This window comes from Nonomuraea sp. AD125B (assembly GCF_041402765.1).
GTDB classification, from domain to species: Bacteria; Actinomycetota; Actinomycetes; order Streptosporangiales; family Streptosporangiaceae; genus Nonomuraea; species Nonomuraea bangladeshensis.
The window spans coordinates 93,678-206,536 of record NZ_JBGLOU010000002.1 but is presented as its reverse complement, the minus strand read 5'-3'; the positions used below and the strand labels follow the sequence as shown (position 1 = coordinate 206,536).

The window sequence follows — 112,859 nt, the reverse complement described above, 5'->3', positions numbered from 1 at the left end:
AGCTGCGACAGGCGTTCCCCCGGCACATCGGCATGAGCCCCCAGCGCGTCCAGTTGCTCATCCGGCTGTGGCGCGACGGCGAGACCAGCCACAACGACCTCCGCCACACGCTGGGCATCGACGGGGCGAGCGTCACGCGCCTGGTCAAGGAGTTCGAGGCCGACGGGCTGATCAGCCGCCGTCTCGACCCGGCCGACAACCGCTACACGCTGGCCGCGCTGACCCCGGCCGGCGAGCGGGCGGCGGCGGAGCTGGAGCGGGCGCACCAGTCCTACCAGGAGCGGCTCCTCGCCGGCATCACCGCACAACAGCAGGAGATCGTGCTGGACGTGCTGCGCCGCGTCCGCGCGAACATGACCGAGCAGGAGAGCCCATGACCGACGACGACGTACGGGCCGCCGCCGAGCGCATGTACGCGGCGTTCAACGCCCAGGACTACGCCGCCACGACGGAGGTCTTCACCGCCGACTTCTACAGCCATCCCCTGGACGCGACGGGCCCCGACAGCGTCGCGCAAGCCTGGCGACGGCTCCACGAGTCCTTCCCCGACGTCCACGTCATGGTCGAGGACATGGTCGTGGAAGGGGACACGGCCGCGGTCCGTACGAGCATGCGCGGCATCCCAGGCCAGGGGTCGCCGACGATGCTGGAGATGTTCCGCGTGCGCGACGGACGCATCGCCGAGTTGTGGGGCCTGTCCTCACTGCCGCGCACAACTCCCTCGTTCAGCCGGTAGGTTCTGACGGGGCCGGCGCCGACCTGCGGGCCGCCGAGCCGCGCCTGGTGCTCACCACGGTGCTGGGCGAGCTCATCCCCTACGACGCAACTTTTTCCGTGCCGGCGGCATCCGACAGACCATGGGATTTCATACGTCACTGGTGGCACTCACCCTCGCCGGCTTAACAGCGGCCACCCAGCCTGCGGCCGCTGAGGCGCCCGCCACGATCGCCTACGCGCAGCGGACGCAGACGTGGGAAGTGGTGCTGACCAGCGGGAAGGTGGTGGAGGTCCCGGAGGCGCTGACCGTGGCGCCCAAGGACGCGGTCAACGAGGGGACGACCGCGCCGTTCCTGATCAGCGGGGACGGGCGGCACCTCTTCTACTACCGGAAGAAGGACGGCCTGTTCGTGGAGCGGACCGTGCACGGCAAGGAGCGCGTGGTCGCCAAGCGCATCACGGCGTACGCCATCGGCGAGGAGTGGCCGTTCGTGTCCTATGACGGCAGCTACGTGATCACGGGGACCTCGGGACCGGGCTTGGACGTGTTCGCGGACCTGCGAAAGCGCAAGGCTATGGGGCCGCCGGAGAAGACAGACGCGTGGAGCCTGTCCGGGTTCAGCCCCGACAGCAAGCGAGTGCTGCTGGGCGGGGAGCAGATGGTCGTGTTCGACCGGGCGCTGCGGCCCCGGCTGCGGCTGAAGACGCGACTGGACCCGAGCGCGCTCGCGGGGGACTACACCACCTCGGCCGTGCTGGTCGGCAAGGGGGGCAAGTACCGCAAGGTGCGCATGCTGAACCTGCGTACCGGTCGTGCGGGCGCCGTGGTGGAGGTGCGGCTTCCGCGCGGGCAGTACATCGACGACATCGACTTCGACCGGTCCGACCGGCTGATCGTGCGATCGAAGAGCGCGAAGGGAGTGGCGGTCTACCAGGTCTCGCGGAAGACGGGCGCGGTGAAGCTGCTGAAGGAGATCGAGCGGCCCGACGTGGCGGGATGGGTGCTTCCGGGCGACGACTGCTACGAGCCCTGGGCCGACAGGAAGTGAGCGGCCGGGTCCCTTGAGGGGGCGGCTGCACCCGGCCGAGGACCGCCGAATCTACAATGTAAAGGCGGGGGAACAGTGCTGAATTGTCCCGTCGGCCGGCTCGCGTGGGAGACTGGAGGCGGCGGACAGGCGGCGAGACAGGAGGTCCGGTGGGTTCCCGAGCGTCGGGCAGCGCCCTGCGGCGCACGCCGATCCAGGCCCGCAGCCGGGACAAGGTCGAGCGCGTGCTCGCCGCCGCCGAGTCCCTGGTCAAGGAGCTCGGCTACGACGGCTGCGTGGCCTCGCCGGTGACGCTCATCGAGCGGTCGGGGGTCAACTCCGGCTCGTTGTACACCTACTTCCCCAGCGTGCAGGCCGTGCTGGAGGAGCTGACGTTCCGGTACATGGACCGGGCGTACGAGCTGATCGAGGAGGTCGCGGCCGGCACGTACGGGTCATGGCAGGAGGCCAACGACGCGGTCGTGGACGCCTTCGAGGAGTTCCACCGCGATCCCGTGGTGCGCGAGCTGTGGAACCGCACGCACATGAGCGAGCAGGTTCTCAAGGCGCAGGCCCAGTTGCAGGACCACCTCACGGCCTGCGTCCAGCGGCTGTTGTCCGACAGCTCCGGCGGGCGGCTCGACGCCCCCGACATCGCCTACACGGTGACGACCATGGTCGGCAACCATCTCGTGCAGGCGGCGCTGGGGCCGGGCCCCGACCGGCCTGACCTCCTCGCCCAGGCCAAGGTCGTCATGCGGGCCTACTTGGCGACGTTCGTGCGGGACGAGGAGGACAGAGACGGCGAGGACGCGGCCGGAGGGGCCGGGCGGAGCGGCTGACGGGTCAGGCGAGGCGGGCCAGCACCGTCGGCAGCCCGTGCCGCGCGGTGGAGGCGAAGTCGCCGACCGTGTGGACCGCGCCCAGCACGCCGGCGACCGTCAGGTGCTCGCCGGCGTGCACCAGGCCCTCGCCGAGGCGTAGCCGGGCGCGCCCGCGCCGCTCCTCGTGCAGGACGAAGTCCGGCGAGGTGTCCCGGGACAGCACGTCGAACCGGGCGAAGCCGGGCCCGTCCACCTGGGGCACGGCCCGCACCAGCAGGTGCGGGTAGAGCCGCAGCCCGGGCGGCTCGGGCGCCGTGTCCTCGGCCTCCCATTCCAGGTCGACCAGGGTGCGGCCCTCGGCGGCGACGGTGCAGGCGATCCGGTCGCCGTCGCGCTTGACGCGCATGGCGGCCATGCGTTTGGGATAGCCCCACAGCTCGCGGCCGGCGGCCACGCTCCAGGAGTGGTTCTCGTACTCGGCCAGGTAGAAGCCGCCGACGAGGTCGCCGTAGCGGACCGGGACGATGACGCCGCAGTCCATGAAGCCGCCGTTGGTGGCGGTGGAGAAGTCGGCGAAGCTGACCGCGAACCGGTCGTCGGCGGGCAGGAACGGGGTGGGCCGCAGCAGCCGTTCCAGCTCCTCCGCGTCGCCGCGGCAGTAGACGGTGACGGTGCTCAGGCCGGGCGCGGAGTACGGCTGCGCGGCCGGCGGATAGTCGAGCCGCCGCCAGAAGTCGAGGGGGTCGTAGCCGGTGCGCATCACAGTCCTCGGGGTCGCGGGGCGAGGGGGGCGGGGGCCGGTTCGTCCAGGGCCGCGCCGTTGGTCTCGGGCGCCCAGGCGGCGGTGACCGCGATGCCGAGCAGCAGCACCACGGCGGTGGCCACCATGACGCCGGCCACGCCGAGGCTTTCCAGCCCGATCGGCAGCAGGAACGTTCCAGCGGCGGCGCCGATGCGGCTGATGGCCGAGGCCAGGCCGAGGCCGGAGGCCCGCAGCTCGGTGGGGAACAGCTCGCTGGGGTAGATGAACTCCAGGTTGGCGACCAGCGCCAGCAGCAGCCCGAACAGCACGAACAGCGTCACAGTGAGCCAGGGCGGGTTCGGTGCCAGGCCGATCCACAGGCAGATGGCCGTGAGCGCCGCCATGAAGCCGATCAGCGCGGTCCGGCGTCCCATGCGGGGCAGCAGGAAGATGCCGATGACCGCGCCGAGCAGGGCGAACGCGCACGGCAGCACGGTGCCGAGGAATTCGTCGTCCACCTTCAGCGCGGCGAGCACGTCCGGCAGGAAGACGAACAGGGAGAAGTTGGGGATGGCCAGCGCCATCCAGAACAGGCCGGAGACGGCTGTCCTGCGCCACATGTCGGGCGCGAACAGCCGCCGCCAGGAGCCGGCGCCGGCGGCACGCGCGGCGTCCGCGGGCGGCAGCGCGATGTCGGGGCCGAGCCACCTGTCCACGATGCGGCGGGCCTCCTCGAAGCGGCCCTGGCTGATGAGCCAGCGCGGCGATTCGGGCGCGCCGGTCCGCATGATCAGCACGATCAGGGACGGGATGGCGCTGGTGGCGAGGGCCCATTTCCAGGCGTCGGGGCCGCCCAGCCCGGCGACGTAGTGGCCGGCGACGGTGGCGACGAGGTAGCCCAGCGCCCACAGCACGCCGAGCGCGCTCATCACCGCGGTGCGCAGCTTGCGCGGGGTGAACTCGGCCAGCAGTCCGGGGCCGATGGCGTAGTCGCCGCCGATGGCCAGGCCCAGCACCAGCCGCAGCGCGACGAGCTGCCACGGTGCGGCGGTGAACACCTGCAGCACCGAGATCACCACCATGGCGAGCAGGTGCAGGCGGAACAGGTCCTTGCGGCCGAACCGGTCGGTCAGCCGGCCGAACACCAGGCCGCCGACGAACAGGCCGACCAGGGGGGCGGCCGAGACCAGGCCGCTCCAGACCGGCGTCATGCCGAAGGCGGCCGGGATGGCGGGGAAGGCGAAGATGACGATGCCGAGGATGTAGCCGTCGATGAACATGCCGCCGCCGACGACCGCCGCGATGCGCAGGTGGAACGGGCGCAGGGGCAGGTCGTCCAGGGTCATGGGCTCTTTCACGCGCGGTCCTGTTCCGAAGGGTTCGCGAGGGGGATGGACACGGCGGAGCCTCAGGCGGCGAGCTCGGAGCGGCCGACGACGTCGCCGGGCCCGAAGTCGAAGTCGGTGAAGTCGACGCGGGCCGCGACGACCTCCAGCGGGCCGAGGAACTCCAGCGGGTCGCCGGGGCCGTCGTGCAGCTCCAGGGTGGCCTGGCCGTGGACCGGCTCGCGCAGGGCGGCGGCGGGGAACTCGAAGCGGATGGTCTCGGCGGTGACGGGGACGTCCTGGCGCGGCGTGGTCAGGTGGCGCACCTGGAAGGTGGGGCCGGCGGCGGGCCAGGAGACAGGGGCGGGCGGGCCGGGGGTGAAGTCGGTGGTGATCAGGGTGCGTCCGTTCCTGCGGCATTCCAGGTGGATGCGGCCCTCGTCGTCCTGCTCCCAGGTGAGCTCGCCGCCTTTCTTGGGCCAGGCGAACACCTCGCGGCCGACGCACAGGCCCATGTCGCTCTCAATGTATTCGAGCGGGACGTGCGAGCCGGCCTCGCCCTCGAAGGCGCACGGCAGGATGAACTCCATGTTGAGCATGCCGGTGAGGTCGACGACCCTGCCGACGCGCGACCACTTGACGCGCAGGTAGTCGCCCGTGGGGGTCAGCGGGTACGGCAGCAGCTCGCCGACCAGCCCCGGGCGGGTGCGGCAGAGCAGGGTGAGGTTCTCGGTGTCGCGGAACTCGTGGACGCCCAGGGGATACAGGGGCGACCAGCTCGGGATGGTGGCGATGGTCTGGCGCACGGCGCTCTCCGAAACTTAACTTGAGTCGAGTTGAGTTTTGTTCCGAGAGTATGGCGATCCCGGCGCCGCCACGTCAAGAGCAGAACGCCCAGGTCAGCCCGGCCGCCCAGCCGCGGCTGTCCCTCGTGCGCGTGGAGGAGCTCCTTGCGCCCGATCACCGTGCCGGTCCCGCCGGCGGCGGCGGTGCGGATCACGGCCCCGAGGCGACCCAGCCACAAGCTCTCCCGTGGCAGGGGGCCTGTCAATACCGGGGACACCCCCGTGGGCCGAACCTCACAGGGCGGGTTAACCAGAGGTTCACCGGTCACCCGTACCTTGACGGGCCATGAGCTGGAAGTACAGGGCCAACGCGACACTCGAGGGATTGACCGGTTACACACTCACCCGCGCGGGGAGGCAGCGGGCGGCCGGGCCGCCGAAACCGCCGCCGCCGCCCAGGCCCGCCCCCGAGACGCAGCGGCTGCCCGGCGACGCGGTGCGCGGGCCGGTGGACCCGGCGCACGACCGGCTGCTGCGTGAGCCCGTCTTCCTGCTGTCGTCGGTGCGGTCCGGCTCGACCCTGCTGCGGGTGATCCTGAACTCGCACAGCCGAATCCACTCGCCCATCGAGACCCATTTCCGCCGCATGACGGTGGGGTTCACCACCGAGCCCGTACGGCAGGCGATGCAGCTCCTCGGCCACACCCACAGCGACGTCGAGCACCTCGTCTGGGACCGGCTGCTGCACCGGGAGCTCCGGCGCAGCGGCAAGCCGATCCTGGTCGAGAAGACGCCGAGCAACGTGTTCGTGTGGCAGCGGCTCAGGACGTGCTGGCCGGACGCCAGGTTCGTCTTCCTGCTGCGGCACCCGATGTCGATCGTGCAGTCGTGGCACGAGGCCGACCCCGCCAAGCGGCCCATGACCGAGGCGGTGCCGCGGACGCTGGCGTACATGACCTATCTGCAGGAGGCCCGTACGCACCTGGAGGGTCACACGCTGCGTTACGAGGAGCTGGTCGCGGACCCGGAGGGGACGCTGAGGCCGCTCTGCGCGTTCCTGGGCGTGGAGTGGGAGCCGGGGATGCTCCAGTACGGCGACAAGGACCACGGAGTTTTCGAGAAAGGGGTGGGCGACTGGCGGGACAAGATCAAGAGCGGCACGGTCGTCGCCGGCCGCCCGCTGCCCCCGGCCGACGAGCTGCCTGCCGAGCTCAGGGAGATCGCCGGGCTCTGGGGCTACTGCTGACGGACGCGGGCTTCCGTTCCGGCAGAGTCCGCCTGCCGTTCGTCCGCGCTTCGCATGTCGATCACGCACGGCGTCGAAGGTGGCAGGAATGATCACCGCTCCCTCGCGCCGGACCCTCCTGGCCGGCGCGCTCGCCGGCCTGTCCGTCCGCGCCGCCGCGTCACCGGCGCGGGCGGCGGTCGCGCCCCGGCCCAACTTCCTCATCATCCTCGCCGATGACCTGGGCTGGGGCGAGATCGGCGTCCAGGGGCAGAAGAAGATCGCCACGCCGGCCATCGACCAGCTGGCCGCCGAAGGGGTGCGGTTCGAGACCGCCTACTCGGGGGCGCCGCTGTGCGCGCCGTCGCGCTGCTCCCTGCTCACCGGCCTGCACGCCGGGCACTCCACCGTGCGCGAGAACCCGGAGGGCGGCCCGCAGCGCGCGCTGGTGGAGGACGACCTGACCTTCGCCGAGCTGCTCCAGCTGTCCGGTTACCGCACCGCGTGCATCGGCAAGTGGGGCTTCGGGCCCGAACGGCCCGGTCAGCCGTCCCACCCGAACGAGCGCGGCTTCGGCGAGTTCTTCGGCTACATCACCCACCGCCACGCCCATCAGTACTACCCGCGCTACCTGTGGCACAACGCCGGCAAGGTGGCGCTGGGCGGCAGGGCGTACGCGCCCGGCCTGTTCCTGCGGCGGGCCGTCGACTTCATCAGGGAGCCGTCCGAGCGGCCGTTCCTGCTCTACTTCCCGACCATCCTGCCGCACTCGCCGAGCGTGGTGCCGGGCGACGCCGGCCCGTACGAGAACCAGCCGTGGACCCGGCCCAACCGGCGTCACGCCGCCCAGGTCACCCTGCTGGACTCGCACGTGGAGCGGCTCGTGGCCACGCTGCGCGAGACCGGCAAGGCCGCGAACACGATCGTGCTGTTCATGAGCGACAACGGCCCGCACCGCGAGAAGGGCGTGACCCCCGGCCTGTTCGACTCCAACGGCCCGCTCCGCGCCGACAAGCGCGACCTGTACGAGGGCGGCATCCGGGTGCCGCTGATCGCCTGGTCGCCGAGGCTGCGCCCCCGGGTCGAGACGCGGCCGGTGGCCTACTGGGACGTGCTGCCGACGCTGGCCGACCTGGCCGGGGTGCCGGCGCCGGACGGGATCGACGGCCGCTCGTTCCGCGGCATGTTCGACGGCGGTGACGGGCCCGGCCACCACCATCTGGTGTGGAACCGGCCGCGCAAGGCGCAGGCGATCCGCCGCGGCCGCTGGAAGGCGATCAGGTTCGCGCCCGGCATCGCGGGCGCCGGCCCCGGAGGCCGGATCGAGCTGTACGACCTCGACACCGACCTCGGCGAGCGCGAGGACCTGGCCTCCGAACGGCCGGAGCTGGTCGGCGAGCTGATGGAGCTGCTCGACCGGTCGATCGGCCCCGATCCCCGCCGCCCGTACGGGTTGAGGATGACCGCCTCGGGCGACCGGGTCACCGTGACGCTCGTGAACGGCTCGGCCGTCACGTGGCGGAGGGTGCGGCTCGCGCTGGACCTGCCGGGCGGGCGCAAGGTGACCGCCCGCCGGGAGGCGACCGAGCTGGCGCCGGGCGAGAAGATCAGCGCGACCTTCCGCGTCCCCGGGCACGGGGTGGTCACCGGGTCGGCGTCCTTCCGCACGGACGGCAGGCGGCACACGTTCCGCCGTGCCTACGACCACCAGCGCGTTTGAGCGGGCGAGCGCTGCCGAGGCCGGGACCGGCGCGTCAGATGTCGAACTCGACCCCCTGCGCGAGCGGCAGCTCGCCCGAGTAGTTGATCGTGTTCGTGGCCCGCCGCATGTAGCCGCGCCAGGCGTCGGACCGCGCCGCCGGTGAGCTCGACGCCGCAGCGCTTGGCGGTCTCCAGGGCGGGCGCGGACAACTCGGCCGGCGAGGGGAGCGTCGTGTGCATGGACAGGGCTCCTTGGGAGAACGGGTTCAGACGATGTTGAGCTCGGGACGGGACCCGGCGTGCGCGAAGCGGCCGGCGTCGAAGCCGCTGACGTCGGTGAACGGCGTCCGGTCCAGGTAAAGGTCGCGGACGACCTCGCCGACGGCCGGGCTCATCAGGAAGCCGTGCCCGGAGAAGCCGGTGGCGTAGAGGAAACGGTCGACGTTCCTGGCGACGCCGATGAGGGCGTTGTGGTCGGGGGTCACCTCGTACAGACCGGCCCAGCCGGTGGCGATGCCGGTCTCCATCAGGGCGGGCGCGCGGCGCGCCATCGCCTCGCCCAGCCTGGGCAGCCAGGCGTCGGAGCGGTCGAGCTTGAAGCCGGGCGTCTCCTCCGGATCGGACATGCCGAGCAGCAGTCCCTGGCCCTCCCGGTGGAAGTAGAACGTGGTGCCGAAGTCGATCGTGAACGTGGTCGGCGGCAGCCCGGGGATGGGCTCGGTGAGCAGCACCTGGCGGCGCAGCGGCTCGACCGGCAGGTCCACGCCGGCCCACGCGCCGACCGTGCGGGACCAGGCGCCCGCGGCGCAGACGACGGTGCCGGTCTCGATGCGCCCGCCCTCGGTGTGCACCGCGACGATGCGGTCGCCGTCCAGCTCGATGCCGGTCGCGGCGCAGTTGGGCAGCAGCCGGGCGCCGTGCCGGCGGGCGGCGCCCGCGTATCCGAGGACGACGGACTCGGGCGTGCAGTGACCGTCGGCGGGGGAGTAGGCGCCGGCGAGCAGGCCGTCGGTGTCGATCAGCGGCGACAGCCGGGCCGCCTCGCGCACGGAGACCATTCGGCTGGGCACGCCAAGGTCGTTCTGCACGGCGACGTTCTTCTCGAACTCGGCGACGGCCTCCGGCGAGTCGAGCAGGAACAGGTATCCGGCCTTGTGCAGGTCGATCTCCTGCCCGAAGCGCCTGGTGAACGTCTCGAACGTCTCCAGGCTGCGCGCGCCCAGCTCGATGTTGACCCGGTCGGAGAACTGCGCGCGCACCCCGCCGGCGGCCTTCGACGTCGAGCCCGACCCGAGCGGGCCCTTGTCGACGAGCACCACGTCCTGGGTTCCGGCCGCGGCGAGGGCGTAGGCGATGGAGACGCCCATGCAGCCGCCGCCGATGATCACCACTGACGCGTGGCGGGGCAGTTCGCGCCCGGTTTCGTTCATGGACCCGTTCCTTTGTCGATTGCAGAACCGCCCACGCTGTCGCGATCGAGGAACCGCGTGGGGACGACCGTGCGCCGGCCGCGTCCGCCGCCGGCCGGCGCGGGGTGGGCGATCTTGGTGAAGAGCTGCTCGGCCGCGGTGCGTCCCATGTCGTAGGTGGGCTGCACGACGACGGAGATGCGCGGTCGGACCAGCGTGGTCCACTCCAGGTCGTCGAACCCGAGCAGTGACATCTCCTCCGGGACCCGCACCCCCAGCTCCGACAGCAGCGAGAACGCGCTCTTGGTCATGTAGCTGTCGGCGGTGAACAGGGCGGTCGGCGGATCGTCGAGCGCGAGCACGGCCGCCACCGCCTCCAGCCGGCGTTCCGGCGCGCTGCCCTGCGGCACGAGGGCGATGAGGTCACGGTCGGCGGGCAGCCCGGCCCCGGCCAGCGTCCGCAGGTAGCCGCGGATGCGGTCGAGCGACGGACGCGACGGCCCGGCGACGCTGGCGCGGATCTTGCCGATGCGCAGTGAAGGCGGCTCCTCCGGCTGTACGGACCCCAGGAAGGCGATGCGGCGGTGCCCGCGAGCGATGAGATGGCCGATGGCATGGGCGGTGCCGTCCTCGTTGTCGGCGACGACGCTGTCGATGCCGGCGTCGCTGAGCTGGCGGTCGAGCGAGACGACCGGGACCCCGGCATCGGTGACGGCGTCGATGTGGGCGTGCTCGCGCACGGAGACGGGGGTGATGACGATGCCGTCCACCTCGTGCGAGAGCAGCACGCGGGTGGCCTCCTGCTCCTGGGCGAGCTGGTCGTCGGTGTTCATGACGATGACCTTGGAGCCCTGTCTCCGCGCCACGTCACAGATGCCGCGCATGGCGCTGGAGAAGAAGGCGTCGGAGATGTCCGCGCAGACGAAGCCGATGATGTCGGACTTGCCGCTGCGCATGGTGCGGGCGATGCGATTGACCTCGTAGCCGAGCTCCCTGGCCGCCTCGCTCACCCGTTCCATGACCTCTCGGCTGCTGTAGCCGTATCCGCCGAGGGCGCGGGCGGCGGTGGCTCTGGAGACGCCCGCGCGGGCCGCGACGTCCTTGAGGTTGGGCCGCGCGCCCTTGGCCGGTCTCGGCGGTCCGGGTTCAGTCGCCACGTTCACTTCCTTGTCGAGGGGATGCCGTGTGATCGACGGCCGGGGCGGTGGCAGCGTAACTCACGGGCGGGACGTCCGCGGGGCGGCAGTTCACAGCGCGACTTCGACGCCCGTGCCCGACCGGCGAGCCCGTTCATAGGCGCGCCAGGCGAGCACCGCGTCCTGGACGCCGAGGCCGTTGCCGTGGAAGAGGACGACCTGGTCGCCGCGGGTGCGTCCGGGATCGGCCCCGCTCAGGACGTCCGCGAGAGGACGGACGGCCTCCGGCGCGAGCACGCCGGACGCGACGGCCGCCATGATCGGGCCGTTGCCGCGCAGCGCCTGCTCGGGCAGGTCGGCGTAGGTCAGGTCGGCGCGCTCGGCGCAGGCGAGGTCCAGCTCGCGGCGGTCGGGCGCGTACGAACCCATGGTGAGCACGGTCGTGCCGGGGCGCAGCCAGGCGCCCTCGACGACGGGGACGCGGCTGAGCGTGCAGGTGGCGATCACGGTGCTGCGCTCGCACAGTTCGCGAGGCGAGGCGGCCACCTCGGCGCCGCCGGACGGCCGGCGGGCGCCGGCGGCGAGCCGCGGGCTCCACATCAGCACCCGTCCGACCGGCAGGAGCGCGCGCATCAGGCGGACGACCTCCGCGGCCTGCACTCCCGCGCCGAGCACGCCCAGCGTGTGCGGTCCGGCGGCGGGCGCGAGGGCGCGGGCGGCCGAGACGAGGCCACCGGCCGTGCGCAACGCGGTGATGGTGGCGCCGTTGAGCAACGCGACCGGCTCTCCGGTGCCGGGGTCGTGCAGGGTGACCGTGGCGTGGACCGCGGGCAGGCCGAGCTCGGCGTTGCCGGGCTGCTGCGTGCCGGACTTGACCGCCACGCCCGTCTCGCCGCCGACGACGGCGCTGTGCACGAACGCCATCCCGTCCGGCGCGTACGTCGCGTGGTGGGTGTGCGCCGACCGCACCCTGTCCTGGCCGGCGGCCAGCAGGAAGGCGTGGTCCTGGGCGGCCACGACGTCGGCGGCGGTGAGCACCGCCCTGATCTGGGCGTCCGACAGCACCAGGACGCTCATCACAGCACCCTGGCCAGGAACGAGCGGGTGCGTTCGTGCTCGGGGGCGCCGAAGATCTGCTCGGGCGGGCCCGACTCGACGACGATCCCGCCGTCCATGAACACCACGTGGTCTGCGACGTCGCGGGCGAAGCCCATCTCATGGGTGACCACGACCATGGTCATACCCTCGCCGGCGAGGTCGCGCATCACGTCGAGCACGTCGCCCACCAGTTCGGGGTCGAGCGCGGAGGTCGGCTCGTCGAACAGCATGAGCTTGGGCCGCATGGCCAGCGAGCGCGCGATGGCCACCCGCTGCTGCTGGCCGCCCGACAACGACTCCGGGTACGCCTCGGCCTTCTCGGCCAGCCCCACCTTGGACAGCAGCTCCATGGCCTGCCGGCGGGCGGTGGCGCGGTCGACTCTGTTGACCACCATGGGGCCCTCGGTGACGTTCTCGATCACGCGGCGGTGCGGGAAGAGGTGGAAGCCCTGGAAGACCATGCCCATCTGACGGCGCTGCACCGCGAGCCGGCCGGCGGACATCTGGTGCAGCACGCCGTTCTTCCAGCGGTGCCCCATGGGCTCGCCGTCGAGGTAGACGTGGCCGCTGTCGGGCGTCTCCAGCAGGTTGACGCAACGCAGCAGCGTGCTCTTGCCCGAGCCGGAGGGGCCGATGACGCACTGCACCTGGCCGGCGTGCACGTCCAGGGACACGTCGCACAGCACGCGGTGACCGCCGAAGCTCTTGCTGACCTGCTCGATGCGCAGGAGGGGAACGTCCATTACGCCTTTCCGATCGACGGGAGGAAGCGCAGCTGCCTGGTGGTCCGTACAGGGGTGGCGCGCGTCAGCTTGAGCCGCTTCTCGATCTGCTGCTGAGCCACGGTGAGCAGTGTCGTCAGCACCAGGTACCAGATGGTCGCCACGAGCAGCAGCGGGATCGTCTTGTAGTTGCGCGAGTAGATCATCTGCGCGCTGTAGAGCAGGTCGGGCGTGGCCAGCACGCTCACCAGAGAGGTGAACTTCAGCATCGAGATGAGGTCGTTGCCGATCGGCGGGATGACGATGCGCAGCGCCTGCGGCAGCACGATCCGCCGCATCACCTGGTAGCGGGACATCCCGATGGCCAGCGCCGCCTCGGTCTGGCCCTTGGAGACCGCCTGGATGCCGGCCCGGATCATCTCCGCCGCGTATGCGCTCTCGGTCAGGGCCAGCCCCAGGATCGCCGCCGAGAAGGACGAGATCAGCGTGTTGGTGTCCCATTCTCCCACCGTCGGCCCGAACGGGATCCCGAGCGAGATCGTCGGGACGAGCGTGGCCAGGTTGAACCAGAACACCATCTGCACCAGCGGCGGCACGCCCCGGAAGAACCACAGCCAGAGCCAGCTCACCGACCGGAACAGCGGGTTGGCCGACAGCCGCATGATCGCCAGCAGGATGCCGATGGCCAGCCCGATCACCATGGCCAGCACGGTCAGCTCCAGCGTCGTCAGCAGGCCGCGCATGATCTCGGCGTCGAAGAGGTACTGCAGGACGACCGACCAGCGCAGGTTCTCGTTCGTCACCAGCAGGTGCACGAACGCCACGATCAGCAGGACGAGCACCGCACCGCCGACCCACCACCAGGGATGCCGCAGCGGCACCCGCCGGACGCCTTCGGCGCTGCGGAACTCCCTCGTCTGCTCTGCCATCGTCATCGTCGGGCTCCTTGGTCAGTGGGGTCGGGGGGCGTGCGGGGCGGGCTTCTCGTGCGTACGGGGTCAGCCTTCGGGGTTGGCCTGGGTGATGAGGACGGCCTGCTTGAGGTCGCCCTGACTGGTCACGCCCCACTGCGAGCGGATCTTCGTGTAGGTGCCGTCGTCGATGACGGCCTGCAGCGCCGCCTTGAGCGCCGGCCCGAGCGGGCTGTCCTTCTTCACGCCCAGCCCGTTGTAGACGGCGTTCACCAGCAGGTCGGAGACGTCCATGGCGCCGCTCTGCTTGGCGCTGTACTTGAGCTTGCCGGAGCCGGCGGCGACGAGCTGCACCCGGCCGGAGGTGACGGCCAGCTCGGCGGACGGCTGGTCCTTGAACTGCTCGATCTTCATCGGGGTCGAGCCGCAGAGCTTGGCGTTGTTGTCGGTGAGGTACTTGTACTCCCACGCGCCGGTGAGCACCGCGACGGTCTTGCCGCAGGTGTCCTCGACCTTCTGGATGTTCAGCCCGGCGCCCTTCTTCCAGCCGAAGGCCGTGCCCTCCTTCTGCAGGGGCACGAAGTCGAGGCTCTCCAGCCGGTCCGGCGTGACGCCGAGCGAGGCGACGGCGAGATCGTAGCGGCCGTTGTCCAGGCCGGGGATGATCATGTCGAAGCCGGTGGCGGTGTAGGCGAAGTTCACGCCCATCCTGGCCGCCATGGCCTTGGCGACGTCCACGCTCCAGCCCTTGATCTCACCGTTCTCGGCGTACTCCTCGGGCGCCCAGTCACTGAAGACGGCGACCTTGATGTCCTTCACGCCCTGCGGGACGAGCTTGGCGACGGCGGGGTCGGCGGCCTGGGCCGCTGCCGTGGCGGCCGCAGGCGAGGCCGAGGTCCCGCTCTGCGAGCCGCCGCCGCAGGCGGTCAGGGCGAGGACCGCGCACGCCGACAGCGCGGCGAGCGTGGCGCCGTTGCGGCGGCCGCTGGTTCGGATCATGTGGTTTCCTCCGCTGATAGGGGGGTTACGGGGGCCAGATCGGGAGTGAGAGGTGAGGGGTGCCCGAACGCGCCGAGCGAGGTGCACACCTCGGCGGCGCGGGTGACGGCGCGGCGCAGGATCTCCCGCCCGCCGAGCCCGGCCGACAGCCCGGCCAGGGCGTGCGCGATGAAGGTGTCCCCGGCGCCCAGCGTGTCCACGACGTCCACCGGCACGGCCGGCTCGACGAGCAGCTCATGCCCGTCGAACAGCCGCGCGCCGCCCGCTCCGCGCGTGGCCAGCGCCGCCCGGGCGCCCTTCGCGCAGGCCCAGCGCAACAGGTCTGCCGTCTGCGCCTCGCTCAGGTGGGAGGCGGAGAAGAAGGCGTAGGTGACGTACGGGATCAGCGCGGCGGCGTAGTCGTCGCCGGTGTGGGCGTCGAAGTCGAACGACAGCGGCACCCGCTCCGCGACGGCCGGCAACTGCTCTTCCAGGGCGGCCGAGTAGCTGGAGTGCGCCAGCTCGTGCCCGGCGATGAACTCGAGGTCCCGCTCGTCGAGCCGGAAGGGGGCCACGCCGCGGTCGAAGGGGCCGAAGGTGCGCTCCCCGGCGACGTTGACGACGGTGGCGTAACCCGTCGGCCCGGCCAGCCTGCGCAGCCGGGAGATGTCCACGCCTTCGGCCAGCAGCGCCGCCGCCAGCCGCTCGCCGCGCTCGTCGCGCCCGGCCGCGCCCACGTAGGAGGAGCGGGCGCCGGCGCGGGCCGCGTGGACGGCCACGTTGACGCAGTTCCCGCCCGGGAACATGCGATCGGCCTCCACGTAGCAGTCCATGATGTTGTCGCCGACGGCGGCCAGTCGCATCAGTACTCGACCCGCCACATGTAGCGGCGTTCGGTCAGCGGCCGGCCGGAGTAGGACTCGAAGTGCTGGGCCAGCCGGGCGGTGACGGCGCTGGCCATGACGAACGCGCCGACCGTGGCCCGCAGCTCCTTCGGCACGCCCGGCAGCGACAGGGTGGCGCCGTCGATGATGTGGTTGCGTTCGTTGTAACGCTCCAGGAAGCGGATGGCGCGCTCGCCCATGGGCCGGGTGGCGTCCTCGCCCAGCAGCACGATCACCGGCACGCCGCCGTCGATCACCTCGAACGCGCCGTGCAGGAACTCGCCCGAGCCGGTGGCCACGGCGTGCTTGAGCTGCATCTCCTGCAGGTAGCACGCGGCGAAGGTCTGGGCGGCGCCCTCCAGCGGCCCGGAGCCGAGGACGTACACGCACGGCTCGTCCACGCACGCCTCCGCGATGGCGCGCAGCCGGCCGTCCAGTTCGTGCACCGCGCTCTCGAACGCGGCTCCGCAGTCGCGGAACACGGCGACCGCGGCGTCAAAGTCGCTGTCCACGCCCTGGGCCTTGAGCAGGGCGTAGGCGATGTAGCCCTGCAACACCTGCTTGGCCTCCACGCTGCGGTGGAGCACGATGTCCGCCGCCTCCTTCGCCACCAGGCTCTCGGGGTCCTTGGTGACCAGCAGCACGGGGGCGCCCGCCGCACGGGCGAAACGCACGGCCCGCGCCGTCTCGGGCGTGCCGCCGTTGGTGCTGGCGGCGATCACGACCGAGTCGGGGCCGAGAGCGGCGGGGCCGCGCAGCATGAACTCGTCGGCGTTCATCGCGACCACCGGGATGGGGGAACGTTCCAGCACGAATCGCATGGCGCCGAACATGAACAACGATCCGCCGCAGCCGACCAGGTAGATGGCCCTGGTGGTCGGCTTGAGCGCCTTGTTCACGAAAGCGGTCACCTGGGCTTCGATCTCCGGGGTCACCGCCTGGTCCAGGTCGGCGCGGAAAGTCTCGGGAATGTCGCCGAGGGGACGGAGAAGCTGGCGTACCTGCGACATCAGGATGCTCCAATGTGAGATCGATCTCAGATGCGGTAGATGATGCCCCTCCCGGTGGTCCACCGTCAAGAGGTCACCGGACGGCGGCGAGAGCTCTGGCACCGCTCGCGAACCGCAGGGGGACCGGGCCGGAGGCGGGCGGTTGCGCCGGCGTCCCAGGGGCGTTGACAGAGTAACCAACCAAGCGCATGCTCGCTTTCGGCGGGTGGGCCGGCCGGCTCGCCCCTGTCCGAAGGGATCACCGATGCGACCTGCCTCACCGGCCTCGGACGACCTCACCCCCCGTGGGCGCAGCCGCCGTTCCCTGCTCATCGCGGGCGGGATCATGGTCACCGGCGCGGCCCTCGGCCAGGACCCGGCCTACGCCGACGCCGACTACGACGTGGTGGTGGTCGGCTCGGGAGCCGCCGGCATGACCGCGGCCCTGACCGCCGCCAAGCGCGGGCTGAGCACCGTCGTGCTGGAGAAGGCGCCGACGTTCGGCGGGTCGGCGGCCCGGTCGGGGGCGGGCATCTGGATCCCGTGCAACGAGGTGATCCTCGCCGCCGGCGTGCCGGACACCCCGGCCAAGGCCGCCGCCTACCTCGCCCGCGTGGTGGGCGACACCGTCCCGGCCGCGCGGCAGCAGGCGTTCCTCGCCGCGGGACCGGAGATGATCTCGTTCGTGATGCGGAGCAGCCCGCTGCGCTTCCGGTTCATGGACGGCTACTCCGACTACTATCCGGAGTGCCCCGGCGGCATGCCGGGCGGGCGTTCCATCGAGCCCGACCAGTTCGACGGCAACCTTCTCGGGCCGGAGCTGGCCCGGCTCAACCCGCCGTACATCCCGACCCCGGCGGGCATGGTCGTCTTCAGCGCCGACTACAAGTGGCTGAACCTCGCCCTGGTCAACCCGCAAGGGGCGGCGGTGTCGGCGGCGTGCCTGCTGCGCGGCACGCAGGCCGCGCTGCGCGGCGAGAAGCCGCTCACCATGGGCCAGGCGCTGGCCGGGGGACTGCGGGCCGGGCTGCTGGCGGCCGGGGTGCCCGTGTGGCTGAACACCCCGCTGCTCGACCTGCACGTCGAGAACGGCCGCGTCGCGGGCGTGGTCACCTCGGCCGGGCTGGTCAGGGCCAGGCGCGGGGTGATCGTCGGGTCGGGCGGGTTCGAGCACAGCGCCGCCATGCGCGCGGAGTTCCAGCGCCAGCCCATCGGGACGAGCTGGACCGTCGGCGCCAAGGAGAACACCGGCGACGGCATCGAGGCCGGGGAGCGGGCCGGGGCGGCCCTGGACCTGATGGACGACGCCTGGTGGGGGCCGGTGATCCCGCTGCCCGACGAGCCGTACTTCTGCCTGGCCGAACGTACGCTGCCGGGCTGCGTCATCGTCAACGGCAGCGGCCGCCGCTTCGTCAACGAGGCCGCCCCCTACAGCGACGTCGTGCACGTCATGTACGACCGCAACAGCCCGTCCGACCCGCACATCCCCGCCTGGCTGATCGTCGACCAGCAGTACCGAAACAAGTACCTGTTCAAGGACCTCGCCCCGCTGCTGCCCTTCCCCGACTCCTGGTACGACAGCGGCGCCCTGTTCAGGGCCCCGACCATCGAGCAGCTCGCCCGGAAGATCGGCGTGCCCGAGGCGGCCCTGCGCGCCACGGTCACCCGCTTCAACGGGTTCGCCCTTGCCGGGCGGGACCCCGACTTCCACCGCGGCGACAGCGCCTACGACCACTACTACGCCGACCCGTACGTGCGGCCCAACCCGTGCCTGGCGCCGCTCTGGCTGCCGCCCTTCTACGCCTTCAAGATCGTCCCCGGTGACCTGGGCACGAAGGGCGGCCTGCGCACCGACGCCCGCGCCCGCGTCCTGCGGGCGGACGGCTCGGTGATCCCCGGCCTGTACGCGGCCGGCAACGCCAGCGGCGCGGTCATGGGCCACAGCTACGCCGGATCCGGCTCGACGATCGGCCCGGCCATGACGTTCGGCTACATCGCCGCCAACGACCTCGCCGGGACGCGGCCCTGAGCTTCCCGCTGTGACGGCTCGTCGCCTGCCCGAGGCCGCGCCTTGCGGAGTCCACCACGCGTGTCAGGCAGGCGCCGGGCTGGTCGTCGTCGCCGAGTGCATGGGATCGTCGCGGTGGAAGATCGCCAGGAGGGCGAACCAGACCAGGATCATGATCCCGGCCGGGCGGAGGAACTCCTCGGCGAGAACGGCGCCGACGAAGGAGTAGCCGGCGAGCCAGACGCCGGTGACGACGCCGACCACGCGGACCGGCCAGGAACGGCTGACCAGGGAACTCGCCACGATCCAGACGCCGGCGAGGACATGGCCGCCGAGCCGGACCGCCCAGGCCGTGTCGTACTCGACCCCGTTGATCATCAGGATGCCGGCGAGCACGTCGAGCGTCACCCAGCCGTAGCCTGCGGCCTTGGCCCAGGACGCCGCGTCCAGCCGCGATACCAGGAAGAGGATCGAGAGGTGGAAGAAGACGCCCAGGTATTCTCCCCATGCCACGTCCGGGTCCACGAAGAAGGCGATCACGGCAGGAAGGAACAGGAGCAGGGGCAGGAGCGCCACCAGGCGCAGGCCGGCGTAGTGCCGTCCGGGATCGAGCATGGGAGTGGTCCTCTGTACGTCGAGTTGTCCGGTCGGGTCGAACACTAGAAAGAGAAGTGTTGATATGTCAACAGTCGGGTCGGGCGAAGCGACTGAGCTGTGGCTGCGCTGGAAACGCGCCCACGAGACGATCCGTGCCGCCGTCGTCGCCGAGACCACCACGGCCTCGGGCGTCTCGGAGCCGGAACTGAGCGTCCTCGTCTGCCTGCACGAGTCCGGCGGAAGCCTCCGCCAGAACGCCCTCGCCGCCGCCCTCGGCTGGGACCGGACCCGGCTGTCGCACCTGCTCACCCGGATGACCGACCGCGGCTACGTGGCCCGCGACAAGGTTCCGAACGGGATGGAGGTCGCGCTGTGCCCGCAGGGCAGGCAGGTGCTTGACGCGACGTTGCCGACACTGGAGACAGCCACCCGCCGTCACCTGCTGGACCGGCTCGGCCCGGACGACGCCAAGACCCTCAAGGCCCTCGTCGATCGCCTCCTGTCCGGCACCGGCTCCAACTGACGGCCCGGGCCTGCCGCCGGGCGTCCGGGCCCGGCTGCGACCAGCGGGTGATCTGAGCCGCAGCGCGTCGATCGCGGCCTGCAGGGCGTAGGTGGTGAACGCCATCTCCGGCACGCATTGCGTGAGTACATGGAATTTTCGGCAGGCACAAGGTCACCCCAGGAAGCGGCGTGGTCGAGTCCGGGGAGCGCGGGGTCAGCCGCGCCCGAACCGCGCCTCAGCTGCGGGAGCGTCCGGCCTGGAGCAGCTCCAATGCCTCGTTCAAGGCAGGGGCCGGCGCGAGATCGCAGGCAGCTCGGATCGCGCCCGACAGAAAGGTGATCCACATGTCGACCAGCGCTGCGATCTCGTGTGGGCGGCCGCTTCTGAGCCAGTGGCGGGCGGTTTCGTCGCAGGCGGCGGAGTAGCCGCGCATGGGCAACTCGAGCGCCGGGTCGTCCGCGTCGAGGCCGAGTAGCCGGCAGATCGAGTGGATCCCCTCCCGGCGGGTCGCCTCGAAGGCCTCCCCTGCCGCGTCGGTGCCCTCCGCGCGGCGCAGGATCAGGTTGAGGGCGGCGTCCTCGTGCTCTGCCAGGAATTCCAGGTGGGCGGTGAGATGGCGGCGGAGACGTTCGAGGACGGGCCCATCGGTGGTGAGCTTCGCGGCGGCGCGGAGCTGCCGGTCGATCTCGCGTACGGCCTCCGCGTAGAGGCTCTCCTTGCCGTTGAAGTGGTGGGACAGGAGTCCGTGGGCGACTCCGGCCGAGCGGGCGATGTCCCCGACGGTGACATCCGCGTAGGGGCGCTGCGAGAAGCACTCCAGCGCGGCGTGCAGCAGCTTCTGGCGCGTCTCCTGGGCGGCCAGCTGCCGCCGCGTCGGCGGCTTGCCCGTGACGGACTGGGTCACGCCTGATCCTCCCCGACGATGTCTGCTTGCCCTGTCATCAGCGTATCGGGCCATGTCGCGCGCGGTCTCCGTGCTCCAATTTGATTGACTGTCATTCAATGACTTATATTCAACAATAGGCGCACCGCGAGGAAGGATCGCAGCATGTCTCTCAACCTGCCGCTCCCGGACAAGGACGACCCTGTGTGGACGGCCGCCAACGGCTTCGTCGTCCGTAAGGACGGAGGTGTCATCCGGCTCACCGGGCATGAGACGTTCGCGGTGAAGGTCACAGGAGAACAGACCGACGGGGCATTCGCTTTCATGGACGGTCTCATCGAGCCGGACCATGGCAACCAGCCGCATATCCACACCAAGGAGGACGAAGCGTTCTACGTCGTCTCCGGGGCATTCGAGTTCATCAACGGGAACGAGAAGATCACGGCCGGTGCCGGCGATTTCGTGTACATCCCCAAGGGCACGCGGCACGGCTTCAAGAACATCGGCACGGAGCCGGCCAGGCTCCTCGTCTTCTACACGCCCGCCGGACCGGAGTCCTTCTTCCTGGCGTACGGCGAGACGGACCGAGCCCCGGAGCCCTGGCCGGACGAGAAGTTCAACGAGATGGTGGACATCCTGGGCGCCCACAACATGGTGCTACTTCCGGGAGATCACGACTGGGACTGAGCCGTGCTCGCAATGTACAACAGCATCCATCACTACCGGTTCCGGCCTCGACCGGGAGATCTCCTGAGCGGCACTCGCCGCAGAGGACACAGTCGTGCTGACCGGTCGCCGTACAGCGGCAGTGAGATCAACGCCGCCGGCAGCCGGACGCAGGACGAGCGGGCCGCCTGTGAGCACGTCATCCGGGCACCGAACTCGACGAATGACAGCCTTCGCACCGGGTCGGTGCAAGGCGGGAAAGGAGCTCGCCATGGGGCGAGTAATGGGAAAGACAGCGCTGGTCACCGGCGGCGCCATGGGGATGGGCGGCGCCACCGTCCGGCGGCTCGTCGCCGAGGGCGCGAACGTGGTCATCGCTGACGTGAACGTCACCGCGGCGCAGGCCCTCGCCGACGAGCTCGGACCCAATGCCGTCATGGAGAAGCTCGACGTCCGGTCTCCGGAGGAGTGGGTCCGGGTCGTCGACCGGACCGAGAAGCGGTTCGGCTCCGTCGACATCCTGGTCAACAACGCGGGCATCGCAGACCCGGCTCCCCTGGAGCAGTGGGACATCGCGCGGCTGCAGCGCACGTTGGACGTGAACCTGATCGGTGTCTTCAACGGTATCCAGGCCGTGGTCCCGGCGATGAAACGGGCCGGGGGTGGATCGATCGTCAACATCGGTTCCGTCGGAGCGTTGCAGGGGGTGCCGAGGATGTCCGGCTACGTCGTCTCCAAGTGGGCGGTCCGTGGCCTGACCAAGACCGCCGCTCTGGAGTTGGGCGCGTACGGGATCCGAGTGAACGCCGTCCACCCCGGGCAGATCATGACCCCGATGACCGCCGGCGTCACTTTCGACACCAGCAACGTCGCGCTGGGCCGGGTCGGCGAGCCGGATGACATCGCCGGGATCGTGCTCTTCTTCGCCGGCGACGACTCCCGGTTCGTCACCGGCAGCGAGGTGGCCGGCGACGGCGGACAGATCGCCGGACAGGCCGACTACCAGGGCCTGCCCCAGTAACAGCATGGTGGTGCGGGACCTCGGACGGGCACCGCACGATCGTCGGTATGTCGCCCATGTCAACTGAGGATCGTGTGGTGACGACGCCACCGCCGCCCGCCCGCAGTCGGGCGCAGCCCGTGGCGGTGCGGTCAGAGGTTGTCGAGGAACTCCAGGAGGAGGCGGTTGACGTCGTCGGGGCGTTCCTGCTGAATCCAATGGCCGCAGTCCAGGAGATGGCTGCCGGTCAGCTGCGGAAGGGTATGGGGATAGGCGTCGATGGCGTCGGACAGCCACATCGTGGAGGCGTCCCGCTTGCCGCCGACGAACAGGGACGGCTGCTCGATCGGGGCCCCGGCGTAGGGAGCCAGGTCCTCCCAGTCACGGTCCATGTTGCGGTAGCGGTTGAGCGCTCCGGTGAGACCGGTCCGCTCGAACTCCGCGGCGTAGAAATCGAGATCCTCCTCCGTCAACCAGGACGGCATGGCCCCGGTGGGGAACCGCTCGCGCAGGGTGCCGCCCTCGCGGGTGACGAAATGCGGGTCGGGAGCGCCGGGTCCGGCCATGGTGTCACCGGACAGGGCGCGGTAGAACCCGGCGAGCCAGCCCCTCACGTCGGGCTCGATCTCGGACTCGGCCCGGCCGGGCTCCTGGAAGTACGAGACGTAGAACTCCTCGTCCCCGCCCGTCTGAGCGAACGCCTCGCTCGGCCGGGGACCGCCCGGCGGCGCGTAGGGCACGCTCAGGATGCCGACCGCGCGGAACACCTCCGGTGCGAGCAGCGCGGAGTGCGCGGCGATCGTCGCCCCCCAGTCGTGACCGATGATCACCGCCGAGGACTCGCCGAGCGCCCGCACGACCGCGACGTTGTCGGCGACCAGGTCGAGCATCCGGTACGCGGCGGGGTCCCGCGGCTTGGACGAGCGCCCGTATCCCCGTACGTCGAGAGCGACAGCCCGGTAGCCCGCCCGCGCCAGCGCGGGCAGCTGCCGTCGCCAGGAGTACCACGACTCGGGAAACCCGTGCACCAGCAGCACCAGCGGCCCGCTGCCCTGCTCCACCAGGTGGATGCGCCCCGCGCCCGCTTCCAAGATCCGATGCTCGACCCTCATCGTGCCCCCTCCTCGACCTGCGCTTCCTTGATCACGCCGACCCTAGGCGCGCGGCTTCCCAGGAGCCAAAATCCGTTGCCATCTCGGCAAACGCGCGTTGTGCCTGACCTCCTGGAACGACCTTCCGCCCCTACGTCGTCAGCCAGAGGCGCGGCGTGAACGGCGGTACGCAGGCGCCGCGCAGCGCCGAACGCAGGTAGTCCGGCCCGTAGGCGATGGACACTCCGCCACCGGGGCGTGGCGTGCACAGCGGCTTGGCGTAGAAGCTGTCGGGGCGTCCGCCGGATCTGGCCGGGCGCACGCACAGCAGGGCGACTGCGTCGCTAGGGTCGCTGTGGTAGCCGAGCCGTCCGCTGTGCTGGTAGCTGCGGGTGGCGGCGCGGGCAGCGCGGCGGCCTCGCACTGCCGCTCGCTCATCTCATCCAAAGGTCAGACTGGCCAAAGGAGCAGGTGCCGATCACGTTGATGAACATGCTGTGCGTCGGCGGCGACCATCAACCGATCCGATAGGCGGCAGCGCCGTTGTGCAGGAAACGGGCGCGGCCGTGGCCGTCGGAACCGACCAGGGACAGGACCTGGTGGCCGGAGGACTTCGGCTCGGTGGTGATGACCGCGCTGTCGTTGAGTCGGACGACCTCGACGCGGTCCTCGGACCTCCCGAGGAAGGACTCGGCGAGTTCATTGCGCGGGCGGTAGATGAGGAACGCGCGGTCGTGCTCACTGGTGAGGGTGATGTCGTACAGGGTGGAGCGGTAGGTGCCGCACATGCGGTCCGCGTCGATCCCGGCCGGGTTCAGGGGAGGCACGGGTCGCGGCGCCGTCTCGACGCCGGCAAGGTCCCTGAGCGCCGCATCGAAGATCTCGTAGGCCAGGGGCTCGCCGCCCGTGCTGTTGGTGAGGACGGCCACCGCCACCCCCGCCGATGGTACGACGCGAAGCCAGGCCTTCTGCCCCTTGGCGACGCCGGTGTGGCCGACGACGCCGTCCTGGTAGAGCATCCAGCCAAGTCCCCAGCCGATGACGCCGCCGCCGAAGTCCGGGACGGTTTCCAGCTGAGGTTCGCGCAGTGCCGCCAGCGCGGGGTCGGCCAGATGCAGGCGTACGAACTCCAGCAGCTCGCGCGCGCTGATCGCGAAGTGCGAGCCGCTGGGCGCGGAGTAGTAGGAAACCGCCCATTCCTTGGTCGGAACGACCTTTCCGCCGGTCTGGACGTGGCCGACCGCGGCGCGGTGCAGGATCGCCTCGTAGGGGTCGGTGGCGGCGGTACGCAGGCCCAACGGTGTCACCAGGCGTTCGCGGAGCACGTCGTGGAAGGGCTTGCCGCGCAACACCTCCACCAGCCGGCCGAGCACCACGTACCCGCTGTTGGAGTAGGAGAAGACGGTGCCGGGCGGGAGGAGGTGGTCCGCCTCGGCGAGGGTGGCGACGAACTTCTCGATCGCGTCGTCGTTGCGACCGGTGTCGGTGAAGTGGTTGCCGTCGATGCCGCCGGTGTGGGTGAGCAGGTGGCGGGCGGTCAGGGACGCGGTGGCGGCCGGGTCGCTCAGCCGGAAGCCGGGCAGGTGGTCGCGCACGGGACGGTCGAGATCCAGCACACCGTCGTCGACCAGTTGCTGGATGAGCGTGGCTGTCCAGATCTTGGTGATCGAGCCGATCTTGAACACCGAGTCGGTCGTGGCCTCGACCTGGGTGCGCAGACTCAGTACGCCCGCGGCCTCGTCCTGGATCTCCCCGTCGGCCAGCACGGCGACCTGCGCGCCCGGTACGTCGTATTTCGCGACAAGCTCGCCCAGATCCCATTCCATCCCGTCAGGCTAGCTCCATGATCGAAAGCTACGGGCGCAGCCTGTGCGGCTGTTCGGGCTGAGAGGGCATGGCCAGGCGATGAAGCACGACCGAACGAGCGACTCGCCGCCCGTCAGCACCTCTCCGGTATCGCGGCCGAAGGGGCTTAACCTGCAGAAACAGGATCAGGCGTAGATCAATGCGCGGCCGCTGTCTGGTGAGCGAGCAAGGAAAGGGCCCGACATGTCCAACCACTTCACCGGCCTCAGCCTCGGGCCGCCACTCGGGGACCAGCGCCTCGATCTCTGCGACCTGTACGCCTTCACCGCACCCGGGGATTCGAGCAGGACCGTCCTCATCCTCAACGCCAATCCCAACGCCGATGCGCTGCACCCCGACGCCATCTACCGGCTGAACATCGACAGCGACGGCGACTACCTGACCGACGTCGCCTTCAGCTGGGTCTTCAGCCCTCCGGCGGCCGACGGCTCCCAGACCTACAGCGTGTTCATGGCGACCGGCGCGGAGGCCCGCCAACCGGAGGCGGCCGGCGACGAAATCGTGTCGGACGCCGCCGTCTCCTTCGGCCCTCAGGCCAACGTGGTCACCAGCGGCGACTACAAGGTGGCCGCCGGCAGCCGCAGTGACGCCTTCTTCTTCGACTTCGACGGCATCAAGAGCTTGTTCGACACCAGCGGCAAGCGGAACTTCACCGCACCGCACCTGGGCGGGGAGTCCCCCTGGACCGGCGTCGACTCCAACCTCACGGCCAACGTCTTCTCCATGGCCATCGAACTGCCGACCGCAGACCTGGCACCCAAGCCCGCGCTGCACATCTGGGGCCGGTGCAGCGTCCGGCGCGACGGCGAGCTCGTCCACGCCGACCGGGCCGGGCACCCGTCCATGAGCAGCTTCTTCAACACCGACGACACCAAGGAGGACTACAACGCCGGCGAGCCGGTCGACGACCGCGACAAGTGGACGGATCAGTTCGTTCACCTGCTGGGCCACACCGGTGGCTACTCGCGTGAGGAGGCCATCGCCGCGATCGACGAGCACGGCCTCCTGCCGGACGTGCTGCGCTTCGACCCGTCCGAACCGGCCGCCTACCCCAATGGCCGGACCTTCACCGAAGACGTCATCGACATCCGCGTCGCGTTCCTCACCAAGAACGAGGCCCCGCCCACCGGCCTGCAGCCGCACACCGACACGCTGGACCGATTCCCGTACCTGGGCGACCCCCACCCGGCAGCCGCCTCCTGACGGATCCCAGAGGAAGACCGCCGCAGGCTCCGACGGCCGAGCCGACTCAGCCGTCAGAAGAGCCTCGGACCTCGGCTTCGGCTCAGAATCGTGTGATCTTCGGCACGGACTGAGCGATGAGGTTGACGTGGTCGAAGAAGACGGCCGGCCCTTGAACCAGGTTTTGGTAGCATCGGAGATTGACCGGGCCGGGCACGGTGGTCGTCACAGCCGTCTGGAACGACAGGCTGCCCGTCTGCTCCGGGCCCACGATCGCCGTCTGCATGCCGAACCAGACGCGGGGCTCATTCGGCAGCTGGAAGTCACAGCGGACGCCGTACTTCTGTGGGGCGCCGTCTTGCTGGGCGAAGTCGAGGCTGGCGTTCAGGAGGTAGTTTCCCGCCCCGGGCAGTTGGACGGTGGCCACAATGATGGGAGCTGTGTTGGCCCGGTGGAGGCCGTAGCTGTCCTCGTCGATGAACACCTCGCCCGGAACGGGAGCCGCGGCGGCGGTGGCTTCCTCTGCCGAAGCGGCGCTGCCAGTGGTGATAACGGTCAGGGCGGCACACGCAATGACGATGATCTTGTTCATGTGAACGGACGTTATAGATCGCGACTGAAAGGCGAGTTGGAGATGACTGGGATCGGGGCGTGAGGGGCCGGCCTGAGCGCCCAGCGCGGGTGCGCGCGTGCCGGTCACGATCGACAGGATGCGCGGCCGCACCGGATCGTCCAGCGCCGGGTGCCACCCGGCCGCCCGCTCGACGTCGAGCAGCTCGGGTGGAGGGTGGCCCTTCCTGTCCCTGGTCGTACGTGACTCCTCCGGCATGGCCACGCCATCCAGGGACAGGAAGGTGGATCGCTCTCCTTATGCGCCGTCGTCGCTCAGCGGTCCGTCGTCAGAAGCGCTGCCAGGTGTTCTTCGTGCGCTGCTGGGACACTCCGGGCTTGGAGTAGTCGCACACCCCCTGAGGGAAGATCGTCCGCAGCCGCTCCCACTGCTGGTCCGTCCACTGCACCCCGTAACCGTCACGCTTCAGCTTGGTCAGCCGGCACGTGACGATGTCGGCGGTGACGTCCTCCCCCGCCACCTCCCGGGGGAAGGACGCGGTCGGGTACAGCCGCTCGCACGCGCTCGCCGGGTCGCGCTCAAGTGTCTCGGCCACGAACCGCGGCTTCTCGTCGCGGGTGTTGCAGCCCTCGACCAGGGTGTCCGGCCGCGCGGTGGTGATCCGCTGAATGGCCTTGCCCCCGGGGCGGAGGCCGGCGAGGTTCGTCAGCCAGTGGTCCATCTGGGTCACGGCGTGCCGCACCAGCGCGCTCTCGGTGCTGAACAGCCCGTATCGGGCGTCCTCCAGCAGGCTGACGTGGTTGGCCGCCGTCCCGTTGGCCTCCTTCAGCCGTTCCCGCATGGAGAAGGTGTGGTAGCGGACGTGGATGTCGCCCCAGGACACGTCGTCCCAGTACGAGCGGTAGTCGATGATCGGCGTCGTGGCCAGCCCGCGACCGCCGCTGATCACCCGCCCGGTGCGGTACGCGATCTTGGTGGCCGCCGGGTCGGCCTCGGTCCGCCGCGGCACGACGTTCGCGTCGGCGTCGAGGCCGCCGATGCGCTCGTTGAGGTCGAGGAACTGCTCCGGCGTGATGGCGCCGTCCTTCAGCGCGCCGAGCCCGTACTGGATGCCGACGTTGTCCAGCGGCCTGCGCGCGAAGCCGGTGGCCGGGTCGGCGCCGTAGATGTTGATCATGTGGTCGTAGACGCCGCAGCGGACGCCGCCACGGTTGGTGTCCGGGTTGTAGCGCTGCTGCTCGGGGACCATGTCGCAGTCCAGCCGCGGGTCGATCCTGTTGGCGCCCCGCGACATGGCGGACACCATGGCCGCCGTCGCGAAGCCGGAGGCCTTGCGCTTCTGCTCGTCCGTCCACGCGAGCGTCGCGCCGGAGTTGAAGTACGTGTCGAGCAGCCGCGCGTCGGTGAGGAAGTTGACCGTGCTGATGCCGACCTCGGGGAACGAGCAGCCGACGACGATGCCGTCGAAGATGCCCGGATAGTTGTCGGCGATCTGATGAGCCTGGTAGGACCCGCCCGAGCAGCCGTAGCCGATCGTGTGCTCGACCGGCCCGTGCCTCTCGACGAACAGCTCCTTGGTCATCATCGCCGTCTCGGCCGCCGTGACGTCGTTGCAGTTGTTGCCGAAGACGTTCAGCGAGGACGACATCAGCGCGAACCCGCGGCCGAGCATGAACGCGTCGGTGACGGTGCCGGTGCCGCTGCCCGACCGGTACCACCCGCCGGCGCAGCCGCCGCCGAGGGTGAACACGGCCCGGCCGTTCCAGCCCGCGGGGCGCACCGCGGGCGAGGGCGCGGGCTCGGCCAGCGGGTCGTGCAGCATGCTCATCTGGACCACCGCGCGGTTGGCGGTGGAGGTCTCCATCCGGACGACGAACTTGACCGTGACGCCGAGCGAGTTCGTCGTGGTGGCCAGGTCGGAGGGGTAGGCGGTGGCGCCGGCCGGCCAGGCCTTGTACGCGTTGCCGGTGGTCCGGTAGAAGTAGTCGACCCGGGGGGCGATCGTGCAGTCCGCGTCGAGCGGCTCGCCGAGCCTGCCGCCGATCACCGGGATCGCGAACGCCGCGGTCTCGCAGGCGAACGGCCGCTCGTGCGGGCCGGAGAACACCGGGCCCTGGGCGGGGTGGTTGACCAGCGTGATCGAGGCGCGCGGCCCGCCGGGCGTCCGCGTGGTGACCTCGACCGTGTTCTCGCCCTCCCGCAGCCCGGTCACCAGCCCCAGGAGCTCGCCGGCGCCCGCCCCGGCCTGGAAGGCCGAGGTGACGTCGGCCTGGCCGTTCACCGTCACCTGGAGGTTCTCGCGCGAGACCGCGCGGGGCAGCGCGATCCGGAGCAGCGAGTCGCCGCCGGTCACCATGTCGGGCCTGCCGGAGATCGCGGAGATCCCGAGCTCGTCCGGCCTCGACTCGTCCGGCTCGGCGGTCACCGTGATGGTGACGGTCGCGGTCGAGCGCTCGGAGTCGTCGCCGACCCCGTAGGTGAAGGTGTCGACGCCGACGTACCCGCGGTCGGGCCGGTAGCGGAACGACCCGTCCGCGGACGTCGTCAGGGTGCCGTGGGCCGGCTCGGACCACGCCGTCACCGCGGGCGTGACGCCGTCGGGGAAGCTGTCGTTGCCGAGCACGCCGGGCGCGTCGGCCACCAGCTCGGTCCCCTGGGTGACGGTGCGGAAGTCGTCGGCGGCGATGGGACGCGGCGTGGGCGGCCCCTCGCCGGGCGCTCTGACGACCAGCTCGTACAGGCGGGCCGCGTTCGTGCTGTGCCGCGACTTCTTGGTGATCACCAGGCGGAGCGTGTCGGTCGTGAGGTCGGTGCTGAACGTGACCACCGGCTTGGTGTTGTCGACCGCGGTCCCGACGGTCACCCAGCCGTCATCGGTCTGGGCCTCGACGGTGAAATCGACCAGGACCGTGTCGGCGTACGGGTTGGGCCAGCCGGAACCGCTGTAGATCCCGACCGTGCCGACCCGGGTCCGGGCCGGGAACTTGATCGTCAGTGTGGGGGTGGCGTCGGCCGCCGACGACATCCAGCGGGAGGACTCCGCGCACAGGCCGTCGACGGCGTTCTTCGCGCCGTAGCTCGAGCTGAAGGTCGAGGACGCCGTGACGGTCGCCCCCATCGCCCGATGACCGGTGCATTCGATGTCCGATGCCAGGGCGGAGTTCTGGGTGGTGGTGGTCTCGGCCGACAGCGATGGGGCGGTCAGACCGCCCGCTGCCAGCAGGGCGGTGGTCAGCAGCGCGATGACCGAGGACCTCAGGTGCATCCTCGCGGACACGACGTCTCCTCGTCTACGTGGTGGGGGGTGGGGGCCCGCCGGCCGCGTGGCCGGCGGGCCTCGCGGTCACTCAGGGGCCGTCGGGGTAGGTGAGGTGGACCCGGATGTTGGTCCAGTTCTGCGGGCAGTTCGCCGCCTGGCAGGTGCCGGGGTCGTGCACGCCGGTGAACTCCGGGCTCAGCTGCCAGGTCTTGCCGTAGTCGTAGGAGACCTCGAAGTAGGTGGACTCGCCGAGGTTGTTCGGGTCGAACGTGGTCCGGGCGTACATGCCGAACACCGGCGCGATCGCCTCCCAGCCCGGGGAGAACGAGGTCTTGCCGTCGATGATGTACCGCTTGTCGAACAGCCGCTTCGGGTCCGCGCCGACCGGGCCGACGATGAGCCACTGGGGCCGGCCCATGAACGAGTTCTGACCGAGGTCGTTGCTGAGGAACTTCACGTGGTTCGCCGGGACGATCTGGAAGCCGCCGCGGACGTTCTCGTCCCAGCTGAAGCCGACGTACGGCGAGGTCGAGAAGGTCATCGCACCGGGGTGGTTGGTGTCCATCTGGCCGATGTGGGCGAACTCCGTGCCGCCGAAGCGCCCGGTGCCCTCGACCCGCTGGACGACGTCGGCGACGTGGCGCTTCGCGCCCTTGGCGTAGCCGACGTAGATCCCGCCGTTCTTCTGGTGCGTCTTCCCCGCGACCGTGTCGCCCGCGGCCCAGTTCTCGAACTCGATGTAGGTGGGCGAGGCGTTGCGCACCAGGGGCTGGTAGGCGGTGAAGCGCAGCTTGCGCGGGGGCGCGGCGTTCGGGTCGGCGCGGAAGTGCTCGGCGATGGGACGCCAGTCCTGCTTCGCCTCGTCGAAGTAGGACAGCGGCGCGCCGGTGGGCAGCGAGCTCTTCCCGCCGAAGATGCCCGAGCCGCCCGGGATGTCGGTGTAGATGGTGTCGGCCAGCCAGTTGCCCCAGTCCGCGCCGATGTACCGGTCGGGCCGGATGTTGAGCAGGCTGGTGGTCCAGTCGCGCTCGCCGGTGGCCGGGTCGAAGTTCTCGTAGCGCAGCGGGTCGTAGCTCTCCTCCGGCCAGACCTTGGAGCGCAGCACGTAGACCGACGTGGCGAGCAGGTGGCCCGCGGTGCCGTCGATGGCGCGCGAGTACTTCGACGCCCAGAAACCGTCGTTGGCCTTGACGGTGGCGGTCGCCGGCCGCTGCACGTGGCCGAGCACGGTACGCGTGCCGTCCAACGCGACGTGCTCGATGGCGCCGCCCGTGGAGTTGTCGATCTCGACGTGGAACTGCGCGGCGAAGCGCGGGTTGTTCTCGGGCGTGGCGTGCGGGGGGATCGGGGTTCCCGCCATGTTGCTGATGCCTGCCGGGGGACCGCCGCGGTGGTCCCCGACGGGCGACGCGGTGGCCGCGGTGGCGGGGGCGAGCAGTGCCACCGTCGCGAGGCCCACGCACCACAGGCGGGCGCTGCGACGTCGGCGGGTGGTCGTGGTGTGGGGGGTGGCTTGCACGGTGTCCGGGCGAGCCGCCCGGCGATCGGGAACCACGGGATGGTCCCTCCTTCTGGTGTTGCGCATTATCGCGGCTGCAAGTGTCGGCCAGTGTTCCGACCCGATCAGCGCCTGTCAAGATCTGGTATTGACTGATAATGCGCAACACCACCATGATGTTGCGCATTATCGAACCGGGGGGCAGCCCTCAGGAGGTACAGATGATCACAAAATCCCGTGGCGCTTCTCGTCTGGCGGCCGGGCTCATCGCGGTGATGGCGCTGAGCGCGTGCGGCGGCGGCGGGACCGCAGGCGGCACCGCGAACGGCGGCGGCTCCGGCGACGGCGCGAGCACCCTGCGGGTCTGGTTCCCCGGCAACCTCGCCGAGGAGATCTCCTGGGTGAACGAGAAGCTGGTCCCCGCGTTCGAGGCCGAGCACAAGGTCGACGTCCAGGTCGAGTTCGTCGACTGGGCCAACCTGGCCACGCGGCTGTCGACCGCCTTCGCCGGCGGCACCGCGCCCGACATCTTCGGCCACGGCAACGCCGCGGCGGCTGGATACGCCGCCAACAACCGGGTGATCGCGCTGGACGACTACCTCGCCAAGCTGCCCGACTCCGACGTGAAGGACCTGACCTTCCTCGACCAGGGCAAGGTCGGCGGCAAGCAGGTCATCATGCCGCTGCGGGGCTTCGGCCACCTGCTCGCCTACCGCACCGACCTGTTCCAGGAGGCCGGGCTCGACCCGGCCACCCCGCCCGCGACCTGGCAGGACCTGCGCGCCGCGGCGGACAAGCTCGTCGTCCGCGACGGCGACCGGATCACCCGCTCCGGCGTGATCTTCCCCGCTGACGACCCGACGAGCATGTCGCAGGCGTTCGGCAGCTTCCTGTTCCAGGCCGGCGGGAACTTCGCCGACGAGAGCGGCACCACCATCACCTGGAACTCCGACGCGGGCAAGCGCGCCCTGCAGTTCCTCGCCGAGTTCTACACCGGGCCGAAGGCCGTCTCCACCGGCCTGGGCGAGGCGACGAGCGGCGCGGGGGCGCAGCACCCGCTGGTCACCGGGCGCGCGGCCATGGCCGTGATCGACGAGGCGACGCTCAAGAGCATCCACGAGCAGGCCCCCGACGTCGCCGCGAAGATCAAGCTGGCCCCGCCGCTGAAGGACACCACCGCGGCGTCGTTCGGCGGAGCCGGCAACGGGCTGTTCATCAGCGCCGACTCCGGCCACAAGGACCAGGCGTGGCAGTTCATCGAGTTCCTGCTCAAGCCGGCGAACGCCAAGGCGTACGTCCAGGCCGTCGGCGGCATCCCGGCGCGCGCCTCCCTGGCCACCGACCCCGACCTCGCCGCCCAGCAGTACATCAAGCCCTACATGGACGCCGCCGCCCAGTTCCGCGGGAACCCCAACATCGCGACGTGGACCCAGCAGCGCGAGGCGCTGGCCAAGCAGATCGAGGCCGTGCTGCGCGGCAAGACGCCCGCCGCCGAGGCGCTCGACCGCGCGGCGTCGGAGGCCGCGGCCCTGGCCAAGCAGAACTGATCGGCCGACTCGAACGGATCTCCGAACGGATGAAGCTTCATCATGGTGACTGAGACCCGGCCGCCGGGAACGTCCTCGGGGCCCGAGCCCGTGACGGCACGCCGGCCGAGCCGGAGCCCGCTCCGCTCGGCCCAGCGCCGGGCGGGCTGGCTCCTGGTCCTGCCCGCCGCCCTCGCGTTGTCGCTGGTCACGATCGTGCCGATCGGGTACGGCTTCTACCTGAGCCTGACCTCGTACAATCCGGTCGAACGCGGCGGGCCCAGGTTCCACGGCCTGGACGGCTACCTCGCCGTGCTCCAGTCCGGCGAGTTCTGGCACGCGATCTGGATCACCGTCCAGTACGCGTTCGGCACGCTGATCCTGGCCGTGCCGGCGGCCCTCGCCCTGGCGCTGCTGGTCAACGGCCGGTTTCCCGGCGTGGCCCTGTTCCGCGCGGTGCTCTACCTGCCGCGGGTGGTGCCGCTGGTGGCGGTGAGCATGATCTGGCTGTGGCTGTACTCCCACGACGGGCTGTTCAACTACCTGCTGGACCTGGTCGGGCTGCCGCCAGTGGACTTCCTCACTGACGAGGACACCGCCCTGCTGTCGCTGATCGGGATGCGGGCCTGGAAGGCGCTCGGCGGCAGCATGATCATCTTCCTGGCGGGGCTCCAGGCGGTCCCGGCCTCGCTGCTGGAGGCCGCGTCCGTGGACGGGTGCGGACGCTGGCGGACGCTGCGGCACGTGATCCTGCCGCTGCTCGTGCCGATCACGACGTACGTGGTCGTGGTCGACCTCATCTACCTCGCCCAGTCCTTCTCCGAGATCTACGTCCTGACCTCAGGAGGTCCGCTGTCCTCCACGACCGTCCTGAACATGCTGATCTACAACGAGGCGTTCGAGCACTACAGGCTCGGCAACGCGAGCGCCATGGCGTTCCTGCTGTTCTGCCTGATCTTCGGCCTCGCCTACCTCAGCATCCGCTCGATGGCGAGAGGAGGCAGGCGATGAACGCGCGAACGGCCGGCGCCGGCCGGCGCAGGGCGCTGCTCACCGGGGTGGTCACCCTGCTGGTGGCGATGCCGTTCGTGTGGATGGTGTCGCTGGCCTTCAAACCGAAGACCGAGGTGTTCAGCTACCCGCCGAAGCTGCTGCCCGACCAGCCGACGCTGGACAACTTCGCCTACGTCTGGAACTCCACGAACATCCCCGGGGCGATGGCCAACAGCCTCATCGTGGCGACCCTCACGGTCGCGGGGAACTGTATCGCGGCGACGGCGGCGGGCTACGCCCTGGCGCGGATCGACTTCCGCGGCTCGCGCCTGCTGTTCACCACGGTGCTGGGCAGCGCCATGGTGCCGTCCATCGTGCAGCTGATCCCGCTGTTCCTCATCGTCAAGGGCTTCCCGCTGGCCGGCGGCAACGACCTGTTCGGCCAGGGCGGCAGCGGGCTGCTGGACTCGCACGTCGGCCTCGTGCTGCCGATGCTGGTGCAGCCGCTCAACATCTACCTCGCCCGTCAGTACTTCCTCGACATGCCGGCCGAGCTGGCGGAGGCCGGCCGGCTGGACGGCGCCGGGGAGCTGCGCATCTTCTGGCAGGTCTACCTGCCGCTGGCCCGGCCGATCGTCGCCACCATCGCCATCCTCTCCTTCACCGGCGCCTGGGAGGACTTCCTGTGGCCGCTGGTGGCGGTGTCGTCGCCGGAGATGCAGACGCTGCCGCTGGCGCTCAGCTCGTTCGCGGGCAGCGGCGTGACCCAGTACGGCCCGCTGATGGCCGGGACGTTCATCGCGATCGTGCCGGTACTGGTGATCTTCGTGGCCGGCCAGCGGCACTTCGTGCAGGGGCTGGGCGCGGGAGGGGTGAAGGGATGACGCACCGCAGACCGGTCGTGACGCTGCTGCCGCTCGACGACCGGCCCGTGAACACCGGCCACGTGGCCGGGCTGGCCGGCGCCGCCGGGACCCTGCTGCGGCTCCCGCCGGCCGGGCTCCTGCCGGCGGGTGGCGCACCCGCGGACCTGGACGGCACGTCCCGGTGGCTGGAGGACGCCGCCGCCGGCAGCGACGCCGTCGTGGTCAGCGTCAACCAGCTCGCCCACGGCGGATTCGTCGCCTCGCGGCGCACCGCCGAGCCGCTGGCCCGGACGCTGGCCCGCCTGGACGTGCTGCGGCGCGTCCGGGCGGCCCGGCCGGACCTTCCCGTCCACGCCTTCGTCACGCTGATGCGGACCAAGAAGACCGACGGCGCCGGAGCCGAGCCGGCCTACTGGGACCGGCACGGCCGGCGGTTCTTCACCCTCTCGCAGGAGCTCTACCGGGCCGAACACGGACGACCCGGCGCGGTGGCGCCCGCCAGGGCGGAGATCCCCGAGCCGTTCGTCGCGGACTTCTTCACCCGGCGGCTGCGCCTGCACGCCATGCACCTGGCCTGCGTCGAGCTGGTGGCGGAGGGAGTCGTCGACACGCTGTCGATCCTGGTGGAGGACAGCACGGTCGAGAGCGTGTCCACGAGCGAGCGGGAGTGGCTGGAAGCCTGGATCGGCCGCCTCGGCCTCGGCGACCGGATCGGCTGCTACCCGGGCGCCGACGAGGCCGGCGCCGTGCTGACCGTCCGGGCCGCGCTGGAGCACGCCGGCCTGCGCCCGAGGGTGGCGCTCGCCTGCCTCGACCCGGACGCGCTCGGGCGGATCGCGGCCTACGAGGACGTGCCCGTCCGCGACACGATCGCCGACCAGGTCGCGGCCATCGGCGCGGTCCTCGTCGAGGACATCGGCCAGGCCGACCTGGTGCTCGCGGTGCACCCTCCCGGCCTGCCCCCGCGCGACTGGTGCTCCGGGCCGGACCAGCCGGAGCGGCCGTCCGGCGAGGCGGTGCGCCTCGCCGGACGGGCGCGGGACCTGCTGGAGGCCGGGCTCCCCGTCGCGGTGGCGGACGTCGCCGACGCCAACGGCGCCGACCCCGCGCTGGTCATGGCGTTGCGCGAGGCCGGCCTGCTCCCGCGCCTCGCCGGGTACGCGGGGTGGAACACCGCGGGCAACACGATCGGCAGCGCGCTGGCCCAGGGATGCAGCCGCCTGCTGGCCGCCGGCGACCGGCAACTGGCCGAGCACGCCCGCACCCTCGTCCATCGGCTGCTCGACGACTGGGGGTACCAGACCTCCGCGCGGCGCGGGTTCCTCACCCCGGGGACGGACCTTCGGCCGGACCAGGTGGAGCGGGAGCTCGGCGAGCTGCTCGCGGACCTCGGCCCCCCGGCCGACAAGTTGCGAATTGCGCCCGGCAGCGTCAGCTTCCCGTGGGATCGTCCCTTTGAGATTTCCTTTGAGTTGGAGCACCTCGAGGAAGGGAACGATCCCCGGTGAAAGACGCGCCCCGCCGCAGGCCGCGCCAGTCCGACATCGCCAAGCTGGCCGGTGTCTCGCAGACCACGGTCTCCATCGTCATCAACGGCAGGCATTCGGACACCATCCGGATCCCTCCGGAGACCAGGAGGCACGTCTTCGAGGTGGCCCGGTCCCTGGGCTACACCATCGACCCGGTGGCGCGCAGCCTGGCCGGTGGGATGAACCATCTGATCGGCGTCTACACGTTCGAGTCGCTGTTCCCGATGGATCATCACGACTTCTACTACCCGTTCCTGGTGGGGATCGAGGCCGCGGCCGAGGCGCTCGGCTACGACCTGCTGATGTTCACCAGCGCCACCGGCTCGGACGGCGGCAGGTCGATCTACCGCGAAGGCGTCAACCGGCTGGGGCTCGCCGACGGCTGCGTGATGCTCGGCAAGGAGACCAACCGGGACGACCTCGTCCGGCTGCGGGACGAGGGGTTCAGGTTCGTCCTGATCGGCCGCCGTGACGTGCCGGGCCCGGTCACGTACGTCACCGCGGACTACGCGAACGCGACCGGCAAGGTCGTCGACCACCTGGTGGGCCTCGGGCACGAGCGCATCGCCTACCTGACGGCCGCCGATCCGGGCGAGCCGTCCGCCGACCGTGACGCCGGGTTCCGGGCCGCGCAGAGCCGGCACGGGCTCGACACCGACGGGCTCGTCCTGTCGGTCCGCAAGGAGGAGGGGCCGTCGGCCGAGGAGGTACGGCGGCTGCTCGCGGCCGGGGCCACCGCGTTCATCGCCCACGAGTCGGTGGTCGCGCTCAGGCTGCTCGACCTCCTCGCCGGGATGGGCGTCGACGTGCCGGGCGCGTGCTCGGTGGCCGCGCTCAGCGACGCGCCCGACGCCGTTCCGGGGCCGGAGCTCACCTGCTTCCGGATACCGCGGCGGGAGATGGGGATGCGCGCGGTCGAGCTGCTGGTCCAGCAGCTCGAGTCGGCGGAAGAGGTCGAGCCGCGGGCCGTCGAGCTGCCATGCACCTTCGTCGCTGGGCAGACCAGCGGCTCCAACCGAAAGGAATCATGAGTGACCGAGTTCCGCGCAGACGTACTGGTGGTCGGGGGAGGTTTGGGCGGCGTCGCGGCCGCCCTGGCCGCGGCCAGGAACGGTGCGCAGGTGGTGCTCACCGAGGAGACGGCCTGGCTGGGAGGGCAGCTCACCACGCAGCTCGTCCCGCCCGACGAACATCCCTGGATCGAGTCCTTCGGAAGCACCGCGACTTACCGGCGGCTGCGCGACGGCATCCGTGAGTACTACCGGAGGGAATACCCGCTGCGGTCCGCGTCGAGGTCGCTGGCCCACCTGAACCCCGGCGCCGGCCGGGTCGGGCCGCTGTGCCACGAGCCGCGGGTGGCCCTGGCCGTGATCGAGGCCATGCTCGCCCCGTGGCAGGCGGCCGGGAAGATCACCGTGCTGCGCCGGCACGTCCCGGCGACCGCCCAGATCGACGGCGACCACGTGACGGCGATGGGCTTCCACGACCTGGAGACGGGCGGCGACGTCACCGTCACGGCCAGGTTCGTCCTGGACGCCACCGAGGCCGGGGACGTGCTGCCGATCACCGGGACCGAGTTCACGACCGGCGCCGAGTCGCAGGCCGACACGGGCGAACCGCACGCCGCGGCGATCGCGCGGCCGGACAACATGCAGGCGGTGTCGGTGTGCTTCGCGCTCTCCCACCACGCGGGGGAGGACCACACGATCGACAAGCCGGACGACTACGCCGCCTGGCGGGCGGTGGCTCCCGAGTGGTGGCACGGCCCCCAGCTCGGCTGGGTCGCCCCGCACCCGCACACGCTGGAACCCCGCCGCCACGTCTTCACCCCGAACCCGGACGACGACCCGACGGGCATCGTCGCCGACCAGAGCAAGGACCCGGGGTCGGACGAGCTGTGGACGTTCCGGCGCATCCTGGCCCGCAACCACTTCCGGCCCGGCGCGTTCGACAGCGACATCACCATCGTGAACTGGCCGATGATCGACTACCTGGGCGGCCCCGTCATCGGCGGCACCGCCGAGCAGAACGCGGCGCACACGGCCGCGGCGCGGGCCCAGAGCCTGAGCTTCCTCTACTGGCTGCAGTCCGAGGCGCCCCGGCCCGACGGCGGCACCGGCTGGCCCGGCCTGAAACCGCGTCCCGACGTCACCGGCACCGCCGACGGCTTCGCGATGCGCCCGTACGTCAGGGAGTCGCGGCGGATCCGCGGCCAGTACCGGATCGTGGAGCAGGACCTCGCGGTGGCCGTACGCCCCGGAGGAGCGGTCTCCTACCACGACAGCGTCGGGATCGGCTCGTACCGGATCGACCTGCACCCCTCGACCGGCGGGGACAACTACATCGACGTGCCGGCGTGGCCGTTCCAGATCCCGATGCGGGCGCTGGTTCCCGAACGGGTCCGTAACGTGATCGCCGCGGGCAAGAACATCAGCACCACGCACATCACCAACGGCTGCTACCGCGTCCACCCGGTCGAGTGGACCGTGGGCGAGGCGGCCGGTCACCTGGCGTCGTTCTGTGTGGCCAGGGACACCGAGCCGCAGCAGGTCACCGCGACGCCGGACTTGCTGGCCGAGGTCCAGCGATCGATGGCCGCCCAGGGCATGGAACTGGACTGGCCCAATGTCACCTACTACTGAGACGGGTTCTCGCATGCGTCTGCCCGAGTCGCGGCCGGCCCTCCTGGTCAGCCTGCCGCGCAACGAGACCGCGCTCGCCCAGGCCGCGTCGCGGGCCGGAGCCGACGGACTGAAGGTGCACACGAACGTGCGGCACCGGGCCTCGGGGACGGCCTTCGGCTCGCTGGACGCCGAGCGCGAGGCGCTGCGCGGCATCCTCGCGCTCGGCGTACCGACGGGCCTCGTCGTGGGCGCGGCCGGATCGGTGTCGCTCGCGGAGATGGCCGCCGCGCGGGAAATGGGGTTCGACTACTTCGACGTCTACGCCGCCGACGCGCCCGCGGGCTACGTCGAGGCGTGCGGGCCGGTGACGCCCATGGTCGCCCTGGGGCCGGGCGACGGCCCGTCCCAGGCGCGGGCCCTGGTGCGGCGGGGGTGCGGGGCGCTCGAACTGTCCACGCTCGAACCCGACAGGTACGGCACGCCGCTGACGCTGGCGACCCTGGCGAGGCTGGAGGCGGTGGCGTCGGCGGTCGACGTCCCCGTCATCGTGCCGAGCCAGCACGCGCTGGTCCCGGACGATCTCGCGTCCCTGCGGGACGCCGGGGCGGCCGCGGTGCTGCTGGGGGCCGTGGTGACGGGGGCCGACCCGGCGGAGTTCGGCGCCAGGATCGCGCCGTACGCCGCCGCCCTCTGACTTCCGTCCAGCGAACCTGTGGGCCCCACCGTCCGGAGGCCGGCGGGGCCCTGACCGGTCCACTGGCGGGCCGGCGTGCGGGCAAGGGCCGGCCGGTGCTCGACAGCCTCGTCCGCGCATGCGCCGATCGCCTGCCGGCTTCGCGGGCGAGAGCCCGCCTCGGCGTGGCGCAGGAAGCTGGAGTCCGCGGGGAGTCTCCTTTCAGGCGAGGACGCGGGCACTGGACTTGACGACCTGCGCGCCCTCCCCGCCTATCGGTGGAAGCGGTATCGCCGTTCGTACTCCAGCCTGCGGCGCTCCTGCTTTCGCGCCCGCCATTGGGCGGCCACCACGAGCGGGTCGGGCACTCTCAGCCAGCCGAGGCCACGCTCGACGAGCCGATCCAGCCTGCCCCTGCTCGCCGCGTAATCGTCGATCGCCTCCCGGATCTCGTCGAGCCACCGCTCCACAACGGAGACGGCGTCGGCGTCGGAGAGCGCCCGATACAGCGCCAGAGCCCGTTCGAAGGAGTCGCGGGCACGTACGAAATCCAGTTTTCTGTGATAGGACCTGCCGATGCCCTCCAGCGCCTTCGCCTCGCCCGCCAGGTTGCCGAGTTCCCGGAACAACGCCGCCGCCTGCTCGAACGGGCCGATCGCCGCAGTGGGATCCGAGTACACGAGGTCGCTGCCCATGTCGTTGAGCACGATCGCCTCACCCAGGCGGCTGCCCAGATCGCGGTAGATCGCCAGAGCCTCGTCACGTACGGCATCGCGGTCGCGTCCGTCCCTGGTCCGATCGTGACCGCCCATGTGCCAGCTCAGCCCATAACTGGCATTGGCCACGCCCAGCCGGTGCCCGACTTCCCTGAACAGCTCCAGCGACTGCTCGTGCAGCTTGCGGGGAGCAGGTGACCAGCCGGGCATCCCGGACAACGACCACGCCAACTCGGTACGGGCGTGCGCCTCCCCCGCCCGGTCGGCCAGCGCGCGAAAGAGCTTCAGCGCCCGGTTGTGCATGTGCGCCGCGCCGCGGTAGTCCCCCGCCGCCTGCTTCAACCGGCCCATCTGATTCAGCGCGGCGGCCTCCCCCGCTCCGTCGCCGACGGCGCGGAACAGGTCCAGCGCCCCCTGATGGGCCCGCTCCGCGCCCGCGAGATCACCCGTCAGTTGCGCGACCCACCCCAGATCGTTCAGCGCCCGAGCCTCCCCCCGCTGGTCGCCGAGGCCGCGGAACAACGACATGGCCCGCTCGTACGTCAGCCTCGCTTCCCCGTACTCTCCCAAGGCCTGCTCGATCCAGCCCAGCTCCAGCAACGCGTCCGCTTCGGCGTGGCCGTCACCGAGGAGGGCCGCCGCGTCCGCTGCCCTGCCGTGCAGCACCGCCGCCTGCCGCCACAGTCCCTCCCCGCGCATGAACCCGGCCAGCATCCTCACCAGCCGCACCAGGACCGGCCACCGCTCCTGCGAGGCCGCCCACTCGGCGCAGGCGACGACATTGGCGTAGTGCGCCCGCATCAGATCCGGTGTCCGCGCGTCCCGGCCCAGCTCCTCGAAGTGGGCCAGGATCCGGGCGATGGCCGCTTCCCGATCGGCGCCGGTGTCCTCGCGCTCCGACAGCTCGCGGGCGTACACACCGAGCAGGGCGTGCAGCCGGAACCGGCCGGGCGCGGTCTCCTCAAGCAGGTGATCGACGTACAGGCCGTCCAACTCGCGAGCGGCCTCCGGCGAGGGGACACCGCCCGCCGCGGCCGCCACGCCCACGTCGATATCCGGTCCCGGATGCAGCCCAAGCCTCCGGAACATGAACTGCCCGGCAGCCGGCAGACTCCGGTACGAGACCTCGAACGCCAGCCGCACCGTACGCGGGCCACCGGCCAACTGGCCCAGCCGGTCGTCCGCCGCACGGAGCGCCGCGGCGAACTCCTCCACGCTCCACGAGGGCCGATGCGCGAGACGTCCGGCCGCCAGCACGATGGCCAGAGGCAGTCGCCCGCACAGGTCCACGATCTCCGCCACGGCATCGGAACCGGACGCGGGACGCCGGGACACCCGTATGAACAGTTCCGCCGCCTCCTCGGGCGGCAGTTCGCCGAGCGACAGCGGCACCGCACCGTCCAGCGCCTCCAGGCGCCGCCGGCTCGTCACCAAGGTGAGACAGCCGGAAACCGCGGGCAGCAGCGGCTCGATCTGCTCGTGCCCCACCGCGTCATCGAGCACCAGCAGAACGCGGCGCGCGGCCGTCCGGTCCCGCCACAACCGCGCGCGGCCCTCCAGGGACGGCGGGACGTGCTCCGGCCGCACCCCCAAGTCCCGCAGCAAGCTCTCCAGTACCTCCGCCGGATCCGCCGCGGCCCCCTCTCCCGCCCGCAACGACACGAAGAACCGCCCGTCAGGGAAGTCTCCCGACAGCAGGTGAGCGGCGTGCGTGGCCAGCGCGGTCTTCCCTACGCCCGGCATGCCGTCGATCGTGATCACCGACGGCCGCCGCCGCGTCCCCCGTAACAGGCGCTGCAGTTCGCCGCCGCGCCCGGTGAAGTCCGTCAGGTCCCTGGCCAGGCCGTGCCGGACCAGCGGCGGCACCGGCGCGGGACCGGAGAAGGAGGCGGTGTACTGGTAGAGGTCACGCCCCGCCAGGGCGACGGGGGCCAGGATCGTCCGTTGGTCGATATGCGCCTGTACGCCGGACACGTTGACGTTCGCCTGGACGAGATCCCCGTGCACCGTCGAGCCGTCCACCGCCTGTGCCACGTCGGCCCGGCGACGCCGCCTCAGGGCCATCACTCGGTGTTCTCTTGGCGCTGCGACACGTCCCCGCCGACCTCGGAACGCTCCACGCCCTGGTCTCCTGCCTCCGCCAGGGTCTGCCGCACCGAGCCTGTCACCCTCGTATCGGTGACTCGCTGGCTCGCCCGCGCCCGCTCGCCGACCGTCAGCCACGCCTGCAACCCGCCACCGAGCAGCACCAGCACCCCGGTGGCGATCCACCAGGCCACCGCCCAGTGCTGGGTCAGCATGCCAGTGGTGACACTCACTGCGGCGGCCACCACCACCGTTCCCGCGGCCGCCACGCCACGCTTGATACCCGTGCTCAAACGGCACCGCCATGACAGAGGAAAGCCCGCTCCCTGCAGGGTCACCTTATTCCGTGGGGGCGCGGCTGTGAATTGCCTGCGGTCGTACATGACCGTCCGGGTCCTTTCGCCACGACGGCCCACTCGTCGGGGGCTCACCGGCGACGAAGACGGGTTTCGTCGACTACGGCGCGGCGAGGCGGTCGCGCCGAGGGCGAGGAGGTGAGCGATGACCAGGGCAAAGACGGCGATGGGGGCCCCATGCCTCGCACCGTCGTCCACAGCCGAAGCCCTCACCTGCGGACGACACCAAGAGCACCTAACAAATGATCTACGTTGTGCTTGATCTCTCGCTGTAGCCGGCGAGAGGAGCGCGGGTGGCCAAGCTGAAGCCGTGGGAGGTCAGCGACGAGCTGTGGGTAGTGGTCGAGCCCTTGCTGCCGCAGCGTCAGCGGCGGCTCCGGCCTCCGGGACGCGAGTCGTCGCCGCCGTCCAGCACCAGGCCGGTGGCGTACTCGAGTTGCCGGGCCAGGACCTCGGCCAGATGGCGCCGGTCGCCCTCGGCCGCGGGTTTGCCGACCTCGCCGAGGCGCTCGCCGCGCGTGATGTCCTCGGGCAGGGCCGCCGCGTCCAGAGCGGTGAGCACGGCGGTGAGCCGCAGGATCTCGCGGGATTCCTCGCGGTCGATGGCCTCGGCGACCGATCGTGGCTCGACCGTGTCCCATAACTCCACTATCAGCAGTGATGCGCCGGGTGCCAGCAGGACGAACTGGGGGCGGCGGTGCGAGCCGCGTCATGCAGGCCCGCGACGAGGACGACGGGGGTTGACACCGAGCCTTCCATTGACGAAACGAAAACCATTATCGTTAACATGGCACAGTATCGCACGCCGAAAGGAACCGTTTTGGCAAGAAATGAGGTGCGACCCGTGATCAAACTCAAGTCCACGGCCGGCACCGGCTACACCTACGTGACGACGAAGAACCGGCGTAACGACCCCGACCGGCTCACCCTGCGCAAGTACGACCCCCGCATCCGCCGGCACGTGCTGTTCAGGGAGGAGCGATGAAGAAGGGCATCCACCCCGACTACCGCCCGGTCGTCTTCCGCGATCCCGGCGCGGACTTCGCCTTCCTCACCCGTTCGACGCTCAGCAGCGACAAGACGATCGAGTGGATCGACGGCAAGACGTACCCGGTGGTGGATGTCGATGTGTTCGTCGGCGAGCCACCCGTTCTACACCGGCCGCAGCCGCGTTCTCGACACCGCCGGGCGCGTCGAGCGGTTCAACCAGCGCTACGGAAGGACCTGATGTCCGCGCACTGCCAGCTCACCGGCGTCAAGCCGGTCTTCGGCGACAACGTCTCCCGCTCCCACCGCCGCACCGGCCGCCGCTGGAACCCCAACATCCAGCAGCGCCGCTACTGGCTGCCCAGCGAGGACCGTTTCGTCCGGCTCACGCTGAGCGCCCGCGCGATCAAGACCGTCGACAAGATCGGCGTCGAGGCGGCCGTGGCGCGGATCCGCGCCAGGGGGAAGAAGGTCTGATGGCGAAGAAGAGCAAGATCGCTGCGAACGAGCGCCGCAAGGCCGTCGTCGCCCGCTACGCGCGACGGCGCGCCGAGCTGAAGGAGCTGATCCGCGCCGGGAGACCCCAGGAGCGTGCGGACGCCGCGCGCGAGCTGGCCCGCCAGCCGCGCGACGCCAGCGCCACCCGCGTACGCAACCGCGACTCCGTGGACGGCCGGCCGCGCGGTCACCTGACCAAGTTCGGGCTGTCCCGGGTGCGCTTCCGTGAGATGGCGCACCGCGGCGAGCTACCTGGCATCACGAAGGCGAGCTGGTAGCGATGGCCGTCCCCAAGCGCAAGACCTCGCGCAGCAACACCCGGCACCGCCGCAGCCAGTGGAAGGCCGCCGTTCCCGACCTCGTCCCGATCACGGTGCACGGGCGTGAACTGCTCGTTCCCCGTCGTCTCGTACGTGCCTACCAGCGAGGGCTCATCACCCCTCGATGAGGCTCGTCCTGGCCGCCCCCGCCGCGTCGCGCGGCGGGGGCGGCGACGCCAAGATCACGTGATGACGAGGCCTTCGACCAGTGGATCGTTGCGCAGTCCGGTGGCGGTGGCGTCCGGGTCTGTAGCGAGGCGCGCACGACGGAGTCGGCGTGCGGGGTGAGCGTGGCGGGGGTCGCTGCCGTCCGCTTCGACCCAGGCCGCCGCGAGGGCCTCGGGGAGCCGGTTGGAGACGAAGACGTCGTAGCGGCGCCCCTTCGCCAGCAGCCTGGACAGCAACCCGGGCAGGCCCGGCATGACTCCGGCGGAGAACACCCCGGTCCGGTCGCCTGCCAGGTCATGGCTGATGAGCGTGTCCTTGGCGGCCAGTCGGCCGGAATACAGCGCACGTCTCGCGTGCTCGCCGCTCAGTGCTTCAGCTTCTCGAAGGCGATGGTTTGAGCGGCAGGCGGAGGCTTGATGGCAAGCTTCATTCCCCAGTCCGAGTAGCGGACATCTCTAACGAAGCCCATCCAGCCCTGGCCCAAGGTGAGGTCCTTGAACTCATCTCCTGCCGGCTGACGCCACTTGGACCAGGCACGGCGTACGAGGCCGTCCTTGCCGATCCACAGCCGCCAATCGATTTTCCAGTCGGCGTGTTCATCCTGCACAAAGCCGTCACGCAGCTCCGGCCGGACATTCCACAGCTGACGGAACGAGATCGATCCTTCGTGGAGAGTCGTGGGCGATCCGTCGTAGGTGTCCGAGGCCTTGGTGGTCGCCGTGGTCGCCAGCACGGCTGCGAGCACGGCCGGCTTGTCCAACCGCAGGTGTCCCGTCTCCAGGGGCGACACGCAGGGATTTTTGATGGCGACCCACCTCTTGCCCTTCGGCCGCTTTGCTTTCGGGTCGTACTCCCAAAGGCGTTCGCCGATGCAGATGACGCGCACGCCTGCCTCCCCCAGTTGGGAATGCCAGAGGTCGGTCGCCACCACTTTGCCGTCACCGAATCCGACGACGCCCTTCGTCGGCTTGAAGCGCTCCCAGCCTGAGATCGGGTCCGAGTTGAACGTGCTGTATTGGGTGATCCGCACGCCGTGTCCTTTGACGAGCTGGCGCTGGATCGCCGCGACCGGGTCGCCAGCCTTGGTCGCACCGATGGCGGGAGCGCCGGGGAGTGCCAGCCCTGTCACAGTGAGCGTCACGACCGTCGTCCATCGCCTCATCACGTGATGCTTCTCCTCGCGTTGGGTCCGGTGCTCGTCGACACAGGCTGACGCCGGCGATCTTCGCATGCGTTGGTCTCGCCGCGATCACAGCAGCGCCTGGCCGCACTCGAGATCAGCGGTCCGCCATCGTCAATGGATCGCCCGCTGTGAGGGTGGCCGGCTCACCGCTCTCACCCGGCGAGGCCGGGATCCCGGTACCGGCAACAAGACGGCCGTCCCACCCCCGGCATCACGGGCACCTTGCAGCACCGCCTTCGACGCTCGGTCACGGCCCAGCGCCGACGACCACCCCACCGTCGCCGTCCTTCCCTGGCCGCCGTCGTGATCATCATCTTCGGGCCGATTGTTGGAGGCTCCATCATCCTCATGTCCGCTCAGCCGCCATAGTGCGATACCGTCCCCGCACTCGGGTGACCGCCCGCCGCGCTGGTGTGGCCTCGGCCACCGCTCCAGGGATCTACCCCCCGAGCCTGCTGTTTCGTGAAGTCCAGGCACAGCGATCCACGGCTTCGATCAGGTTGTTCCAGGCGTGCCGGCGATCGACAAGCTGCCGGGCTTGAGGTGCTCCGATGTGGGCGGCCCACGGCAAGAAGCAGAAGGTCGACGAAGCGCTCTTCCACCAGCCTTCCCCGTTGCCACGGCGTGATCAAGATGTGTCAGGATGCTCCGGCCTGTCCCTTTGAGGAGGAATCCGTTGCAGCGCTTGCTCGCCGGGCTCGTCGGTGCCGTCGTCCTGACCGTCGCGGCCGCCCCTGCGGCCCCTGCCGCCGCCGCGCCCGCCGACCCGGTGAAGGCGCTCAAGAGCCGGGTGATCGCCGGGCAGGGGGTCAAGGTCACGGACGTGACGTCGTATGTGGACTTGGAGGGCAGGACGGTCTTCCTGCGGCGCACCGGAGTGCTGCAGTACGGCAAGCCCGTCAAGGGCGGCACGGGAACCGTCGCCGCCGCCGACCTGCGCAGTACGTACATCCCGCACGAGGGCCCCGTCTTCAACGACCTCGACGACGACCTGGGTGACGAGCGCGCGATCACCGTCGGCAGGTACAGCTACATCAAGGGCGCCATGCGGTACGGTGCGAGGCAGAAGGGCAAGAGCTGGATCAGGCTCAAGCGCACCCTGCCCGGCGGGTTCAACGGCTGGTACAGCCAGTACGTGAACGCGGCAGAGCCCGCGACGCTGCAGGTCCTCATCAAGCACGGCGAGCGGTCGGGCCGGACCTACAAGGGCACGATCGGGGAGGCCGCCCTGTGGAAGGCGTCCCCCTGGTACCGGGCCGCCGCGATCGTCAGGCCCAAGGACCGCGTGCTGCAGTACGAGCTCACCCTGGGGACGAACGGCCTGCCCCAGCGGCTCATCACTTCCCACCTGGCCAAGGAGCACTGGTCGGAGAGCCTGGTCAACGACGACGTCATCACCGTCGAGACCCGTTACAGGGGCTGGGGCGGCAAGGTCCGCGTGACGGTCCCTCCGAAGAACCAGGTCCAGACAGGCTGACCGGGAACGCAGGGCCGCGCCGGCCGGCACGGCCCTGCGGAGCGCCCTCGATCTCCTCGTCCGCACCACCGACGGCCGCCCATGCCATGGCGTGCAACAGCCCGTCGGGCAGAAGACGACTTGTCAGTTGATCGGTGAGGGGTGAGCCGGTCGCGTATCTGGCTGGTGAGCAGCCAATCGCATAAACCGCCCAGCTCACCTCGCTCAGCCGCGACCGGGGAGAAACACCCCCGCCCGGCAGTCCCGGGCCGCCCAGTCTGGGACCACGGTCTCGTCGAGGGACCAGCTGACGGGTACGACGTGCGGCATGCCGTCGGCGCCGACGGTGGCCAGGCGACCCAGCAGCCGTTCGCCGCGCGGGTAGGCCAGCTCGCGTTCGCTGAAGATGTTCATGCCGTCACCGTCCGCAGAGCGCGCACGGCGTACGGAGAGATCGCGACCCCGACCACCGCCACCCCTCCCGCCAGCCAGAACAGCGCGGTGAAGGCCGAGTCGGGCACTGCTCCGGCGCGTCCGGCGCTTCCGGAGGCGATCACGGCGGCGGCGAGCTGGCTGCCGACGACGCCGCCGACGGTGCGGGCGATGTTGTTGAGCCCGTTCGCGGTGCCGGTCCTGGCCGGCGGCACGTTGTCGGAGATCAGCTTCGGCAGCGCCCCCATGACGAGCCCGGACCCGGCGCCGACCATCCCGTAGAACACCAGATGATGCCAGTACGCGCCGTGCGACACGGCGATCAGTGCCGATCCCGCGGCCATCGCCAGGAACCCGATCGTCAGCGGCCAGCGGGAGCCGAACGCCTCCGAGATCCGGCCGACCGCCATGCCCGCGGGGATGATGGCCAGCATGCCGGGCAGCATCAGCAGGCCGGCGACCGTGACCGAGGTGCCGAAGCCGGCGCCGTCAGGGCCGGGCCGTTGCTGGGCGAGCAGCGGGATCGCCACGTAGAAGAAGTACGACCCCGCGCCGAACACCAGCGCGGCCAGATGCGTGGCCAGCATCGGCCGGTCGGCCAGCTCTGCGACGTCGATGAGGGCGTCACTCCTGCGCCGCTCCACGACCAGCAGCCCGGCGGCGAGCAGCACCCCGAGCGCGGCCAGGCCGAGAACCGGCGCCGAGTACCACCCCCACGAGGGGCCCTGGGTGAGGGCGAGCAGCACCACGACGAGGCTGAGGCCGAGCAGCACAGAGCCGGGCACGTCGAGCCCGCCGGAGGCCGCGCGCTCACCGCGGGGCACCCATCGCGCGACCATGCCGAGGCTGATCAGCGCCAGCAGCGCACCGAGGACGAACAGGTAGCGCCACGACAGCCGGTCGGCGAGCAGTCCGCCGACCACCAGCCCGGCTCCGGCTCCCGCGCCGACGATGCCGGACACCAGGCCCATCGCCGACGCCAGCCGTTCTCCGGGCAACGCCTCGCGCAGGATCGCCATCGACAGCGGCACCACCGCCAGCGCCGCGCCCTGCACGACGCGGGCGGCGATGAGCTGGGCGATGTCTTGGGCGAGCGCGGCGCCGGCCATGCCGACGGCGTACGCGGCGAGCACGCCGACCATGACGCGGCGCTTGCCGTACAGGTCGCCGAGCCGTCCGAGCAGCGGGGTGAGCACCGCGCTGGACAGCAGGAACGCGCTGAGGATCCAGGCCGACCAGGCCGGTGTGGTGCGCAGTTCGCGGGTGAGCAGGCCGAGCGCGGGGACCACGACCGTCTGCATCAGGGAGTAGCCGAAGACCGTCGTGACGAGCGCCGTCACGATCCGCCGGGGGGACGCGGGCATGGACGTACCTCCAAACATGATTCGTAACACGAACAGTTCGTGATGCGAACAACATAGTTTGTGGCACGAACTATCCGCAACTACACTCGGCGGCAGGAGGTGCGGATGAAGAGCGCGACAGACGCCGAGCTGGGCTTCGCCGCAGCGCTGGTGCGGACGTCGCACCTGGTGCAGCACGTCTTCGTCGACGTCAGCCGCGAGCGCGACGTCACCCCGCAGCAGGCACAACTGCTGTGCGTGCTGACGAGTGGCGACGGGATCGGGATGACGGACCTCAGCAGGCTCCTGCACCTGGAGAAGCCGAGCTTGACCGGGCTGGTGGATCGGGCGGAGCGGCGCGGGCTGGTCCGCCGCGTGCGTGACGACGCCGACCGGCGCGCGTGCCGGGTCGAGCTGACGCCTGAGGGGGAGGCCCTCGCCGTACGGGTGCACGGGGAGATCATCAGCAGGCTGGAGGAACTGGCCGCGGACCTGCCGGGCGACGACCTACGGCGGGTCGCCGGCACCTTGACCGCCCTGCTCGCACAGACCCACCAGGGGCCTGTCTCGAAGTGTTGATCAACGGCGTGTCGGAGCCGGACAAGCGAAGAGGCCTCCGGTAGAGGGTTCATCGACCAAGAAGAACCTGTAACCGGAGACCTCGTGGCCACCTTAGCGGTGACGTGGCGGTTCGACCTCACCGATGTGCAGTGGGCGCGGCTGGAATGTCAGTCCCCGACCTGCCCGGTCAGGCTCGGGCCGCCGAGTCCGGCGAGCAGTTCGCGCAGCAGGTCGGCGAGCTGGTCACGGCGTTCGGGCGCGAGGTGACCGATGAGGCGGTCCTCTGCCGCGAGCAGGTCGGCGACAACGCGGTCAAGCAAGGCGTTGCCCTCGTCGGTGAGGGTGACCGCGCGTGCGTGGTAACCCTCACCGACGGTGGTCCGTTCGACCAGCCCTGCCCTCACCGCTCGCTCCACGCGCTGCGTGATCGCGCCGCGCGTCACCATGCACGCGTCGGCCAGCTCGCTCGGGCTCATCCGGTACGGCGTGCCAGAGCGCCGCAGCGTGGACAGCAGATCCAGCACGGCGACGTCGACACCCAGGTTCGCAAGGAGACGGCGGCGCTCGTCGCCGAACACCTTGGCCGCCCACCAGATCCGGGTGATCACCCCGATCGACTCCACCGGCACGCCGGGCAGCTCGCGCCGCCAAGCGCCCTGGATGACGTCGGCGCGGTCGCGCGGCGGGTCAGCGGCCACGTTCCGCGCCGCCGTTCACCTGGATGATCTGCGCGGTGACGTGCCCGCCGCCGGACGAGGCGAGCCAGTGCACGGTCTCCGCGATGTCCTGCGGCGTCCCGGCCCGGCCTGTCTGGGTCTGCTCGACGAGCATCACGCGGCGTTCGTCATCCAGGGCCTCACCGAAGAACTCGGTGTCCTCGATGAACCCCGGGGCGACCACGTTCACTGTGATGCCGCGTGGCCCGAGAGCGGCGGCGAGGTCGAACGCGTACGGGTGCAGAGCCGCCTTCATCGGACCGTAGGAAGTGCCGCCCGAGCCGCGGAAGGCCGCGATCGAGGAGATGAACACGATCCGCCCTGACGGGTTCAGCAGATCGCGGAACGCTTCGGTCGGCAGCACCGACGTCAACACGTTGGCCCGGAAGTTGCCCATCCAACGCTCCGCGACACCATCGGAACCGCCGCGTCCTTCGACGTTGCCGCCCGCGTTGTTGACCAGCACGTCGATCGTGCCGAAACGCTCGGCCAGGTCGGCGCGCACTCGTTCGACCTCAGCCGGCTCGCTCAGATCGGCAGGCAGCGCGGTGCCGCCGATCTCCTTGGCCACCTTCTCCAGTACGTCGGCCCGCCGGCCGACAATTGCCACTCGGTCCCCGCAGGCCGCGAAGCGCGTTGCCACCGCCTTGCCGATGCCGGTGCCGCCACCGCTGACCACAATCGTGCGTGTCATGCCGATCTCTCCCCAGTTTAGATCTAAACTCAGCTTAGCAAAGACGCTGCGATCTACCGTTACGCCGATCCGAGAACCCACGAAACGACAAGATCCCGCCCGATCTCGACGATCAGACGGGATCCCGTGACCTTCAGCCCGGCCGTCTCACGCTGAGGTCCTACGACCGCCAGCAGGGGCGGTACCCGCCTGCCGCGCAGGCCGGGAATCCAACGCGGGAAGCTCGACGCGCAGGTACCGGAGTTTGATCTGCCGGCGGTCTCGTCCAGGGCCGAAAGGCAGCGTGGCGAGGATGGTGTTGACCGGGTCGAGTCGTTCTTCGATCTCCTCGACGCAGGTGTCGAACGCGCCGGACAGCGGAACGAGGTCTTCCCCGCTCCACTGGGACAGGCGGCGTTTCCACTCCTGTTGACGCTGGTGCAAGCCGGTGGTCTCGATGTCGTGCAGGATGTCCCGGGAGGCGGGATACGACAGCATCGTCTCGCTCCGGTTCGGATCGGGCCAACGGCTGTCGAGCGCCCTGAACAGGTGCTCGAGGGCGTCGGTCGCGGCACGCGCTTCGTCCTGCTCGTCCTTGCGCCGCCGCAGCAGCACCGCCGTGAGCCGCTCCACGCAGCCGGCGAACCGGGTGTGGTCGCCGGGATCCGCCACACCCGCGAACTCGGCGTCAAGCCTGATCCGATGCTCGCCGGCCAGGGACGCGCCGAGGTGGTCGCGGTCCAGCTGCTCGGTGACGGCGGCAAGGCTGGCGCCGAGCCGGGTGTGCTCGTCGTCCGGCGTCGCGACCTGCTGCTCGGCGATGAACGTGGTCTTGCGCGCTGCTTCGAGGAACTGGTGGCGGGCCGTGAGCTCGGTCAGGACGTCGTTGCCCAGCAGGATCCGCTGATGCTCAGCTTCCTTCGCCATGATCTGATCGTTGAGGCCGGCCACGTCGATGGCGGCCCAGTCGACATCCAGGATGTACCGGTGGGCGTCCGTGCGCCGCAGGAGCTCTCTGCGGGCGCTCGCCGATGGCCTCGGCCTGCAGCGGCTCACCACGGCCTACCTGCGCAGCGCCCTGACCTCCGGCGACCTCGCATGGCCCGGCGCCCGCGCCGCCCTGGGATCGGCCCCCACTCCCTGGGCCGGGTCGACGCCAAGCAGGCCGATCAATCGGCCTGACGGGTGCCGACCGGCTCGACATGACCGACGTCGTCGATCGGCACGCCCTGGGCCCGCAGGTCGCGTACGAGGTTGTGGAGGCCGGCCCGCTTGGGGGTGCTTTAGAGCTTGGCAGAGGGGTCGGCGGCCCTGGTCCACCGGAAGGCGGCACGGCGAAGGCATTCGCGGCGCGACTTCACCGTGTCGGCTGCCACCCGCGGGGAGTCCGGTGCCCTTTCGAGATCGCGGAGCACCAGGATCGTGCGGCGCTCGGGGGAGTGGCGCTCCGGCACATCCGCGCGCTCCACGTCCTGGCGCGACGGCAGTTCGTGCTGATCACCATTGCCGCCACGGCCGTTCTCGCACCTGCTCTGTTTCGCCGTGGTCGCGAGCATCGTGATCGGCGGGCTCAGCTCCAGGTCGCCCTCTGGAGAATCGCACCGAGCCGGCTGTCGCTCCACTGGTCGACGATGAGGATCTTCGACTTGGGCAGGTGCCAGATCCGCTCCTGATAGGAGACGCCGGTCCGCTTGCCCGACTGCGTCGAGCAGCCGACGCGCCAGACGCGGTAGGTGGCCTTGCGTCCCGCGCCGACCGGGCGGAGACCACGCTCTACGAGCTTGCCGGGGAAGTCCTCCACGTAGCGCTTGTCGGGTGTGCAGGCCGCGAGCCCGTTGCCCGGGTGGTACGGCTCCTCGGGGTCGTAGGGGTTGCCGTGGCGGGCCAGGGAGATGCCCTTCGGCCCGACGAGGTAGAACCCACGGCACTGGACGGCGAGCCGGTCGCAGCCGCCGGTCTTGACGTGGATGCCCCACATGTCTTCTTTCCCGACTTTCCAGGTCTTGGGGATCTGGAGCGTCATGCCGCGGAAAGTCAGCGGCTTGGTCGCCACGCTCTGCGCGGGTGCGCCGGTGAACAGGAGGGAGGCGGTCACAACCAGGGTCGTCAACATGATCACGAGGCTAGGGAAGCCCGCTTGTGGTTCGGCTGCAACGCTCTTGTAGCGCGCTGGAACGTCCACGCTGGGCTCCCGGCACCGTTCCTTCCGGGCCCTCCGGTCATTCGCCGGAGGTGAGCGTTTCGAGGAGCAGGGTGCCCGCAGCCCGCCTGAGCGTGCTCGGGCGGTGGCGCGGAGTGCGTTGTGGTCCGGGCCCGGTCGCGTCGCCACATCCGCCCGGCATCACCCGGATGGAGGATGCCGGGCGACGCGATGGGTGATGTCGCGTGGGCCGCCGCGACGGGAGCCTTGAGGCATGGAAGCCATCGAGGTGACGGACCTGCGCAAGAGCTACGGGGACACCAACGCCGTGGACGGTGTGACGTTCACGGTCCACGCCGGGCAGACCTTCGGCATCGTCGGCCACAACGGCGCCGGCAAGACCACGACAGTGGAGTGCCTGCTCGGGCTGAAACGGCCTGACGGGGGCACGCTTCGGGTGCTGGGCCGGGACCCGGCCCGCGAGCGGCGGGCCCTGGCCCAGCGGGTCGGGGCACAACTGCAGGAGAGCGCGCTGCCGGATCGCATCAAAGTGGTCGAGGCGCTTCGGCTGTTCGCCTCCTTCTACCACCGTCCGGCCGACTGGCGGCAGGTGATGGAGCGCTGGAGTCTGAGCCCGCTGGCCCGCAGGGCGTACGGCGACCTGTCCGGCGGGCAGAAACAGCGGCTCATGCTCGCCTTGGCCCTGGTCGGGGACCCCGAGGTGGTCGTGCTGGACGAGCTGACCACGGGCTTGGACCCGGTGGCTCGCCGGGAGACCTGGCGGCTGGTCGGCGACCTGAAGCGCTCCGGCACCACTGTGGTGCTGGTCAGCCACTACTTCGACGAGACCGAGGCCTTGTGCGACAAGGTGGCCGTCTTCGCCCGCGGCCGGGTCAAGGCCATGGGCACGCCGGACGAGATCATCGCCCGAACCGGTACCGCCTCCCTGGAAGAGGCGTACTTCGTGCTGGAAGGAGCCACCCGATGAAGGCGTTCACGGCCTTGACGGTCACCGAGCTGAGGCTGCTGTCGCGCGACCCCGCCTCGCTGTTCTTCACGATGGCCTTCCCTCTCATGCTGCTGGTGCTCAAGCGCGGGGAGAGCGCCTCGGTCCCCGGCTACCTCGCGATGATCGCGGCCATCGGTGGCATGGGAGCGCTGCCCGGCATCGTGGCCGCCTACCGGGAGCGCAAGGTGCTCAAGCGGCTGGCGACCACGCCGGTCTCCCCCTTGCTGCTGCTGGGCGCCCAGCTGGTGGCGCAGGTCACCGCCGCCTTGGCCGGCTCCACGCTTCTGGTGACCGCCGCGATCGTGTTCTTCGGCGCGAAAGCGCCTGCGAACGTGCCGGCGCTGGCCGTCGCATTCGTGTTGTGCTCAGTGATGGTCTGCGCGCTCGGCTTCGTGATTGCCGCGATCATGCGCAACACCAGGGGCGCCGGCCTGATCGGCATGTTGGTCATGTTCCCGATGATCTTCCTGGCCGGTGCGGCCGTCCCTCGCAAGGCGCTGCCCGACTCGCTGCGCCAGATCGGCGACTTCCTGCCTCTGACCCCGGGTGTGGACGCGCTGACCAGTGCGTGGGACGGGACCGCCGCGTTCTTCCCGATGCTGATCCTGTCGGGGATAATCGTCGCGGGCACGGCCCTGGCCGCGACGTTGTTCCGATGGGAGTGACGAGGTGAACGTCTGGGAGGCGCGCTGGTTGCACGCCTTCCACCTGCTCTTCTACGCCTGCCTGGCGCTGGGGCTGATCTTGTCGATCGGCGAGCGCGCCGGCCCGGCCCCGGTGTCTTTGGTGGTGGCGGCGCTGATGGCCGGCTGGCACGGGTTCTTCGTCGTCCGCCGGCCGCACCTGCTCGGCCGGCTCCACCCCATGGCGCTCCACTTGGCCGTGCTGTGCGCTCTCTACGTCGCGCTGGTGCTCACCGACCGCTCCTTCGACGTGGTCATCTTCGGACTGATGCCCCAGGCGTACGTGATGCTGCGCACTCCCTGGTCCTACGCCGGCGCGATAGCGACGATCTTGTGCACCTTCGCGGCCAGGGACTACCTGGACGACCCCGGCGCCCTGTGGCGGCTCGCGGGCAGCTGCGGCCTGGTGGTGGCGATCGGCCTGTTCGTGACCTACGTCATGCGGCAGAGCGCGCACAACAAGACGGTCGGGGTGCTGGAGGAACGGGCGAGGCTGGCCAGGGAGATCCACGACACCCTCGCCCAAGGGCTGAGCGGGATCATCACCCAACTGGAGGCGGCCGAGCAGGCCATGCCCGGACAAGGCGATCCCGACCTGACCTCCGTACGCAGGAGAATCACGCTGGCCAAGGAACTGGCCCGCGACAACCTCCGCGAAGCCCGGCGCTCGGTGGACGCGCTGCGGCCCGGCCCCTTGGAGGAGGCACGCCTGGAGGAGGCGCTGGCGCAGGTCGCCCAGCGGTGGGCGCAAGCCTGCGAGGTGAGCGCGACCGTGACGGTGGACGGCACCCCTCGGCCGCTGGCCGGGGAGGTGAGCGGCACGCTGCTGCGTGCGGCGCAGGAAGGGCTGTCCAACGTGGCCAAGCACGCCCAGGCGGGCCGGGTGGCCATCACGCTGACGTACATGGACGATGAGGTGACGCTGGACGTGTTCGACGACGGCACAGGCTTCGATCCGAGGGCACGCGGTTCCGGCTACGGGCTGGCGGCCATGGGGGAACGTGCACGCGGCGTGGGCGGCACGCTGACGGTGGAGTCGGCGCCGGGAGAGGGGACCGCACTGTGCCTGCGCATCCCCTCAGGTTGATGATCGTCGATGACCACCCGGTGGTCCGCGACGGGCTGCGCGGCATGTTCGACCATGTCGACGACATCGAGGTGGTCGCCGAAGCAGCCGACGGGTTCCAGGCTCTGGCCATGGCCCGGCGGGCGCGACCGCACGTCGCCCTCATGGACCTGCGCATGCCCGGCCTGGACGGCATCGGCACGATCGAGCGGCTGCGTACGGACCACCCGCAGATCAAGGTGATCGTGCTGACCACCTATGACACCGACGCCGATGTGACCCGGGCCATGGCGGCCGGGGTGGCGGGCTACCTGCTGAAGGACGCGCCCCGCGAGGAGTTGCACCGGGCGGTCCGTACGGCCGCGGCGGGCGGCGCCGTCCTGGCGCCGTCGGTCGCCTCCGCGCTCATCAGCAGGCCCGCGGCGCAGGAGCCGAGCCCACGCGAACTGGAGGTGTTACGGCTGGTGGCGCGGGGCGCGGCCAACAAGGAGATCGCCCGGGCTCTGCTGATCAGCGAGACCACCGTCAAAACCCATCTCAAGCACGTCTTCGCCAAGCTCGGCGTCGAAACCAGGGCCGCGGCCGTCGTCGTGGCGATGGAACGCGGGCTCCTGTAGCGCCGTCGGCCGTCGGATGGCCCCAGGCCAGAAGCTAGACGGACTTTTCGCTCGGCACCCTGGCGAGCGGCACACCACGCAGGCTGAGCAGCAGCATCGCGACGCACCCGCAGGTGAGTGCGATGTCGGCGACGTTGCCCACGAACAGGCCGTAGTCGATGAAGTCCACGACGTGCCCGCGGGCGAAGCCGGGCTCGCGGAAGAGCCGATCGCCCAGGTGGGACGCCGCCCCGCCGAGCAGCACGCCCAGCACAAGCGCCCAGGCGGGGGAGGCCAGCCGACGCGCGGTGTAGAGAATGCCGGCCACCGCGGCTGTCGCCGTCAGGGCGAACACCCATGTCGCGCCGGTGCCCATGGAGAACGCGGCGCCGGGGTTGTACAGCAGCCGGAAGTGAATCAGAGGGGGGATCACGGCGACGCGCTCACTGTCGGACAGCGTGGAGACCGCCCAGAGCTTGGTGAGCTGGTCCACGACAAGGACCACTGCTGCCAGCATGAGCATCATGCCGTACAGCCGGCTCGAACCCCGCTCTAACCGCATCATTCATGGCCTCCGTGCTGTCCAGCCCATATTTCCCTGAGACTACTAGCTGTACTGACCACGGACGTTGGTCGCAGCGACACGGCCGGACGAGCTCGAAATGGGTGAGACCCCCATGGGCGGTACTTATTCGCTTGTCCCCCTACCTATTGGTAGGTAGATTGCGTCGCCATCCCGGAAAGCCTCATCGGGCTCGGCACGAGACAGGAGATGGGCGGTCGTGACCCAGCAGGTCGACACCCGCACCCGCGCGCGTGACGAGTTCGCGCGGCTCCTGGCCGAACGCGGCTACCTCGGAGTCTCCCTCGCAGAGGCCGCCGTTGCCCAGCCACTGCCGCCGGAGGTGGCCCTGCCTGCACAGGAACGCCCGGCGCCCACCCCCTGCCGGCAACTGGCTCAGGACGTCGTCGATCTCTTCCTGTACGGTGCCGCGCCTGACCGGCTGGACATGTGACCGCCGGCCCCGACCCAGCCCACGCCTGTCCGGCGACCGACCACGTCCACCGCGAGCGGAGAAGGACCAGATGACCACGACCACCCGCTGGCGGCGTAACGTCGCCCTGTTCCTGACCGGGCAGACCGTGTCGTTGTTCGGCTCGATGATCGCGCAGTACGCGGTGATGTGGTGGGTGACCCTGCAGACCCGCTCCGGGCTGGCGGTGGCACTCTACGCGGTTGCCGCCTTCCTGCCCCAGGGCGTGGTGTCGATCTTCGGTGGGGTGCTCGCCGACCGGATGAACCGCCGGGTGCTGGTCATGGTCGCCGACGGCGCCATCGCCCTGGCGACGCTGGTGCTCGGCCTGCTCATGGCCAACGGCGTGACCGACCTGTGGATCGTTCTGCTGGCCGTGGCGGTCCGGTCGCTGGGAGCCGGGGTGCAGACTCCCGCCGTACAGGCGATGATCCCGCAGATCGTGCCGGGTGAGCATCTGATGCGCGTCAACGGGATCTTCCAGACCATCCACTCGGCGATGGCGCTGCTCGCCCCTGCCGTCGCTGCGGCGATCTTCGCCTCCTTCGGTCTCGTCTCCGTCTTCTTCCTGGACGTGGTCACGGCGGTGATCGGGATCGGGCTGCTCGCCCTGGTCGCCGTACCGAGCCTGGAGCCCTCGGCCGAGGACCGCGTCTCCTACCGGCAGGATCTGGTCGACGGGATGCGATACGTCCGCGCCCATCCCATCGTGCGCTGGCTGCTCATCGTGTACGCCGTCATCTTCCTGCTCACCGTGGCGCCCTCGTTCGTCACGCCACTGATGGTCGCGCGCAGTTTCGGCACCGAGGAGTGGATGCTGGCGGCACTGGAGATCGCCTTCAGCCTGGGCATGTTGCTCGGCGGCGTCCTGATGTCCACGGTGCTGGCCAACCGCAGCCGGATAGGGCTGATCCTTGTCGCCGTCTACGGCTTCGGGCTCGCGACCGTGGCGCTCGGGCTGAGCGGCAACCTGTGGGTCTTCTACGGCTTCATGTTCGTGTTCGGGCTGCTGGTGCCGCCGTTCTCGACCCCGTTCATGACGCTGATCCAGGAGACCGTCGAACCGGCCATGCACGGGCGCGTGTTCAGTTACGTCGGCATCGTGATGGCGCTGGCCACTCCGGTCGGCATGGCCGTGTTCGGCCCGCTGGCCGACGTGGTCAGCGTGCAGGTCCTGCTGATCGCCGCGGGGCTGGCCGCCATCGCCGTGATCGCGATCGCGTCCCGCGTGCCCTCGGGCCGGGCCACCATCGCCGCCGCCCGCGCCACGCACGCTTCCGATGCCGAGGCCACCCCCGTGGACGCCTGACCACGCGGAGCCGGCGACCGCCTGAAGCACACCGCCACGAACACCGTCGCCCAGGTCTGCAGCGCCGGGTGCGTCAGGTGGGGCCCATGAACGCCCAGGGTAGCCGGAACCCGGCCAAGGCCCGCCGCGACCCGGACTCCGCCGGTCGGACACACTCCGGGACCGGCCGATCCGCCGTGCTCGGCTGCGACATCACCCTCCCCATCGCACACAGGTGCGCGGCAGCAGACCAAGGCGGCTGTCTCCGGCGCCTGCGCCCCAATCGTGCCTAGGCCATGCGTGGTGATACGGTCCATTGAAAATGATTCTCATTTTCTGGAGCGTCCTTGAGCTCGTTGCGTGAGTCAGGTCCATCGGACGCCGGCATGGCATCGTCGCCGGTGGCCCCAGGAGCTGAAGATCCACCCACCGGTGGAGTGGCCGGGCCCGCCATGCCGCTGATCGTCGTCCTGCTGGCGGGCGTCCTCACGGTGTCTGTGCTGCTGGCCATCGGCCTGGGCGCCGCCGCCGTGCCGCCGGGGGAGACGCTGCGTTTCCTGTGGGCGGCCGTGACCGGCGGCTCGATCACCGCTGACGACGTGGCGGCGTACCAGATCATCTGGCAGGTACGCACGCCCCGCGTGCTGCTGGCGGTCCTGGTCGGGGCCGGGCTCAGCGTGGTCGGGGTGGCGATCCAGGCCATGGTGCGCAACGCGCTGGCCGACCCGTTCGTGCTCGGCGTGTCGTCGGGAGCATCTGCCGGGGCGGTGCTGGTCGGCGCCACCGGCGCGCTCGCCGCGCTGGGAATCCACGCGGTCTCGGCCGGCGCCTTCCTCGGCGCGCTGCTCGTCTCCGCCCTGGTCTACCTGGCCTCGCGCGGCGCCGGCGGTCTGTCGCCGCTGCGGCTGGTGCTCACCGGCGTGGCGATGGCGTTCGGCTTCCAGGCCGTGATGAGCCTGATCGTGTACTTCGTCCCGGACGGCGAGTCGACGAGCACGGTGCTGTTCTGGTCGATGGGCGGCTTCGGCGCGGCCACGTGGGGCGCGCTGCCCGTCGTGGCGGTCGTCACCGCCGTCACCGTCGTGGTGTTGCGCCGCTTCGCGCGCAGCCTGGACGTGCTCGCCCTGGGCGACGAGACGTCGGTCAGCCTGGGCGTGGACACCGTCAGGCTCCGCAAGGGCCTGTTCGTGCTGACCTCGCTGGCCACCGGCGCGATGGTCGCCGTCAGCGGCGCGATCGGCTTCGTCGGGCTGGTCATGCCGCACCTGGTGCGGTTGTGGGTCGGGGCGGCACACGTCCGCGTGCTCACCATCGCCCCGCTGACCGGGGCCGTCTTCATGGTGTGGGCCGACCTGGTGGCCAGAACCCTGGTGGCACCGCGCGAGCTGCCCCTCGGCGTGATCACCGCGCTGGTCGGCGTGCCGGTCTTCGTCGTCCTGCTGCGCCGCCGCAGCTATCTGTTCGGAGGCCGCTGATGACCCGCCTGCTGCTGGACGATCTCACGGTGTCCATCGACGGCGCCGCCATCGTCGAAGAGCTGACGCTCGCGGTCGGCGACGGGGAAGTGGTGGGACTGGTCGGGCCCAACGGATCGGGCAAGACCACTGCCCTGCGCTGCGTGTATCGGGCATTACGGCCGGCGGGCGGCGCGGTCCTGATCGACGGCAAGGAGCTGTCGCGGATGCCGCTGCGCGACAGCGCCCGCCTCATCGCCGCCCTCACCCAGGAGGGACGGGCGGACCTCGACTTCACCGTCGAGGAGGTCGTCGCCCTCGGCCGCGCCCCGCACCTGCGCGGCAACCAGGCGCTCAGCTCCCGCGAGCGGGAGCTGTGCCGCCGGGCCATGGCGCAGATGGAGGTGCTGCACCTGGCCGGGCGCGGCGTGCTGTCACTGTCGGGTGGGGAGCGCCAGCGCGTCCTGGTCGCCCGGGCGCTCGTCCAGGAACCGCGGGTGCTGGTGCTCGACGAGCCGACCAACCACCTGGACCTGCACCACCAGATCCGGCTGCTGTCGATGCTCAGGGGTGCCGGGCTGAGCGTGCTGGTCAGCCTGCACGACCTCAACCTCGCCGCCTCCGCCTGCGACCGGCTGGCGGTGCTGTCGAACGGCGCCCTCGTCGCGTACGGGCCCCCCGCCGACGTCCTCACCGAGGAACTCCTCCGGGGGGCGTTCGGCGTCGAGGCGAACGTCGTCCCCCACCCGCTCACCGGGGTCCCCCAGGTGCTTTACGACCTGGGCACGGCCACGACCACGAAAGGAGATCCGAAGTGAAGAGACGCACCCCCGCCGCGCTCCTGGCGGGCGCGCTCCTGCTCGCCGGATGCGGCGCGCAGGTGGAGGGCGGCGGCGGCGCCGCTCGCACGGTGACGGTCAAGAGGTGCGGGCAGGAGGTCGAGTACACCACGCCCCGCCGGGCCGTCGTCTACGAGGGCGGCAGCGCGGACAAGATGTTCGCGCTCGGCCTGACCCGGCATGTGCACGGCTACGTGATGCCCCCGGCCAACCCGCCGGTCACCGAGTCGCCCTGGGCGGCCGAGTACGCCAAGGTGAAGTTCCTCAGCGACGACCTGCTCAACCGCGAGCTGGTCGTGGACGCCAAAGCCGACTTCGTCGTCGCCGGCTGGCGCTCCGGCTTCAGCGACCAGCGCGGCATCACCCCCGAGATCCTCGATGGGTTGAAGATCCAAAGCTTCATGCACACCGAGTCGTGCTTCAACTACCCCGGCTACCCCGAGCGGGTGACGCCGTTCGAGGCCCTCTACACCGACCTCGAACGCCTCGGCAAGATCTTCGGCGTCGAGGCCAAGGCCCAGGCATTGATCGCCGGCTACCGCGAGCGCGTCGAAGCGGTCCGGGCTCAGGCGCCCAAGGGCGAGCCGGTCCCCGTCTTCCTGTACGACTCGGGCACCGACAAGCCGTTCACGGCGGGCAGCCAGGTGCCGCCCACGGACATCATCCGATTCGCCGGCGGCCGTAACGTCTTCGGTGACCTGGACGCGCGCTGGGGTGAGGTCACCTGGGAGGCCGTGGTCGAGGCCAAGCCGGAAGTCATCGTCATCCTGGACTACGGGGACAAGCCCGCCGCGGAGAAGATCCGGTTCCTGAAGGAGTTCCCCACCACCAGCAAGCTGCCCGCCGTGGTGAACAACCGCTTCCACGTTCTCGACTACAACGAGGGCATCAGCGGGCCGCGCAACATCGACGGCCTGGAGGGGTTCGCGAAATACCTGCGCGAGCTCCGGACGTGACCGGATGAGCAGCACCCCGGGGGCGGCTCCCAGGGCGCGTATGTCAGGCCAGGTGAGGCGGGGAATTCGCTGCCTCACCGGCGCGGGGTCAGGCGTCGGCACGAACGGCCCCTTGTGAGGGTGAGGTTCGGGAGGGGCGCAGGACCGGGGCGAGCAGCGTCAGCAGCACGACCACGCACGTGATCAGCGCGAACGCGGCAGGGTAGCTGAGCGCGCCCGCCACCCAGCCCGTCACGGCCGGTGCGATCAGGCCCGACAGGTACGTGATCGTCGCCACGCCCGCCACGCCCTCGCCCGGAGTCGTGCCCGCGTTGCCCGCCGCCGCGATCACGAGCGGCACGATCACCGCGATCCCCAGTCCGATCAGGGCGAACCCGGCGATGCCGAGCGCGGGTGTGCGGGCCGCGACCACGAGGACGCCGCCGGCCGCCGCCACGGCACCGCCCGCCCTGACGGTCGCCGCCGGACCGATCCGGCGGATGACGTGGTCGCCCAGCAGCCGCGTGCTCGCCATGCAGAGCATGAAGACGGTGTATCCGGCGGCGGCCAAGCCGGGGCCGGCGTCGGTGACGGCGGTGAGGTAGACGGCGGACCAGTTGGAGCTGGCGCCCTCCGCGAACGTCGCGCAGAACCCCACCAGCCCGATCGCCAGGATCCCCCGCGTGGGGAGCGCGAAGCGCCGCGGCGCGGGCGCGTCGCGTACCGAACCCGTCATCCCGCTGTCGGGGAGGAGACCGCGCCCGGCCACCGCCCCGAGGCCGAGTAACGCGAGCGACATGGCTCCGAGGTGGATCCGGGCGTCGATGCCCGCGTGGGCGGCCAGGGCGCCGAGTCCGCCGGAGGCCAGGCTGCCGACGGACCACATGCCGTGCAGTCCCGACATGATCGAGCGGCCGAGATGCCGTTCGAGGAGGACGGCGTGCGCGTTCATCGCGACGTCGCACATGCCCGCCGATGCCCCGAACAGCAGGAACGCTCCGAACAGCCACACGGGCGACGGCGAGAGCGCGGGGAGGGCCAAGCCCGCGCACCACAGCGCGAGGAGGACGCGTGTGGCCGCACGGTTGCCGAAGCGGTAGGCGAGGCGGCCGGCCATCGGCATGCCCACGAAGGCGCCGATCGACGGGCACAGCAGCGCGAGGCCGAGGGCGCCCGGGCTGAGGTGCAGGTGCTCCTGGATCCAGGGGATGCGCGTGGACAGGCTGCCGGCGACGGCGCCGTGCGTGACGAAGACGGCCGCGATGGCGCGGTGATGACTCATGGCTCGGAAATTATCAGGCAGGCTTCCTGATGAAAAGAGGTTTTAGGAAGGGTCCCTGATTATTATGAGGACCGTGAAGACCGCCACCCCTGCCCTGGCCCGAGCGATCAACGACCGGTTGGCCCTCGACCTGCTGCTGGAACACGGGCCGCTGACCGCGCCCCAGCTCCGCACGCTGACCGGGTTGTCCAGGCCCACCGTGTCCGACCTGATCGAACGGCTCATGGCGGGCGGCCTCGTCGAGGTCACGGGCGAGAGCGGCGAGGCCCGGCGAGGCCCGAACGCGCGCCTGTACGGGCTGGTGGCGGACCGGGCCCACGTGGCCGGGGTGGACGTACGGCGCGACGCCGTCAACGTCACGGTCGCCGACATCACCGGACGGGTGGTCAGCGAGGCGAGTACGACGATCGGCGCGAGAGCCGACCTGGCGGCCCTCATCGCGAAGGTGGTAGGGGGCGCGGTGGGGCGGCGCGCGCTGGACACGGTCGTGGTCGGGGCGCCGGGGCTGGTCGATCCGCGTGACGGGGAGCTGGTGTCGCCCAACGACGTGCCCGGGTGGCGGCGCGGCACGATGGGATCCGTACGCGAGCGCCTGGGCGTGCCCGTGATCCTGGAGAACGAGGTCAACCTGGCCGCCATCGCCGAGCTCCGCACGGGAGCAGCAGCCGGGAGCGAGGACTTCGTGCTCCTCTGGCTGGACGACGGGGTGGGAGCGGCGGTCGTGCTCGAGGGCCGGCTGCGCCGGGGGGCGTCGGGCGGGGCGGGGGAGATCGGGTTCCTGGAGGTCGGGGGTGTGGCGTTCTGCGAGCTGTTGAACGCCGAGTTCATACGGAGGTTCGACCGGGACGAGCTGGCTCGGCGGATCGCCCGGGGCGCCTTCGCCTTCGCCACCCTCCTTGACCCCGGGCTCGTCGTCCTCGGCGGGACGACGGGGCATGAGGGCGGGGACGAACTGGCCGAGCTGGTGGCCGACCACCTGCGCGCCCTGGCCCCGGCGCCCACGGAGGTCCGGGCCAGCACGGTCACGGGCAACGCGGTGCTGCAGGGCGCCGTGCTGACCGCCCTGGACCTGGCCCGCGACCGCGTCTTCGGCTGACGTCTCTGGCACGTCCTGCCTGGCGGTCGACCGCCGGGTGGTCTCCGCGCGCAACTCCTGGACCTCGGGCGGGGCGACCGTCGGCGCGGCCAGGGGCTCCTTGACGACGGCGGCGACCGGGGAACGCACCCGGGCTCGTGCGGGCAACAACCCCCCCACGCGAATCACGTCGAGGTCGACGTGGGTGTAGTAGCCGACGACGACGTCGCCAAGGTGCTCCTCCCGCGAGGCGAGGGAGGGCCTACGGCAGCCCCGGTCGGCCGGGCGGAGAACCTACGGCAGCGGGACGATGTCGACGGGCACGTTCGGGCAGCCGGCCGCGATCGCGGCGGTGAGCTGTCACCGGGTCTTGATGGCGGTCCACTCGGCGATGTGACGGCAGCGGGCTGGCGAGAGCTTCCGCAGTTGACCATGCTGGGTCGCTCACGGACCGTCACCCACGGGATGTCGCAGCTGCTCCATTGCGACCGCTCGTCGGTTGTTGCTGCTGCTGGACTGGCCGCTGGCCACGACGTCATCACCCGTACAGCGACGGCACGATCCGCCGCCGCGGCGAGGCGAGGGCCCGGACCTCGGCCTCGAACGCGGCCGCCGCCACGCCGGCGTCGGGCGGGGCGAGGACGTAGGCGATGGAGTCGCCGCCGCCTTGGCGGAAGGCCGGGGGACCGGCCTGCTCGGCCAGCGCGAACAGGACCTCGCGGATGAGCCGCATGCCCTCATCGCAGTCGGGCTCGCCGTGCATCACGGTGATCTTGAAGGCGCGGCCTTGCCGCGCCTTCAATCGGATGACGGGGCGGCGACGGCCAGGAGGGCAGCGCTCAGTGCTCGGGCCTGTGCCGGCGACTGGAGTACGTCGGCGAGGGGAGTGACGCTGTCGTCGTGGTGCAGCATCACGACGCCGTCCTGGAGGGTGACGGCGTGAAAGCCTCCGGCAGGCAGGCGTACGCCGGGCCGGCCATCGACGTCGGTGAGTGGCGGCACCACCAGGCCGGTGGCCGCCTGGGCAGCGGCGAGCTGGCGGCGTAGGGTCTGCAACTCGCGGTCGGCCATCTCCAGCCGGGTTTCTGCCGTGGCCTGGGCCAGCCGGGCCTGGTCGCGTTGGGCCTGGAGCCGGTCGCGGTCCTCGTCGAAGCGGCGTTGCCGTTCGGCCAGGTCGTCGCGGACCGCGCGGGTTTCGGCGCGGGCCTGCTCGGCGTTCGCGGTGGCCTGGTCGAGCTGCTGCCGGGTGGTGGCCAGGTGCGCGGTGGCTTGTTCGAGGTGCTCGGTCAGGCGGCGGGTTTCGGCGCGGGCCTGGGAGAGCTGACGGTCGCGCTCGGCCAGGGCGGCGGCGCGTTGTTCGGCCAGGTCCGTCACGCGGGACACCTCGCCCTCCAGCGTGCGGAGCTGCTCGGCCTGGCGTCCGGTCAGGGCCTGCTCGTCGTGCAGCTGGGCGGTGAGCCGGCCGATCTGCACGCCGAGGCGTTCGGCGTTGGCACGGGCCTCGCCGTGGATGCGGTCGCGGTGCTGCTCGGCCTCGCGCTGGGCGTGCAGGGCCTCCTGCTGGGCGCGCAGGGCGGCGTCGCGTTCCTGTTCGGCTGTGCGCTGCGCTGCCAGGGCGGCGCGCATGGAGGTCCGGGCCTGTTCGGCGTCCTGCTCGGCCTGCTGCACGCTCGCTTCGGCCTGGCCGAGCTGGGTGGCGACAGCGTCCCAGACCTGCGTGAGGCGCTCGTCCAGCTGCTGCAGGTGCTCGCGTTCGGCGGCCAGCTGGGCGTCGCGCTGGTGCAGAGCGGCGCGGATCTGGCCGGCCTCGGCGGTGAAGGCGCTGACGGCGGTGTGCGTCGCCACCGCGGCGGGGGCGCTGTCGGCGGCGCGGCTGGCCTCGTTGGCGCACAGCTTGCAGCAGTACTTGCTGGGGCGGCCGCCCTTGCCGGGCTCGCGCTCGGGCTTGGCGCGGCCGCAGCCGGGCCGGGCGCACTGGCGCAGGACATCGTCGGTGACCCGGGCCGGACACTCGCGGGTGTGACCCCGGCCGCCGCGGGGCGGCTCCTCCCCGCTCGGGCTTGCCGAGGGTGGCGGGACCTCGTCCAGTCCGCCCGGCGATGTCGTCGGCAGAGCGGGCAATGCGCCGGCTTGGTCCTGACCCAGGGGAGTGCCACTCGATCCGCTGGCGTCGAAGCTGATCTCCTTCACGGATGCAATTTAGCATCATCACATGCGCAAAAATCGACTGATTCGCATATCTCACATGCGTTCTTCTTGTGATCACTGAGAAGTGGAGTTCTCAAAGATCAACTCTGCTAGGGTGGCTTCCGTGATCGACTCCGAGCTGACCCCGGGGCAGGGATCCCGCCCGCTCCCCACGGCCGCCTTCCCCTCCTCCGCCGCCGGACTGGCGCCGGCCGCCGTGGCTGTGGTCGCGCCCGCCCGCGACCCCTATCTGCTCTACCTGGGGCGGCTGGGCAGCGCCGACTCCCGCCGTGGCATGCGGATCTGCCTGGACCACATCACCCGCATGCTGACCGGCGACCCGCTCGACGACGCCACTGTCACCGGCCAGGGCCAGCCCTGGCATCACCTGCGCTACGAGCACACCGCCTGGATCCGTGAGCAGATCGACCAGATGGACTGGTCGCCCGCCTACCGCAACAAGCACCTGGCCGCGTTGCGCGGCGTGCTCAAGGAGGCGTGGAAGCTCGGCCTGCTCAGCACCGACGACCATCAGCGGGCCGTCGCGCTGGCCCCGTTCGCCGGCCACCGCGAGCCGGCCGGCCAGCACGTCCCGGACACTGTCATCGGCGCGCTCATCGCCGCCTGCGACGCCGACCTCTCACCTGCCGGCGCCGTCACCGGCGCCGGGTTGCGCGACGCGGCCGTCATCGCCGTGCTGGACGCGTGCGGCCTGCGCCGCGCCGAGTTGGTCGCGCTGCAGTACGCCGACTACGACCGGGCCCGGCGCATGCTCACCGTCATCGGCAAGGGCGACAAGCAACGCCGCATCCCGGTCAACACCTTCGCCGCCCGCCGCCTGGAGGCGTGGCTCGCCCGCCGCGGCACCCACCGCGGCCCGCTGTTCCCGCGCCTGACCCGCGGCGGCACCGTACGCACCGCCCCCGACGGCCGCCCCTGGCAGATGAATCCCCAGGCCGTACGCGACATCCTCGCCAAACGCACCGAACAGGCCGCCACCACCCCGGTCCGGCCCCACGACCTGCGCCGCACCTTCATCTCCAACCTCCTGCCGCAGGCCGATGCGATCATGACCGCCCGCCTGGCCGGCCACGCCAGCCCCAGCACCACCCTCGGCTACGACGTACGCCCCGACGAAGAAGCCCGCGACGCCGTCGAACGCCTCCGCATCCCTACCGTCGCGCCCCTACTGCCCGAGACACCCGCTGACCATCGGCCTCCCGCCGCACCATGACGAGGACACGGCACCAGGCCCGGCATCGGCCCGCGGACCATCCCGGTCGTAGCGTTTCGCGAGCGGTGTGGCCTTGCCCGACGCCCCCATCTGGCCTTCCTCGCCGCCCAGCAACCGGCCCCCGTTCGCCACACAGGGGGGCACAAGCCCATGCCCGCCGTTGCCATTACCAGCGACAACAACGCCTCCTCAACGGCTGAGCGCGGCTGGAGTACTAGCGGTTGTCCTCGTACGTGGTCAGGCGGATCTCAGTGCCGCCGCGCCCGAGACGGAGGCTGACCTGCCCTGCGGGGGCGTCGGAGTCGATCTCCGGGTAGTCGTCGCTACTGATGGTGACGCGCAGGCTGTGCCCGGCGCTCAGTCGGTAGTGCGTCGGCCAGGTGCGGATGTCGAGGTCATAGACCGTGCCGGGGCGCACGGGGACCGCACGGTCGTGGCCGAAGCGGTGGCCGGCCTTGAGCCAGCCCTGGGTGATGCGATTCGAGGTGCCGTCGGGGGCGACGTCCTCGACGATGACGGCGATGTTGCCGTCGGTGGCGGTGAACGCCGCTCGCACCTTCGCGGTGACCTCGCCCGCCAGGACCAGGTCGCCCCGGCGGGGCCGGGTCTGGAAGGTGAGTTTCTCGTCCGGGGAGGCCGGAGTGGTCTCGGTGTTGACCGTGAAGCCGCGGGTGGTGGCGGCCGATGGGCTGCTGCTCAGCGTGCCGTCGGCGGCGAGGCTGAGCCGCTCCTGCCGGGCGCCGCGCGGCGGCCAGGTGGAGAACCGCTTCCACCCGGTCCCGGCGCCGGGGCTGGGGATCTCGTAGGAGGTGACCTTGGCGGCGGGCAGCGGAGCGTCCCGGCGTCCGCCGAGCCAGCGGTCCCACCAGGCCAGGTACGGCCCGAAGCCGATGTCGGCGGGCTGGCCGTAGGGCAGGCCGTGCTGCCACGGCCCGGCCACCAGCCAGACGTTGCGCGGGCGGGCCTGGAAGTTCTCCACCATGCCCTGGCGGTAGCGGTCGTACCAGGGGTGCTGGTAAGAAACGTGTCATGAGCCCCAAACGAGCGTTGCTGCGAGAGCAACGACCACCTGGACCTGCACTTCTCGCCGGTCAGTGATGCCAAGACCTCCGGATGGCAGCCTGTGCGGGCTCATCGTGACCGAGGCGGGCAACGCCGGTCTGAGGCCGCGACCTTGGCCACGGCCGAGCGCGGATTGTCTTTTACCTGGCCAGAGTTCTCGTCACGGTCGGCTGCACGTCACTTGGCCCGATGCGGGGCGAGGTCGCGGCCGAGGAAGGCCAGCAGCCGCCGGTGGGCGGGTGTGCCTGCGGGCTGGTGGAGTTCGGGGCCGAACATTCCGGGGCGGCGGAAGGCGTCGAAGTCCATGCCGCGCATGGTGGTGAGCAGGTCGTCGCAGGCGCGCTCGTCCACCAGCGCTTCCTGGCCGGTGGAGATCGCCAGGTCGACGCCGTGCACCAGGACCTCGGTCAAATGGATGAGTGCGGCCATCGGCCCGGGGACTTCCCCGAATCCGAGCCGCACGGTCGTCTTCAGGGCACTCTCGCGGTGCCAGGCAGCGCGGTCGAGCCGGGCGGCGCCGAGGTAAGCGTTCTGCGGGTCAGGGCCCAGCCAGTCATCCTCGTGCTCGCCGCCGGGGTCGGTGCCGGTGAGCTCGGCGGCGAAGATGCGCATGCCGCCGACCAGGTGGTTGAGCTCGGTACGCACGTCCCATCCCGGGCAGGGTGTGGGGGCGGTGAGCTGCTGGTCGGTGATGCCCTTCACGATGGTCGCGGTCATGTGGATGGCCTGGTCGATCCGGCCGATCACGTTGGTCATCTGGTTGCTCATTTCGGTACTCCATCGTGCTTGAGAATTGATCGGGTCCGGCCGTGTTCACCGCTGTGGTTCACGGCTTGCCTGGGCTTTGGAATTGGGCGGGCGAGTGCGGAGGCGGAGGGCGAGGGGTCCGCCGTTGGCGGCGGCGAGGGGGGCGAGCAACCACATGACGAGGGTGTAGGGGAGCAGCCAGGCGAGGGCGGCGCTGAGCGCTCGAACCAGAGGCCCACGGACCAGGACGCGGCGGCGTGGCGGCGGGTGACGGCGGGGTTAGCGGCTGCCAGGCCGGCGGCAACGGAGATCTCTCTGACGATTGCCTCGCAGCAGACCATGGCCGCCATCGTGCCGGCGAACATGGTTCGTGCCATCGGGTTGGGAGTGAGCCCAGGCTCCGGCCGCACATCTGCGCTCACTGGTGCACTCCCCTTCTCGGGATCTTCCATGTGCTCTTGGAAAGGGGTGGGCTCAGAGCGTCTCGTCGAGCCAGTCGAACATGTGCTGGTGGAGGGTGGAGCGACCGCCGTAGGCGCAGTGCTCGCCGAGCCCCTGGGCCTCGGGGAGGGTGATGAGGGTGCTGGACCCCTTGAGGGCGTGGTGCAGGCGGGCGGGCTCGCCGTTGAAGAAGCCGTCGTTGTCCGGGTCGAAGATCAGCGCCGGGGTGGTGATCTGCTGGACGACGCCGTTGAGGGTGTAAGCGCTGGAGCGGCGGCCGTAGTCGGCGACCGAGCCGGCACCGAACGTCCACACGCCGTTGCGCAGCGCCCAGCGCAGGGACGTGTTGTGCGCGGTCGCCATCGTCAGGACCTGCTCGGCCTCGGTGTCCCGGCCGTCCAGGATCCACTGGAGCAGCCACGGCGGGAGCATCCGGGTGGTGGCGTCGAAGTAGCTGTAGATACCGCCGTCCAGGACGAGCGCGGCGGCACGGTGCTCGAAGGCCGCGGCGCGCGGGACGAGATGGCCGCCGAAACTGTAGCCGTACAGGACGATGCGGTCGGGGTCGATCTCCGGACGGGTCAGGGCGTAGTCCAGCACGGGAGTGATGACCGCCTCCCAGTCCGGCCGGAAGAACAGCCGTTGCCGGCGGAGCGCTGCGCCCTGTCCGGGGCCGTCGTAGGCCAGGCAGTTGTATCCGCGGCGCAGCGCGGCCGCCGCGACAGCGAAGTAGGCCTCTTCCACGATCGAGTCGAAGCCGCTGGTGAAGATCACAGTGGGGCGCGGGGCGGGCGAGTCGTCCACCAAGAACAGGTAGCCGGGCAGCGTGGTGTCCTCGTAAGGGATCACGATCGGTTCCACGGGGGTGTCCAGGTGTGCGGCAGCGGTCGCGAACGTGTCCCGCGCCAGGCTCGACAGCTCTTTGGCCCGGTCGTCGTTGAACGGGTCGTCACGCAGGTAGAACTCGGCCGTCCGGTAGTAGTTCGACGCCCGCAGCAAGGCCTCGCGGGCGCTGACCCGGTCCCCGGCCGCCAACGCCTTGTCGCCCAGTTCATGGACGCGGGCGGCGGTGGCGCGCCACTGCAGGTACCAGGCGTCTTCGTCGCCGTCCGGGATGGCCCGGGCGGTGCCGATCACTTCGCCCAGGTCGGCCCCGCCGTAGGGGGCGAAGCACGCCGTACGCAGGGACTCGAAGGAGAAGGACTCGTCCTCGAAGAGGAACTTCACGGTGAACTCCCGTCATTATCCGAGACGGAACGGGACCGTCTCGACATCGCCTGCAATGTAGCCCTTCCCTGACCCGAGACGCAACCGTTCCGTCTCGGGTATGCTCGGCAGCATGAGTCGATTGCCAACAGCTCGTCCGCCCGGCGGCCCCGTACTTCAAGACTCCGTCACCGACGCGATCCGCACCGCCTTCTTCGAAGAGCTCGCCGAGGTCGGCTACGGAAGGTTGTCGCTGGAGGCCGTGGCCCGGCGGGCCGGCTCGGGCAAGGCCGCCATCTACCGGCGCTGGCCGTCCAAGGAAGCCGTGACCATCGACCTGATCGCCCAAGTCTCCATCGCCGCGACCGACACCCCCGACACCGGAACCCTGCGCGGCGATGTCCTGGCCTTCCTGACCGCAGTCGACGCGGCGCTCCGGCATCCGCTGGTGTCGCGCATTCTGCCCGACCTGTTCGCCGCGGGCCTCCACCATCCCAACATCGCCGACTCCCTGCGCGACAGGGTCGGTGGAGCTCGACGCGAGAAGGCGGTCAGCGTCCTGCGGCGGGCCGTGGAACGCGGAGAACTCCCTCCCGACACCGACTTCGAGCTCGGCCTGGACCTGCTTGCGGGCCCCCTCTACTGGAGCACCACCATCCGCCAGGCCCCCGCCGACCCGGCCCGCCTGCAGCGGCTCGCGGACAAGGTGGTGGCCGCCCTCGCGGCATAGCGAGGTGCTATCCACCACCCGGCGACTTCGGTGGCTGTGGCGACGCGATCGGCGGAGGACCACCGATGCCTATTGGAAGCCATCACCGGCAAACCCGGCACAGGCTGGACCGAGTCGGTGACGGTCGTCGACCAAGCCAGGCCGTACCCGACGATCAGTACTTTCTCTTCAGGAAACAGCCCTTCCGTGACGTAACCTGGCGGCATGCCGTCCTCCACGCCCAGCTCGGCCTCGCTCGGCCCGGCTCGGGATCGCGCCGAAATCACTTGACGAAAGGTGGTCGGGCTTCCCGAGCGGCTCGATCCGGCCGACGACAGCCTGCCGGCGTGGACGGAGCGCTACCTCGATCTGGCCGTGCGCGGGGTGCGCTCGGCGGAGGTCACCGCCAAGATCTCCCGGCATCTGCAGCGCTTCGCTGCCTGGATCTCGGGCGGCCTCGGGCACGACCGGCTCTCGGCCGTCACTCCGCGAGAGGTGAGCGCCTGGCGCGACCACCTGGCCGCCGCCGGCAACCGTGGCCGCGACGGCACGCCCGCGCCGATGGCGCCGACGACCGTCAACAACCACCTCGCGCACCTGTCGGCGCTGTTCTCCTGGATCACCGCGCACGCCCCCACCGGCCTGCTGCGCCACGGTGACCCCACCAAGAAGGTCGCCCCGCTGCCGCTGCCGCTGCCGCTGCCGCTGCCGCTGCCGCTGCCCGCCCCGCAGCCCCGCGCGCTGGCCGCCGCCCAGATACGCACCGTCAAGAACATCGTCGACCGGATCGAGACCCTCCACGAGCTCAAGGGGCGCCGTCATCGCGGCACCGTCGCGCGGGCCCACGCCCACGCCCGCCCGCTACGCGACCGGGCCATCATCTACCTGCTGTTCGGCACCGGGCTGCGCCGCGCCGAGCTGGTCGGCCTGGACCTGGACCAGATGGAACCGGCCGAGGCCGACCGGCTGCGCCAGGCCAAGACGGCCCGCCTCGTCGGCGTACGCGGCAAGGGACGCACCAGCCGCACCATCTTCGTCGGCCGCGACGCCCGCCACGCCCTGGCCGACTACCTCGAACACCAGCGGCCCGGCGACGCCGCCGCCAGCACCGGCCCGGCCGCGCTGTTCCTGTCGGCCGTCTCCATCGCCGCCCGCTGCCCCGACGGCCGGCTGTCGGCCCGCTCGATCAACACCATCGTCGGCGAGATCGGCCGTCTGCACGACGCCCAGACACCAGACCCCGACCGCAAGCTCGGCACCCTGCGCCCGCACGACGCCCGCCACACCTTCGCCTTTCAGCTCTCCCAAGCCTCCGGCCACAACCGCGCCGAACTCGAACGCCGCCTCGGCCACGCCAACGACCGCTATCTGCGCCTGTACACCAACCCGCCCGACGACATCGCCGCCGGCTATATCGAGGATCTCTGACTCGATGCCCTCGCGCCCGGCCGCGCACTACGGTGCTGGCATGGTGATGGGGTTGCTGCTGGAGCCCTTGCCCGCGTCGTGGCCGACACCGGCACCCCCGCAACCGACGGGACTGCGCGGCCTGCTCACCCGGTTGCAGGAGATGGCCGACGCGGTGCGGCGGCCAGGCAACCTCGATGACCTCGAAGGGCATCTGCGGCGGGCAGCCACGCAGGCGATCGTGCGGGAGGCCTACTTCCGGACCGTGGGCGAGCAGCAGGACCAACAGCGCAGGCCCGCCGCCTTCGCCGAAGCGTGGAAGAGCCACCTGGCCGCGCTGCTGGCCCAAGACACGGTGAAGTTCTCGGGCCGGTCACCGATCACCGCCACCGGTCGCGACACCGACCTGGCGTGGAAGCTGTATGACGCCGCCAGCCGCATCAGAGCCGAAGCGATCACGCACGCCACCGCCACACCCAGCAAGCGTCAGCTCTCCCGCCCGCCCACCTTGTGGTACGCGTTTGCGATCGCCGCGGGAGACGACTACCCGACGCTCGGAGAGGTCCACTATGCGATCTGCGAGCCCTGCGGCATCGGCCTGCTGAGAAAGATCGACTTTTCGTCGGATTGGCGGTTCTGCGGGCTCGGCACTCGCGCCCTGCGCGAGCTGGAGGCTCGTCACCCGGCGCTGACCTGGTACACCACCGGCCAGTACGAGTCCGCCCAGAGCTTCTACGAGCGTTACCGGCAAGACAGCAGCAGCCCCTGGACCGCCAATCAGTGCCCCTGCCCACACTTCGGAGGACGTGATCAGACGCGAGAGGCACGCCCACCACCTGACGGAGGGGCTTTGGCCCGGGCCTGATGCGCGCATCCTGCCAGGCGGGCGCGCGCCGGCCCCTACCGCGATCATGAAGTTAGTCCGGGCTGCCCGCCTCCGGAGCCGGCACGGCGCCGCCGAGCGAAAGGCGCTTGGTCACGTCCAAGCGGACCTCGCCGTAGGGTTGGACGTGCTGCCAGAACAGCGGGGTCAGCCCGCGCTGGTCGGCGGGCTTGAGCAGCTCAGCCCATTCGGAGTCGGCCAGGACGTCCTGCAGCATCAGGGCGTTGATGTAGACGAGCGCGGCCTGCAGGATGCGCAGGCACAACACGCTCATCTCCAGCTCGTCGCGCCGGCTGGTGGCGATGTCGCCGCCCTTGCCGTAGAAGATCAGCGAGTTTGCGCCGTTGGAGGACTCCACCACGTTGAGCCCTTCCTGGATCTCCCGCCGGAGCTCGCGCAGGCGCAGGTAGCGGGCGACGAAGATGGTCTTCTGCGCGCGGCCGACCTCCAGCATGGCCTGGTAGGTCGGATGGGAGGCGGATTCGGTGAAGCGGCGCAGGATCGCCTCGGTGGAGGCGGTGTTCTGCTTGATCGCGGTCGCGTATTTGATCATCTGGTCGTAGTTCTGCTCGATCAGGTCCCAGCGGATCGGCCGGGTCATCGCCGGCGTCAGCCGCGGGTACAGATCGCTCTCGCCGCTCTCCACCCGGTACAGCTTGACCTTGTTGATCTGCTTGATGCGCGGCAGCAGGTCGAAGCCGAGGAGCCGGGTCACACCGAACCCGATTTCGGTCAGGCCGTGGGAGTCGACGTAGTTGCCCTCGACCTTCATGGTGGTGCCGTGCCGGACCGCGCCCTCGATCATCGCGTGCACCTCCGAGGCTGAGGCGCGCAGGGTCTGGGTGTGCACCACCATGGACCCGCGTTCGATGTGCCAGTAGATGAGGATGCCGCGGCCTCCGTACCGCGAATGCCACTCGGTGAAAATATTCTGATCGTAGGCGCGCACGTGTGTGGAGTCGGAGGCGACGGTGGTTGTCCCCTTGCCCCACAGCGCCACGTCCCGGGCGGTGAAGGTGGCGTTCGCGATGGCGATCGAGATGTCGGTGGCGACCTGCGGGGTCAGATAGCGGCGCCGGACGTAGCGGATGTCGTCCTCGCTGTGGGCGTGGCCCCCGGAGGCCACGGCCCGGATGCCGGTGTTGGTGCCGTATCCGAAGATCGCGAGCATCAGCCGCTCGGCCAGGACCTCGGGCTTGAGGCTGGAGGTGCCCGCCACCGAGGTGACCGCCTTCAGGCAGCCGGTGCGCAGCACCGCCTCCTTGAGCATGTCGATCAGCGGGACCGAACCCCAGCGGCGGCCCACCTCGTTCTTGATCTTGCGCAGGTTCCGCGGCTCATCCGCCGGGCCGAGCTTCGTCAGCTTGATCGCGCCGGACTTACGCTCGGAGATCGCCAGCCAGTCCAGCTTCGGCAGCGCGGTGTCGAGCGCCTCCAATTCGGCGCGCATCTCGGCCTTCAACTCGGCGATGAAGTCGGCCGGGTCCAGCGGCTTGCGTAACTCGGCGTAGTTCTCCACGCGGCGGGCGGCGAAATCCTTGGGCAGGTCCTCCTCCGGGTCACGGAAGGAATGAGCGCCGACCACCCAGATCTCCTTGCACCGCAGTGCCTCGCGCAGCGCCTGGAAGGTAACGATCTCATACACCATCCGCACCACCCGCCGGCGTCCGCGCTTGTCCTTCTTGAACACCAGGTCCTCCCAGTCGCCGGCGGTGCCACGGTGCTCGGGCACCACCTCGCCGCGCGGGTAGTAGGTGGTGTTGCCCGCCTTGGCGTAGCGGCCGATCAGCTTCAGCGCCTCGATCACCGGCTGGAAGGCGGTGTTGTTGCTCCGGAACTCCATGGTGTCCAGCAGCGCGATCAGGCCGCGCCGGTAGTGGTTGGTGCAGGAGGCGCGCAGCGTGGTCTGCACCGTGGTACGGCAGGCCGGGCCCTTGGTCTTGAACTCGTGCACCAGATCCCGCAGCGTCTGCTCGCCGCCGCTGACGGCCGGGAAGATGACCTGGCGGACCGAATCGTCGGGCTGACTGAGCGCGGCGTCGGCGACCTTGAACAGGATGTTCTCCTTGCCGGTCACCCGCTTGAACGCTTTGATCAGCTCCTTGGTCACCTTGCTGTCGGCCCGCGCCTTGATCCGATGCACCGTGGCGATCAGCAGTTCCACCAGCGCGTCGGTGATTTCCCGCTCCCGCTCCTGGACCAGCGCCGCCAGCAGCAGCACCGTCAGCTCGCGCGGGTGCGTGCGCATGTGGGAGGGCGCTTCCACCGCCGCCCGGGCCCGCCAGGCGGCCAGCACCTTGGGCGCCACGTCGGCGAACAACCCGGGCGGCAGTTCGATCGAGCGCGCCGCCTCCAGCTTGCGGATCTCGGCCATCATCGACTCCAGGCTCACGTTGCCCGGCGCGGACTTGATCAACGCCAGCAGGTCGGAATCGGTGTCGTCGTCCTCGGCAGGCGCCTCACCCGCGGGCTCCTGACGGTCACCGGCCCCCTCGGCTGCCGCTCGGCTGGCATCGTCGATGCCGACCAGCGCGTAGATCCGCTGCGTGGCCTTCGGACTCAACCGGGAGGCGATCCGTACCGACCAGGCGACCTCCGCGTTGTGCAGGGCCGATGCCACGATGCGGGAGATCCGCCCAGGCGCCGGCGGTTCGATCCGCTCCTCGCGCAGATGCTTGAGCAGTTCCTCCCGGACCCGTTCAGGCCGCCGCTCGGCGTGCGCGACCTCCTCGGCCAGCCACACCGCCAGCTTCGTCGCGTCCTCCGTCGTGCAGGTACGAAAGCCCAGGTGTGTGCGGATCTGATGGCGGTGGTACTCGATCGTGGAGCCGGACCACTCGTAGAAGCCGAACTCCGAGGCGGGGACCCGGACCTGCTTGGCCACGTGCTCCACCACGTCGTCCGGCAGCTCTGAACGGCCGCGCGGGAACCGGCCATGCTGCGTGTAGAACTTCAGCAAGATCGCGAATCCGAGTCGAGTGGCGTCGCGCTTTTCGGCGATCAGGTCGCGTTCTTCGTCCAGGATCGTCCAGTGCTCGACCAGATCGTCGATGTGCATCGGGGGTGTTTCATGACCGATCAGCATTGACCAGGCAAGTCACAGCAAGATCAACGCCGTTTGGGGCTCATGACACGTTGCTTACCGGCACCCCTACCAGCCGGTGATCTCCAGGACCGGGATGTCCAAGTTCTTCCAGCGGGCCTTGACGCTGCGCTCGCGCCAGAAGTCGTCATACAGCGGATGCCGGGCGTAGGTCGTCAACGTGTCGGGAGCGGTGGCGACGGTGACGAGTGCGGCGACCGGCGTCGTTCCGGCCTGCGGCAGGTAGAAGGCCGACGGTTGGAGGGCTCGCGCGGTCCATTCGGCGTGCAGGGGCTTGTCAGATAGCGCGGCGGCCTTTTGGCGGCGGCGAGAAATCCTGGAGAGGTTACCGGCACCTCCCGCTCAACAGCCTCATACAGGGCGCGCATCTCGGGGGACGTCCCTCGAGCACCTTCCGGATCAGCGCGGCGGCCCATGATCCTGTGAGGTCCGCGTCGAGCGTGTGACCTGCTCGCCCGGCGCTCGCTGGTACAGGCGTCGATCGTCCACATTCAGATTCAACGGAGACCCACCCCCTCCGAACAGCCGCGGCTACCAGGGCGGGCCACGCCCGCAACCATACTTGGTGGGTTGTTAGCGGCTGATGGGCTGGGGTAGCCGCGCTGGTGGGCACTGACATCGCGGGTCGATGTACGGCGCTCCAACGGCAAAGGGGAGGCCGTGACGGGGATCAAGCAGGCCGGAGAGAAGAAGCTGATGCTCTTCTCCGGTCGCGCGTACCCGGATCTCGCCTACGAGGTGGCCCGTGAGCTGCGCCTGCACACGGCGCAGATCCAGGGCTCCTTCGACGGCCCCGTCGACCACCTGCACGCCCTTCCCCTTCTCGCCGAGCACATCACCCGGCACGTGGACACGGACCGGCTGACCATGTGGTGGCCGGGCGGACCCGCGTGATCATCGACGTGATCGACACCGGCGGCACCCTGGTACGGGCGGCCCAGGCCCTCACTGACCGCAGCGCCACCCAGGTCATCATCACCGACACGCTGCCCAACCCGGCGAGCATCCCCTCGAGCAGGCTGGTCGTGCTGTCCAACGCTGCGCTGCCGGTCCGGGCCATCAGCGAGCTGTTCCTGGAGGGCTCGGTGACGAGCCTGTCCGAGGGCGAGAGCTGACCGGCGATGCGCACGCTGGTGGAGGTCATCCGGGGGATGGGGATGACCGATCCCCGGCTGCTGGCCGCCTTCGCCGCCACGCCGCGCGATCGGTTCGTCCCGCCGCGTTCTGCTGTGCGCGCCCAGTTCGACGAGCCGATCCCGATCGGTCACGGGCAGCCGACCTCGCAGCCGTCCCTGATCGCCCAGATGATCGACGTTCTGCGGCTCTCGGGCACGGAGACCGTCCTGGAGGTCGGCACCGGGTACGGCTACCAGACCGCCCTGCTGGCGCGGCTGGCCCGCCGCGTCTACTCCCTGGAACGTCATCCCGACCTGGCCGAACACGCCCAGGCCAACCTCGCGGGGGTCGGCGTCACCAACGTCGAGGTGCTGGTCGGGGACGGCACCGCCGGCCTGCCCGCCCACGCGCCCTACGACGCCGTCATCGTGTCGGCCGCCGCTCCTTCGGTGCCCCCGCCGCTGGCCTCACAACTGGCCGAGGGCGGCCGGCTCGTCATGCCGATGACGAGCGAGGTGGCCGATATCGTCACGCTCTACACCAAGCGACAGGGCCGGTTGACCCGGCTGCGCGCCCTGACACCGGCCCAGTTCGTCCCGCTGGTCGGCGAACACACCACGATGCACGACTGAACCTCCTCCAGGCGGTCATCCTCCCTTCCTGGACCGCAGATCCACGATGAGCAGGCCGTCCTCCGTGGTGGCAGGCGTGCCGAACGCCTCGCAGGCGTCGATGAAACGCCGGCTGAGCCAGGCGCGTTCCCGGCCTTCCGCCAGGACGGTGCGGCAGTAGTCGAGTTTGAGCGGCACGGCGCGCAGCCGTACGGGACCGAGCTCGTCGATGGTCACCAGGAACAGCAGCGACAGGTCGTTGCGCAGGTCCGGGTCCACCATGTAATCGTCGAGGAAGTCCCCCATGTCGTACAGAACCGGCGGTGCGACCCCGTGCGCGATGTGCGCGGAGTGGCCGGCGATCAGCGTCGCCCCGGCGTCGGCCAGAATCGTGGCCGCGGCGCGGATGTACGGCTGCGGCGCGGCCGTCATGTTGGGACCCCAGTGAGGGCTGACCAGCACGGCATCCGTTTCCTTACGCATCTTCGCCACGGTGTCCGTCAGCCAGTCAGGGACGCCGGATCGAAGGTCGGCGTAGGCGACCCCGGGCTGGTCGGAGGTGGCCGCATAGTCCTCCGGGTGGTCGGTCACGGAGATGACGGCGATGCGCATCCCCCGTACAGCGAGGGTGGCCGGCTCACGCGCCTGGTCCAGGGTGGCGCCCGCACCCGCCGTGCCGATCTCCATGTGCTCGAGATGCATACAGGTGTCGAGCAGCGCGTCGTAGCCGTAGTCCAGCGCGTGGTTGTTGGCCATCGTGACGCAGGTGACGCCGAGCTCGGCGAGGAGATCGACGCCCTGCGGCGGGGCGCGGAAATGAAACATCTTGCCAGGCGCGCACCACGGGCTGCCGCGATCGGAGATGCAGCACTCGAGGTTGAGCAGTATGGCATCGGCCTCGGACAGGTACCCTCGGACGCCGTCCGAGATGTACATGTCCGGGTCGCTGGACTTGGCCAGCAGGTCCGCGACGCCACGGCCGAGCATCGTGTCACCCGCCAGCGCGAGCGTGACAGTCACAAGATCCCCCTGCCCCCGATGACATGTTCAAACGCGTCCAGTCGACTCCTCTCCTCTCCTGGACGTCGCCGGCGCACTGCGCGACGTCTTGGTCCGCCTGGTCAGTGACTACCTCGAGGCGGCCAAGGCGAACGTCGTCCCCAACTGGACGGCAGCACGTGCGCTCACGGTCCTGGACCCGGACGACGCCCAGGAGGCGATGCGTGTGGGGGGTGCTGCCCCGGAGGTGCGCACATGATCACAGCACTGGCTCGGGAGCGCGCCGTGCCGTACTACGCCTTACTGAACCCATCCGAAGTCACCGGGCGGCTTCGACACGAGCCGGCTGCCACGCACCGCATCGAGGCAACGGTTCACAGCAGCGAGCGGACCGCCCTGCTCCAGCGGGCGGGGCTGAAGTGATATTTGAGGCGGGGTCGTGGGTGATCTGCATGTTGCCGCTGGAGTCGGTAGTGGTCAATGGGTTGCCGCTCACCTGGGCCGGACCGGGGACAGGATGCGGCACTGCCCGGAGATCGGCGGTTGACATCCTTGTGATCGACAACATTCTGGTGCGGAGCTTAGGCGGCAGGCCGCTGGGCGGGTGTTCAAGAGTTGCGGACGAGTCGCCATCGGTTGTCGGCGGTTCCGTTGTCGGAGTCCTGAACGGCCTGGGCGCCGTTGGCGGTGGAGTTGTTCTGGATGGCGAGCAGCTTGCCGCTGTTCACGTTGCGGATCTTGTAGGTTCCGTCGCCGTTGTCGACCAAGGTCCACCGGTGGTCGGCTGTGCCGTTGTCGGACCACTGCAGGATGCGGGCACCGTCGACGGTGGACATGTTCTCCACTCCCAGCACCTTGCCGCTGTTGACGTTGCGGAACCGCACGGCGCTGCCGTCGGTCACCATCACCCAGTTGTGGTCCGCGGTGCCATTGTCGGTCCACTGCAGCGCGAGACCGCCGTCCGCCGTGGACATGTTCTGGATGCCGAGGACCAGGCCACTGGCCGCGTTGACCAGCCGGTAGCTTCCCGTCCCGCCGGTGCCCTGCCCGCTGACATTCCAGTAAACGGTGTAGTTGTGCCCCTGCGCGTCGTAGAAGGGGATCAGGTTGACCGTCGCGTTATCGGCGGTGGCGGTGAAGGTGAGCGCCGAAGTGCTGGTCCGGGCGATCGAGGAGGTGGTCAGGGCCGGAAGCGACGACAGCGAGGTGTTGCCGTAGTTGCCGGACAGCACGACAGGACCATACGTGATCGCCGCGACGTTCGCGTTGTCGTTGGCCGCCTTCATGACCACGCGCATGGGCAGGCGCACCGTGACGGTGTCGCCGGACGTCCACGAGCGGGTGAGGGTGGCGTAGGACCCGGGCGTGGTGTCCACGCTCTGCTGCGTGCCGTTGACGCTGATGGTGGCGCCCGACGTCCAGGCGGGGATGCGGATCCGCATCGTCCACGAGCCGCCGACGCTGCCGGTGACCTGCAGGGTCGTGGTGTCACTCGCCGGGTAGGACGTCGTCTGGGTGACCGTGATGCCGCGCTGGGACCAGTTCAGTGTGGATGGCTGGAACAGGTTCACGAACAGCGTGGTGCCGTTGTAGGAGTAGATGGCGTCCGCCAGGCTCGTGTTGGCCTCCACCCCAGTGCCCTGGCAGCACCAGAACGAGTTGTAGTCAGTGCTCCACGTGCCGCCGCCCCAGGCCGGGCCGACCCCACGGCGGCCACCGGGCCGCAGGGGGGTGAAGTAGGTGATGTGCCCGTGGGCGTCCGCCGGGTTCTGGGCACCGATGACGTGGTTGAACAGGGCCCGCTCATAGAAGTCCATGTAGGACGCCTGGCCGGGGTTCAGCAGCCACAGCTCGCGGGTGAGCTTGAGCATGTTGTAGGTGTTGCAGTGCTCGCAGGTGTCGTTGCTGAGGTATCCGGCGATGGCGTTGGGGGCGCGGAAGTGTTCGGCCTGGCTGTTACCGCCGATGGCATACGTGTGCGCGTTGACGGTCATGTTCCATGCGTTGTTCGCGATGTCCCGATAGCGGGTGGTGCCGGTCGCCTTGTACTCCCGTGCCGCACCGATCCACTTGGGCACCTGCGTGTTGGCGTGCAGGCCGTTCAGCTGGTCCTGATTGGAGGCGAGCGGGGTGAACACGGCCGCGTGGTCGAACCGCTGAGCCGTCGTGAGCCAGCGCCCGTCACCCGTCTGCTGGTAGATGTCGGTCAGCACCGCGTTCATGCCGCCGAACTCGGTGCCCAGCATGTTCTGCATCTGGCTGGAGCTGAGCCGGGAGGTGCGCTGATCCACCCAACCCGCGAGCGCGAGCAGCACGTCGCGGGCCTGGGTGCTGCCGATCAGGCGCCACACGTCGAGCAGGCCGGCCAGCGTCTTGTGGACGCAGTAGTACGGCACATTGCCGTTGCTCAGCGTCCGCGCTTCGAGGGCGCTGAAGTCCGACTCGGGGAAACCGGAGAGGTAACCGGCGCCGAACCCGGCGGCACCGTTGTTCGCCTGGCATTTGGCGAGCTCGGCGACCATGAAGGTGGCCTTGTCCCGGCAGGTGGTGTCGCCGAGCAAGGCGTACGCCTGGGCCCACGCGGTGAGGAAATGCCCCTGCACGTGGGTGCGGAACGGGAACGACGGGGCGTCCCATCCGCCGTTCGAGGCGGCGCCGTTGGTGGAGAGCCGGTGATTGGCCCGGAAGTTGTACAGCAGCCGGTTGACGTCGACGAACCGGAGATAGGAAAGGGTGCGGTTCTGGTTGTCCAGCCAGCGGCCGGAGGTGAGCTGGACCTGCCCGAGGTCGAACAGGTAGGCCGACACGCCGATGTCGGCCCGGGCCGGGGCGACCGCGGCCACGGCGGCCGACGTCCCGGCGGCCTGCCCGACGGCCGACGCGGCAACCGCGACGCCGGCGGTCTGCAAGAGCTGACGGCGGCTGAGCGATGGGGATGACACGAGACCTCCAACATGGTGAGCTGCGGTCGCCAGGGGACAACGGGCGACGTCACGGCCGCCTCGCCGCACTCGGCAGCCATGGGACGAAGAGGGGGACAACGGCCGGAATCAACTGCGCAGGGTCCACCGCTGGTTGGCCTGGCCGTTGCAGGACCACAGGATGAGCTTCGTGCCGTTGGCGGTGGCGGCCCCGTTGGCGTCCAGGCACAGCCCGGACTGCACGCCGGTGACGGTGCCGTTGGTGTTGACGTTCCACTGCTGGTTGGCCTGGCCGTTGCAGTCCCAGATGATCACCTGGGTGCCGTTGGCGGTGCCCTGCCCGTAGGCGTCCAGGCACTTGTTGCCGTACACCTGCAACTGCTTGCTTGAGGTGGAGGTGAACCGCTGGTTGGTGCCGCTCCCGCAGTCCCACAACTGCACCTGGGTGCCGTTGGCGGTGCTGCTGTTCGGCACGTCGACGCACCGGCCGGACTGGCCGCCCACGATCTGGACGCCCTGCTGCGGGTTGGCGCCGCCCGCCGGCGCGTAGCCGGCGGCGGCGATGTTGGCCTGTACGGCGTCCTCGGTGGCGGCGGTCGGATAGCCGGAGGTCAGCACGCCCTCGAAGAAGGTGCCGCGGCCGGAGACGCTGTTGTCGCCGCCGATGCCGAGCAGGATGGCGCCTTCCTTCTTCATCGGGTGGTAGCCGTTGGGGCGCCGTCCGTCGAAGTAGGTCGTCAGGCCGCCCGACTGTGCGTTGCCGCCCCGGATCGCCCAGTGGTTCGGCTCCCCCTTGACCATCGCCGTGACGAAACGGTGGTTGATCGACGGGATGTTGTTGTAGCCCGCGTTCACCCCCGAGAAGAGTCCCCACTCCAGGTCGGCCATGATCCAGGGACCGGCTCCGGCCCCGTAGCCCCACTGCTTGTCGGCGCCGAAGTAGACGGTCTCCATGATGGCGGGGGAGTCGGCTTGGCCGTCCGTCTGGGCGTTGCCGTAGTCGAAGCAGCACCACTGGTTGTAGTGCGTGCCGTCGACGACGGCATAGATGCCCTCGGGCTCGTCGCCCTTGGCGACGCCGTCGGTGTTGTTGTTGCGGTAGCCGGTGCCGGGCTCCACGCGGACACCGTACGCCTTCTGGCCGCCGATGGTGATCGGGGCCGCCTTCGCGTCGGCGAGGTTGTCCCATCCGCCCGGAGCGGGGCCCTTCCAGTAGCCGGGCGGCGCCTGCGTGAGGCGGTTGTTGCGGCCGGACTGGTCGTAGATGATCGTGATGACGCAGGTTGTGTTGGCGCAGAACGAGTCCTGCGTGGCCGCGTTGACCACCCCGCCCGCGCTCAGCACCCCGATGTCCCGGCTGGTGTTGTCGGACGAACGCCTGACTTGGTAGAGCGGGCCGTCGTAGGCCGCGTACAGGGCACGCGTGGTGCTGTGCGCCGCCACACACGGCGTCCCGCCCGCGGCGTAGATGTCACACGGCTGCGACGTCGCGGCCTGGGCGATACCACCGCCGACCAAACAGGCTGTGGCGAGCAACGCACCCACCCCGGCCGCGAGTGGCCTTGTCAGGCGTCCAAAAAGCATCATGCCTTCTCTCCATCAGGACGGCGCCGATACGCGGGCCCGGAAAAAGTTGTGTTAGCGCTAACATCAGTGGATGGTCGAATCGATTCGTCGGTAATGCCAGTGCGGAGTCAAATCAACGAAGGCCCCGGCGTCAAGAACGTGGATCGAATCTCTCGCCACCCAGGACTACGCTGTCGGCGCTTCGCCTGGGTTCCTACCGTGAGGCGTTCGCCTCATTGCGATGAGATGTCGTGAAACTTTCATCCCCGCGTCCGCCGGGTGGCGAGCCGTCGCCCGTCTCACGGCCGGTCACCTCCTGCCCGGAGTCGTACGACGTGGCCGTCCAGCGGCGGTTGTGGGTCGTCTCCGAAGATCTCGCCGGGGTGACGTTCCCCGTCGCCGCGCCCGCTTCAGGAGCGGCCGTCACGGCGTAGCGTGGATCGTCCGTAACGCCGGGCCCGGCAGCGAGGAAACATCTGAAAGCACATTCCTCGGCGAGGGCCGTCCGCGCCCCCCCGTCAGGCCCGGCGATCGTCGCCGATCCATCAGGGAGAGATCTTGACGCACAGTGGCAAAGAGACGGACCCGCAGGATCCGGAGTACGCCGACGCCCCGGCTGCAAGGATCAATCCGCACATTCCTCACCCCGCCCGGATCTATGACTTCTTACTGGGCGGCAAGGACAACTTCGCCTCCGACCGTGAGGCCGCCAAGGGGCTCATCGCGCTGTCGCCGGGCACCCGTGAGGGCGTGCGCGCCCACCGTGCCTTCGTGAGCCGGGCCGTACGGTATCTGGCGGCCGAAGCCGGCATCACCCAGTTCCTCGACATCGGCACCGGGCTCCCCACCCAGGACCCCACCCACGTCATCGCCCAGCGGGCCGTGCCCGAGGCCCGGGTGGCCTACGTCGACAACGACCCCATCGTCCTCGTGCACGGGCGTGCCCTGCTGACCGGTGACCCGGCGGGCGCGACGGAGATGATCGAGGCGGACCTGCGGCAGCCACAGAAGATCCTGTCCGACCCCGCGATCCGGGAGGTGCTCGACTTCACCCGTCCCGTGGCCGTCATCCTGGCCGGGATCCTGCACTTCGTCACCGATGACGAGGACCCGTACGGGGTGGTCGAGCAGCTCAAGGCGGCGGTGCCCAGCGGCAGCCACCTGCTGCTGTCGCACATCACCATGGACTTCGCCGACAACCTGAGCCGCGAGGAGTTCACCAAGCCGTACGACAACAGCTCCGCCCCCATGGTGCCGCGCAGCCACGCCGAGACGCTGCGCTTCTTCGAGGGCTGGGACCTCCTGGACCCGGGCCTCGTCGAGGTCGTCACGTGGCGGCCGGACCCGGTCGAATACCAGGAACAGATCCCCGGCGGCCACGCCTGGGCCTACGGCGGCCTCGCCGTCAAAGCCTGAGACACTCCCGCGTGCCCGCCCGCCTGGCGTGCCGGTTGGCACCACCGCGGCGGCACCGAGGTCGGCGTCAACGGTGACGGTGCGGCTTGGTACGGCCGTTCAGGCGGGCGGGAGTCATGGGTGAAAAAGGGGTGCGGGAGGGTGAGGACGCGGCGTTTTTGCGGCCGATCGAGGGCAGGCGTCATGGCCGCGGCGACGTGAAACCGGACGAGCAGGCGGGCGGGGGCTCAGGGACGGGGTGCGGGTCTCGGGGACGGGTCCTGAGGGCTCAGGTGGACCCGCCATCACTCGTCGAGTCGGCGGCGGGACCGTCGGTCCGGATGGGGTCCACGCTCCTCCTCGATCAAGTCGGGTGGCTAGCCGCATTAAAAGAGGGGACTTTCGCCGGCACAAGGGTGAAATCGTTTACAAGTTAGGTAACGTTTCGGTAACTGGCGCGGAAAACTCGCTGAAATGCGCAGACATCAGCGATGCCAACTCGTTACGCGACGAAGGGGTTCACGGTCGGACATTCGCGTGTTACAACCCGATTAATTGATCTCAGAGATAAACAAAGGGGCAGGTGGTGCGCATGTCGTACAAGCCACCCGACCGCGCCCCGGGCGGCGCTGCACCGGCGGGTCCTGCCGCGCTGCGCCGGGCGAACCTCTCGCTCGTGCTGCGCGAGCTGCGCGACCACAGGGTCCTGTCCCGCGCCGACATCGCCGAGACGACCGGGCTGCACCGTGCCACCGTCTCCAACCTGATGGCGGAGCTGCTGGAACGGCGTCTCGTACGCGAGGTCGGCGTCAGGCACGCCGGCGCCGTCGGCCGCCCCCGGCGCGCGGTGGCCTTGCACGGCGCGCACGTCGGCGCGCTCGGCATGGAGATCAACGTCGACTACATCGCGGTCCACGGCACCGACCTCAGCGGCCGGGTCCTGGTCGAGCGCCGGATCGTGCACGACGCCGTGGGCAGCGGCCCGGACGGCTCCGTGCGGCGGCTCGCGGCCGTGGCAGGGCAGGCCGTCGAGACCATGCGGCGGGCCGGAGCGACCCCCGCCGGCATCGCGGTCGCCGTCCCCGGGCTCGTGGACGTCACCCGCGGCGTCGTGACGCTCGCCCCCAACCTGTCCTGGCACGAGCTGCCCCTGGCCGAGCGGCTGACCTCCGTGCTCGGCCCGTTGCGCCTGCCGGTACGGGTGGACAACGACGCGAACCTCGCCGCCCTGGCCGAGTACACCTCCGGCGTCGCCGCCGGCACGCCCTACCTGGTGTACCTCACCGGCGAGGTCGGGGTCGGCGGCGGCATCATTTTGGACGGCCGGCTGCTGCGCGGCGCGGACGGCTTCTCCGGCGAGGTCGGGCATCTCCAGGTGGACCCCGACGGCGACCAGTGCGGATGCGGCCGCGCCGGATGCTGGGAGACCAAGGTCGGCCTGGCCGCGCTCGTCCGCGCGGCGATGCCCGAGCAGGCGTACGGGCTGCCCGGCAGGCCGGTGCCCGACCCCGGCGAACGGGTGAGCGACATCGCCGGCGGCCTGGCCGCGGGCGACCCGCGGATGACGGCGGCGGTGGCGCAGGTCGGCGAGTGGCTCGGGCTCGGCGGCTCGATCCTGGCCAACCTGTTCAACCCGCGCGTGATCGTCATCGGCGGCTACTTCGCCTCGCTGGCCCAGTGGCTGCTGCCGCACGCGCAGGACCAGCTGGACCGGCTCGTGGTGGCGGCCCCCGCCGCCCGGTGCCGCCTGGTCGCCTCCACACTCGGCTTCGGCGCCGCCTCCCGGGGCGCCGCCAGCATGGTGGTCAGCGACGTCATCGACGACCCGACGGCGATCATCGGCACACCACCCCGGCCGGCACCCGTCTGACGGCCCCGCAGACCTGGAGACGGCACCCTCCAGCACCCCGCAAGATCCGCTCCACGAAGTGGCAACAGCGCGGCGGCGCGCGCCTTGCCTGACGTCCCCCCGGTCAGGAAGGGTTTTCCATGTCACCACGTCATCGCACGTGGGCCAGGCTGCTCCGTGCGGCCCTGCCGTTACGCGGACGGCGCCTCAGGCGCCGAGCCGTGACGATGATGGCCTTGTCCGCCCTCGTCGCCCCCCTCGCCGTCCCTCTCGTCCCGATCCTCGCGGCGCCCGCGAGCGCCGAGGCCGCCACGGCGGCCGAGCCCGCCTACAAGGTCCTCGTCTTCTCCAAGACGACCGGTTTCCGGCACGACTCCATCCCCGAAGGCATCGCGGCCGTGCAGCGACTCGGCCAGGACAACAACTTCGCGGTCGACACGACCGAGGACAGCGCCCTGTTCACGGACCAGAACCTGGCCCAGTACAAGGCCGTGATCTTCATGTCCACGACCGGTGACCCGCTGAGCACGCAGGACCAGAAGAACGCCTTTCAGCGCTACATCCAGAACGGCGGCGGCTTCGTCGGCGTCCACGCGGCCGCCGACAGCGGCTACACCTGGGAGTGGTACGGCAAGCTGGTCGGCGCGTACTTCAAGAGCCACCCGGCGATCCAGCAGGCCAGGGTCAAGGTCGAGGACCCGGCGCACCCGTCCACCAAGGACCTGCCGACGACCTGGACCCGTAGCGACGAGTGGTACGACTACCAGGCGAACCCGCGCCAGACGGTCCACGTGCTGACGTCGATGGACGAGACCTCCTACACCGGCGCCACGATGGGCGCCGACCACCCGAACACGTGGTGCCAGGACTTCGACGGCGGCCGTTCGTGGTACACCGGGCTCGGCCACATGAAGGAGAACTACAGCGAGCCGAACTTCCTGAAGCTGCTGCTCGGCGGCATCCAGACCGCCGCGGGCGTCGTCAAGGCCGACTGCTCGGCCTCGCAGAGCTCCAGCTTCGAGAAGGTCACCCTCGACGACAACACCTCCAACCCGATGATGGTGGACGTCGCGAAGGACGGCCGGGTCTTCTACATCGACCGCCTCGGCGAGGTCAAGATCATCAAGCCGGCCGGCGGCACCGTGACGGCGGCCGATCTGGACGTCTTCACCGCCAACGAGAGCGGTCTGCTCGGCCTCGCGCTCGACCCCGGCTTCGACACCAACCACTGGGTGTATCTGTACTACTCGCCCACCGGGACGAACGTCGACCGGCTGAGCCGCTTCACCGTCACCGGCGACACCCTGGACCTGGCGAGCGAGAAGACGATCCTCGACGTCCCGGTCCAGCGGGCCGAGTGCTGCCACCACGGCGGCGGCATGGTGATCGACCCGAAGACCGGCGACCTCTGGCTGGGCACCGGCGACAACACCAACCCGTTCGCCTCCGACGGCTACACGCCGATCGACGAGCAGTCGGGCCGGTCGAGCTGGGACGCCCAGCGCAGCGCGGGCAACACCAACAGCCTGAGCGGCAAGCTGCTGCGCATCCACCCCGAGGACGACGGCACCTACACGATCCCATCGGGCAACCTGTTCGCACCGGGCACGGCGAAGACCAAGCCGGAGATCTACGGCATGGGCTTCCGCAACCCGTTCCGCATGGGCCTGGACCCCAAGACGGGTCACATCATGCTCGGCGAGTACGGCCCCGACGCCAACTCCGCCAGCGCCACCCGCGGCCCGCAGAACACCGTCGAATGGAACATCGTGTCCGAGCCGGGCAACTACGGCTGGCCGTACTGCGTCGGCGACAACACCCCGTACGTCGACTTCAACTTCGCCACCAGGCAGTCGGGGTCGGCGTTCAACTGCGCGGCGCCGGTCAACGACTCGCCGAACAACGACGGCCTGACCAGCCTGCCGCCGGTCATCCCCGCGACGGTCTGGTACCACTACGCGGCCGACCCGCAGCACTTCCCGGAGCTGAGGGGCGGCGCCCCCATGGGCGGCCCGGTCTACCGTGACGACCCCGGCCTGCAGTCGGACGTCAAGTGGCCGGCGTACTGGGACGGCAAGGCGCTGTTCGGCGAGTGGAACAACGACAAGATCTGGTCGTTCCAGCTCGACGAGGACGGCACCGAACTCGTCGAGATGAACCCGATCCTCGGCACGTTGTCGTTCAAGAAGCCGATGGACATGAAGTTCGGCCCCGACGGCGCGCTCTACCTGATCGAATGGGGCTCCGGCTTCGGCGGCGACAACGCCGACTCCGGCATCTACCGCATCGAGTACACCAAGGGCACCCGCCCGCTGATCGCCCGCGCCACCGCGGACAAGACGGACGGGCCGCTGCCGCTGGCCGTCACGTTCTCCAGCGAGGGCAGCAGGGACCCGGACGACAAGCCGATCACCTACGCCTGGGACCTCGACGGCGACGGCGAGACCGACTCCACCGACCCGAACCCGTCCTTCACCTACGAGGAGGGCGGCGACTACAACGCCGTCCTGACCATCACCAACCCCGACGGCAGGACCGCCACCGCGAGCGTGGCGATCAGCGCGGGCAACACCCGCCCCACCGTCTCGGTGGACCTGCCGCCGAACGGCTCCTTCTTCGAGTTCGGCGACCAGGTGAAGTTCGAGGTCACCGTCACCGACCCCGAGGACGGCACGATCGACTGCGACCGGGTGCAGATCCAGGCGATCCTCGGCCACGACAGCCACGGCCACCCGCTGGACCAGCACAAGGGCTGTGAAGGCGTGCTGCAGACCCAGCAGGCCGGCCACGGCGAGTACGACAACCTCTTCTACGTCATCGAGGCCAGCTACGCCGACGACGGCGCCAACGGCGCCAAGTCGCTGACCGGGCGGGGCGAGGTCCTGCTGGAGCCCAAGCGCAAGCAGGCCGAGCACTTCTCGCGGACCGGCCGGGTGAGCGGCGGCACCGGCACCGACGCCGCGGGCGTCGCGGCGGAGACGACCAGCGACACCCAGGGCGGCAACGAGCACATCGCGTTCATCCAGGACGGCGACTGGTGGTCCTTCGACCCGGCGAACCTGTCGAACCTGACCGCGATCCGGCTGCGCGCCTCCTCCGGCGGCCCCGGCGGGACCGTGCAGATCCGGGCGGGCGACCCCGAGACCGGCACGCTGGTCGGCTCGGTCGAGGTGCCGCCCACCGGCGGCTGGCAGACGTTCACCGACGTCACTCTCGACTTGACGGAACCGCCGTCGGCGAGCGGGCCGCTGTACTTCGTCGTACGCAAGCCCCCGGGCGCGGCCGGCGACGCCTACCTGATCAACGTCAACTGGGTCGACTTCGTCGGCAAGGGCGCGACCGACAACCAGCACCCGGTGGTGACCGCGACGGCCACCCCAGCGGCGGGCGTCGCCCCGCTGCGGGTGGCCTTCAAGGCGACGGCCACCGACCCCGAGGGCGACCCGCTCACCTACAAGTGGAACTTCGGCGTGGCCGGCGCACCCGAGCCCACCACCGCCGAGGCGAGCCACACCTACACCGCGCCGGGCACCTACACCGCCGTGGTGACCGTCAACGACGACAAGGGCGCGTCGGCCACCGCGCGGGTCCAGGTCAAGGTGGACGCCCAAGCCACGGTGTGCTTCACCGGCCGGTCCGACGACTTCCTCGGCGACCGGCTCGACCGTGACCGCTGGTCCGTCGTCCGCGAGAATCAGGACCTCAAGGTCGAGGACGGCAAGCTGGTGATCCCGACCTCGACCACCGACATCTACAGCACGGGCGGCAACACGCCGAACATCGTGCTGCAGCCGGCTCCCTCGGGCGCCTGGACGGCCACGGCCAAGCTCACGCTGGACGCGCGGGACGCGTACCAGCAGGCGGGCCTGGTCATCTACGGCGACGACGACAACTACGCCAAGATGGTGCTGCAGGCGCGCTCGACCTCGGGTTCCGACCACGCCAGCCGCATCTTCCAGTTCATCAGGGAGGAGAACGCCGCCCCCAACGAGGTGTCGGACAGCAACACGGCCTCCCTCGGCGACGCCTACCCCGACACCGTGTACGTGCGGTTCGTCAGCGACGGCAGCAGCATCACCGCCCACTACTCCTCCGACGGCAGCACGTTCACCGCGATGCCGCAGACCAAGTCGCTCGCCGGGATCACCAGCCCGAAGATCGGCCTGATCTCGCTCGCCGGGGCCAACCACCCGGTGGTGGACGCGGCCTTCGACTGGTTCCACATCACGCCGGACGACAAGGCGACCGCGCCCGCCCCGGACGACGAGTTCGACGGCACCGCGCTCGACACGTGCCGCTGGAGCGCGGTCGTGCGCCCCGACGCCACAGCCGCGCGGGTGAGCGGCGGCAAGCTGGAGCTGGACACCACGACGGGTGACATCTACGGGACCACCAACACCGGCCCGAAGAACCTCATCCTGCAACCGGCCCCGGACGGCGACTGGACGCTGGAGACCAAGCTGGACGCCTCGGCGCTCAACGAGCAGTACCAGCAGGGCGGCCTGATGGTCTACACCGGCGACGACGACTACGTGAAGCTCGACTTCCTCACCACCAACTCGCCGGGAGCCACGGTGGCGCGGGCCATCGAGCTGCGCAGCGAGGTCGGCGGCACCGTGCAGAGCCCGCAACCGCAGGCGAACAACCTCACCGGCGGCGAGTGGCACCTGCGGCTGAAGAAGGAGGGCGACACCTTCACCGGCTCCTACTCCTCCGACGGCCAGACCTGGACGGACCTGTCCGCTCCGGTGGAGAACAGCGCCGTGGCCGAAGACGCGAAGGTCGGCGTCTACACCATCGGCACCAACCAGACGGCCTCGAAGACGGTCACGTTCGACTTCTTCCGCCTGACCGGGGCGGCGCAGGTCGAGCTGGCGGTCTCCGCCGCGGCCCGCTGCATCGGCGCCTCGGCGTACGTGGCGGTCACCGCCGTCAACACCTCCGAGACGGCGGCGACGGTGACGCTGACCACGCCGTACGGCACGAAGACCGTGGCCGGCGTGGCCCCGGGCAAGCAGGCGTACCAGTCCTTCAACAGCCGGGCCGGGCAGATCGACGCCGGCACGGTGACCGTGAAGGGGACGGCGACGATCGGCGGCCGGGAGGTCACCTCGTCGTACGACGCCGCGTACCCGGCGCTCGACTGCAGCTGAGACAGAACCCCCGGGGCCGGCCGCTGGGCCGGCCGGCCCCGCCCACTCATAGATGGAGCGATCACATGAGAATCAACAAGGCCGCGCGGCTGCTCGCCGCCGCGGTGGTCGGTGTCGCGCTCGCCGGCGCCGGCCTGGCCGGTCCCGCCGTGGCCGAGGACGATCCCGAGGACGGCATCGACGTGTCGGTGACCATCGAGCCGGGCACCACTACCGGTCAGGTGTCCATGACCGTCGCCGACAACGGCGGGGTGGCCCTGCAGGAGAGCGGCTCCAACGCCGCCGCCCGCCAGTTCGTCGGCACCCTGCCGACGGTCACGGTGACCGACACCCGCGATCCCGGGACGATCCCCGACGGTGACTTCTGGGCGGTCGTGGGCCAGGCCGGCGAGTTCACCGCGACGGACGGCTCCGCGCCGCCCATCGGCCCGCAGTACCTGGGCTGGCGGCCGCGGCTGCTGAGCGACTCCTCGACCGGCGCGGTCGCGGCCGGCGAGCCCGTCTCCAGCGTCATCTCCGACGGCTCGGGAGCACCGACCGTCGGCCTGCAGGGCCAGGAGCTGCTGGTGTCCACGGCGAACTCCGCCGACGAGATCGGCACCTGGGAGGTGAACGCCGACCTGGCGCTGCGCACGCCCACCGACGTCGCCGCCGGCGAGTACCACTCGACCCTGACGCTCTCCCTGTTCAACCAGTCCTGAGCCATTTTCCGGGGCGCGGGACGCCATCGCCGCCCGGGACCCTGCGGGGTTCCGGGCGGCCACGACGACGAGACTGGAGACATCCTCTGTTGACCATCAACCGTGCGCGAGGCGTCCTCGCCCGCCTCGCCGTCCTCGCCGCCCTGCCGGCCGCCGTCCTGGTGGGGCCGGCGGCCCCGTCGCACGCCGACACCACCTGGTCGGTCGTGCCGGCCAACGCGGGCGGGCCCGACGGCCGCAGCGTCATCGACCTCGAACTCCCCGGCGGCGGGCAGGTGGTCGAGCACGTCGCGGTCATCAACCGCTCCACCGAGCCGGTCGAGTTCGGGATCGACGCCAACGACGGCTACCTGACCTCCAAGGGCTACTTCGACATGCGGCCGTCGGACGTCGCGCCGGTGGACGGCGGCTCGTGGATCACGGTGCCCGAGAAGGTGACCGTCGCCGCCGGTGCCACTTCCGTCGTGCCGGTGACGGTGTCGATCCCCGGCAACGCGACGCCGGGCGACCATCCCGCCGGAGTGACCGCGTCCCTGGAGACGGTCTCCGGGCAGGTACGGGTCCAGAACCGGGTGGGCGTCCGCCTGAACATCCGGGTCACCGGCGACTACGTCGCCAAGGTGGCCGTCAGCGGGGTGCGGGCGGAGTACACGGGCTCGTGGAATCCCTTCGTCCCTGGGACGGTCGAGGTGACGTACACGGTGGCCAATGCCGGAAATATCCGGCTCGTCAGTGACAACCGGGTGCTGTCGTCCACGCTGTTCACCGAGAACTCCTGGAGCGACCCGTCGGCGGCCAGGGCCAGGGAGCTCATGCCGGGCGGCAGCCGTACGTACGTCGCGCGGGTGGTGGGGGCCTGGCCGCTGGGGCCGGTCCGTACGACGGTCGTGGCGGTGCCCTCCCTCGCCGGTGCGGCGGCGCCGGGCGTCGCCGTGCGGCCGGCGGAGGTCGCCACCACGGTCTGGGCGCTGCCGTGGCCGCAGCTCGGCCTCGTCGTCCTGCTCGTCCTCGCCTTCTTCGCCCTCCGGCTGAACGCCGCGCGGCGCCGCAGGCGCATCGAAGAACTGATCAGGCTCGCCCGTGAGGGCAGGTCGCAGGAGGCGTGAGTCCCGTCACCCGCCCTCAGAGGTGGCGGCCGTCAACCGGCCCGGGCGCCGGCATCGAATCGCAAGGGAGCCATGTTCCATGAAGAAGGCATCGGCCTACGTCCTGACCCTCCTGCTGTCCTGGGCCGGACTGGTGCTCGGCGCACCGGCCGCCCACGCGCACGGCGGGCCGATCAAGCTGGAGGTGACGGGTGACGGGGCCGACAACGTCAACGTGCTCGTGACGTACGAGAAGGACGGCCATCCCGTCACCGAGATCGTCGCGGCGACGCTGACCGCCACCTCGTCCGACGGCCGTGCCTTCGGCCCGGTCCCGCTCCGGTCGGCCGGCGAGGGCCAGAACCTCTACCGCTCCGCCGAGCCGCTGCCCAGCGGCGAGTGGCGGGTGACGGTGAGGGCGACCGAGCCGGCCAAGGCGAAGAAGACGGTGAAGGTGAAGGCCGGCGTGGTCGCCGCGCCGGTGGCGGCGACCACGCCGGCACCGGGCCCGACCGCCGCGCCCGCGCCGGGCTCGACGACCGCGCCCGCACCAGGTACGACGACCGGTCCCGCACCGGGTCCGACGGCCGCCTCCGCTCCTGGTCAGGCGTCCGCACCCGCCCACCTGCACGAGGCCGCGGCGGGCGCGGCGGGTAAGACGGACGGGGACGGCGCGATGGGGAGCGTGCTGCGGATCGGCGTCATCGTCCTCGCGGCGCTCGCCGCCCTCGCGGCCTGGCTCGTCCTGGCCCACCGGCACCGGCAGACCCGCCCCTGAGCACACGCCCCCGCCGCTCGTGTCAGCGTGTACCGCTTCGAAAGTCGTCGCAGGGTGCTTGACCTGCAGCCTCCCGGTGCAATTGGTTCGACCGGCGCTCGCTCCTCGATCGCCGCTGCGACGAGGTCGGCTGGGTCCTCTTCCAGCCTCCTGGCCACGGTCAGGTAGATGTCGGTGGTCGAGGACTGCGCGTGGTTGAGCATCTCCTGGATCTTCTTCACACTGACGCCCGCTCCGCGACGACCGCGTGGCTCTGCTCCGGTCCTGGCCATCTCTGACCAACTGCGGTACCGAGGCCGCGGCCAGAGCGGGATCCTCGCCCTGAACGTCAACGCCGGCGTGTCGGCAGGTCCAGCAGGGTGATCGAGTTCGCCGGGTACGTCGCAGTGACCCGGCCCTGGCGCACCAGGAGATCGTCACCGCGCACGATCGAGCCGAGATCGGCCGGGCCGTAGGTGAACCGCTGCGCCTTGGCGTTGCCGTGCAGTCCGGCGATCGACAACGGTGCGGTCAGCTCACCGCCGGTCTTGTTGATGACCATCAGGGTCAGCGCCTTGTCGCGGGAGCGTTGCGCCCCATACACCGCCAGCTGCCCCTGATCGCCGCTGGCCGCCGACACGCTCACGTCACCGAACCGGCTCCCCGCACCGTCGTAGTTGCGATACATCCGGAACGCGTAGGCGCCGGGCTGGGTCGGCTGGGGTTCGCCCCAGATGGTGGCGAGGTCGAGGCCCTCGCGCCCGAAGATGCCGAGAACGTCGGCCTGCGCCAGGGCGCCGTTGATGTCGTCCAGTGCGCCCCAGTTGTACTCGGTGATCGCGGTCTTCGTCCCGGGGTAGTACTGCGCGACCCAGTCCTTCATCTTGCGGATGAACTGCAGTGGCGGCGCGTTCACGCCCGAAGGGCCGATCCAGGACTCCTCGACGTACGTCGGGTCCCACAGCGAACGCGTGGAGCGCAGCCGCCACGCGTTCGACTCGGGGTCCTTGCCGCCGTTGATCTGCGGGTAGTAGTGCTGGTCGAAGTAGTCGAGCATGCGCTTGCCGCCGTGCGTGTCGCTGTAGTCCTTCATGTTCTTCAGGAACCACTGCGACAGGTTGAGCCCGCCGTGCGCGGCCGCGTCGGCGCCCGGCGCGCACCCGTCCACCCCGGACGCGACCCACTCGCAGTACCCCCAGCCGGACGGGCCGAGCACCGCCGCGCTCGGGTCGGCCGCCTTGATCGCCGCGGCGGTCGTGGTGCTCTTGCCGCCCAATTCGTCGTAGGAGACCGCCTCGGGGTGCACGTCGCGGTGCGTGGAGCTCCACAGCACCGGCTCGTTGTCGAGCTCGTAGATCGGTACGCCGCCACGCGCCGCCGTGCCGAACTGGCTCACCAGGTGCGACACCATCTCGCCGGTGAACGCGGCGTCCGCCGGGATCGAGGTGTCGGTGGGCACCGCCCCGGTGAGGTCGGCGTTGCCGAGCCGGCCGTTGCCGCAGCCGGCGTCCCACGGGTCGAAGGCGTCCTGTGCGGGGAACCGGGCGGCAGGGAATCCGCAGGCGAACGGGTGCTGGGCGGGCGAGTCCTTGGCCACCCACCCGCTCATCGGCACGGTGACGACCTGTTTGCTACCGCGGTCCCGGCTGGTCTTGACGTACGCCTCGACCGTGTTGTCGGGGCCGGCGACGATGTTCTCGAAGTACCAGTCGCTTCCGGTGTTGTAGGTGTGGTTCTTGAAGTTGTAGCGGGTGGTCGTGTTGCCGCCCCAGCGCGTCACCGGCAGGCCGATCTCGGCGGCGAACGCCGGGTCGGCGCCGTTCATGCCGTAGATGTCGGGACTGATCGGGTGCCGGGGGGCGGACAGGTCCACCGACAGCGCGGGCCCGGCCGCGGCCGCCGCCGGCTGCAGGGACGCCTGGGCGGTCAGCGTCCCCACCACGAAGGACACCGCCACGCCGAGGGTCGCGGCCGGTCGCAGCGTCCGCCGTCGTCGAGTATCCATCGTCGGCGCTCCCGTCATCCGTTTATGGTCAACAATCGACGAGCGTGACCAGCTGCCTTACGGGTGTCAAGGCGCTGCTGTGGCGTCCAGCGGGTGCTCGGCTCCAGTGAGGGGTACGTTTCCTGGTCAAGCCCGTCAGCGGCTTGTGAACGACCCGGCTGCGGTTCCGGTGGCGGCCTGAAAGTTGCAGAGCCGGCTGCTCGGACGGCAGGGGAACGCGAGCTGGGGGCGAGCGGAGGTTTGTGCTGAGGAGTTCACGAGCCCGTCGCCTGAACACCCCGCGCAGTGAGGTGGCACGGCAGCCGAGTGCTGGTGGCGCCAGGCAAGGCCCATGTTCCAGCGGTAAAGGCCGCCGAGAGCGTCATCGCCACGGGCGTGAGCGTCCCTCGCTGAGATCACCAGCCTGCTGGTCCCGACGACGGCCGCCGTTGAGTCTGGCATCTCGCCTCGGGCCGCTGGCGTTACCGCAAGGCCTCCGGCGAAATCAGTCCAGCCTCGATGGCGGGCGGGAACGGCGGCTCATGTGGTCGTCAGGGCCGAACTCCACCGATCGAGCAGGAGTGCGCTTGCTCGCTGGACGTCCGGGAGGCGGGTGGGGTCGGCGAGGGTACCGCGCAGGAGGAAGTCGGCGATCTCGCGGGGGAGGGTGTCGGGGTCCGGGGACGGGTCGGTGCCGCGGTCGCGCATGGCCTCCAGGATCAGGCCGCTGATGGCCCGTCGCACGAAATACGGGCCGCCGACGATCTGGAGTTCCCCGCTGTCGATGGCCTGCGCGACCAGTTCCTCGGTGAGGCGGTGCAGCTCGTCCCTTCGTGTCGCCTGGACGGCGAAGTCGGGAAGTTCGAGGACATCGTCGTTGTAGAGGCCGCGAGTGTCGTAGGGCAGGACGAGGATGGCGTAGAGGTCGGCTTGCAGGTAGGCGTGCAGCCGCGCCGCGGGGGAGCCCTCGGCGGCCAGGGCCGTGCGGAGGCGTTCGAGGGCGGGAAGCAGGTCCGCGTCGAGGAGTTCGGCGAGGATCTCGGCCTTGCTGGCGAAGTGCCGATAGAGAGTCGGCTGGCGTACCCCGACGGCGTTGGCGATGTCGCGGGTGGAGGTCCCGTGGTAGCCGCGCACGGCGAAGAGCTTGGACGCCGCGATGAGTGCCCGCTGGCGGGTGACGCCCTCCGGTCCGCGTACTGCCATGTCCGTCCTTTCCTTGCCGGGGTCACCGTACCGGGTGGCCGGAGTAACGCGTCCGTCAAGTCTGGACTGCCTCTTGCCAACACAAGCTATCAATCTATAGCTTTACCGCTCAGTCGATGTTCGACCTGCTAGGAGGTCCGTTGTGGCCATCACACAGATCCAGGTCCTCGTGCCGGCCGGATTCGACGGCTGCCGGCACACGCTCGGACCCACCCGCAAGATCTTTGTCGGCGTCTCGGCTCGATGAACTCCGCGGCCTTCGGGGGGCCGGGCCGCCAGGTCCGGTGAAGGCCGTCTCCGCAGATTCAGTCCGGAGCCGTCGAGGACGGCTCGCAAGGAAGGCACCATGGACATGCCCCATCCCCCTCAGCACGAACTGCGCCGCGACGTCGTCAGCGCCCGGCACCTGGTCTTCTTCGTCGTGGCGGCCGCCGCGCCGCTGACCGTCTCGGCCGGCTTCCTGCCGCTCGGATTCCTGGTGGGCGGGACAATGCTGCCCGCCGCGTTCGTGATCGCCGGAATCGCCTACGCGATCTTCGCGGTCGGCTTCACCGCGATGAGCCGCCACGTCACCGACGCGGGCGCGTTCTCCGCCTACATCGACAAGGGGCTCGGGCGGACGGCTGGATCCGGGGCCGCGATGGTCGCCTGGGCCGGCTACACGCTCGGCCAGATCGGCTTCGCGGCCGCATCCGGCTTCTTCGCCTCGATCTTCCTGGAGACGTACCTCTCGGTGAGCATCCCCTGGGGGGCTGTGCGCGACGGTCATCGCCCTCCTGGTCACCGCCATCTCGTATGCGAAGATCGACCTCGGCGCCCGGGTCGCGGCGGTCCTGCTGATCCTGGAGATCAGCGTCCTGGCAGTCTTCGCGATCGCGGTCTGGATCCAGGGCGGCCCCGAAGGCGCCCCCTGGTCCGCGTTCGACCCCGGCTCCTGGCAGGTGCCGGTCCTGGGCGGCACCTTCCTTGTCACCTTCCTGGTGTTCATCGGCTTCGAGCAGACCGCCGTCTACAGCGAAGAGGTGCAGGACGCCGGCACAGCCGTGCGCAAGGCCACCTTCTGGGCCATCGGCCTCCTCACCGTCATCTACCTCGCCGCCGCGTTCACCATCCTCATGGCGGTCGGCCCGAGCCGGCTGCTGGGCGTGCTGAGCGGCGACCCCTCGCAGGTCGTGTTCGACCTCAACACCTCCTTCGTCTCCTCGGTCATGACCGACGTGATGCAGCTGCTGGTCATCACCAGCTTCGTCGCCGGTGTCATCGCGCTGCAGAACGCCGGCTCGCGCTATCTGTTCTCCATGTCCCGGCGCGGCCTGCTGCCCGCATTCCTGTACGGCACCAGCGCATCCGGCTCCCCGCGCGCAGCGGTCCTCCTCCAGGGCGGCCTGGTGACCGTCGCGCTGATCGGCTTCGGCCTGTCTTCGCTCGACCCGTATACGCAGGTCGTCACCTGGACCAACGCGCCGACCCTGTTCGCCGTCCTCGCGCTGCAGATCGCCACCAGCGTCGCGGTGATCCGCTGGCTCGCGACACGCGGCGCGCGAGAAAGCCTGTGGGCGCGCCTCATCGCCCCCGCCCTGTCGGTGATCATCCTTGGGATCGTGCTGTACCTGGCGGTGGCGAACATGAGCCTGCTCACCGGGATCGGCGCCATCGGCAACGCCCTCATCATCTCCCCGCTCGTCATCGCGTTCCTGGTCGGGGCCGTCCGCGGACGCATGACCACCGGCCGCAGGCAGGAACACCTCGCGCCCGAACAGCTCTGAAAGAGGACCCTCATGAGTGATCAGCTACCCGCCGCCGTACGCACCGCCCCTTCGCAGAGCCCGGCGCCTGCCCCGCGGTATGCCTGGTCCATTCCCGGTTTCGTGGTGGAACGGCCCGGGATGGGCGGCCCGGAGGCCTGGTGTTACACCGACAGGTGGACCTACTCGCCGGGAGAGGAGGTCCACGTTCACACCCACACCACCGCCGAGACGTACACGCTCACCCTGGTGCGCGACGGGCTCACCCCAGAGGTCGTCTGGTCCGCCATCGGTCTGCCCGGCCGGGCCCACCCGACCCCCAGCGACGCCTACGCCGTCGGCTGCGGCTGGCCCGTCGCGCACACCTTCACCATCGACCAGCGGTGGAAGCCCGGCTTCTACATCCTGATCATCGGCATCGAAGTCGACGGACGTCGCCATGAGCGTGAGCACTTCCTGATCGTGCGCAACCCCGAGCCCGGCGTACGGACCCCGTACGTGCTGGTGCTGACGACCAGCACGATGACCGCCTACAACGACTGGGGCGGCGCGAACGCCTACCGCGGCCTCGGCGACGACCCCTGGACCGACGTGGCCGGCCCGCGCCTGTCCGTCCAGCGGCCGATCGCCCGCGGCATGATCCGCAAGCCGGACGAGGCCCCGCGCAGTTCCAACCCCGACACTCCGCCGCGCGGCGCCCTGCCCCGCCACCCCGCTTATGAGTGGGCGCACACCCACGGCTACTCCCGCCACCACGCCGATGCGTTCTGGGCCACCTACGAGCGGCCTTTCGCCTTGTGGGCGGAGAAGGAGGGCATCGAGTTCGACGTCCTCACCCAGCACGACCTCCACCAGGACCCCGGCTGCCTGACCCCCTACGCCTGCGCCATCTTCGTCGGCCACGACGAGTACTGGACCGCGCAGATGCGCGACAGCGTCGATGCCTTCGTCGACGGCGGCGGCCACCTCGCCAGGTTCGGGAGGAACTTCCTGTGGCAGGTCCGGCTCGAAGAAGACGACCAGGTCCAGGTCAACTACAAGGTCCCGCAGGACGACCCCCTGTTCGACAGCGATCCGGCCAAGGTGACCACCGCATGGGACTGGCCCCCCATCGACCGTCCCGCCGCCGCGACCATGGGGCTCACCGGCCTGTCAGGCACCTACAACCGCTACGGCTCGGCGATCTCCCGCTCCAGCGGCGGCTTCACCGTCTACCGGCCGCGGCACTGGGCCCTTCAGGACACCGACCTCGGTTACGGCGACGTCTTCGGCGGCGCGCCCATCTGCATCGCCGCGTTCGAGCTGGACGGCTGTGACTACACCTTCCGGCGCGGTCTGCCCTTTCCGACCGGCAGCGACGGAACGCCGGACAACTTGGAGATCATCGCCATGTGCCCGGCCACGTTCGGCGAGGAGGACCGGTGGAACGGACAGGTGCCGCTCGGCGCCCCCATCACCGAAGTCCAGGGCATTCTCGGGCTGCTGTTCGACCCGCTGCCCGACCGGTTCGACGGTGAGGCGTACGGCTCCGGGATGGTCGCTGAGTTCACCCGGGGCAGAGGCGGCGTCTTCTGCGCCGGGACGACCGAATGGGTCAACGGCCTGCGCCTGCACGATGAGTTCACCGAGCAGATCACCCGCAACGTGCTGCGCCGCTACGCCGTCCGCGGCTGACCCCGGCCGCATCGCGCTGATCGCCGAGGCCGCAGCGCGTGGACAGGTCGGGCTGGAACTGGTCAGCGTGGACAGCCCGTACATCGCCGGCTGGAGACTCAAGCCCGGCATCGACGGCCCCATCCGGGTGGCTTGCACCCGCACGCCACCCGGACTCCCGACGCGCTGATCCGGGACCTGGCCCGATGAGGCGCCCGAGCCGGACCCCTGTCGCCGATGTGTCAGCCCTTGAAGGCACCGTCCATGATCCCGGCGACCATGCGCCTGCCGACGAAGACGAACAACACGAGCAGCGGCAGCGTGGCCAGGAACGAGCCCGACATGGCCAGGCCCAGGTCGACCACATAGTTGTTCTGCAGCGCCTTGATCGCGATCTGGGCGGTGTACATCTCGGGTGACTTCAGGACGATGAACGGCCACAGGAAGTCGTTCCAGGCGGTGACGAACCCGAGCAGCCCCAGCACGAACGCGGCCGGCCGCACCAGGGGGAACGCGATCCGCCAGAAGATCTGCCAGGTGGTCGCCCCGTCGATGCGCGCGGCCTGGAGGATCTCGTCACTGATGGTGGTGGACAGGTGCTGGCGCATCCAGAAGATGCCGAACGCGCTGGCCAGCCCCGGCACGATGAGCGCCTGCAACGTGTCCACCCATCCCAGCGACGAGATGATCATGTATTGCGGGATGACGGCGAGCTGGGTCGGCACGGTCATGGTCAGCACGACGACGAGGAACAGCGCGTTCCGGCCGCGGAAGCGCAGCTTGGCGAAGGCGAACCCGGCGAGCGAGCACAGCACGGCGTGCCCCACGCCGATCGAGCCGGCCACGATGACGCTGTTGATGATCGAGCGGACGAACGGCACGGTCGAGAACACCAGCCCGGCCAGGTGGAAGAAGTTCCCGCCGGGGATGATCTCCGGCGGCATCCGGGTGGCGGCCGCGGTGTCCGTCGTGGCCACCACGAACATCCAGTACAGGGGGAACACGCAGGCCAGCGTGGCCACCGCGAGCAGCAGATAGGTCCACCAGCGGACCCTGTCGGCCTTCTTCATCCTCGCTCCGGACGGATTCGCGTGGACAGGACATAGTTGAGCGACGCGAGGGCGATGATCAGTACGAACAGGGCCACGCCGATCGCGGAGCCGTAGCCGAACTGGAACTGGCCGAAGCCCTGCTCGTACAGGAAGAGCGTGAGCGTCTGGCACTGCCGGACGGGCCCGCAGGTCAGCGGCGAGGTGGTGGTGACGAGCAGCGGCTCGGTGAAGATCTGCAGGCCGCCGATGGTGGAGGTGACGATCGTGAACACGATGACCGGGCGCAGCGACGGGATGGAGATGTGCCGGAACTGTTTCCAGGCGCCTGCGCCGTCCACCGCCGCGGCCTCGTAGATCGTCCGCGGAACGGCCTGCAGCGAGGCCAGGTAGAGCAGGGTGGTGTAGCCGAACCAGCGCCAGGCCACCATCACGGCGATCATGGCGTGGCTTCCCCACCCCGACTGCAGGAAGTCGATCGGCCCGACGCCGACGAGCCCGAGCAGCCAGTTGAGCAGGCCGTAGTCGCGATCGAACATCTGGGCGAAGACGATCGTGGTGGCCGCCACCGAGGTGATGTACGGCACCAGCATCGACATCCGCCAGAACAGCGCGAGCCGCAGCCGCGCATGGTTGAGCAGGTGCGCCAGCAGGAGCGCGACCAGGAGCTGCGGCACGGTGGACAGCAGCCAGATGCTGATCGTGTTCCAGGCCGCGTTCCAGAACCGGGTGTCGCCGAGCAGCCGGGTGAAGTTGTCGAAGCCGACGAAGACGTGCTCGCCGATGGGGTTCCAGTCGAACAGCGCGACGTAGAACGTGAACAGCAGCGGGACGAGGCCGAAGATCGCGAAGATGAGGAAGAACGGGGCGATGTAGGCGTACGGCGCCAGCCGCTCGGACCAGTTCTGCCGCACCTGCGTCTCGGACTCGGACTCGGGTCGTGCCTGCGGCGGGCTGACCGTCGTCGTCACGTCACTTGCCGATCGAGGTCTTGATGTTGGCCAGTGCCGTGTCCCACGCCCTGGCCGGATCGCCCTTGCCCTGCTCGACGTTGGTGATCGCGTTCAGGAACTCCTGGCCGATGGCGGCGCTGTCCGGGCCGATGAGGAAAGGCTTGAGCCCGAGCAGCGACTCGGTGTAGATCTTCCCGGTCGGCGCGTCGGAGAAGAACGGGTCCTTGCGGCCGAGGAGCTTCGGGTCCTGGTAGGCGGACGGGGTGGTGGGCAACGCGCCGGAGTCGACGAAATGATCGAGCTGGCCCTGCGGCGACTGGGTCTTGGAGATGTAGTCCCAGGCCGCCTTGGGGTTGGCCGCGCCCTTGGGAATGGCCAGGTAGCTGCCGCCCCAGTTGCCGGCGCCGCCGGGGATCTTGGCGACGTCCCACTTGCCCTTGGTGTCGGGGGCGTTGTTGCGGATCTGTTCGAGCAGCCACGACGGCGCGGAGATGACGGCGTAATCGCCCTTGCTCATCGCCGCGCTCCAGCCGTCCTCGAAGGAGCTCAGCTTGGCGGTGATCCCGGCCTGCGCCGTCTTGATCGCCAGGTCGAACGCCGTCTTGACCTGGGGGCTGGTGGCGTAGACGACATTGCCGGAGGGGTCGTAGTACTTCTGCGGCCCCTGGTTGACGGCCTGGTAGAAGACGCTGGTGGCGGCGTTGTCGACGAACGCCTTGCCGGTCGCGGCGGTGTACTTCTTGCCGGTCTCGATGAAGGCGTCCCAGGTCGGCCAGAGCTTGCTCACCTCGTCCCGGTCGGTGGGCAGGCCGGCCTGCTTGAATAAGTCGGTCCGGTAGGCGACGGCCATGCCGCCGACGTCGGTGGGAATGCCGATGATCTCGCCGGCCCTGGCCGTGGACTGGCTGATCACCCAGTCCAGGTAGTCGCTCTTGATCTTGTCGGCGCCGTACTGGCGCAGGTCCTGGAAGTTCTGCGGCTGCTGGACGAACTTGGGCAGGTCATCCCCCTGGATGAGCACCAGGTCGGGCACCTTGCCCCCGGCCAGCGCCGTGGTGAGCGCCTGCGCGGTCTCCGTCGAGCCGCCCACCTCGGTGAGCTTCACCTGCACGCCCGGATTGGCCTTCTGATAGTCCTCGACGGACTTCTTCTGGTTGATGCCGCTGAACGACCAGAACTCGAACGATTTGCCGTCGCCCGAGGGCTGGGCCGAGCCGCCGCCGCCTCCGCAGGCGGCGGTCAGAGCGAGAGCCGCGGCGAGCACGACCGGGGTGGTTCTACGGAGCTTCACGGGTGATCTCCCCCTGGAGGTCGGGAGCGGCGGGAGGGGACAGGCGACACGATTCCGAAACTTTTTCGTAATAGTTTCGATCGTTGCTGCCGGACCATATTCGCGAAGGTCGAAATCCGTCAAGAACCTCGGTGAAAGTACGCCGTAACGTGGCAGGCCGAGGACCCGGACCCGGGTCAGGACCGCGGGACGGGGCCCGTCGAGTCGCGGACGCTGAGGGTGGTCGCCAGCTGGAGGTGCCGGGAGGCGGGCTGGACGCCGTCGGCCATGCCGAGGACGGTCTCGACGGCCATCCGGCCCATGCCGACCAGGGGCTGCCGGACGGAGGTGAGCCTGGGCGTGGTCCACTCGGTCTGCGGCGTGTCGTCGAAACCGGTGACCGACAGCTCGCCCGGCACGGAGATGCCGAAGTCCTTCGCCGCGGCGAGGACCCCGACGGCGATCTCGTCGTTGCCCGCGACGATCGCGGTCGGCCGCTCGTCGAGCGCGAGGAGGTCGCGCCCGTGCCGATGCCCCGCCTCGACGGAGAAGGCCTCATGGCGGATCAGCGCGCCGTCCGGCGCGATGCCGGCCGAGCTGAGCGCGGCCTGGTAGCCGTGGAAGCGCTCCAGCGAGGGGGCGGAGCCGATCGGGCCGCCGATCCAGCCGATCCTGCGGTGGCCGAGCTTGATGACGTGCTCGGTCGCCGAGCGGCCGCCCGCCCAGTTCGTGGAGCCGATGCTGACGAGGCTCGACTCGGAGGTGTCGATCGGGTCGATCGGGTCGATCGTCACGACGGGGACCATGAGCTCCTCCGCGGCCAGCAGCAGCGAGGCTGGCACGGCGATGGCGAGCGCGATGATGCCGACGACGCCGGCCGCCTTCTCCCTCTCCATCCAGGCGCGGGCCGCCGTGGGGGTCGTGGCGGCCGCCCCGTCGGACGGCAGGCGGAGGAGCAGCTCGGCCTGCGCGGAGGTCGCGGCCACGAGGATGCCTTGAAGCACCGTCCCGGCGTAACGGGACTCCACGATGTCGAGCACGGTGACGAGGGTGCGGCCCCGGGTCTGCTCGTGCCGCGCCGCGGTCGGCATGTAGCCGATCTCGGCCATGGCCTCCAGGACGAGCTCGCGCGTCCTCGGCCCGACGTCGCTGCGGCCGTTGAGCACTTTCGAGGCGGTCGCCAGGGAGACTCCGGCCATCCGGGCGACATCCGCCAAGGTGACGCGCTCAGAACGACCTCGCGATCGCATGAGGATTCCCTCCCGGGGCTCGAAACTCTTTCGAACCTACCACGAACCCCTTTTCTCCAGTTGCATGCGTTGACATGGCACAGATGCGGCACCTACTGTCCTCGCAGCACCGAACAAGTTGCGAAATATTTTCGGAACTCAACGCGAGGGTTGAGACCATGGACGCTTGCAGATCCTCGATCCACATCGACGGCGAGGCACGCGACGAGAGCGTGCTCCCGCACGTATGGAGCCGGTGTGTCGGCGCCGGGCGGGCCAACGAGGCGCTGCGCGCGGACTGGCAGCGGCAGTTCGCTGAAGCGGTCGCCACCGCCGGATTCCGGTACGTCCGTTTCCACGGCATCTTTCATGACGACATGTTCGTGTACCGGGAGCGGTACGGCGGCGGTTTCGGCGAGGACGCGACCCTCGCCTCGCCCGTGTACACGTTCAGCTACGTCGACAAGGTCTTCGACTTCATCCTGGAGTGCGGGGCCCGCCCGTTCGTCGAGCTGGGCTTCATGCCGCGCGATCTGGCGACGGTGACCGAGACGCTGTTCTGGTGGGGCGCTCACTGCAGCCCGCCCAAGGACGCGGCGCGCTGGGTCGAGCTGGTGACGAGGTCGATCGAGCACTGGATCGACCGGTACGGCCTCGACGAGGTGCGGGAGTGGCGCTTCGAGGTGTGGAACGAGCCGAACCTCGTCCCGCATTTCTGGACCGGGACGAAGACCGAGTACTTCGAGCTCTACGAGCAGACCGTCCGGGCGATCAAGAAGATCGATCCCGCGTTGCGGGTGGGCGGGCCCGCGACGAGTGTCTTCGTTCCCGACGACCGCTACAAGGGCGAGACCGAGGACCGCTCCGCGATGCTCGCGACGGCCACCGCCGCCGACGTGGACGCGCTCGACTGGCGCCCGGTGTGGATCGAGGACTTCATCTCCTGGTGCGCGGAGCGCGAGCTGCCGATCGACTTCATCTCGACCCACACCTACCCCACGGACTACGCCTTCGGCGCCGACGGCCAGGCGGTGCAGATCACCCGGTACGCCGACGCGACCTTCGACGACCTGACCCTGCTCGGCGAGCTCGTGAAGGACAGCGCGTATCCCGATGCGGAAATCCACGTCACCGAGTGGTCGACGTCGCCGTCGAGCCGCGACTTCATCCACGACACGCTGTTCGCGGCGACCTACATCACCCGGTCGTACCTGAAGTGCGCCACCCTCGCCGACTCGATCTCCTACTGGGCCTTCACCGACGTCTTCGAGGAGGGCGGCGCCGGGATCGGCCCGTTCCACGGCGGGTTCGGCCTGGTGAACGAGGCCGGCATCCACAAACCGGCCTTCCACGCGTTCACGATGCTGGGACGGCTCGGCGACCGGCTGCTCCTCGCCACGCCCGACGGCGTCGTGACCCGGGACAGCCGGACGTCGGCCGTGTCGGCGGTGTTCTTCAACTACCCCGAGGACATGGCCTTGAGAGGCCTCAGCTCGCAGGGCTCCTACGCCGCGACCCGCGCGCTGGCCGACGTGGGGCCGAGCCGCAGGATCCGCCACGCGATCGGCGGCTTGGAGCCCGGCACCACCTTCCTCGTCGAGATCCTGGACTGGGAACACGGGAACGCGGCCGAGGCCTGGTACCGGCTCGGCTCTCCCCTCAACCCGTCCCGCGCCGAGAGCGAGCACCTGCGCAGGGTCGGGGACTCGCTCCTCAGGTTCACGCTGACCGTGCCCGGCACCGGCGTTCTGGACCTCGATGTCGAGCTCGCTCCCTGGGGCGTGATGTCGCTGAGGCAGTCGTCCTGACGTGATCGTCTGGATGTGCCTCCTCGTCTCCTCCGACACCGGGCCTCTGCCAGTGAGCGCCTCGAAGGCGTGCCTGGCGGCGTCGATCGAACGCCCGGAGAAGATCGCGGAAGAGAGAAGCCAGGTGCCGCTCTTCGCCGGATCGAGGGCACCCGGCCACCGGATCCCCGGCCCTCCTCCGCGGCCTCTGCCGCCCGCCTCTCACCGCCAGAACCCCGCTGGAGCGCGGCCTTGACCTGGAGCGCGCTCCAGTTCCTAGCCTCGGTCCCACCGGAGATCGACGACAGGAGGACTCGCGTGAGGACCGTACAACTCGGCCGCACCGGCGAACAGGTCAGCCGGCTCGCCCTGGGCTGCATGATCATGGGCACCGTCACGCCGGAGGACGAAGCCGTCACGATGCTGGACCGGTACGCGGAGGCCGGCGGCACCTTCCTGGACACCGCCGACTGCTACGCCTGGTGGGAGCGCCGGGGCAGTCGCGGGGGAGAGAGCGAGGAGCTGATCGGCCGCTGGCTGGCGAGGTCCGGCCGGCGCGACCAGATGTTCCTGGCCACCAAGGGCAGCGCGGTCGTACGGGACCTCGACGCGGTCTGGGCCGGCGGCCGTCCGGACTGGGACGTCGCCTACCGCACCTTCGTCGGGGCCGGGGCGAAGACGTTGCGCGAAGCGATCGACGGCAGCCTGCGCCGGCTCGGCACCGATCACGTAGATCTCTACTACGTGCACGTCGACGACCGGGCCACGCCCCTGGAGGAGACGCTGGAGGCGCTCTCCGGCATCGTCCAGGCCGGCAAGGCCCGCTACATCGGCTGGTCCAACGTACGGACGTGGCGGCTGGAGCGCATCCGGCAGTTGTGCGCCCAGCACGGGTGGCCGGCGCCGGTCGCGCTCCAGCAGCAGCACTCCTACCTGCGGCGCCGTGCCGGGCTACGGCACGCGTCCATCGTGGACGACGAGCAGCTCGACTACCTGGAGACGCACGACGACCTGACCCTGGTCGCGTACTCTCCCATCCTCAAGGGCATCTACGACGACCCGGGCAAGCGGCGGGGCCACGGGGCGATGGACCCGTACCAGGGCCCGGACGCCGAGGCCCGGCTCGCGGCGGTCGCCGAGGTGGCCGCGGAGGTCGGCGTCACCCCGAACGCGCTGGTCCTGGCGTGGCTGATGCACCAGAGCTCGCCGACGATCGTGCCGCTGATCGGGCCCCGCACCCTCCAGCAGTACGAGGCCGCGCTCCCGGCGCTCGACGTCAAACTCACGGACGAGCAGCTCAGCCGGCTCGACGCGGCCGGCGCCTGACGCGGGCACGGCCCAGCCTCCAGTTCGGCGCCGGCGCTACGGCCGGGGTCGGCACGCCGAGCGTCTTGGCGAGTTGAGGCACAAGGCGGAAGCGGGCGGTGTGGTAGTGGATGGCCACCCTGCCCCTGCCGGTGCGCGGCACGGGGAGCCCGCGGGGGCGGCGCAGGTGGACATTGCCACCTATGGAACGACGGGCGTCGAGCGGGCCCTGTCCCGCACGGTCGGCCCCCCCTGCTCGAACGTGACGCTCATGCGGTGGTCGTCCTCGGGTAGTGCGGGCGCAGAGCGGCGGCGGCGACGCGGTCGAGCATCCGGTCCGGCAGTACCCGCGACAGGCGGGTGAGCAGGGCCGCGTCCCGGCCGATGGTGTAGCGCGTACGAGGCTTCCTGGCGGTCACGGCCTTGGCGATCACCCGGGCGGCATCCTCGGCGGACGAACCGCCGGTGGTGCCGGCGGCAGTCAGCGCCATGACCGCCTGGATCAACGGCCCGTAGCGATCCCGGTGTTCCGGTGACATCGCCTCGGCCAGCCGGCCCGTGGTGGCGATGCCCCGGTCGCCCATCTCGGTGCGGACGCCACCGGGTTCGACGACCACCACCCGCACACCCAGCGGCGCCAGTTCCCGTCGCAGCGCGTCGCTGACCGCCTCCAGGGCGAACTTCGTGCCCGCGTAGGGGCCGAAAGTGGCCATGGCGACCTTCCCGCCGACCGAGCTGATGTTGACCACCCGGCCGCAGTGGCGCAGCAGGTCGGGCAGCAGTGCCTGGGTGACGGCGACGTGACCGAACAGGTTGACCTCGAACAGCCGGCGCCACTCGTCGAGCGGCAGGGCTTCGATCGGGGCGTTGACGGAGATGCCGGCGTTGTTCACCAACGCCCGCAGCGCACCTGCCTGCGCGTCGACGCGGGCGGCAAGCTCGGCGATGTGGCCGGGCTGGGTGATGTCGAGGATGACCGGCTCGACGCCCGGGGCGCGGAGCGCGTCGGCGTCCTGGACGCGGCGGACGCCGGCGAGGACGTGAAATCCCTGACGGGCCAGCTCGCGGGCGGAGGCCGCGCCGATCCCGGTCGACGCTCCGGTCACGACAACGCAACCACGGGTGTCCCGCGAACTTTCAGATGACTTTGTCACCTTGATGACGATAGGGAGCCCCGGATGACAGTGTCAACTGTAGAGTGGTGGGCATGGTCAGCCGAGTGGAATCCGCTGCCGCGACGCGGCGCGCCTTGCTGGATGCGGCCGCCGGTCTGCTCGACAGCGGCGGTCCGGGCGCGGTGACGTTGCGCGCGGTCGGGGCGCGCGCGGGAGTCACTCGTGGGGCGCCGTACCGGCACTTCCCCGACAAGGACAGCCTGCTGACCGCCGTAGCGGCCGAGGCCCTGGACCGGCTCGCGGATCAGGTACAGGCCGTGCGCGCCGATCCGCGGTTGTCCCCGGCCGACAAGCTGCACAGGGGCCTGTCCGCACTGATGACGGTCGGCCGCCGTCAACCGCACCTGTACCGGCTGATGTTCGCCTACCCGGCCGGCGACCCGGCCGCGATCCACGCTGCGAAGCAGGCGGGCGATCGCGCGATGGACGAGTTCCTTGGCATCATCGGCGGTGTGGTCGGCGCAGAGCACACCCGCCGATTCGCGCCGCTGCTGTTGACCAGCGTGCACGGGATCACAGACATGGAGGTCAACGGACACTTGTCCGCGGACAAGTGGCACATCACGGCCGAGGAACTCGTCACGACCTTGGTAGCCATGATCGACCGGCAGGCCCACAGCGGGTAGCCGTGCGACGGGCGGCCATGCGTTGCTCCCGTTGTCACGCGAGTTCTGCCTGCCGGACTGGGGCTGCTCGCCTGCCTCGGCCCGCTCCTCCCGAAGCCCCTCATCGTGGCTGCGAGCGTGATCGGTCGGCCGCGCCGGTCCTCGTCGGCGTCTTCTCCCCGGCCACCGGGAACAGAGCCCGGCGTACGACATCGTCGGGCTTGTCGACCGCGGCCGTCGCCAGCTTGAAGCGTGGACCAGGGCGACCAGCAGGTCGACCAAACCGCGAGCAGGTGCGGACCCTGGAGCCGGCGCCGCGCTCTCCGCATCTGCTGCACGACCACACGGTCGAACGGCTCAAGCAGGTGTCCGGAGTGCAGGGCGCTGACGGCCCGTCGGAGAGCGGTTCGATCTCGGACGCTGTTGGCGGCCAGTCGGCCGGAGGGCCCGCGCTCAGGTCGGCGGCGACTGCGGCGATCCGACGACGAGGGCGAGTGGTCGCGCATGTGGCTGTCGGACCCCGACGTGCCCGGATCGTGGACCGCCGTCACCTGCCGGCCGGGCTCGCGGATCTCGGTGCAGCAGGCCGGCGAGCGGCCGCTGTGGGACGAGGTGCTGCGCGCGTACGCCCGGTGGGTGGAGCTGGGCGCGCCGTCCTGGCGGGGCTCCGGCGTCACCGTGAGCGGGCAGGGCACGAGCGTGTGGCTGCACTCGCCGGACAACGCGCTCCCCGGCTGAACCGGCCGTCAGGTCGTACGGTCGAGCGGCGTGATGCGGAGCCCGCCGCGCGCCGTCGTGCGGACGGCGGGCGACGGGCTCTCTGGTGGAAACGTGCCGTTACGGCGCTCAGCAGGGGCCGAAGGAGCTCAGCTTGTCGTTGGTGTCGCTGCCGATGTTGGACGTGGAGCGCCCGGCCCCGACCGGGCCGAGAACCAGCGTGCCGTTGTTCACGCGCCAGAACATCTTGTTCCTGAAGTTGGTGTCGGCGTAGATGCAGATGTCGCGGTTGGTGCGGTTCCAGAACGAGCTGGTGTGGTCGTTGATGTTGAAGCCGAACGGCGCG

106 protein-coding genes and 1 pseudogene (1 of these 107 only partly in view) are annotated in these 112,859 nt (G+C 70.3%); 56 read left to right on the top strand and 51 right to left on the bottom strand.

Annotation, left to right across the window (positions count from 1 at the left end; all coding sequences use genetic code 11):
* The 4 genes from ACBR40_RS05815 to ACBR40_RS05800 all read left to right on the top strand — a co-directional run.
* Positions 1 to 377, top strand: the 3' portion of a protein-coding gene (locus ACBR40_RS05815; RefSeq protein ID WP_371247749.1) for a MarR family winged helix-turn-helix transcriptional regulator. 49 nt of this gene lie to the left of the window's left edge; the window shows 377 of its 426 coding nt (coding positions 50-426); the start codon falls outside the window, past its left edge; the stop codon is at positions 375 to 377.
* On the top strand, positions 374 to 736 hold the full coding sequence (locus ACBR40_RS05810) for a nuclear transport factor 2 family protein (RefSeq protein WP_364446591.1): 363 nt from the start codon (positions 374 to 376) through the stop codon (positions 734 to 736). The genes ACBR40_RS05815 and ACBR40_RS05810 overlap by 4 nt, the downstream gene beginning before the upstream one ends.
* 142 nt (positions 737 to 878) lie before the next feature.
* Positions 879 to 1,766 (top strand): hypothetical protein, encoded by an 888-nt coding sequence (locus ACBR40_RS05805; RefSeq protein ID WP_371247748.1) that lies wholly within the window; start codon positions 879 to 881, stop codon positions 1,764 to 1,766.
* Positions 1,767 to 1,915: 149 nt separating this feature from the next.
* Positions 1,916 to 2,587 (top strand): TetR/AcrR family transcriptional regulator, encoded by a 672-nt coding sequence (locus tag ACBR40_RS05800; RefSeq protein ID WP_344207903.1) that lies wholly within the window; start codon positions 1,916 to 1,918, stop codon positions 2,585 to 2,587.
* Between the two features lie 4 nt (positions 2,588 to 2,591).
* On the opposite strand, the gene ACBR40_RS05795 is transcribed toward ACBR40_RS05800, so the two are convergent.
* The 3 genes from ACBR40_RS05795 to ACBR40_RS05785 are packed head-to-tail and all read right to left on the bottom strand — an operon-like array spanning position 2,592 to position 5,442.
* Positions 2,592 to 3,329, bottom strand: coding sequence for an acetoacetate decarboxylase family protein (locus ACBR40_RS05795; protein ID WP_371247747.1), 738 nt, complete (start codon positions 3,327 to 3,329; stop codon positions 2,592 to 2,594).
* Positions 3,329 to 4,669 carry an MFS transporter gene (locus ACBR40_RS05790; RefSeq protein WP_371247746.1) on the bottom strand — a complete coding sequence of 447 codons (1,341 nt, stop codon included), beginning with the start codon at positions 4,667 to 4,669 and terminating at the stop codon, positions 3,329 to 3,331. The genes ACBR40_RS05795 and ACBR40_RS05790 overlap by 1 nt, the downstream gene beginning before the upstream one ends.
* Positions 4,670 to 4,719: 50 nt before the next feature.
* Complete coding sequence (locus ACBR40_RS05785; RefSeq protein ID WP_371247744.1) at positions 4,720 to 5,442, bottom strand: acetoacetate decarboxylase family protein; 723 nt, start codon at positions 5,440 to 5,442, stop codon at positions 4,720 to 4,722.
* Between the two features lie 364 nt (positions 5,443 to 5,806).
* Between ACBR40_RS05785 and ACBR40_RS05780 the strand changes: the two genes are divergently transcribed.
* Together ACBR40_RS05780 and ACBR40_RS05775 are read left to right on the top strand one after the other, a co-directional pair.
* Positions 5,807 to 6,667 (top strand): sulfotransferase, encoded by an 861-nt coding sequence (locus ACBR40_RS05780; protein ID WP_371247743.1) that lies wholly within the window; start codon positions 5,807 to 5,809, stop codon positions 6,665 to 6,667.
* Between the two features lie 88 nt (positions 6,668 to 6,755).
* Complete coding sequence (locus ACBR40_RS05775) at positions 6,756 to 8,366, top strand: sulfatase-like hydrolase/transferase (protein WP_371247741.1); 1,611 nt, start codon at positions 6,756 to 6,758, stop codon at positions 8,364 to 8,366.
* Positions 8,367 to 8,613: 247 nt separating this feature from the next.
* Here the strand turns inward: ACBR40_RS05775 and ACBR40_RS05770 are convergent, their stop codons facing one another.
* The 8 genes from ACBR40_RS05770 to ACBR40_RS05735 all read right to left on the bottom strand — a co-directional run bounded on the left by ACBR40_RS05770 (position 8,614) and on the right by ACBR40_RS05735 (position 16,495).
* Positions 8,614 to 9,777: an FAD-binding oxidoreductase gene (locus ACBR40_RS05770; protein WP_364446602.1), complete on the bottom strand. Its 1,164-nt coding sequence runs from the start codon at positions 9,775 to 9,777 to the stop codon at positions 8,614 to 8,616.
* Positions 9,774 to 10,913 carry a LacI family DNA-binding transcriptional regulator gene (locus ACBR40_RS05765; RefSeq protein ID WP_371247739.1) on the bottom strand — a complete coding sequence of 380 codons (1,140 nt, stop codon included), beginning with the start codon at positions 10,911 to 10,913 and terminating at the stop codon, positions 9,774 to 9,776. Before ACBR40_RS05765 ends, ACBR40_RS05770 begins: the two co-directional genes overlap by 4 nt.
* 90 nt (positions 10,914 to 11,003) lie before the next feature.
* Positions 11,004 to 11,969: an ornithine cyclodeaminase family protein gene (locus ACBR40_RS05760; RefSeq protein WP_371247738.1), complete on the bottom strand. Its 966-nt coding sequence runs from the start codon at positions 11,967 to 11,969 to the stop codon at positions 11,004 to 11,006.
* Complete coding sequence (locus ACBR40_RS05755; RefSeq protein ID WP_371247737.1) at positions 11,969 to 12,733, bottom strand: amino acid ABC transporter ATP-binding protein; 765 nt, start codon at positions 12,731 to 12,733, stop codon at positions 11,969 to 11,971. Before ACBR40_RS05755 ends, ACBR40_RS05760 begins: the two co-directional genes overlap by 1 nt.
* The gene (locus tag ACBR40_RS05750; RefSeq protein ID WP_344207913.1) at positions 12,733 to 13,647 is read right to left on the bottom strand and encodes an amino acid ABC transporter permease; all 915 of its coding nucleotides are present in this window, start codon (positions 13,645 to 13,647) and stop codon (positions 12,733 to 12,735) included. The genes ACBR40_RS05755 and ACBR40_RS05750 overlap by 1 nt, the downstream gene beginning before the upstream one ends.
* 63 nt (positions 13,648 to 13,710) lie before the next feature.
* Positions 13,711 to 14,622 (bottom strand): transporter substrate-binding domain-containing protein, encoded by a 912-nt coding sequence (locus tag ACBR40_RS05745; RefSeq protein WP_371247735.1) that lies wholly within the window; start codon positions 14,620 to 14,622, stop codon positions 13,711 to 13,713.
* The gene (locus ACBR40_RS05740) at positions 14,619 to 15,464 is read right to left on the bottom strand and encodes a PfkB family carbohydrate kinase (protein WP_344207915.1); all 846 of its coding nucleotides are present in this window, start codon (positions 15,462 to 15,464) and stop codon (positions 14,619 to 14,621) included. Before ACBR40_RS05740 ends, ACBR40_RS05745 begins: the two co-directional genes overlap by 4 nt.
* Positions 15,464 to 16,495 carry an SIS domain-containing protein gene (locus ACBR40_RS05735; protein WP_371247734.1) on the bottom strand — a complete coding sequence of 344 codons (1,032 nt, stop codon included), beginning with the start codon at positions 16,493 to 16,495 and terminating at the stop codon, positions 15,464 to 15,466. The genes ACBR40_RS05740 and ACBR40_RS05735 overlap by 1 nt, the downstream gene beginning before the upstream one ends.
* 244 nt (positions 16,496 to 16,739) lie before the next feature.
* On the opposite strand from ACBR40_RS05735, the gene kstD reads away from it, so the two are divergent.
* Positions 16,740 to 18,503 (top strand): 3-oxosteroid 1-dehydrogenase, encoded by a 1,764-nt coding sequence (gene kstD / locus ACBR40_RS05730; RefSeq protein WP_371247731.1) that lies wholly within the window; start codon positions 16,740 to 16,742, stop codon positions 18,501 to 18,503.
* A gap of 63 nt (positions 18,504 to 18,566) precedes the next feature.
* Here kstD and ACBR40_RS05725 read toward each other — a convergent pair whose 3' ends face one another.
* Positions 18,567 to 19,097 carry a hypothetical protein gene (locus tag ACBR40_RS05725; RefSeq protein WP_371247729.1) on the bottom strand — a complete coding sequence of 177 codons (531 nt, stop codon included), beginning with the start codon at positions 19,095 to 19,097 and terminating at the stop codon, positions 18,567 to 18,569.
* Positions 19,098 to 19,161: 64 nt separating this feature from the next.
* On the opposite strand from ACBR40_RS05725, the gene ACBR40_RS05720 reads away from it, so the two are divergent.
* A complete protein-coding gene (locus tag ACBR40_RS05720) occupies positions 19,162 to 19,602 on the top strand; it encodes a MarR family winged helix-turn-helix transcriptional regulator (RefSeq protein WP_371247728.1) in 441 nt (146 codons plus the stop codon).
* Between the two features lie 217 nt (positions 19,603 to 19,819).
* On the opposite strand, the gene ACBR40_RS05715 is transcribed toward ACBR40_RS05720, so the two are convergent.
* Positions 19,820 to 20,488 (bottom strand): TetR/AcrR family transcriptional regulator, encoded by a 669-nt coding sequence (locus ACBR40_RS05715; protein ID WP_371247727.1) that lies wholly within the window; start codon positions 20,486 to 20,488, stop codon positions 19,820 to 19,822.
* Between the two features lie 144 nt (positions 20,489 to 20,632).
* Between ACBR40_RS05715 and ACBR40_RS05710 the strand changes: the two genes are divergently transcribed.
* Positions 20,633 to 21,154, top strand: a complete 522-nt coding sequence (locus ACBR40_RS05710; protein WP_371247726.1) for a cupin domain-containing protein — start codon at positions 20,633 to 20,635, stop codon at positions 21,152 to 21,154.
* Positions 21,155 to 21,416: 262 nt separating this feature from the next.
* Positions 21,417 to 22,154, top strand: a complete 738-nt coding sequence (locus ACBR40_RS05705) for an SDR family oxidoreductase (protein ID WP_371247725.1) — start codon at positions 21,417 to 21,419, stop codon at positions 22,152 to 22,154.
* A gap of 131 nt (positions 22,155 to 22,285) precedes the next feature.
* Here the strand turns inward: ACBR40_RS05705 and ACBR40_RS05700 are convergent, their stop codons facing one another.
* The 3 genes from ACBR40_RS05700 to ACBR40_RS05690 all read right to left on the bottom strand — a co-directional run bounded on the left by ACBR40_RS05700 (position 22,286) and on the right by ACBR40_RS05690 (position 25,050).
* Positions 22,286 to 23,245, bottom strand: coding sequence for an alpha/beta hydrolase (locus ACBR40_RS05700; RefSeq protein ID WP_371247724.1), 960 nt, complete (start codon positions 23,243 to 23,245; stop codon positions 22,286 to 22,288).
* A 130-nt stretch (positions 23,246 to 23,375) separates the two neighbouring features.
* Complete coding sequence (locus tag ACBR40_RS05695) at positions 23,376 to 23,648, bottom strand: hypothetical protein (RefSeq protein WP_371247723.1); 273 nt, start codon at positions 23,646 to 23,648, stop codon at positions 23,376 to 23,378.
* 91 nt (positions 23,649 to 23,739) lie between these two features.
* Positions 23,740 to 25,050: a serine hydrolase domain-containing protein gene (locus ACBR40_RS05690; RefSeq protein WP_371247722.1), complete on the bottom strand. Its 1,311-nt coding sequence runs from the start codon at positions 25,048 to 25,050 to the stop codon at positions 23,740 to 23,742.
* A 223-nt stretch (positions 25,051 to 25,273) separates the two neighbouring features.
* On the opposite strand from ACBR40_RS05690, the gene ACBR40_RS05685 reads away from it, so the two are divergent.
* Positions 25,274 to 26,293 (top strand): DUF4331 family protein, encoded by a 1,020-nt coding sequence (locus ACBR40_RS05685; RefSeq protein ID WP_371247721.1) that lies wholly within the window; start codon positions 25,274 to 25,276, stop codon positions 26,291 to 26,293.
* Between the two features lie 82 nt (positions 26,294 to 26,375).
* On the opposite strand, the gene ACBR40_RS05680 is transcribed toward ACBR40_RS05685, so the two are convergent.
* The 3 genes from ACBR40_RS05680 to ACBR40_RS05670 form a co-directional block, all read right to left on the bottom strand.
* A complete protein-coding gene (locus ACBR40_RS05680) occupies positions 26,376 to 26,864 on the bottom strand; it encodes a hypothetical protein (RefSeq protein WP_371247720.1) in 489 nt (162 codons plus the stop codon).
* Positions 26,865 to 27,171: 307 nt separating this feature from the next.
* Positions 27,172 to 30,120: a DUF6351 family protein gene (locus ACBR40_RS05675; RefSeq protein WP_371247718.1), complete on the bottom strand. Its 2,949-nt coding sequence runs from the start codon at positions 30,118 to 30,120 to the stop codon at positions 27,172 to 27,174.
* Positions 30,121 to 30,190: 70 nt separating this feature from the next.
* Positions 30,191 to 31,657, bottom strand: coding sequence for a hypothetical protein (locus ACBR40_RS05670; RefSeq protein WP_371247716.1), 1,467 nt, complete (start codon positions 31,655 to 31,657; stop codon positions 30,191 to 30,193).
* A gap of 164 nt (positions 31,658 to 31,821) precedes the next feature.
* Between ACBR40_RS05670 and ACBR40_RS05665 the strand changes: the two genes are divergently transcribed.
* From ACBR40_RS05665 to ACBR40_RS05635, 7 genes are read left to right on the top strand one after another with little or no spacing between them, the layout of a single operon-like run.
* Positions 31,822 to 33,147 carry an ABC transporter substrate-binding protein gene (locus tag ACBR40_RS05665; RefSeq protein ID WP_371247715.1) on the top strand — a complete coding sequence of 442 codons (1,326 nt, stop codon included), beginning with the start codon at positions 31,822 to 31,824 and terminating at the stop codon, positions 33,145 to 33,147.
* Positions 33,148 to 33,189: 42 nt separating this feature from the next.
* Positions 33,190 to 34,137, top strand: coding sequence for a sugar ABC transporter permease (locus tag ACBR40_RS05660; RefSeq protein ID WP_344207930.1), 948 nt, complete (start codon positions 33,190 to 33,192; stop codon positions 34,135 to 34,137).
* Entirely contained in the window at positions 34,134 to 35,003 is an 870-nt protein-coding gene (locus tag ACBR40_RS05655; protein WP_371247714.1) for a carbohydrate ABC transporter permease, read from the top strand. The genes ACBR40_RS05660 and ACBR40_RS05655 overlap by 4 nt, the downstream gene beginning before the upstream one ends.
* On the top strand, positions 35,000 to 36,493 hold the full coding sequence (locus tag ACBR40_RS05650; RefSeq protein WP_371247713.1) for a DUF4127 family protein: 1,494 nt from the start codon (positions 35,000 to 35,002) through the stop codon (positions 36,491 to 36,493). The genes ACBR40_RS05655 and ACBR40_RS05650 overlap by 4 nt, the downstream gene beginning before the upstream one ends.
* On the top strand, positions 36,490 to 37,545 hold the full coding sequence (locus tag ACBR40_RS05645) for a LacI family DNA-binding transcriptional regulator (protein ID WP_344207933.1): 1,056 nt from the start codon (positions 36,490 to 36,492) through the stop codon (positions 37,543 to 37,545). The genes ACBR40_RS05650 and ACBR40_RS05645 overlap by 4 nt, the downstream gene beginning before the upstream one ends.
* A complete protein-coding gene (locus tag ACBR40_RS05640) occupies positions 37,546 to 39,156 on the top strand; it encodes an FAD-dependent oxidoreductase (protein WP_371247712.1) in 1,611 nt (536 codons plus the stop codon).
* Between the two features lie 13 nt (positions 39,157 to 39,169).
* Positions 39,170 to 39,832 (top strand): hypothetical protein, encoded by a 663-nt coding sequence (locus ACBR40_RS05635; protein ID WP_371247711.1) that lies wholly within the window; start codon positions 39,170 to 39,172, stop codon positions 39,830 to 39,832.
* A gap of 251 nt (positions 39,833 to 40,083) precedes the next feature.
* Here ACBR40_RS05635 and ACBR40_RS05630 read toward each other — a convergent pair whose 3' ends face one another.
* The 3 genes from ACBR40_RS05630 to ACBR40_RS05620 all read right to left on the bottom strand — a co-directional run bounded on the left by ACBR40_RS05630 (position 40,084) and on the right by ACBR40_RS05620 (position 43,617).
* On the bottom strand, positions 40,084 to 42,591 hold the full coding sequence (locus tag ACBR40_RS05630; RefSeq protein ID WP_371247710.1) for a tetratricopeptide repeat protein: 2,508 nt from the start codon (positions 42,589 to 42,591) through the stop codon (positions 40,084 to 40,086).
* Positions 42,591 to 42,845, bottom strand: coding sequence for a hypothetical protein (locus ACBR40_RS05625; protein ID WP_344207937.1), 255 nt, complete (start codon positions 42,843 to 42,845; stop codon positions 42,591 to 42,593). Before ACBR40_RS05625 ends, ACBR40_RS05630 begins: the two co-directional genes overlap by 1 nt.
* Positions 42,846 to 43,332: 487 nt before the next feature.
* Positions 43,333 to 43,617 (bottom strand): hypothetical protein, encoded by a 285-nt coding sequence (locus tag ACBR40_RS05620; RefSeq protein WP_371247709.1) that lies wholly within the window; start codon positions 43,615 to 43,617, stop codon positions 43,333 to 43,335.
* Positions 43,618 to 43,788: 171 nt separating this feature from the next.
* On the opposite strand from ACBR40_RS05620, the gene rpmG reads away from it, so the two are divergent.
* From rpmG to rpmF, 5 genes and pseudogenes are all read left to right on the top strand, one after another.
* Positions 43,789 to 43,953, top strand: coding sequence for a 50S ribosomal protein L33 (rpmG, locus tag ACBR40_RS05615; protein WP_185107415.1), 165 nt, complete (start codon positions 43,789 to 43,791; stop codon positions 43,951 to 43,953).
* Positions 43,950 to 44,196 (top strand): annotated as a pseudogene (locus ACBR40_RS05610) (type B 50S ribosomal protein L31). Before rpmG ends, ACBR40_RS05610 begins: the two are co-directional and overlap by 4 nt.
* Complete coding sequence (rpmB, locus tag ACBR40_RS05605; protein ID WP_371247708.1) at positions 44,196 to 44,432, top strand: 50S ribosomal protein L28; 237 nt, start codon at positions 44,196 to 44,198, stop codon at positions 44,430 to 44,432. The pseudogene ACBR40_RS05610 and the gene rpmB overlap by 1 nt, the downstream one beginning before the upstream one ends.
* On the top strand, positions 44,432 to 44,731 hold the full coding sequence (gene rpsN, locus ACBR40_RS05600) for a 30S ribosomal protein S14 (protein ID WP_371247707.1): 300 nt from the start codon (positions 44,432 to 44,434) through the stop codon (positions 44,729 to 44,731). Before rpmB ends, rpsN begins: the two co-directional genes overlap by 1 nt.
* Positions 44,732 to 44,733: 2 nt before the next feature.
* A complete protein-coding gene (rpmF, locus tag ACBR40_RS05595) occupies positions 44,734 to 44,901 on the top strand; it encodes a 50S ribosomal protein L32 (protein WP_371247706.1) in 168 nt (55 codons plus the stop codon).
* 54 nt (positions 44,902 to 44,955) lie between these two features.
* Here rpmF and ACBR40_RS05590 read toward each other — a convergent pair whose 3' ends face one another.
* On the bottom strand, positions 44,956 to 45,213 hold the full coding sequence (locus ACBR40_RS05590; RefSeq protein ID WP_371247705.1) for a hypothetical protein: 258 nt from the start codon (positions 45,211 to 45,213) through the stop codon (positions 44,956 to 44,958).
* Between the two features lie 92 nt (positions 45,214 to 45,305).
* Positions 45,306 to 46,082, bottom strand: coding sequence for a hypothetical protein (locus ACBR40_RS05585; RefSeq protein ID WP_371247704.1), 777 nt, complete (start codon positions 46,080 to 46,082; stop codon positions 45,306 to 45,308).
* Between the two features lie 718 nt (positions 46,083 to 46,800).
* On the opposite strand from ACBR40_RS05585, the gene ACBR40_RS05580 reads away from it, so the two are divergent.
* Entirely contained in the window at positions 46,801 to 47,601 is an 801-nt protein-coding gene (locus tag ACBR40_RS05580; protein ID WP_371247703.1) for a hypothetical protein, read from the top strand.
* 204 nt (positions 47,602 to 47,805) lie between these two features.
* Here the strand turns inward: ACBR40_RS05580 and ACBR40_RS05575 are convergent, their stop codons facing one another.
* A complete protein-coding gene (locus tag ACBR40_RS05575; protein WP_371247702.1) occupies positions 47,806 to 47,994 on the bottom strand; it encodes a hypothetical protein in 189 nt (62 codons plus the stop codon).
* The gene (locus tag ACBR40_RS05570) at positions 47,991 to 49,376 is read right to left on the bottom strand and encodes an MFS transporter (RefSeq protein ID WP_371247701.1); all 1,386 of its coding nucleotides are present in this window, start codon (positions 49,374 to 49,376) and stop codon (positions 47,991 to 47,993) included. The genes ACBR40_RS05575 and ACBR40_RS05570 overlap by 4 nt, the downstream gene beginning before the upstream one ends.
* A gap of 105 nt (positions 49,377 to 49,481) precedes the next feature.
* On the opposite strand from ACBR40_RS05570, the gene ACBR40_RS05565 reads away from it, so the two are divergent.
* Positions 49,482 to 49,934: a MarR family winged helix-turn-helix transcriptional regulator gene (locus ACBR40_RS05565; protein ID WP_371247700.1), complete on the top strand. Its 453-nt coding sequence runs from the start codon at positions 49,482 to 49,484 to the stop codon at positions 49,932 to 49,934.
* A 149-nt stretch (positions 49,935 to 50,083) separates the two neighbouring features.
* Here the strand turns inward: ACBR40_RS05565 and ACBR40_RS05560 are convergent, their stop codons facing one another.
* From ACBR40_RS05560 to ACBR40_RS05540, 5 genes are all read right to left on the bottom strand, one after another.
* Positions 50,084 to 50,614 (bottom strand): MarR family winged helix-turn-helix transcriptional regulator, encoded by a 531-nt coding sequence (locus ACBR40_RS05560; protein ID WP_371247699.1) that lies wholly within the window; start codon positions 50,612 to 50,614, stop codon positions 50,084 to 50,086.
* Positions 50,604 to 51,326, bottom strand: a complete 723-nt coding sequence (locus ACBR40_RS05555; RefSeq protein ID WP_371247698.1) for an SDR family NAD(P)-dependent oxidoreductase — start codon at positions 51,324 to 51,326, stop codon at positions 50,604 to 50,606. Before ACBR40_RS05555 ends, ACBR40_RS05560 begins: the two co-directional genes overlap by 11 nt.
* Positions 51,327 to 51,473: 147 nt before the next feature.
* Complete coding sequence (locus tag ACBR40_RS05550) at positions 51,474 to 52,361, bottom strand: hypothetical protein (protein ID WP_371247697.1); 888 nt, start codon at positions 52,359 to 52,361, stop codon at positions 51,474 to 51,476.
* Between the two features lie 227 nt (positions 52,362 to 52,588).
* Positions 52,589 to 52,861, bottom strand: coding sequence for a hypothetical protein (locus ACBR40_RS05545; RefSeq protein WP_371247696.1), 273 nt, complete (start codon positions 52,859 to 52,861; stop codon positions 52,589 to 52,591).
* Between the two features lie 14 nt (positions 52,862 to 52,875).
* On the bottom strand, positions 52,876 to 53,418 hold the full coding sequence (locus ACBR40_RS05540) for a hypothetical protein (protein WP_371247695.1): 543 nt from the start codon (positions 53,416 to 53,418) through the stop codon (positions 52,876 to 52,878).
* 301 nt (positions 53,419 to 53,719) lie between these two features.
* Between ACBR40_RS05540 and ACBR40_RS05535 the strand changes: the two genes are divergently transcribed.
* The 4 genes from ACBR40_RS05535 to ACBR40_RS05520 are packed head-to-tail and all read left to right on the top strand — an operon-like array spanning position 53,720 to position 56,820.
* Positions 53,720 to 54,433: an ABC transporter ATP-binding protein gene (locus ACBR40_RS05535; RefSeq protein WP_371247693.1), complete on the top strand. Its 714-nt coding sequence runs from the start codon at positions 53,720 to 53,722 to the stop codon at positions 54,431 to 54,433.
* Positions 54,430 to 55,119: an ABC transporter permease gene (locus ACBR40_RS05530; protein ID WP_371247692.1), complete on the top strand. Its 690-nt coding sequence runs from the start codon at positions 54,430 to 54,432 to the stop codon at positions 55,117 to 55,119. The genes ACBR40_RS05535 and ACBR40_RS05530 overlap by 4 nt, the downstream gene beginning before the upstream one ends.
* 4 nt (positions 55,120 to 55,123) lie before the next feature.
* Entirely contained in the window at positions 55,124 to 56,224 is a 1,101-nt protein-coding gene (locus ACBR40_RS05525) for a sensor histidine kinase (protein ID WP_371247691.1), read from the top strand.
* Positions 56,224 to 56,820, top strand: a complete 597-nt coding sequence (locus ACBR40_RS05520) for a response regulator (RefSeq protein WP_371247690.1) — start codon at positions 56,224 to 56,226, stop codon at positions 56,818 to 56,820. Before ACBR40_RS05525 ends, ACBR40_RS05520 begins: the two co-directional genes overlap by 1 nt.
* Before the next feature lie 34 nt (positions 56,821 to 56,854).
* Here ACBR40_RS05520 and ACBR40_RS05515 read toward each other — a convergent pair whose 3' ends face one another.
* A complete protein-coding gene (locus ACBR40_RS05515; protein ID WP_371247688.1) occupies positions 56,855 to 57,364 on the bottom strand; it encodes a signal peptidase II in 510 nt (169 codons plus the stop codon).
* Positions 57,365 to 57,581: 217 nt separating this feature from the next.
* Here ACBR40_RS05515 and ACBR40_RS05510 point away from each other — a divergent pair, with 217 nt between their 5' ends.
* From ACBR40_RS05510 to ACBR40_RS05490, 5 genes are all read left to right on the top strand, one after another.
* Positions 57,582 to 57,815 carry a hypothetical protein gene (locus ACBR40_RS05510; RefSeq protein WP_371247687.1) on the top strand — a complete coding sequence of 78 codons (234 nt, stop codon included), beginning with the start codon at positions 57,582 to 57,584 and terminating at the stop codon, positions 57,813 to 57,815.
* A 70-nt stretch (positions 57,816 to 57,885) separates the two neighbouring features.
* Entirely contained in the window at positions 57,886 to 59,142 is a 1,257-nt protein-coding gene (locus ACBR40_RS05505) for an MFS transporter (protein WP_371247686.1), read from the top strand.
* Positions 59,143 to 59,573: 431 nt separating this feature from the next.
* The gene (locus tag ACBR40_RS05500; RefSeq protein ID WP_371247685.1) at positions 59,574 to 60,596 is read left to right on the top strand and encodes a FecCD family ABC transporter permease; all 1,023 of its coding nucleotides are present in this window, start codon (positions 59,574 to 59,576) and stop codon (positions 60,594 to 60,596) included.
* Positions 60,596 to 61,393: an ABC transporter ATP-binding protein gene (locus ACBR40_RS05495; protein WP_371247684.1), complete on the top strand. Its 798-nt coding sequence runs from the start codon at positions 60,596 to 60,598 to the stop codon at positions 61,391 to 61,393. The genes ACBR40_RS05500 and ACBR40_RS05495 overlap by 1 nt, the downstream gene beginning before the upstream one ends.
* The gene (locus ACBR40_RS05490; protein ID WP_371247683.1) at positions 61,390 to 62,370 is read left to right on the top strand and encodes an ABC transporter substrate-binding protein; all 981 of its coding nucleotides are present in this window, start codon (positions 61,390 to 61,392) and stop codon (positions 62,368 to 62,370) included. Before ACBR40_RS05495 ends, ACBR40_RS05490 begins: the two co-directional genes overlap by 4 nt.
* Before the next feature lie 88 nt (positions 62,371 to 62,458).
* Here ACBR40_RS05490 and ACBR40_RS05485 read toward each other — a convergent pair whose 3' ends face one another.
* A complete protein-coding gene (locus ACBR40_RS05485; RefSeq protein ID WP_364446728.1) occupies positions 62,459 to 63,631 on the bottom strand; it encodes an MFS transporter in 1,173 nt (390 codons plus the stop codon).
* Positions 63,632 to 63,704: 73 nt separating this feature from the next.
* On the opposite strand from ACBR40_RS05485, the gene ACBR40_RS05480 reads away from it, so the two are divergent.
* On the top strand, positions 63,705 to 64,727 hold the full coding sequence (locus ACBR40_RS05480; protein WP_371247682.1) for an ROK family transcriptional regulator: 1,023 nt from the start codon (positions 63,705 to 63,707) through the stop codon (positions 64,725 to 64,727).
* A 517-nt stretch (positions 64,728 to 65,244) separates the two neighbouring features.
* On the opposite strand, the gene ACBR40_RS05475 is transcribed toward ACBR40_RS05480, so the two are convergent.
* Together ACBR40_RS05475 and ACBR40_RS05470 are read right to left on the bottom strand one after the other, a co-directional pair.
* Positions 65,245 to 65,469 (bottom strand): hypothetical protein, encoded by a 225-nt coding sequence (locus ACBR40_RS05475; RefSeq protein ID WP_344220215.1) that lies wholly within the window; start codon positions 65,467 to 65,469, stop codon positions 65,245 to 65,247.
* Between the two features lie 35 nt (positions 65,470 to 65,504).
* Positions 65,505 to 66,896: a hypothetical protein gene (locus tag ACBR40_RS05470; RefSeq protein ID WP_371247681.1), complete on the bottom strand. Its 1,392-nt coding sequence runs from the start codon at positions 66,894 to 66,896 to the stop codon at positions 65,505 to 65,507.
* A 121-nt stretch (positions 66,897 to 67,017) separates the two neighbouring features.
* Between ACBR40_RS05470 and ACBR40_RS05465 the strand changes: the two genes are divergently transcribed.
* Positions 67,018 to 68,127, top strand: coding sequence for a tyrosine-type recombinase/integrase (locus ACBR40_RS05465; RefSeq protein WP_371247679.1), 1,110 nt, complete (start codon positions 67,018 to 67,020; stop codon positions 68,125 to 68,127).
* 214 nt (positions 68,128 to 68,341) lie between these two features.
* On the opposite strand, the gene ACBR40_RS05460 is transcribed toward ACBR40_RS05465, so the two are convergent.
* The 3 genes from ACBR40_RS05460 to ACBR40_RS05450 form a co-directional block, all read right to left on the bottom strand.
* Entirely contained in the window at positions 68,342 to 69,109 is a 768-nt protein-coding gene (locus ACBR40_RS05460; protein ID WP_371247677.1) for a CocE/NonD family hydrolase C-terminal non-catalytic domain-containing protein, read from the bottom strand.
* Between the two features lie 257 nt (positions 69,110 to 69,366).
* Positions 69,367 to 69,957 (bottom strand): TIGR03086 family metal-binding protein, encoded by a 591-nt coding sequence (locus tag ACBR40_RS05455; protein ID WP_371247675.1) that lies wholly within the window; start codon positions 69,955 to 69,957, stop codon positions 69,367 to 69,369.
* A gap of 453 nt (positions 69,958 to 70,410) precedes the next feature.
* Positions 70,411 to 71,604 (bottom strand): alpha/beta fold hydrolase, encoded by a 1,194-nt coding sequence (locus ACBR40_RS05450; protein ID WP_371247674.1) that lies wholly within the window; start codon positions 71,602 to 71,604, stop codon positions 70,411 to 70,413.
* Positions 71,605 to 71,716: 112 nt separating this feature from the next.
* Here ACBR40_RS05450 and ACBR40_RS05445 point away from each other — a divergent pair, with 112 nt between their 5' ends.
* The 3 genes from ACBR40_RS05445 (at position 71,717) to ACBR40_RS05435 (ending at position 74,564) form a co-directional block, all read left to right on the top strand.
* Positions 71,717 to 72,313, top strand: a complete 597-nt coding sequence (locus ACBR40_RS05445; protein ID WP_344220203.1) for a TetR/AcrR family transcriptional regulator — start codon at positions 71,717 to 71,719, stop codon at positions 72,311 to 72,313.
* 276 nt (positions 72,314 to 72,589) lie between these two features.
* Positions 72,590 to 73,720 (top strand): tyrosine-type recombinase/integrase, encoded by a 1,131-nt coding sequence (locus ACBR40_RS05440; RefSeq protein WP_371247672.1) that lies wholly within the window; start codon positions 72,590 to 72,592, stop codon positions 73,718 to 73,720.
* A gap of 40 nt (positions 73,721 to 73,760) precedes the next feature.
* Positions 73,761 to 74,564: a hypothetical protein gene (locus ACBR40_RS05435; protein WP_371247670.1), complete on the top strand. Its 804-nt coding sequence runs from the start codon at positions 73,761 to 73,763 to the stop codon at positions 74,562 to 74,564.
* 52 nt (positions 74,565 to 74,616) lie between these two features.
* On the opposite strand, the gene ACBR40_RS05430 is transcribed toward ACBR40_RS05435, so the two are convergent.
* Both ACBR40_RS05430 and ACBR40_RS05425 read right to left on the bottom strand, forming a co-directional pair.
* Positions 74,617 to 77,640, bottom strand: a complete 3,024-nt coding sequence (locus ACBR40_RS05430) for a Tn3 family transposase (RefSeq protein WP_371247669.1) — start codon at positions 77,638 to 77,640, stop codon at positions 74,617 to 74,619.
* A gap of 93 nt (positions 77,641 to 77,733) precedes the next feature.
* Complete coding sequence (locus ACBR40_RS05425; protein WP_371248337.1) at positions 77,734 to 77,955, bottom strand: CocE/NonD family hydrolase; 222 nt, start codon at positions 77,953 to 77,955, stop codon at positions 77,734 to 77,736.
* A gap of 390 nt (positions 77,956 to 78,345) precedes the next feature.
* On the opposite strand from ACBR40_RS05425, the gene ACBR40_RS05420 reads away from it, so the two are divergent.
* The 3 genes from ACBR40_RS05420 to ACBR40_RS05410 are packed head-to-tail and all read left to right on the top strand — an operon-like array spanning position 78,346 to position 79,433.
* Complete coding sequence (locus tag ACBR40_RS05420) at positions 78,346 to 78,579, top strand: hypothetical protein (RefSeq protein WP_371247668.1); 234 nt, start codon at positions 78,346 to 78,348, stop codon at positions 78,577 to 78,579.
* Positions 78,576 to 78,800, top strand: a complete 225-nt coding sequence (locus ACBR40_RS05415) for a hypothetical protein (RefSeq protein WP_371247667.1) — start codon at positions 78,576 to 78,578, stop codon at positions 78,798 to 78,800. The genes ACBR40_RS05420 and ACBR40_RS05415 overlap by 4 nt, the downstream gene beginning before the upstream one ends.
* Before the next feature lie 6 nt (positions 78,801 to 78,806).
* On the top strand, positions 78,807 to 79,433 hold the full coding sequence (locus ACBR40_RS05410; protein WP_371247666.1) for a protein-L-isoaspartate(D-aspartate) O-methyltransferase: 627 nt from the start codon (positions 78,807 to 78,809) through the stop codon (positions 79,431 to 79,433).
* 15 nt (positions 79,434 to 79,448) lie between these two features.
* Here the strand turns inward: ACBR40_RS05410 and ACBR40_RS05405 are convergent, their stop codons facing one another.
* A complete protein-coding gene (locus ACBR40_RS05405; protein ID WP_371247665.1) occupies positions 79,449 to 80,432 on the bottom strand; it encodes a CapA family protein in 984 nt (327 codons plus the stop codon).
* 234 nt (positions 80,433 to 80,666) lie between these two features.
* On the opposite strand from ACBR40_RS05405, the gene ACBR40_RS05400 reads away from it, so the two are divergent.
* Positions 80,667 to 80,834: a hypothetical protein gene (locus ACBR40_RS05400; RefSeq protein ID WP_371247664.1), complete on the top strand. Its 168-nt coding sequence runs from the start codon at positions 80,667 to 80,669 to the stop codon at positions 80,832 to 80,834.
* Positions 80,835 to 81,019: 185 nt separating this feature from the next.
* Here ACBR40_RS05400 and ACBR40_RS05395 read toward each other — a convergent pair whose 3' ends face one another.
* Complete coding sequence (locus tag ACBR40_RS05395) at positions 81,020 to 83,353, bottom strand: beta-L-arabinofuranosidase domain-containing protein (RefSeq protein WP_371247663.1); 2,334 nt, start codon at positions 83,351 to 83,353, stop codon at positions 81,020 to 81,022.
* 108 nt (positions 83,354 to 83,461) lie between these two features.
* The gene (locus tag ACBR40_RS05390; protein WP_371248335.1) at positions 83,462 to 84,916 is read right to left on the bottom strand and encodes an arabinofuranosidase catalytic domain-containing protein; all 1,455 of its coding nucleotides are present in this window, start codon (positions 84,914 to 84,916) and stop codon (positions 83,462 to 83,464) included.
* A gap of 233 nt (positions 84,917 to 85,149) precedes the next feature.
* Here ACBR40_RS05390 and ACBR40_RS05385 point away from each other — a divergent pair, with 233 nt between their 5' ends.
* The 7 genes from ACBR40_RS05385 to ACBR40_RS05355 all read left to right on the top strand — a co-directional run bounded on the left by ACBR40_RS05385 (position 85,150) and on the right by ACBR40_RS05355 (position 95,859).
* Positions 85,150 to 85,332, top strand: a complete 183-nt coding sequence (locus tag ACBR40_RS05385; protein ID WP_371247662.1) for a hypothetical protein — start codon at positions 85,150 to 85,152, stop codon at positions 85,330 to 85,332.
* A gap of 124 nt (positions 85,333 to 85,456) precedes the next feature.
* Positions 85,457 to 86,314 carry an SAM-dependent methyltransferase gene (locus ACBR40_RS05380; protein WP_371247661.1) on the top strand — a complete coding sequence of 286 codons (858 nt, stop codon included), beginning with the start codon at positions 85,457 to 85,459 and terminating at the stop codon, positions 86,312 to 86,314.
* Between the two features lie 571 nt (positions 86,315 to 86,885).
* A complete protein-coding gene (locus tag ACBR40_RS05375; RefSeq protein ID WP_344207165.1) occupies positions 86,886 to 88,163 on the top strand; it encodes an ROK family transcriptional regulator in 1,278 nt (425 codons plus the stop codon).
* 215 nt (positions 88,164 to 88,378) lie between these two features.
* A complete protein-coding gene (locus ACBR40_RS05370) occupies positions 88,379 to 93,295 on the top strand; it encodes a ThuA domain-containing protein (protein ID WP_371247660.1) in 4,917 nt (1,638 codons plus the stop codon).
* A 65-nt stretch (positions 93,296 to 93,360) separates the two neighbouring features.
* Positions 93,361 to 93,996 (top strand): hypothetical protein, encoded by a 636-nt coding sequence (locus ACBR40_RS05365; RefSeq protein ID WP_344207166.1) that lies wholly within the window; start codon positions 93,361 to 93,363, stop codon positions 93,994 to 93,996.
* Positions 93,997 to 94,085: 89 nt separating this feature from the next.
* The gene (locus tag ACBR40_RS05360; protein ID WP_371247659.1) at positions 94,086 to 95,102 is read left to right on the top strand and encodes a hypothetical protein; all 1,017 of its coding nucleotides are present in this window, start codon (positions 94,086 to 94,088) and stop codon (positions 95,100 to 95,102) included.
* A gap of 79 nt (positions 95,103 to 95,181) precedes the next feature.
* Positions 95,182 to 95,859, top strand: coding sequence for a hypothetical protein (locus ACBR40_RS05355; RefSeq protein WP_371247658.1), 678 nt, complete (start codon positions 95,182 to 95,184; stop codon positions 95,857 to 95,859).
* 328 nt (positions 95,860 to 96,187) lie between these two features.
* Here the strand turns inward: ACBR40_RS05355 and ACBR40_RS05350 are convergent, their stop codons facing one another.
* On the bottom strand, positions 96,188 to 97,843 hold the full coding sequence (locus tag ACBR40_RS05350) for a glycoside hydrolase family 44 protein (RefSeq protein WP_371247657.1): 1,656 nt from the start codon (positions 97,841 to 97,843) through the stop codon (positions 96,188 to 96,190).
* A 519-nt stretch (positions 97,844 to 98,362) separates the two neighbouring features.
* Complete coding sequence (locus tag ACBR40_RS05345; RefSeq protein WP_371247656.1) at positions 98,363 to 99,025, bottom strand: TetR/AcrR family transcriptional regulator; 663 nt, start codon at positions 99,023 to 99,025, stop codon at positions 98,363 to 98,365.
* Positions 99,026 to 99,777: 752 nt separating this feature from the next.
* Between ACBR40_RS05345 and ACBR40_RS05340 the strand changes: the two genes are divergently transcribed.
* Complete coding sequence (locus ACBR40_RS05340) at positions 99,778 to 100,791, top strand: APC family permease (RefSeq protein ID WP_371248334.1); 1,014 nt, start codon at positions 99,778 to 99,780, stop codon at positions 100,789 to 100,791.
* Positions 100,792 to 100,803: 12 nt separating this feature from the next.
* Positions 100,804 to 102,444, top strand: coding sequence for a N,N-dimethylformamidase beta subunit family domain-containing protein (locus tag ACBR40_RS05335; protein ID WP_371247655.1), 1,641 nt, complete (start codon positions 100,804 to 100,806; stop codon positions 102,442 to 102,444).
* A 221-nt stretch (positions 102,445 to 102,665) separates the two neighbouring features.
* Here the strand turns inward: ACBR40_RS05335 and ACBR40_RS05330 are convergent, their stop codons facing one another.
* The 4 genes from ACBR40_RS05330 to ACBR40_RS05315 all read right to left on the bottom strand — a co-directional run bounded on the left by ACBR40_RS05330 (position 102,666) and on the right by ACBR40_RS05315 (position 106,945).
* A complete protein-coding gene (locus ACBR40_RS05330; protein ID WP_020545864.1) occupies positions 102,666 to 103,493 on the bottom strand; it encodes a carbohydrate ABC transporter permease in 828 nt (275 codons plus the stop codon).
* On the bottom strand, positions 103,490 to 104,443 hold the full coding sequence (locus ACBR40_RS05325) for a sugar ABC transporter permease (protein WP_364446761.1): 954 nt from the start codon (positions 104,441 to 104,443) through the stop codon (positions 103,490 to 103,492). Before ACBR40_RS05325 ends, ACBR40_RS05330 begins: the two co-directional genes overlap by 4 nt.
* Position 104,444: 1 nt before the next feature.
* Complete coding sequence (locus ACBR40_RS05320; RefSeq protein WP_371247654.1) at positions 104,445 to 105,716, bottom strand: ABC transporter substrate-binding protein; 1,272 nt, start codon at positions 105,714 to 105,716, stop codon at positions 104,445 to 104,447.
* Between the two features lie 176 nt (positions 105,717 to 105,892).
* Complete coding sequence (locus ACBR40_RS05315) at positions 105,893 to 106,945, bottom strand: LacI family DNA-binding transcriptional regulator (protein ID WP_371247653.1); 1,053 nt, start codon at positions 106,943 to 106,945, stop codon at positions 105,893 to 105,895.
* A gap of 158 nt (positions 106,946 to 107,103) precedes the next feature.
* Here ACBR40_RS05315 and ACBR40_RS05310 point away from each other — a divergent pair, with 158 nt between their 5' ends.
* Positions 107,104 to 108,732, top strand: coding sequence for a beta-xylosidase (locus tag ACBR40_RS05310; protein WP_371247652.1), 1,629 nt, complete (start codon positions 107,104 to 107,106; stop codon positions 108,730 to 108,732).
* 297 nt (positions 108,733 to 109,029) lie between these two features.
* Complete coding sequence (locus ACBR40_RS05305; RefSeq protein ID WP_371247651.1) at positions 109,030 to 110,037, top strand: aldo/keto reductase; 1,008 nt, start codon at positions 109,030 to 109,032, stop codon at positions 110,035 to 110,037.
* Between the two features lie 248 nt (positions 110,038 to 110,285).
* On the opposite strand, the gene ACBR40_RS05300 is transcribed toward ACBR40_RS05305, so the two are convergent.
* Complete coding sequence (locus ACBR40_RS05300) at positions 110,286 to 111,122, bottom strand: SDR family oxidoreductase (protein WP_371247650.1); 837 nt, start codon at positions 111,120 to 111,122, stop codon at positions 110,286 to 110,288.
* Positions 111,123 to 111,223: 101 nt separating this feature from the next.
* Between ACBR40_RS05300 and ACBR40_RS05295 the strand changes: the two genes are divergently transcribed.
* A complete protein-coding gene (locus tag ACBR40_RS05295) occupies positions 111,224 to 111,817 on the top strand; it encodes a TetR/AcrR family transcriptional regulator (RefSeq protein WP_371247649.1) in 594 nt (197 codons plus the stop codon).
* 483 nt (positions 111,818 to 112,300) lie between these two features.
* On the top strand, positions 112,301 to 112,534 hold the full coding sequence (locus tag ACBR40_RS05290; protein ID WP_371247648.1) for a hypothetical protein: 234 nt from the start codon (positions 112,301 to 112,303) through the stop codon (positions 112,532 to 112,534).
* Between the two features lie 108 nt (positions 112,535 to 112,642).
* Here ACBR40_RS05290 and ACBR40_RS05285 read toward each other — a convergent pair.
* On the bottom strand, positions 112,643 to 112,859 hold a 217-nt coding region (locus tag ACBR40_RS05285; protein WP_371247647.1), incomplete at its 5' end, for a peptidase inhibitor family I36 protein.

Bases quoted from the DNA above. Each gene is read 5' to 3' on its own strand.
- ACBR40_RS05335 (WP_371247655.1), top strand. From the start codon at position 100,804: ATGAGTGATCAGCTACCCGCCGCCGTACGCACCGCCCCTTCGCAGAGC.
- ACBR40_RS05500 (WP_371247685.1), top strand. From the start codon at position 59,574: ATGCCGCTGATCGTCGTCCTGCTGGCGGGCGTCCTCACGGTGTCTGTG.
- ACBR40_RS05795 (WP_371247747.1), bottom strand. From the start codon at position 3,329: ATGCGCACCGGCTACGACCCCCTCGACTTCTGGCGGCGGCTCGACTAT.
- ACBR40_RS05530 (WP_371247692.1), top strand. From the start codon at position 54,430: ATGAAGGCGTTCACGGCCTTGACGGTCACCGAGCTGAGGCTGCTGTCG.
- rpmB (WP_371247708.1), top strand. From the start codon at position 44,196: ATGTCCGCGCACTGCCAGCTCACCGGCGTCAAGCCGGTCTTCGGCGAC.
- ACBR40_RS05515 (WP_371247688.1), bottom strand. From the start codon at position 57,364: ATGATGCGGTTAGAGCGGGGTTCGAGCCGGCTGTACGGCATGATGCTC.
- ACBR40_RS05705 (WP_371247725.1), top strand. From the start codon at position 21,417: ATGGGAAAGACAGCGCTGGTCACCGGCGGCGCCATGGGGATGGGCGGC.
- ACBR40_RS05775 (WP_371247741.1), top strand. From the start codon at position 6,756: ATGATCACCGCTCCCTCGCGCCGGACCCTCCTGGCCGGCGCGCTCGCC.
- ACBR40_RS05690 (WP_371247722.1), bottom strand. From the start codon at position 25,050: ATGGAATGGGATCTGGGCGAGCTTGTCGCGAAATACGACGTACCGGGC.
- ACBR40_RS05810 (WP_364446591.1), top strand. From the start codon at position 374: ATGACCGACGACGACGTACGGGCCGCCGCCGAGCGCATGTACGCGGCG.
- ACBR40_RS05350 (WP_371247657.1), bottom strand. From the start codon at position 97,843: ATGGATACTCGACGACGGCGGACGCTGCGACCGGCCGCGACCCTCGGC.
- ACBR40_RS05430 (WP_371247669.1), bottom strand. From the start codon at position 77,640: ATGCACATCGACGATCTGGTCGAGCACTGGACGATCCTGGACGAAGAA.
- ACBR40_RS05455 (WP_371247675.1), bottom strand. From the start codon at position 69,957: ATGAGCAACCAGATGACCAACGTGATCGGCCGGATCGACCAGGCCATC.
- ACBR40_RS05445 (WP_344220203.1), top strand. From the start codon at position 71,717: ATGAGTCGATTGCCAACAGCTCGTCCGCCCGGCGGCCCCGTACTTCAA.
- ACBR40_RS05740 (WP_344207915.1), bottom strand. From the start codon at position 15,464: ATGCGACTGGCCGCCGTCGGCGACAACATCATGGACTGCTACGTGGAG.
- ACBR40_RS05555 (WP_371247698.1), bottom strand. From the start codon at position 51,326: ATGACACGCACGATTGTGGTCAGCGGTGGCGGCACCGGCATCGGCAAG.
- ACBR40_RS05710 (WP_371247726.1), top strand. From the start codon at position 20,633: ATGTCTCTCAACCTGCCGCTCCCGGACAAGGACGACCCTGTGTGGACG.
- ACBR40_RS05755 (WP_371247737.1), bottom strand. From the start codon at position 12,733: ATGGACGTTCCCCTCCTGCGCATCGAGCAGGTCAGCAAGAGCTTCGGC.
- ACBR40_RS05345 (WP_371247656.1), bottom strand. From the start codon at position 99,025: ATGGCAGTACGCGGACCGGAGGGCGTCACCCGCCAGCGGGCACTCATC.
- ACBR40_RS05390 (WP_371248335.1), bottom strand. From the start codon at position 84,916: ATGCTTTTTGGACGCCTGACAAGGCCACTCGCGGCCGGGGTGGGTGCG.
- rpsN (WP_371247707.1), top strand. From the start codon at position 44,432: ATGGCGAAGAAGAGCAAGATCGCTGCGAACGAGCGCCGCAAGGCCGTC.
- ACBR40_RS05745 (WP_371247735.1), bottom strand. From the start codon at position 14,622: ATGATCCGAACCAGCGGCCGCCGCAACGGCGCCACGCTCGCCGCGCTG.
- ACBR40_RS05495 (WP_371247684.1), top strand. From the start codon at position 60,596: ATGACCCGCCTGCTGCTGGACGATCTCACGGTGTCCATCGACGGCGCC.
- ACBR40_RS05720 (WP_371247728.1), top strand. From the start codon at position 19,162: ATGTCAACAGTCGGGTCGGGCGAAGCGACTGAGCTGTGGCTGCGCTGG.
- ACBR40_RS05630 (WP_371247710.1), bottom strand. From the start codon at position 42,591: ATGGCCCTGAGGCGGCGTCGCCGGGCCGACGTGGCACAGGCGGTGGAC.
- ACBR40_RS05655 (WP_371247714.1), top strand. From the start codon at position 34,134: ATGAACGCGCGAACGGCCGGCGCCGGCCGGCGCAGGGCGCTGCTCACC.
- ACBR40_RS05375 (WP_344207165.1), top strand. From the start codon at position 86,886: ATGTCGTACAAGCCACCCGACCGCGCCCCGGGCGGCGCTGCACCGGCG.
- ACBR40_RS05760 (WP_371247738.1), bottom strand. From the start codon at position 11,969: ATGAGCGTCCTGGTGCTGTCGGACGCCCAGATCAGGGCGGTGCTCACC.
- ACBR40_RS05575 (WP_371247702.1), bottom strand. From the start codon at position 47,994: ATGAACATCTTCAGCGAACGCGAGCTGGCCTACCCGCGCGGCGAACGG.
- ACBR40_RS05485 (WP_364446728.1), bottom strand. From the start codon at position 63,631: ATGAGTCATCACCGCGCCATCGCGGCCGTCTTCGTCACGCACGGCGCC.
- ACBR40_RS05535 (WP_371247693.1), top strand. From the start codon at position 53,720: ATGGAAGCCATCGAGGTGACGGACCTGCGCAAGAGCTACGGGGACACC.
- ACBR40_RS05750 (WP_344207913.1), bottom strand. From the start codon at position 13,647: ATGACGATGGCAGAGCAGACGAGGGAGTTCCGCAGCGCCGAAGGCGTC.
- ACBR40_RS05570 (WP_371247701.1), bottom strand. From the start codon at position 49,376: ATGCCCGCGTCCCCCCGGCGGATCGTGACGGCGCTCGTCACGACGGTC.
- ACBR40_RS05735 (WP_371247734.1), bottom strand. From the start codon at position 16,495: ATGTCGCAGGTACGCCAGCTTCTCCGTCCCCTCGGCGACATTCCCGAG.
- kstD (WP_371247731.1), top strand. From the start codon at position 16,740: ATGCGACCTGCCTCACCGGCCTCGGACGACCTCACCCCCCGTGGGCGC.
- ACBR40_RS05310 (WP_371247652.1), top strand. From the start codon at position 107,104: ATGGACGCTTGCAGATCCTCGATCCACATCGACGGCGAGGCACGCGAC.
- ACBR40_RS05680 (WP_371247720.1), bottom strand. From the start codon at position 26,864: ATGAACAAGATCATCGTCATTGCGTGTGCCGCCCTGACCGTTATCACC.
- ACBR40_RS05725 (WP_371247729.1), bottom strand. From the start codon at position 19,097: ATGCTCGATCCCGGACGGCACTACGCCGGCCTGCGCCTGGTGGCGCTC.
- ACBR40_RS05435 (WP_371247670.1), top strand. From the start codon at position 73,761: ATGGTGATGGGGTTGCTGCTGGAGCCCTTGCCCGCGTCGTGGCCGACA.
- ACBR40_RS05365 (WP_344207166.1), top strand. From the start codon at position 93,361: ATGAGAATCAACAAGGCCGCGCGGCTGCTCGCCGCCGCGGTGGTCGGT.
- ACBR40_RS05540 (WP_371247695.1), bottom strand. From the start codon at position 53,418: ATGTTGACGACCCTGGTTGTGACCGCCTCCCTCCTGTTCACCGGCGCA.
- ACBR40_RS05700 (WP_371247724.1), bottom strand. From the start codon at position 23,245: ATGAGGGTCGAGCATCGGATCTTGGAAGCGGGCGCGGGGCGCATCCAC.
- ACBR40_RS05290 (WP_371247648.1), top strand. From the start codon at position 112,301: ATGTGGCTGTCGGACCCCGACGTGCCCGGATCGTGGACCGCCGTCACC.
- ACBR40_RS05545 (WP_371247696.1), bottom strand. From the start codon at position 52,861: ATGCTCGCGACCACGGCGAAACAGAGCAGGTGCGAGAACGGCCGTGGC.
- rpmF (WP_371247706.1), top strand. From the start codon at position 44,734: ATGGCCGTCCCCAAGCGCAAGACCTCGCGCAGCAACACCCGGCACCGC.
- ACBR40_RS05685 (WP_371247721.1), top strand. From the start codon at position 25,274: ATGTCCAACCACTTCACCGGCCTCAGCCTCGGGCCGCCACTCGGGGAC.
- ACBR40_RS05355 (WP_371247658.1), top strand. From the start codon at position 95,182: ATGAAGAAGGCATCGGCCTACGTCCTGACCCTCCTGCTGTCCTGGGCC.
- ACBR40_RS05410 (WP_371247666.1), top strand. From the start codon at position 78,807: ATGCGCACGCTGGTGGAGGTCATCCGGGGGATGGGGATGACCGATCCC.
- ACBR40_RS05520 (WP_371247690.1), top strand. From the start codon at position 56,224: ATGATCGTCGATGACCACCCGGTGGTCCGCGACGGGCTGCGCGGCATG.
- ACBR40_RS05770 (WP_364446602.1), bottom strand. From the start codon at position 9,777: ATGAACGAAACCGGGCGCGAACTGCCCCGCCACGCGTCAGTGGTGATC.
- ACBR40_RS05635 (WP_371247711.1), top strand. From the start codon at position 39,170: ATGCGTCTGCCCGAGTCGCGGCCGGCCCTCCTGGTCAGCCTGCCGCGC.
- ACBR40_RS05400 (WP_371247664.1), top strand. From the start codon at position 80,667: ATGATCACAGCACTGGCTCGGGAGCGCGCCGTGCCGTACTACGCCTTA.
- ACBR40_RS05660 (WP_344207930.1), top strand. From the start codon at position 33,190: ATGGTGACTGAGACCCGGCCGCCGGGAACGTCCTCGGGGCCCGAGCCC.
- ACBR40_RS05475 (WP_344220215.1), bottom strand. From the start codon at position 65,469: ATGCACGGCGAGCCCGACTGCGATGAGGGCATGCGGCTCATCCGCGAG.
- ACBR40_RS05650 (WP_371247713.1), top strand. From the start codon at position 35,000: ATGACGCACCGCAGACCGGTCGTGACGCTGCTGCCGCTCGACGACCGG.
- ACBR40_RS05460 (WP_371247677.1), bottom strand. From the start codon at position 69,109: ATGGTGGAGAACTTCCAGGCCCGCCCGCGCAACGTCTGGCTGGTGGCC.
- ACBR40_RS05505 (WP_371247686.1), top strand. From the start codon at position 57,886: ATGACCACGACCACCCGCTGGCGGCGTAACGTCGCCCTGTTCCTGACC.
- ACBR40_RS05295 (WP_371247649.1), top strand. From the start codon at position 111,224: ATGGTCAGCCGAGTGGAATCCGCTGCCGCGACGCGGCGCGCCTTGCTG.
- ACBR40_RS05315 (WP_371247653.1), bottom strand. From the start codon at position 106,945: ATGCGATCGCGAGGTCGTTCTGAGCGCGTCACCTTGGCGGATGTCGCC.
- ACBR40_RS05665 (WP_371247715.1), top strand. From the start codon at position 31,822: ATGATCACAAAATCCCGTGGCGCTTCTCGTCTGGCGGCCGGGCTCATC.
- ACBR40_RS05565 (WP_371247700.1), top strand. From the start codon at position 49,482: ATGAAGAGCGCGACAGACGCCGAGCTGGGCTTCGCCGCAGCGCTGGTG.
- ACBR40_RS05330 (WP_020545864.1), bottom strand. From the start codon at position 103,493: ATGAAGAAGGCCGACAGGGTCCGCTGGTGGACCTATCTGCTGCTCGCG.